This is a genomic window from Mycobacterium sp. RTGN5 (assembly GCF_033804465.1).
GTDB lineage: Bacteria > Actinomycetota > Actinomycetes > Mycobacteriales > Mycobacteriaceae > Mycobacterium.
Map to the genome: position 1 here is coordinate 1 of NZ_JAPZLA010000003.1, position 114,188 is coordinate 114,188.

The window sequence follows — 114,188 nt, forward strand, 5'->3', positions numbered from 1 at the left end:
CCGCCGGGCGCCCCCCCCCCCCCCGGCGCGCGCCCCTCCACCCCCCCCCCCCACCCTCCCGCGTCTGCCGCCCCCCCACCCCCCCCCCGCGCCCTCACCCCCCCCCCGAAATCGCGTTCGCAGAGCCGATGGCCTGATCTGTGGGGTAGGAGGCCTGGACGCCATACCCGCGAGGGTCAACACTGAACCCATGGCGCGGTCGGTGGTGATCCTCGGCTTTCCCGGCGTGCAGGCGTTGGACCTGGTCGGGCCGCACGACGTGTTCACCGGCGCGGCCCTGCTCACCGAGGGCGGGTACCGGGTCAGCGTCGTCTCCCGCGACGGCCAACCCGTGAGCACCGGGACCGGCCTGGCTTTCGTCGCCGAGGCGCTGCCCGAACCGCGCGACATCGACACCCTGATCCTGCCCGGCGGTGCGGGCGTCGACGCCGTCCGGGACGACGCCGACGCCATGGCCTGGATCCGCGCGGCCGCCGCCAACTCCCGCCGCGTCGTCAGCGTGTGCACCGGCGCCTTCCTGGCCGCCGAGGCCGGGCTGCTCGACGGCTGCCGCGCGACCACGCACTGGGCCTTCGCCGACCGGATGGCCCGCGAGTTCCCGGCCGTGACCGTCGACCGCGAGCCCATCTTTTTGCGCAGTTCGGAGCGGGTCTGGACGGCGGCGGGGGTGACGTCGGGCATCGACCTGTCGCTGGCGCTTGTCGAAGAGGACTACGGCACCGAGGTCGCCCAGACCGTCGCCCGCTACCTCGTGTTGTATCTGCGACGCCCCGGCGGCCAGACGCAATTCGCCGCGCCGGTGTGGATGCCGCGGGCGCGTCGCCAGCCCATCCGCGATGTGCAGGAGGCGATCGAATCCGAACCCGGTGCCGCCCATAGCATCTCGGATCTTGCTCGGCGCGCCGCGATGAGCCCGCGGCACTTCACCCGGGTGTTCACCGACGAGGTCGGCGAAGCGCCCGGCGCCTACGTCGAACGCGTCCGCACCGAGGCCGCTCGCCGTCAGCTGGAGGAGACTGACGACACCGTCGTCTCCATCGCCAGCCGGTGCGGGTTCGGAACCTCGGAAACCATGCGCCGCAACTTCATTCGCCGAGTGGGCGTGTCGCCCGACCAATACCGCAAAACCTTTGTCTAGAGGAGATTCCCATGCAGATCGCCATCGTCCTCTATCCCGGCTTCACCGCCCTGGATTTCATCGGGCCCTACGAGGTGCTGCGCTTTCTGCCGGACGCCGAGGTTCGCTTCCTGTGGCATGAGCCCGGACCGATCGCCGCAGACTCCGGTGTCCTAGTGGTCGGCGCTACCCACACCTTCGATGAAACCCCTTCTCCCGACGTCATTCTCGTGCCCGGCGGGATGACCACAATGGAACACGCCCGCGACGAGAAGCTGCTCGACTGGGTGCGCAGCGCGCACGAAACAGCCACCTGGACGGCGTCGGTGTGCTCAGGATCGGTCATCCTCGCCGCTGCCGGGCTGCTGAAAGGCAAGCGCGCGACGTCGCATTGGATGGCGCTGACCGCGCTCAAGGCCCTTGGCGTCACCGCCGTCGGCGACGAACGGGTGGTGCACGAGGGCGACATCGTCACCTGCGCGGGGGTGTCGGCGGGGATCGATCTCGCGCTGTGGCTGGCCGGTCAGATCGGCGGCGAGGAGCGCGCCAAGGTGATCCAACTGTCCATGGAATACGACCCGCAGCCGCCGTTTGACTCCGGGCACATGTCGAAGGCCTCGGCGACCACCAAGGCCACCGCCGCCGCGCTGATGGCCAAGGATCTGGCCAACCCGACCCAGCTCAAGGCCATGACGTCGCTGTTGTGGACCGGCGCCATCGAAGCGGCCCGGTCGCGAGGCAAGCGGAAACGGGGACGCGTAGCCTCTGCGAGGTGATCAACCTGGCCTACGAGGAAAACGGCTCCGGCGATCCGGTCCTGTTCATCGCCGGCACCGGCGGCGCCGGGCGCACGTGGCACATTCACCAGGTCCCGCCGTTCGTGGCGGCGGGCTACCGCTGCATCACCTTCGACAACCGGGGGATCGGGGCCACCGAGAACGCCGGTGGCTTCGGCACCGAGCAGATGATCGCCGACACCGCCGCCCTCATCGAGCAGGTGGCCGACGGCGGCCCGGCCCGGGTGGTGGCGATGTCGATGGGTGCCTACATCGCCCAGGAGCTGATGCTGGCCCGTCCCGACCTGGTCAGCCAGGCCGTGCTGATGGGCACCCGCGGCCGTCTGGACCGCATCCGGAAGTCCATCCGCGCCGCCGACGTCGAACTCACCAAGGCCGAAATCCAGCTGCCGCCCGCATATGCCGCGAAAGTGCGTGTGCTGGAGAACTTCTCGCCCAAAACGATCAACGACGAGAAGGCCATCGGGGACTGGATGGAGATGTTCACCGCGTTCCCGATCAAGCGGACGCCGGGCCTGGCCGCCCAGCTCGAGGTGTATCCCAAGGAGAACCGGCTGACCGCCTACCGGTCCATCCGCACCGAGGTGCTGGTGATCGGGTTCGCCGACGACGTGCTCACCCCGGCGACGCTCGGCCGCGAGGTTGCCGACGCTCTGCCCAACGGTCGCTACGTGCAGATCGGCCACACCGGGCACCTCGGATTCCTGGAGCGCCCGGACACCGTGAACAGCGCCATGCTGGACTTCTTCGCCGGCGCGCTCGTCTAATGTCGCCGGCCGGAGCGGCTCCGGCGTCTAAGGCCCTCAAAAACGACATATGACACGCTGTAGTGGTGAACCCATCGACGGCCCAGGCCCGTGTCGTCGTCGACGAATTGATTCGCGGCGGCGTCCGCGACGTCGTCCTCTGCCCCGGCTCGCGTAACGCCCCGCTGGCCTTCGCACTGGCCGACGCCGACCGCGCGGGCCGGCTCCGCCTGCACGTCCGCATCGACGAGCGCACCGCCGGCTTCCTGGCCATTGGCCTCGCGGTGGCCGAGCGTGCGCCGGTATGCGTCGCGATGACGTCGGGCACCGCGGTGGCCAACATGGGTCCCGCCGTCGTCGAGGCCAACTACGCCCGCGTGCCGCTGATCGTGCTGTCGGCCAACCGTCCCTACGAGCTGTTGGGCACCGGCGCCAACCAGACTTTCGAGCAGCTCGGCTATTTCGGCACGCAGGTTCGCACGGCGATCAGCCTGGGCCTCGCTGAAGACGGGCCCGACAAGCTGGACGAACTCAATGCGCAGTGGCGCTCGGCCACCTGCCGCGTCCTGGCGGCGGCCACCGGCGCCCGCACCGCGAACGCCGGCCCGGTGCAGTTCGACATCCCGCTGCGCGAACCGCTGGTGCCCGATCCCGGGCCAGCGGCCGGCGATCTCCCGCCCGGGCGGCCCGACGGCAAACCGTGGACCTACAACCCGCCGGTGGTCTTCGACCAGCCCCTGAACATCGACCTCACCCCCGACACCGTGGTGATCGCCGGGCACGGCGCCGGTGTGCACCCCAACCTGGCCGCCCTGCCCACGGTCGCCGAGCCGACCGCGCCGCACGCCGCGAACCCTCTGCACCCGCTCGCGCTGCCGCTGCTGCGGCCGCGGCAGGTGATCATGCTGGGCCGGCCCACACTGCACCGGCCGGTGTCGACGCTGCTGGCCGACTCCTCCGTGCCGGTGTTCGCGTTGACCACCGGCCCCCGCTGGCCGGACGTCTCGGGCAACTCGCAGGCCACCGGGACCCGGGCCGAGACCAGCGGCGCACCGGATCCGGCCTGGCTGGAGCGCTGCGCGGAGGCCAACCGGCTCGCGGTGGCCGCGGTACGCGACCAGCTGGCCGCCCACCCGCTGACCACCGGCCTGCACGTGGCGGCGGCGGTGGCCGACGCCGTGCGCCCGGGGGATCAGCTTGTGCTCGGTGCGTCCAACCCGGTGCGCGACGCGGCGCTCGTCGGCCTGAACACCGACGGTGTGCAGGTGCGCTCCAACCGCGGCGTGGCCGGGATCGACGGCACGGTGTCGACGATCGTCGGTGCGGCACTGGCACATGACCGAAGCGGGAATGCCGGCAGAACCATCGGCCTGATCGGTGACATGACGTTCGTGCACGACAGCTCCGGATTGCTGATCGGCCCCACCGAGCCCATCCCGAAGAACCTGACGATCGTGGTGTCCAACGACAACGGCGGCGGCATCTTCGAGCTACTCGAGCAGGGCGACCCCCGGTTCTCCGACGTGTCGGCGCGGGTCTTCGGCACCCCGCACGACGTCGACGTCGGCGCGCTGTGCCGCGCCTACCACATCGAGTCCCGCCAGATCGAAGTCGATCAGCTCGGCCCCGCCCTCGCCGAATCACACGAGGGCATGCGGGTTTTGGAGGTCAAAGCCGACCGGTCGTCGCTGCGGCAGTTGCACGCCGCGATCAGGGCGGCACTGTGACCGGCAGGCTGCCCGCCCTGCTGAATTCGGCGTTGCCCCGGCGCGATCCCGACGTGGTCGACACGACGCAGCGGAAGCTGTTGCGCTGGAGCAAGTGTGCGGTGTGGATCCTGATCGGTCTGGTCACCTTGCAGTCGGTGCTGTTGGTGGCCGGTGCGTGGCGCAACGACCGCCAGATCGAACGCAACATGGGGGTGGCGCAGGCTGAGGTGCTCTCCGCCGGACCGCGCCGCTCGACGATCGAGTTCGTCACCCCTGATCGCATCACCTACCGTCCCGAACTCGGCGTGCTCTACCCATCGGAACTAGCCGAGGGGATGCGCATCTACGTCGAATACGATCGCAACGATCCGGATCTGGTTCGGGTGCAACACCGTACCGCTGCGCTGGCGATCATTCCGGCCGGCTCGATCGCGGTGGTGGCATGGCTGATCGGTGCGCTGGTGCTAGCCGGACTGGCTTTTCTGGAGCGCAGGCTGGCTCAGGTCGACATCAACTTGGACAGCCAGTTGTTGTCGTAGATATCGACGGCCTTGTTCGTGGTCAGGTCGAATACCGTTGGGGTACCGGTGCTGATCGGGTCGATCTCATAGAGGTACTCGAAGTTGGTGTCGGCCATCTCGGTCAAGTCCAGCGCGGGCTTGCCGGCCCGCATCGCGTCGACCGCCGTCACCGGCACACCGCTTTCGCGGGCCATATCGGCGATTTCGGTGTCGGTGGGTCCCTTGCCGCGGGAATCCTGGTGGCCCCAAAGGTCTTCGATGAACGCCTGAAACGCCTTGGCCGACGTGTCCGGTCCGGCCGCCAGGAACATCGCGTTGCTCACCCGATCGGAATAGCCGCCGGGCTTTTCGTCCAGGAAGGTCAACGGCCGGTAAGTGACGACGAGCTGGCCGAGGTTCATGTACCGGGACAACTCGTCGCCGAAATCCTTCTGCAGATCGGCGCAGTGGTTGCATTGCGGTTCGGTGTAGATCTCGATGCTCACCCGCGCCGTCGGATCGCCGGTCACAATGCCGAACCCGTCCTTGCTCAGCGCGGTCGCCGGCCCGCGCGGATCCACCTGTGCCACACCGGCGATTTCCTTGCTGCAGCCGGCAACTAGCATCACCAGCGCCACCACGACCACCGACCAGTACCGCATGCTGGCACGCTACCCCGTTCCACCTGTTTTTCGTGTCGTGTATGCCTGGGCGCAACCCTGCTGTCAGGCGCCGCTGCAACTCTCGTTGTGTGCGCGTTGCGATTGTCGCCGAGTCCTTCCTGCCCAACGTCAATGGCGTCACCAACTCGGTGCTGCGGGTGCTGGAGCATCTCCGCCGCACTGGTCATGAAGCGCTCGTCATCGCCCCGGACACCCCCCGCGGTGAGCCGGCGGCCGAGCGTATCCACGACGGAGTCCGGGTGCACCGGGTCCCGTCGAAGATGTTCCCGAAGGTGACGTCGTTGCCACTGGGTGTGCCGCGCCCCCGCATCGTGGGGGTGCTGCGCGGGTTCGACCCGCACGTCGTTCACCTGGCCTCCCCGGCATTGCTGGGCTACGGCGGTCTGCAGGCCGCGCGGTTCCTCGGCGTGCCTACGGTGGCCGTGTACCAGACCGACGTCGCCGGGTTCGCCGAAAGTTATGGCATGGGTGCTGCCTCCAAGGCGGCCTGGGCGTGGACGCGGCACCTGCATTCGCGTGCCGACCGCACCCTGGCGCCATCCACCGCATCGATGGAAGACCTTGCCGCTCATGGCATCCCGCGCGTGCATCAGTGGGCTCGCGGCGTCGACGTCACCGGCTTCGCGCCGTCGGCACGCAACGGCGAGCTGCGCGCACGGTGGTCTCCGGCAGGCAAGCCGATCGTCGGCTTCGTCGGGCGGCTCGCGCCGGAGAAGCATGTCGAACGGCTGGCGGTGCTCGATCGACGTGATGACCTGCAGCTGGTCATCGTCGGTGACGGTGTCGACCGGGACAAACTGCGGGCGCTGCTGCCGGCGGCGGTGTTCACCGGCGCCCTCTACGGGGAGCAGTTGTCCGCCGCCTACGCGAGCATGGACGTGTTCGTCCATCCGGGTGAGCATGAGACCTTCTGCCAGGTCGTACAGGAGGCGATGGCCTCCGGTGTGCCGGTCATTGCGCCCAATGCCGGTGGTCCGCGTGACCTCGTCGCGCCCTACCGCACCGGACTGTTGCTGGGGGTCGACGAATTCGAGGCGCGACTGGCGCAGTCGGTGGATCATCTGCTCGACGAGCGGGCGCGCTATTCACTGGCTGCCCGTCGCAGCGTGCTCGGCCGGACGTGGCCGGCGATCTGCGACCAGCTAATCGGTCACTACGAGGCGGTGCGGGTGGAAGGACGCCGCCGCCGACGTACCCGGGCGGCCTGAGCCGCAACGTACGCAAACCTTAATTGTTCCTGAGAAACCTTTCCATACCCGTTGGTCTGGAGCAGACTGAAAGCCAAGCGGGGGAACGCTAATAGCAAATGTCAACACCACTTCTTCACGACGGGGAACGCCCGATGAATGACGCGTCGTATCGCCACGATCTCAGTGAATTTGCCCTCGAACTCCGTAAGTTGGCTTACACCATGCCGGCTGGACATGAGGATCGCCTGATTCACCTCAGCGAACGAATGGCAAGTCGCGCGCGTCAATTATCGAGACTCGACGCGCACGCGATGTAGCTAGCCCTGCGCCTCGACGGCGACGGGCTGCCACTGCTCCCAATTGGCAAGGCGGCTCTCGTAGTCGGCCTTTGCTGTGGCCAGCGGCGACTCCCCGAAGAACGCCCGCAACGGTGGCGTCGGTGCATCGACGATCTTGAGGATCGCGGTCGCCGATGCCTTGGGGTTGCCAGGCTTGGACCACCGCGTCGCGCGGGCTTCATCGACCTGGCGATGCAACTCGGCATACTCCGGCAGCTCGACCGATCGCTTCGAGGACGGACCGGACCAGTCGGTGTCGAAACCACCCGGCTCGATGAGCGTCACATGAATGCCGAACGGTGCGACTTCCTGAGCCAGCGCCTGGGAGAAGCCCTCGAGCGCCCACTTCGACGCGTGGTAGATACCGACGAGTGGGAACGCGGTGATGCCGCCGATGGACGACACCTGGATGATGTGGCCGCTGCCCTGGGCGCGCAGATACGGCAGTGCGGCCTGGGTGATCCACAGCGCACCGAACACATTGGTCTCGAGCTGGTCGCGCGCGTCTTTCTCGGACAGCTCCTCGATGAAGCCGAAGTGGCCGTAGCCGGCGTTGTTGACCACGATGTCGAGCCGGCCGAAGTGGTCGTGGGCCTGCTTGACCGCGGCGAAGTCGGCTTCGCGGTCGGTGACGTCGAGCGGGATCGGCAGGATCGCGTCGCCGTAGGTGTCGACCAGGTCGGCGAGGGTGCCGGTGTCGCGGGCGGTGGCGGCGACCTTGTCGCCGCGCTCGAGGGCGCCGATCGCCCATTCCCGGCCGAAGCCACGCGAGGTACCGGTGATGAACCAGACTTTTTCACTCATGGCTGAGTGCAACGCGTAAGCGGGCTCATGATTCCCACTCGGGTAGCGTCGGCACCGTGAGCCGCGCGACGCTGGACAAGGATCCCCGCGATGTGGCGTCGATGTTCGACGCCGTCGCGCGCCGCTACGACATCACCAACACCGTGCTCTCGATGGGGCAGGACCGCTCTTGGCGGCGGGCGACCCGCGCGGCGTTGGGCATCGGGCCGGGCGATCGCGTGCTGGACCTGGCGGCCGGCACCGCGGTGTCGACGGTCGAGCTGACCAAGTCTGGCGCCTGGTGTGTGGCCGCGGACTTCTCGGTCGGCATGCTGCGGGCCGGGGCCGCGCGACCGGTTCCGAAGGTCGCCGCCGACGCGACGAAGCTGCCGTTCGCCGATGAGGTGTTCGACGCGGTCACCATCAGCTTCGGTCTGCGCAACGTCGTCGACCACCCGGCCGGCCTGCGTGAGATGGCGCGGGTGACCCGCCCCGGTGGGCGGCTGGTGGTGTGCGAGTTCTCCACGCCCGTGGTGCCGGTGTTCTCTTTCGTCTACAAGGAGTACCTGATGCAGGCGCTGCCGCGGGTGGCCCGCGCGGTGTCCAGCAATCCCGATGCCTACGTCTATCTGGCCGAGTCCATCCGGGCGTGGCCCGACCAGGCGGCCCTGGCTGGCCAGATCCGGGACGCCGGCTGGTCAGATGTGCGCTGGCGCAACCTCACTGGCGGGATTGTCGCGCTGCACGCGGCCGTTAAAGCCTAGCGTCCTGCGATTTCGGCGCGCTAACGTGCGCCCTGCGCACGAAAGCGCGCCCAAATCACTAGTTAACGGCCCGCGTCGGCCAGCACCTGATAGCCGGCGTTGTATCCCGGGACGAACGTGATGCCCGGCCCGCCGTGGCAGCCCGCGCCACCGAGATAGAGGCCCTCGATCGGGATCGGCTCGTCGATGAATCCCTTGGGGCCCGGCCGGTTCACGCCCATCAGCTCGGGCTGCAGCAGGCCGTGGCAGAAGTCCCCGTTGGGCGCGGCGAACATGGTGTTCATGTGATACGGCGCAAACGTGATGTCGCGGATCAGGATGTCCTTGAAGTTCGGCGCATAGCGAGTGAGCTTGTCGACAACCTGTTGGGCCATCTCGGTTTTGAGCTGACCGTGCTGCTCGCGGGGAGCCTCGATGGGGAACGCGTAGGCGTACACACTGGCGGCGTGCTTGCCCTCGGGAGCCATCTCGGGGTCGCCGACCGTCGGCATCTGAATCGACATCGCGGGGTTGTCCGGTACCTCGCCGCGACGACACATCTCCCATTGGCGCTGTTGCTCTTCGGGTGAACCGAACATGCCGACCGACATCTGCATGCCGGGCTCGTTGAGGTAGTCGTACGGTGCGGCGTACTGCGGCAGGCCGTCGAGGGCGAAGTGGATCTGCATGAAGGACGCGCGGTGGTCGCGGCCGCCGAGGCGGGTCACCAGTGACGACGGAAGATGATCGGCGCCAACGAGATCCAGCAGGGTGGTCTCCGGCGCGAGGTTGGACACCACAATGGGCGCGGTGATCACTTCGCCGTCCTTGAGCCGCACCCCGGTGACCTTGCCGTCCTCGACCAGGATCTGGTCGACCTTGGCTCGGTACCGCATTTCGCCTGCGGCGTCGAGGAACAGATCGCGCAGATGATCGGCCAGCACACCGATGCCGCCCTTGAGTTTGGTGGTCATCTGGCCGCCCTCCGGGGGCATGGCCATGGCGAACGCCAAACACGTTGCGCTGCCAGGGGTATACGGCCCGCGATAGGTCGAGTTGACCGCCAGGAACGCCAGCATGCCGCGGATGACGGCGTGCTTCTCCTTGTCGGGCAGGAACCGGTCGACGACGTCCATCGCCGAGCCGAACAGCATCTCGTGGATCGCACGCCGCTCGTTTTCGTCTGCGGCACAGGCATACATCTCGTCGATGGTCTTCGGGAGTGCCAGCGCATCGAAGCGCCCGAGTGCCTTGCCCGGGCCCGCGCTCCAGGCGTACAGGTTGGCCATGGCCATCACGGCGTCCATGCCGTGCTTCTCGTTGAGGTGGGTCATCATCGCCATCGGGTCGCTGTGGAAGATCATCGCTTCCTCACCGTTTTCCCCGAGGTTGACCGACATGATCTCCGACTCGATGGTCGGCAGCGTGTCCAGGCCGAGCTCGCTGTTGATCTTCTGCGCGGTGGGGAAGCGCACGGACCCGGCGATCTCGTACTTGAAGCCGTCGATCAGCTCGACGGTGGCAGCCATACCGCCGCTGTAGGTATTGGCCTCCAGGCACAGCGTGCGCAGGCCCGCGCGCTGCAGCACCACCGCCGCGGTCAGCCCGTTGTGTCCAGCCCCCACGATGATCGCGTCGTAATCCGTCATGCGGCGGAGCTTATGACGGGCCAGGCCCGATGTGAAGAAGTTTTGTCAAATTTGTCATAACTGGATGTGGTCGCCGGCGTGACCTGCGTCGATGTCGCTCAGGTGAACGGCTTGCGCCGGTCCACGATTCGCGACCCCATCCCCGCCACCCGCCACGCCCGCGCGACCAGGTCGACGTCGTCCTCGGTCACCAGGTTGCCCATCACCCGCACGGCGACGCCCATCATCGCGCGGGAGCGCATCGCGATCGGCCCGGTCAGCGGCAGGAACCGGGGCAGTGTCAGCAGCAGCCCCAGCCGGCGGGCTACCGAGAAGCCGCGCCCGTAGTGCGCCTGCAACGTCGCAGGCCAGGCTAGAGACAGATCCCCGGAGCCCAGCATCTCGGCCGCGAGCCGCCCCGTCTCCAGCCCGTAGTCGATGCCCTCACCGTTCAGCGGGTTCACGCAGGCCGCGGCGTCCCCGATGAGCACCCAGTTCGGTCCGGCCACCCCGGAGACCGCGCCGCCCATCGGCAACAGGGCCGAGGACACCGCCCGCGGCGCACCCTCGAAACCCCACGAGGCCCGCTTCAGGTCGGTGTAGTGCTTGATCAGCGGTCGCAACGCCACATCGGCGGGCCGTTTGGCCGTGGCCAGCGCGCCGACGCCGATGTTCACCTCGCCGTTGCCCAGCGGGAAGATCCAGCCGTAACCGGGCAGCACCTGCCCGTCGACTGAGCGCAGTTCCAGATCCGAGGAGATCCACGGCTCCGAAGCGCGCGGGGAGGCCAGATACCCGCGCACGGCCACCCCGTAGACGGTCTCCTGATGCCACTGCCGGCCCAGCACCCGGCCGAACGGGGAGCGGGCCCCGTCGGCCACGATCAGCCACCGGCACGACACCCGCGACCCGTCGGCCAACACCACCGCGTCCACCAGTCCGCGCGAATCAATAGATACATCAACGGCTTTCACGCCGAGCAGCATCGACGCCCCGGCGTCCTCGGCGACCTTGCGGATTCGGTCGTCGAGTTCGGTGCGGGGCACCGCCGAGCCGCCAGAGGGGAACGACGGGCCGGGCCAGGGCACCTCGACGTCGGCGCCGAACCCGGAGAGCCGCAGCCCGTGATGGCGGATGTGGCCGTCGAGCCAGTCGCCGAGCCCGAGGCGCTGCAACTCCAGCACCGCGCGCGGGGTCAGCCCGTCGCCGCAGGGCTTGTCTCGGGGAAACTCGGCGGCGTCGATGACGAGCACGTCGTGGCCGTGCCGGGCGGCCCAGGCGGCGGCCGCTGACCCTGCCGGTCCTGCCCCGACGACCACCACCGTCGCATGCCTGTCCATGTTCCCCAGTATGTTGGCAGGGTGAGTACTCCGGCGACGGTGGTAGCAGGGGTGGACTTCGGTGACCCGGCGTTCGCCAAGAGCGTCCGCGACGGGGTGGGCCGCGTCGAAGAGCTCATGAGCACCGAACTCCGCGGCGGCGACGAGCTGATGACCGAGGCCGTCGTGCATCTCTTCGAGGCCGGTGGCAAGCGGTTCCGGCCGCTGTTCACCGTGCTCTCCGCGCAGATCGGCCCCGATCCGGACGCTTGGCAGGTCACCGTGGCCGGCGCGGTGATCGAGCTGGTGCACCTGGCGACGCTGTACCACGACGACGTGATGGATGAGGCGCAGATGCGCCGCGGGGCGCCCAGCGCCAACGCCCGCTGGGGCAACAACATCGCGATCCTGGCCGGCGACTACCTGTTCGCGACGGCGTCGCGCTTGGTGAGCCGCCTCGGCCCGGACGCGGTGCGCATCATCGCCGAGACGTTCGCCCAGCTGGTGACGGGCCAAATGCGCGAGACCAAGGGCAACACGACGGGTGTGGATCCAGTCGAGCATTACCTGAAGGTGGTCTACGAGAAGACCGCCTGCCTGATCGCGGCGTCGGGCCGCTTCGGCGCCACATTCGCCGGAGCCACCGACGATCAGGTCGAGCGGCTGAGCCGGCTCGGCGGCATCGTCGGCACCGCATTCCAGATCTCCGACGACATCATCGACATCGACAGTGACCCCGACGAGTCGGGCAAGCTGCCGGGCACTGACCTGCGAGAAGGCGTGCACACCTTGCCGGTGCTGTATGCGTTGAATGAGACCGGCCGCGACGCCGACCGGCTGCGCGAACTGGTGAAGGGGCCGATCGAAGACGACGACGCACTGGCCGAGGCGCTGGCGCTGCTGCGTTCCGGACCCGGCATCGCCAAGGCCAAGGCCACCGTCGAGCGTTATGCCATAGAGGCCGGTGAGGAGCTGGCCGGGTTGCCGGACGGGCCCGGCCGTCGTGCGCTGGCCTCGCTGATGGACTACACAATTAACCGGCACGGCTGAGCGATTCGCGGAACCTCGCAGTCGGTTCGAGACGTTAATCTCCGGTGAGAGTGCGTTTGCTCGTAGGAGGAATTCGATGACTTGGCATCCGGCCGCCAACACGGCGAAGACGTTCATGCTGCTTGTCGGAATGTCGGCGCTGATCGTCTTCCTCGGTTCGCTGTTCGGTCGCAACGTCATGTTCCTGGCCCTGGTGTTCGCCATCGGCATGAACGTCTACGTGTACTTCAACTCCGACAAGCTGGCGCTGCGCGCGATGCACGCTCAGCCGATCAACGAGGTGCAGGCCCCGCAGATCTACTCGATGGTGAGGGAGCTGGCCACCGCCGCCCACCAGCCGATGCCGCGGCTCTATATCAGCGACACGGCGAATCCGAACGCCTTCGCCACCGGCCGCAACCCGCGCAACGCGGCGGTGTGCGTCACGACGGGGATCCTGGATCTGCTCAGCGAGCGGGAACTGCGCGCAGTGCTGGGCCACGAGCTCTCGCACGTCTACAACCGCGACATCCTGATCTCGTGTGTGGCCGGTGCGCTGGCCTCGGTGATCACCGCGCTGGCCAACATCGCGTTGTTCGCCTCGATGTTCGGCGGCGGCAACCGTGAAGGCGGTGCCAATCCCTTTGCTCTGCTGCTGGTTTCACTGCTCGGTCCGATCGCCGCGACGGTGATCCGGATGGCGGTGTCCCGCTCGCGCGAGTATCAAGCCGACGCGTCCGGGGCCGAACTCTCCGGTGACCCGCTGGCGCTGGCCTCGGCGTTGCGCAAGATCAGCGGCGGGGTGGAGAACGCGCCGCTGCCGCCCGAGCCGCAGCTCGCCGACCAGGCGCACTTGATGATCGCCAGCCCGTTCCGCGCCAGCGAGAAGATCGGCAAGCTGTTCTCCACCCATCCGCCGATCACGGACCGGATTGCCCGGCTCGAAAAGATGGCCGGGTACCACCCCTAGTTCGAGCTCGAGCTGGCCATCGCGTCTACGGTCGTTGACTTGGCGGGGCTGGCGATCCCGGCCTGACGCAGCGAGCGCAGCACCATCGACCTCAGGATCCGGCCGACCTCGAACTGCTTGCCCGGCAGAGTGCGGGCCACCATCCGCAGGTTGACGGTGTCCACCTCGATGCTTTCCACGCCCATGAGCGTGGGCTCGTCGAGCAGCAGTTGGTCCAGGCGGCTGTCGTCCATCGCATTCGACGAGACTCCGTGCAGCACGTCGTTGACCTTGTTGAGGTCGGCGCTCGCGGGCACCGGGATGTCGACGACGGCGCGCGCCCAGTCCTTGGACAGGTTCAGCGCCTTGACGATCTGACCGTTGGGGATCGTATAGACCTCGCCGTCGCCGGACCGCAGTTTGGTCACCCGCAGCGTGACGTCCTCGACGGTCCCGGTCGCCTCCTTGGCGATACCGCCCACGGTCAGTGACACCAGGTCACCGAAGCCGTATTGCTTCTCGGTGATGATGAAGAACCCGCTGAGCAGGTCCTGCACCACCCGCTGCGCGCCGAAGCCGATTGCGGCACCCAGCACCGCGGCCGGCGCGACCAGTGAGCCGATCGGCAGGCCGAGCTGGTCGAAGACATCGACGGCGACCAGTACATAGAGCACGGCGATCAGCACTGACGAGATCACCGACGCGACAGCGGCGCGGTGCTTGGCGCTCTCGGAGCGCACCAGCTCGTCGCCGCTGTCGAGCCGGCTGGCGATCTTGCCTGCAATCCAGCGGAAGAGCCGGGTGGCCAGCAGGGCGGCGGCGATCACCAGCACGATGTGCAAGCCCTTGGTGCGCAGCCACTCGCCCATATTTCCGGCCCAGAAGTCCGGCCATTTACCGGCAGCCAGGTACGTCGTTGTGAGTGAGTTCATAGTCCTTACGCGAATTGCCTTGTCGTGGCGCTCGTTTGGTGTGCATCAAGCACGGGGACCGTTGTTGCGTTGCCCGAACGGCCGGGTTTTACACCCGCGTGGTGTTGATCACGATTCGCCAGGCGGCGGCGTGCTGCCCCGTTTGCGGATCCCCAAGGGTGTGTCGGCGTGACCCAGGACGCGGCAGCCGCGATCGGTGTGCCGGGGGCGGCCTCGGCCGAACCCGCTGTGGGGCGTCAGTCGCGGTAGTAGGTCCAGTGGCCGGAATGGCTCTTGCAGGTGTAGGCGCCCGCGTTGTGATGCTGCATTGGGTGATCGGCACTTTGGTTCCAAGGCCCGATGTAATATTCGCCGAGCGCCAGGCCCGTTCCCGCGCCAATCAGACCTGGTGGGTGCCGGTCGAAATTCTCGGACCACCAACGTTCTGAATAGAATAGAGCGCAGTAATCAGTATCGGCTGCCTCGTCGATAAATATGAATCCATCGTCTACAAGATGTGGCCAAATGTACCTTACGCACGTATCTAGGCTTGCTTCTAGATCGACATCAATAAACGCCAAGAGCACCGGTTCATCTAGGGCGGGGAGAGTGTCGTCGAACCAGCCTTGTATGAACTCGCAGCGGTTGACAGCACCAAAACGCTCCAGGTTGCGCCGCACCTCACCAAGCGAACCCGAGTAATCGCCCTCGGAATAATATTGACTTAGACGGTCGAGATCATTTGCCTTCGGTAAACCCTCAAATGAGTCATAGATCTTCAGGGTGCGGCCCGTGAGATCGCATATCAAGGACAGATTTGCTGCAGAACCGCCTTTCCAGGTTCCGCATTCCAATATACTGCCGGGCACCGATGGCGGCGTTTCCAGGATCTTCAGTGACATCGCAAGGTGAGTCTTATATGACGTGCCAGTGGAAATACGGACTGTATTCCAAAACATCCGCGCACCGAGTGTCATCTTCTTTAAAAACCCGAGACGGTACGACGGATGAATGGTGCGAGAATTCAAGATGAAGAAAATCGCTATAGGCGCCGACAGAATGTAATAGATTCTCAGCGTGAGATTTCGATGTGAGAAGCGCCGGAGTTCACTGATCCAACCGGACATGCCATCCCCCCTCCGGGATTAGCTAGAATTCGGAAAAACAAACATCATCGCGATTCACGAGGGAGGCGTCCCGCAGAGCCCTTCGTTTCATTCGAAATGCTTGCTACGTCACCGTAGCGTTGATTGCGCCGTGACTGCAACAGGATGGAGGCAAAGATGCTCGTCAGAGCGTTGCGAGCCCGGCAAAAACCCTGCACGGGTCCTGGTCTCTACCGCTCAACAGAAGCCGTTTTCCGGTGAGTGCACATGTGGGCTGCCGCGGTCAGCACAATTCCTTGTGTATGGGAGTCGCAGAATTGGTTGCACCATTCCGTGGTCGCTTTGCCCTGGCGTCGTTCGGTGTCGGCGTTGATCCACTCGGTTTTTTCGATGAATTTATTGCTCGCCGCCGCTGGCGTCTTTTACGTGGGTGACGAGGCAGCCGCCGATGACTGCCGCGATGACGCCTGCCGGTCGGAAACGGGACGGCACGGTAACGAACCGGGGTGGTCCGGTCGACTGACCAGGTAAGTGCGCAGACTGCGCCGCACGCGGCGCTTACGTAGGGTGTGGTGAATGCTGAGCAGAATCGTGATTGGCCTGGTGAGCGCTGCGGGGGCCGCCGCGATCGGTGTGCCGGGCGCGGCCTCGGCCGACCCCGATGCGCCGCCGGCCCCGGTCCTTCCCAACGTCAACGCCTACACACCGGTGAGCCCGGTGGCGTACTCGGCGATGGGCGGCAACTGGTATGCCTTCGCAGGGCCGCCCGGCGTCGTCTGCATTCTCGACAAGGGCAACGGCAGCTACGGCTGCAGCGGTGCGCTCCCTGGTGCGCCGGGTGGGGCGAACCTGGTCAGTGCTGGCCCGTCCGGTGAACCTGGGTTCTCGAGCACGGGCGCGTCGGTCTACGCCGCGGCCGGTGACGTCAAGGCGTTGCCGCCGAACACGCGGCTGAGCTTTCGCGACGTCAGCTGTGGCGTCGACGGCGGCGGGACCGTCGCGTGTGTGAACAACCACGACCAGGTCGGCTTCGTCGTCGGCCCGGGGGCCACGTTCACGTCGGGTCCCAGCCCGATGCTGGATCGGCCGAAGAACGGCAACCCGTTGTTCCCGTCATTCGGCGGCTAAGCCCGACTCCTCGGGGCGCATCGATCCTGCGCTCAGCGCGTGATCCGGGGCCCAAAAGGCGCTCTCACCGCAGGATGGATGCGGTCATCGCAGACTCGGCGGCTAGAAGTGTGAGTCGTTGACCTCGTGGCCGGGCTTCTCGGCCATCAGGCCGCGGTAGGCCTGCTCGACGTTGGCGCCGTGATTGACCACCGCATCGACTTCGCGGGCGATCGGCATGTTCAGTCCGTACTTCTCGGCGAACTCCATGATCACGCTGGCGGCCTTGACGCCCTCGGCGACCTGGTTCATCGAGGCGATGATTTCCTCAATCGTCTTGCCTGAGCCCAGTTCTTCGCCGACGTGGCGGTTGCGGCTGCGCTTGGACGTGCAGGTGACGATGAGGTCGCCCATGCCGGCCAGGCCGGAGAAGGTGTCGCGGTGGCCGCCGACTGCTTCGCCGAGTCGCGACATCTCCCGCACCGCGCGGGCCATCACCAGCGCCCGGGTGTTCTCGCCGATACCCAGCGAGTAGCCCATGCCGACGGCGATCGCGTAGACGTTCTTCAGCGCGCCGGCAATCTCGACGCCGACGACATCGTCGGTGGTGTAGACGCGAAACCGCTTGGTGCGGAACATCTTCCCGAGGTTGGCGGCCAGGTGCTGATCCGGCATGGCCAGCACCGCCGCGGCCGCAAACCCGTCGGCGACCTCGCGCGCGATATTGGGGCCGGCGAGGATGCCGGCCGGGTGGCCGGGCAGAACCTCGTCGATGATCTGGCTCATCCGCATGTTGGTGCCCTGCTCGAGGCCCTTGACCAGGCTGACGACCGGCACCCAGGGGCGCAGTTCCTTGCTCAGCTCGGCGAGCACCCCGCGGAAGCCGTGCGAGGGAACACCCATGACCACCACGTCGGCGCAGTTGGCTGCCTCGGTGAAATCGGTGGTGGCGCGCAAGGTTTCCGAGAGTTCGACGTCATCGCCCAGGTAGCGAGAATTGCGGTGGTTCTCGTTGATGTCCTTGGCGGTCTCCTCCGAGCGCACCCATTGCAGCGTCGGCCCGCGGCGGGCGCAGATGGATGCGACGGTGGTACCCCAGGATCCGCCCCCGAGTACGACAACTTTGGGTTCGCGGCGATCAGACGTCATGGCGTTCAGGGTATTGCGAATACCCCGGTGTTCATGCGGAGTTGGGCAACTGCGATGCGACGTCGCACAGTTTCTGGCTGCTGTTCTGTTCGGTGGTCGCGAATCCGGTGGCACTGGTGTGCATGTCCTGCGCGTGGTCGCCGATGGTGGCGACGAGTTCGGTGGTACGCCTGTTCCAGTTGGCGACGCGGTTGGCCAGCGCCTGCGCGGAGGTGCCGATCCAGCCGACCTCGGCGGCCGACAGTTGGGCGTGGGCGCCTGCGTGGCTGGCGTGTAGGTCGTCGCCGCGGGCGGTCACCTGGGTGGCCGACTGGCTCAGGGCGTCGCTATCGACGATGAGTGTGCCTGGCATGCCACCAGTGATATCAACTCCCGGCGGTGTCGTCACTTCACCCGCGACGAGCCCGCTTCGCATCACGTCGGGGAAACAGCGGACGTGCATGCTGGCTCTATGACCCGAGAGGAACTCACTGAGCAGATCGTCTTCGCGCGCCTGGCCAAGGGGCTGACGTGGCAGCAATTGGCCGACGCCATCGAGCGGCCCGTCGTGTGGACGACGGCGGCGCTGCTGGGGCAGCATCCGATCCCACCCGAACATGGCTCGGTGCTGGCCGAGATGCTTGGGCTAGACGGGTCTGCGATACCGGTGTTGGCTGCGGTCCCGATGCGCGGCGGGCTGCCGACTGCGGTGCCGACCGACCCGACGATCTACCGCTTCTACGAAGCGCTGCAGGTCTACGGCGGTGCGATCAAGGAGTTGATCCACGAACAGTTCGGCGACGGCATCATGAGCGCGATCAACTTCAGCCTCACACTCGACAAGAAGCCGCACCCGGCCGGCGACCGGATCGTCGTCACGTTCGACGGGAAGTTCCTGCCATACGACTGGACGTCAGCCGCCGATTAGTTGGTGGCTCGGGGACGGCACCCGTCCGAAGGTCATGTTCTCGTCGACCTTGTCGATGAAGTGGTGATCGAAGGCGTCGGCGAGGTAGTTCTGCCGCACCACCCACGGCCGCTTGAGGCCCGATTTCGGCAGGGCGTGCAGGTTGCGCAGCACGTAGCCGGCTTGAATGTCCCACGCAGGCTTCTCGGCGAGCGGCTCACCGCCCAGATGCGGGAAGGCATGGGTGTAGCCGTGAGAGTTCATGTGCGCGATCAACTTTGCCGCCGCCCGCGCGGTCATGTCAGCGCGCAGGGTCCACGACGCGTTGGTGTAGCCGATGCACCAGATCAGGTTGGGCACGTCTTCCAGCATGTGCGCTTTGTAGGAGAACTTCTCTTGCGGCTTGATCTCATTGCCGTCCAACGTGATTCGCACGCCGCCGAGGGCGTGCAATTGCAGGCCGGTGGCGGTGACGACGATGTCGGCATCCAGGTGCTCGCCGGACTTCAGTGCGATGCCGGTTTCGTCGAAGTGGTCGATATGGTCGGTGACCACCTCGGCGCGGCCGCTCCTGATCGCCTCGAACAAGTCGCCGTCGGCCACCAGGCACAGCCGCTGATCCCACACGTTGTAACGCGGCTTGAAGTGCACGTCGACCGGGTAGCCGGGCGGCAGTTCGGCGACGTTCTGCTTCCGGATGATGTTTCTGGCCAGCCCGGGGGCGGTCTGGGCGACGAACCAGACGACGCTTTCGAACATGACCGCGAAGTAGCGTGCGAACGCGTGAGAGATCTTGCGGGGAGCAAACTTTCGAACGAATTCAATGATGGGGTTGACCCGCGAACCGGCCATCAGATAAGTCGGCGAGCGCTGCAGCATGGTCACCTTGGCTGCCTTCTGCGCGAGCGCGGGAATCAGCGAAACGGCGGTGGCCCCGCTGCCGACAACGATCACCTTCTTGCCGGCGTAGTCGAGGTCTTCGGGCCAGAACTGCGGATGCACGACAGTGCCCTTGAACGTCTGCAAGCCGGGGAAGTCGGGGGTGTAGCCCTCGTCGTAGTTGTAGTAGCCGGACCCGAAGAACACGAAGCGGCCGCGATAGGTCTTTGGTTCACCGTTCTCGGTGACGTGCACCGTCCAGGTGTCGGTGGCCGAATCCCAATCGGCGGACTGCACGTGGGTCTGGAAATGGATGTGGGGGAGCATGCCGCGCTTGCGGGCGGTGTCGTCCATGTACTCGCGGATGTGGTCGCCGTCGGCGACGCCTTCCTTGCGGACCCACGGTTCCCACGGCCAGGACAGCGAGAAGATGCTGCTGTCCGAGCGGACGCCGGGGTAGCGGAACAGGTCCCAGGTGCCCCCGATGCGCTCGCGGCGTTCGAGGACGACGTAGCGGGTGCCGGGGTTGCGTTCGGCGATTCGGTAGGCCGCGCCGAGCCCGGAGAACCCCGCGCCGATGATCACGACGTCGTAGGAGCCGCCGTCCTGCTCGGTGGGTACCGACTCGGTGTCCGGGCTGGCGGTCATCGCGGTCCTCGCTTCACGTGTGTGGTGATGGACACCACATTAAGCACTGACCGCCGGTGGGGCGAGGGGCCTACCGGTAGTTGACGAACTGCAAGGCGACCTCGAGGTCGGCGCCCCGCAGCAATGCCTGCACGGCTTGCAGGTCGTCGCGCTTCTTGGAGCTGACCCGGATCTCTTCACCCTGGACCTGGGACTTGACGCCCTTGGGACCCTCGTCGCGGATGAGCTTGTTGATCTTCTTGGCGTTCTCCTGGTCGATGCCCTGCTTCAGAGTGCCGCTGACCTTGTAGGTTTTGCCGCTGGCCTGCGGTTCTCCGGCGTCGAAGGCCTTCATGGAGATGTCGCGGCGAATCAGCTTCTCCTTGAAGACGTCGACGGCGGCCTTGACCCGCTCCTCGGTGGAGCTGACGATCTCGATGCCCTCGTCGCCCTTCCAGGCGATGGTGGTCTCGGTGCCGCGGAAGTCGAAGCGGGTGCTCAATTCCTTGGCCGCTTGGTTCAGCGCGTTGTCGACCTCTTGGCGGTCGATCTTGCTCACGATGTCGAACGATGAATCCGCCATTGGACTCGTTCCCTTCCCTGACGTGATCGGCCGGTTTGTGTCTGGGGTACATGCTCGTTGTACCCTGCTAGTCGCACCAAACCGGATCCCCGGTGCGGCGCACCCAGGCAGGTTGCCCGAGCGGCCAATGGGAGCGGACTGTAAATCCGTCGGCGAAAGCCTACACAAGTTCGAATCTTGTACCTGCCACACTGGTCAGGCCCCCTTTCGAGGGGGCCTGACTGCGTTGAAGGGTACAGCCGTCCGCAGTGGGCTATGGCCGCCTGGCCGGGCGCCGCCGGGGGTGCGTTGACAAATGAGCGCTTTCACACGAAACGGACAGGCTTACTTAAGGCGTCGTGGCTATGTTCGATAACGAGAGCCTTGTCCCCCCTGGGCTTTCGAAGTTCGGACCCGTCACCACTCATCCCCCCGTGTGGTGACGGGTCCGCTTCGTCTGAATCTGCGAAAAGAAGCGGCCCGCCACCCGAGGGGGGATGGCGGGGGCGATCCAAGACCGCAGCCAGGGAAGGCTCGCGCGGTGGGCTTCTCCCACTCTGTACGGGTTAGGGAAATGTCGGTTACGGGCAAACCGACAGCGGCATTGAGGTCTCGTTGAGGTCCGCACTCGATCCTTTTATCAACAGCCCAACCAGGGCGTCCGAGAAAAGGAACTCAAGCTATGACCGCAATCAGCACCATCAAGAAGCTCGCGGCATCGACCGCCATCGCCGGGGCCCTGAGTGTGGCGGGCCTCGGCCTGGCGAACGGGATCGCGGCGGCAGCACCGGCAGACCACGCAGGCTCGGGGTCGAGTACCTCCACGAAGTCCGAGGAGCATGCTCATCTGATTCCTGGCTTCACGCCGAAGCCGGCCACCGCCGGCGTGACCTCCAAGCCGGGCTCAACAAACACTCCGGCCCCGTGGCACGACCCGACGTCGGACAGCTCGGTGCCCCTAGAAATGGCACCGGCGAAGTAGGGGTCAAAACGATGAGCGGCCGTTGACACCCAGCACGCAATCGGCCCGCCACCCGAAGGACGGCGGGCCGAGTCAGGTGTACGTCAGATAAGTCGGCGGTGAACTGGGGCCGGCCAAGGTTCGGAACGTTCGGATCTACGGGGCCGGTCGCCATCATTGGCGTGGCCACGACCGCTGCCTGTACTGCAGCAGCATCAAACGCATCTTTTTGGGGCTCAGCTGCTGCCCGCGGTGGTGGCAGCCTCCAGCTTGGCCATCACCTGATCCATGCTGAAGCTCGCCGACTTCTGTCGCTGCGGGAACTCGATCAGTGTCTGGAGCATCTCGGCGACATAAGCCTGCGCGGGTACGAACAGGTAGATGTGGTCGAGCATCCAGTCGTAGTAGGTGTTCGACGTCTGGTCGGCCTTTTCGTAGGGATCGGTCCGCAGGTTGAACAGCTTGGGCACGCGTAGTTCGGTGAACGGCTCCGCCCAGATTTGCAACGTGCCGGTGCAGCGTTGCTCGAGGAAGACGAACTTCCAGTTGTCGTACCGCAGTGCGGTCAGGTCGCCGTCATCGGAACAGTAGAAGAAGTGCTGACGGGGGCTGACGTCGACCTCGTCGGTGATGTACGGCAGCTGGTTGTGGCCGTCGAGATGCACCTTGTACGTCGTGCCACCCAGGTCGGCGCCCTTGGCGAGCTGTTCGGCGATGTCCGGCACGCCTGCGGCCGCCAGCAGCGTGACGAACCAGTCGTTGTGACTCACGATGCCGTTGCGGACGATGCCCGAGGGAATGTGGCCCGGCCAGCGCACCATCGCCGGAACCCGGTATGCGCCTTCCCAGTTCGAGTTCTTCTCGTTGCGGAACGGCGTCATGCCTGCGTCGGGCCAGCTGTTCATGTGCGGCCCGTTGTCCGTGGAGTACATGACGATCGTGTTGTCGGCGATACCGAGCTCGTCGATCAGATCGAGCAAGCTGCCGACCAGCTTGTCGTGGTCGATCATCGTGTCGTGGTACTCGGACTGCCAGCGTCCGGACTGGCCGATGCTCTCCGGCTTGGGGTGCGTGCGGAAGTGCATGTGGGTGGCGTTGAACCAGACGAAGAACGGCGTGTCCGACTCATGCTTGTCCTTGATGAAACCTACTGCCGCATCATGGAATTCGTCGTCGACGGTCTCCATCCGCTTCTTGGTGAGCGGGCCGGTGTCCTCGATGCGTTGGGTCCCGTCGCCGTTAGCCCAGGTGTGCAGCACGCCGCGGGGTCCGAACTTCTTGCGGAACTCCGGGTCCTTGGGATAGTCGGGGAGCTCGGGCTCTTCCTCGGCGTTGAGGTGGTAAAGGTTGCCGAAGAACTCGTCGAAGCCGTGCATGGTCGGCAGGTGCTCGTCGCGATCGCCGAGGTGGTTCTTGCCGAACTGCCCGGTGGCATACCCCTGCGCCTTGAGCGCGGTGGCGATCGTCGGGTCCTGGTCTTGCAGGCCCAGGGGGGCGCCGGGCAGGCCGACCTTGGTCAGACCGGTGCGGTACGGGTTCTGGCCGGTGATGAACGCCGCCCGGCCGGCGGTACAGCTCTGTTCGCCGTAGTAGTCGGTGAAGATCGCGCCCTCGGCAGCGATGCGGTCGATATTGGGGGTCCGATAGCCCATCACGCCGTTGCTGTAGCAGCTCAGGTTGCTCTGGCCGATGTCGTCGCCCCAGATGATCAGGATGTTGGGTTTGTCAGTCAACGGGCGACCTCTCGTCACAGCGCACCGTGCTGCACGCCTGTCGCCGAGGCTAGGCCTCATTTGTGGCGAAAGGGCAAGAAAGGGTTGAGGCTAACGCTGCCTTTCGTTGCTTCCCACCGTTCGCTTACCGGTGGTCGACTTCTTCGACGTCCCTCGACTTTGGTCGCGGTGGTGTGTCGGCCCGGGAGTGGCGGCAGCGGCTGGTTGGGAGCGGGTAGCGCGACGAGAGTGGCCCGTCGATGCTGGGGCTCGGCGAGAAGACGTGGCGCTGGCGGCTGTCTTCGTCTTCGCCGCGGCCGCAGGTAGCGAGAGGGCCTTCGACAATCCCTGCCCAATGTTCACAAGGCCCCCAAGGATCGCCGCCGGGGGCAAGATCGCGTAGCCAATCGCGCCCACCGCCACCGCGAACGCGACGGTAGTCAGATTGATTGATCCGCCGGCGGTGACCACAAACGGACTCATGAGGACCAACGCGAACGCAGCGGTCAGCGGAATGGTGACCGGAAAGGCGATGTACCACGCCGGGGTCAACAGCACTGCAGCCCCGGTGAAGAGCAACGCTTGGCCGAGGTTCAGCGGGGCACCCGGTGTCGCCGCCGCTCTCGTGGTCGGGGTTCTCGCTGCCACAACGGAGTTCGACGCAGCAGGGTCGGAAACCGAAGCGACACTTGATATCACTGACGCCGCAAGTGTGGCCTCCAGGTGCATCATCCGGCTAACGGGCATCTCCCTTGGCGGAGTGGCTCCCAACCCCGCTGCCACAACGGCGGCGGCGACCACCATTGCGCACATGTTCCGCACTCCGGTGCGTGGCCGCACGGAGCCTGTCGCCGTCCCAATTGCCACGTTCATACCGCTCCCATTCATTGGAACCACCCGATTCCTGAGAAATTATCAGGAAAGGTGGCAAAGAACCGTCCTTTGATGATTCGCCGCAGGACCCGGCCTGGCGAGCAGGTAGCGCGCTACTCCAATTTCACCGAAGCGATCGATTTTCGGCCGCCAGCCTGCAAAGAGGCACCTCGAGGCCATGTGGCTGTGCTATATCACTCGTAATCGTCTTATACGTCAATATTCGGGGGCAGAACAAATGGGTACCGGTCACAACGCTCACAGCGAGCTTTCCAATCGTCGAAACCTGTACGTCGGCCGGGTCGGGGCTTTGGCCCTTGCTCTCGGCGTGGGCGGAGTAATCGCCGCTCTTCCGGCGGTAGCGACCGCCGACACCGGTTCCGGCAATTCGGGGAAGGCAACGTCTTCGGCAGCGTCGCCCGGTAAGGCAAGCCCGAAGGCGCGCGGCGCAGCAGCCGGTTCGGCGAAGCCGGGGAAGCGGGCCCAGGGTGCGAGCGCAGTCGCCAGTGCAGCGGCCGCGACGCCGCAGTCGCTGACCGCCGCGCATCGCCTGCCCTCGCACTGGCTGGGCGGAAGCGGAGGCCCGCTGGCCCCGATCGCGGCTCCGCTGGAGTTGGCGGCGCTGGCGTTGCGCCGTGAGCTCTCGAACGTCACCACCGCGGTCGTACCGGCACCTTCGGTGACGACCGGAGAGCCGGCCAATTCGGCAGCGGCGCTGCCGGCTTCCGCCGGCGACCTGGCGACCTGGAATAGCCAGATCGCGCCGGCACTGACGACCTTCATCAAGAAGGGTATTAACTTCGACGGTCTGACCATCGAGAACAAGGCTGTTGTCAACGCGCTGCTGCCCACCGTCGTCGAATTGCTGGGCGACGCGTACTCCCAAAGCGGCGTCAATACCGCCCTCACCGCCCTGGCCAATAACCCGACGTTCTTGGGCGTGGTCGTCAATCAGGTCCAGACAGGCTTGGTCGCCAACGGATTAACCCCGGGTGCTGCGCACGTCGCCGGCCAGGCGGCCGGCTACCTGGTGCAAACCTTCTTGACCAACACCGCCGCCCAAAATGCCATCGGCACTGTCGTTCACGCGCTGACCGTGGTGCCCGATGGGTTGACTGTCGCCGCCTTCGTCGCGCAGTTGAACTCGCCGACCTACACGTTGCAGCAACTCGTCGGACAGATCGTCCTGACGAGCACGCCGGACGTGGTGGCGACGTTGCCCGTACTGCTTGCCGACCAAGGTCTGCGAACGGCGGTGTTCGGCGCAATCAAGGGTGCCGCCCACGTGCTTGTCGGTCTGAGCGGCTGGCAGGAAGATCCGTCGTCCGCCTTCGTGAGGTTCATCGGTGATCAGGTCGAACTGGCGGTGACGGAAGGTACCAACAGCACCCCCGTGACCGCGGTCGTCGCACTGGCGGGACGTGCTGCGGTAGAACATATTCTGAGCTCAGCGGTGATCATCGACGGCGGATTAGGCACGGTCGAGACGGCGGTGTCGACGTTCCTGGATTATTCGGGCGTCAACGCGGCATTGGTGACCGCTGCTAACTCGGTCGCGCAGGCGATCGTCGATGGGGCCGACGATCCGCAGGCGGCTTACGACGCCGCGATGCAGACGTTGCGGGCCAATGCCAGTGTTCGGTTGGCGATCGGCCAGGCGCTCAAGAGCGGGGTGAAGTCCCTCACCGGCAATGCCGCAGCGCTCAACGATGTCAGCGCGACGGTCAAGACGTTCATCACCGACGTGGCCACCGACCCGGTTATCAAGGCCGCCGTCCTCCAGCGGTTCGGCGACAAGTATGGCGCCGAAATCGTTGGCGTGCTCAACAACACGGCCGCGATAGACAAGTTGGCCAATGCGATCGCGACGGTTGTGCCGAAGTTCCTTGGGGCACGCGGAGTTTCCGACGCGCTGGCCGAAGCCGTGAACCAGATCGCCCTCGCACCGTTCGATGGCGAAGGCACAAACGACATCGTCCAGACCGCACTGGCTGCGCTGCAAGAGAACCCGGCGATCAAGGCGGCGCTGAAATCCACCGTCAGTGCGGCGGTACGCGGATTCCTGGGTGTTCAGTCCCTGGAACAAGCCGCCGCCAGAATCGCCGGGTACGCGGTCCAAGACTTCTTCGACTCGTCGCCGATCAACAACCCCACCTTGGAGCGGCTGGCGTCTAACGCGTTGAAGTCCGTGGTGCACTCACTGCTGGGCGACGGGTCCGTGCGAAACCTGATCGGCAGCCTCGCCGGCGATCTCGCGTCGGGGAGGCCGGCGGAGGACGTGGTGAGAGCCCTGGTGAACAACGTCCTCGGGAGCCCGGGATTTCAGTTCGCTGTCGGCCAGGCCATCGGCCAGGCGGTGGGTTCCGTCTTCGGCGGCGGCCCCATCGGCGGCCTGGTGGCGCAGCTCGTCGGGATCCCGACGGGGCTCTTCATCGCAGTGAACGCGGTGCCCGTGTTGCTGTTCATCAAATCTGGCTTGGCGGACGCGTTGATTGCCCAGCTCGCCGGATTTGTTCTCGCACAAGCCCCGACGGAGGCGTGACGCCGACGATGCCAGTTGCGTCCTGAACCGCGCTGCTTCCCAACGTGTTTCAGGTACTGCGGGGTATTGACAGCGCGAGAACCTTACCTGGGGGATAGCTAATCCTTCCCTCTGTGTAGATGAAGTCTGGCTTCTGGGCGATTACCGGGGCGCCGCAAAATCGGCAGCATTTCTTCTCAACAACCAGAGAAGGAATTCCGACAATGACCGAATCAACCCGCAAGCTGACCGGCTTCAAATACGCAGCGACGCTCATCGGCGCCCTGGCTTTTGTCGCCTTGGCTCCGGCCGCGGCCCACGCACAGCCCATCCAACACAACGACGGTGGCGGCTGCCATTACACCGACAAGGACGGTTACGACATCCCGATCGACGAGGGCCAGAGCGTCATCGTCGACGGCAAGACCGTGACCTGCAGCGGCGGATCGATCGTCGTCGCCAGTGCGCCGGGGAACACCGGCGGAACCACGAAGCCCGGTGGACTGAAGGGGGGTGTCCTCGTCAACCTGCCCCGCGCGGCGGCAACCCGCTAACCCCCGTCAGTCACATTTCGGCCCGTCACCAGGGGAGTGGTGGCGGGCCGAACACGTGCGCCGAGCCAGGAGTTCGGGCAAAGTTTGAACCGGCGGCACCTCGGTGACGTGTCTCGCCTGATTGATGAGGAAGGGGGTCGGGGCCTTCCCTGGCCCAAAACTCTGGAGCCAGGGCGTCGCCCAGTTCAGAATGTAACTACGAGCTCTATGTAACTACGAGCTTTCCGGTGACGACTGGATTTGCAGGCGGCGACTGACGCAAATCCGACGTCGGTGAGTTTTGACTCGGTACTTTTGGAGATCGCGAATCAGTCGCATCACATCGGAGGACCATCGGCGATATGGCCGGAGAATATGGGGAGGGCTCCAAGGCCCCGGGAAGCGGGCTCGCTGCCGAATTGGTAGCCGCCGGATTCTTGGACGCCGTGGAAGTGGGCCGAGGCGGCGCGGGGATCGTCTACCGCTGCCACCAACCGTCACTTGCGCGAAGCGTTGCCATCAAGGTGCTGATGTCTGACCTCGACCAAGACAACCGGGAGCGTTTCCTCCGTGAGGGTCTGGCGATGGGCAAACTCTCCGGCCACCCGAATATCGAGGACATCCTGCAGGTTGGCGTGACTGAATCCAACCGGCCGTACATCGTGATGCCGTACCACGAAGCGGGTTCCCTTGCGCAGCGGCTACACCGCGTCGGCCGGATCGCGTGGCCTGACGCATTGCGTATCGCGGTGAAGTTGTGCGGCGCTCTGGAAACTGCGCACCGGACCGGCACCTTGCACCGCGACATCAAGCCCGGGAACGTGCTTGTCAACGATTACGGCGAACCGCAATTGAGCGACTTCGGCATTGCGCGAATCGTCGGCGGCTACGAAACGGCGACCGGGTTCTTCACCGGCACCATCGCCTTCACCGCGCCCGAAGTACTGGCCGGAAGTCCACCGACGGCCGTCTCCGACGTGTACTCCCTTGGCGCCACTATTTATGCCGTGATTGCCGGAGCTGCCGCACATGAGCGCAAGGATGGCGAGGATCTGGTCGCGCACTACCTGCGGATCAGTTCGACTCCTGTGCCAGACATGCGGCCTCAGGGAATCCCGCCCAATGTGTGCGCCGCGGTTGAGAAGGCGATGTCGCTGGATCCGATGGAACGCCACGTGTCCGCGGCGGAATTCGGCCGCGAACTGCAGTCGGCGCAGCGTCACAATGGATTGATCGCGGACTCGATGGTCCTCAGCGAGTCGAACGGTCCGTCAGCACAGCCGGCGGACCCGTCGGCGACGCAGTTTGCGACCGCCAGTCACACTGACCTGTCTGAAGCGCCTTCCCTCGCCGCGTTGGGTGGGCCGCCGGTGCCGACGCCGCCGATGCCGGTTTCGAGTCTGCCGGGCTCGACTGGGCCGGTTTCGCCCAGCCCGGGCGGGCAGATTCCGCCGAGCCCGCCCGGACCAATCCCGCCGGGCAATTATGGGCCGCCGGCCCCGGGGTTCGAGGGGCCGACCAGCATCATCAAGAAGACGACACAGAATCGCAGTTCCCTGCTAGTAGGTGCCGCCGCGGTTGTCGCGGTGCTGATATTGGTGGCAGGCAGCATCTACTTCGTCTCGTCGCGCGACAAGAGCGACACGGGCGGCAGCGGTGGCACGACGATCGCGAGCCAACCGACGACCGAGGCTCAAGCCGACTGGAAACCGATCACGAATGCCCGCGTTGCCAGCGAGGCGGCGGCGACTACCCAGTCCGATGGCACCATCTGGATTTTCGGGGGGTTGGAGAGCGACGGGAGTGTCAGCGGACGGCACGAGGGCTATGACCCCGCCATTGACAGCTGGAAGGGCGGCGATGATCTCCCTGTTCCGGTTCAGCACGCGATGTCGGTGACGTGGCAGGGAACTCCGTGCGTGCTGGGCGGCTGGCGGGCCGAGGGCACCAACACCGAGATAGCGACCGACAAGGTCTGGCGCGTCGTCAACAGTCGCTGGGTGGAACTGCCGCCGCTGTTGCAGCCCCGCGCGGCGGGCGTCGCGGCCGTGGTCGGCGGCCGCCTTGTGGTCACCGGCGGTGTGGGTGTCACCGGCAAGCTGCTCAACACCACCGAGGTTTTCGACGGCACCACGTGGAAGCTGGGAGCCGAAATGCCAACGCCGCGAAAGATGTTGGGCGGCGCATCGGATGACAAGGTGGTGTACACGGTAGGCGGAACCGACGGGACCAATGACCTGGCGACGGTTGAGGCATATGACCCTGCCGCCGACTCCTGGACGGCGTTACCCGCCCTTCCCCAGCCACGTAGCGACCTCGGAGTGGCCATCGCCGACGCGCGGCTCGTGGCCGTCGGGGGTCTGTCGGCGGGACAGTTACTCAAGACCGTTTCGGTGATGGATGTCGCCACCAAGACGTGGGCTGGGCTGCCGGACATGAGCACCGCGCGCCACGGTATGGCCGTCGCCGCGGTGGAGAAGACGGTGTACGTCATCGGCGGCGCGACCGCCGTTGGCAACGCCCAGGTGACGTCGACGGCGGAATCGCTGAAACTGGCGCCGCGCAAGCTCCAACCGGCATCAGCCTGGCGTTCGCTGCCGGATGCGCCGACCGCTCGGCTGATGATGGCGTGGACGGTGCTCGACGACAAGATCTTCGTCGCCGGCGGCATGCGTCACGGCGAAATGCTCCAATTGGTGCAGAGCTACGACCCGCAGACCGGGGCATGGCAAACCCAACCTCCGCTGCCAGTTCCGTTGCACCACGCGACCGCGACGACATACCGCGGCGAAATGGTGGTCATCGGCGGCGCCAGTGACGAACTCGCGAACGCGTCGAACAAGGTCTACGCCCTGCGCGGAACCAACTGGGTAGAGCTGCCCAGCCTCACCCACGCCCGAGCGGCCGCCGGAGCGGCAGTCGTCGGGGACAAGCTCGTGGTCACCGGCGGGCAGAACGAAAAGAAGTTGGTAGCGCAGACCGAGGTGTTCGACGGCCAGTCCTGGAAGGACGTGGCCGACTTGCCGACGCCGCGCGAACACTTGGCCGCGGTGTCCGATGGGACCTACGTGTACACGGTCGGCGGACGATTCCTCTCCGCCGACAAGAACTCCGCGGCGTTCGAGCGCTTCGATCCCAAGTCCGGGCAGTGGACGAAGCTGGTGGACATGCCGACTCCGCGCGGCAGCTACGGCGCGACTCTCATCGACGGCCGGATCGTCGCCGTCGGTGGCGAGGAACCGACACAGGTACTGGGCACCGCCGAGATGTACGACATCGCCGAGGGCAAATGGATTTCACTGACACCGATGCCGACCGCGCGCCACGGCGAGGCGGTCGCCGCGGTCGGCGACACGGTGTATGTCATCGGCGGCGCGAATCGGCCGACGCACGAAGGTGCTGTCGCGACGGTCGAGGCGTTGGACTTCTCCTGATACCTTCGCGCACTTAGTCTTTGGGAGTATCGCGCAGCATATGTAGCGTGACGGCCCCGCGCCGAAAGGCTTCGTTGGCCAGGCGCACCCGGCGCTCGCCCTCCGGCGCGATAGCGAACTTGTCGTACAGGTTTTGCAAGTGCTGCTTGACCGCTGCCTCGGTGACGAAGAGCTCCTGGGCCATTTGCTTGACCGAGACCGCTTCAGGAAACGGGTCGCCGGACACCATCGGGCGGCACAGGACCACGAGGACCTCGAGTTCGCGCGGGGTCAGGCGCGGTGGTGGCTGGGTGGGGGCGACAGAAACAGTTGCCTCACCAAGTGTCGTTTCGTCGGTGCCCTTGACTTCCCAGAAGACCAATTTCGACTTGCCGATCCGCAACTCGTCGCCCGATCGCAGCACTCGTTCGGCGGCGATCTTCTCCCCGTTGAGATAGGTGCCGTTGCGGCTGCCCACGTCGCGTACCGACCAGGCATTGCCGAGTTTCTCCAACACGGCATGGACCCGTGAGACCGTCGTGTCGTGGTCGAGTGACACGAGATTGGTCGAGGATTTGCCGACGGTCACTCGCTCGTCGTCGAGTGTGATCAGCTGCCGTCCGGAGGGTTTCCAGACTTCCAGGTGGGAAGGCATGTGGATAGCTTATTCGGTCGGGTCCTGGGTGCCGACGAGGCGCATCCAGCCGAAGTCGTCGGGGGCCTGGCCGTGGTGGATGTCCAGCATCGTTTCCCGTAGCCGCGACGTGACCGGTCCGGCCGTGCCATCGCCGACCGGCCAGTCCTGATGAGCGGAAACCACGTACCCGACCGGGACAATCGAGCGGGCGGTGCCACACGCGAATGTCTCGGTGATGCGACCGGCTCGGCAGCCCTGTTCCCACGCGTCGAGCGTGATCGGGTCCTCCGACACCGGGTAACCCAGCGATTCCGCCAACCGCAGGATCGAGTTTCGGGTGATGCCGGCCAGTAGGGTGCCGCTCAACGGCGGGGTGCGGAGGCGGGGGCCTTCGGTGGTGGATTCGACGAAGAACAGGTTGCAGCCGCCCGCTTCTTCGACGTACCGGCGCTCGCGGGCGTCGAGCCACACGACCTCGTCGCAGTTGTTGGCCGCGGCCTCGCGCTGGACGATGAAGGAGCCGCCGTAGTTGCCGCCGCACTTGGCCGCACCGGTACCGCCCGGCGCGGCACGGATGTACTCGGGTGCCGCCCAGAGGCGCATGGCCTTCGGCTCCAGGGACGCGGGCCGCGCCGGGGTGCCGATCACCGTGAACAGGTACTCCTCGGCGGGGCGAAGGCCAAGGCCGGTTTGCGACGCAATCATGAACGGCCGCAAGTACAAGCTGTGCCCGCGGGTGCGTGGCACCCATTCACCGTCGACTCGCACCAGCGCCTCGACCGCCGCGACGAAGTCCTCTGCCGGCAGCGCGGGCATGGCCATCCGGCGCGCCGAGTTGTTGAACCGGCGGGCATGATCGGCGGGACGGAACAGGGCCCGCTGACCGTTCGGGCGCCAAAACACCTTCATGCCTTCGAAAACCGTTTGACCGTAGTGCAATGCCATGGTGGCCGGGTGAAAGGACATGGGCGCGAGCGGCCCAACCTTGGCATCGTGCCAGCCGACGTCTGCGGTCCACCGGATGGTGACCATGTGGTCGGTGAAGACGTCGCCGAACCCGGGCGTCGCGAGCAGTGCCTCACGTTTGTTATCCGGGACTAGCTGTGTGGCAGCGGTATTCATGCGTTCTCCTTGAGGACGGATGTGAAGCGGTCGAGCGCGCGGTCGACCAGGGGACCGGAGATCCCGGTGTAACCGGACGGATCGAACAGCCCGCTGACGTCGACGCCGGTCACGCCGGCCTCCTGTAGAGCGATGGTGAGCAGGTCGGCGACATCGGCACCGTCCCTCTCGGCCGCCGCGGTGACCTGGGACAGTAGACGTTTGGCGTTGGCCTTGCCGAGTAACGGCGCCAGCACCGCGTTGACACGCTCGGAGACGATGGCGCCGCGGGTCAACCGCAGGTTCGCGGCCATCGCCTCGGGTTGGACCTGAAGTGTTTCCACCAGGCGCGTGGCGTTGGCGGCCGCACCGGCAGCGATGCGCAAGCACTCGCGCAGTGGTTGCCACTCGGCGTGCCAGCCGCCCGAGGATCGCTCGTCCTCCACCGCCATGGCGCTGAACAGCACGACGGCGATCGGGGGCAGCTGCCTCGCCGCGGTCGCGACGAGCGTCGCGAAGACGGGGTTGTGCTTCTGCGGCATGGCCGAGGACGCTCCACGGCCGGGCGCGGGCTCCTCGGTGACCTCGCCGATCTCGGTGCGGCTCAAAACGAGAACATCAGCGGCCATCTTGCCGAGCGCGCCCGTCGTGATCATCAGGCTCGCCGCGACGTCGGCCAGGGGCGTGCGAATTTGATGCCATGGCAGGACCGGCTCGGCCAGCCCGAGACGGCCGGCCACCAACGCCGGCAAGCGCAACGTCGCGTCCGTGGGATCGGCCGTGGCCAAGGCGTACTGGTGGTAGGCCGCAAGCGTGCCCGCGGCACCGCCCAGCGACACCGGAAGCGTCGCGCGAACCTGGCGCACCCGCTGTACGGCGTCGAGCACCAGATGCAGCCAGGTGGCCGCTTTCAACCCGAAGGTGACCGGCACGGCGTGCTGGGTCAGCGTGCGCCCGGCCATCGCTGTATCCCGGTGCCGCTCAGCGTGTTCGGCCAGGTTTTCGGCGCATGTAAGCAGGTCCTCGGCGATGCGGTCCAGCGTCGCTACGCACAGCAGCGTCAACGCCGTATCCAGGATGTCCTGGCTGGTGCTACCGCGGTGCACGTACTCGGCGGCGGACGGGTCGACGGAACGGACTGCGGCGGTGAGCTGTTCGACGAATGCCACCACCGGGTTGGCTGTGTCGCGCACCCCGGCAGCGAGCGCCGCGAGGTCGATGTGTGCAGGCACGGCGGCGGCCCTGATGGCCACCGCCGCGCCCGCGGGAATCACGCCTAGTTCGGCCTGCGCCTCGGCCAGTGCGACTTCGGTTGCGAGCATCGCGGTCAGTAACGCGTTGTCGTCGACGAGGTGGGCCGCACCCGTCGCCGCCCATGCGGGCGCCAGGATTCCGTAGTCGGTCATGCTGATCTCTCCGTCAGGTGGTCGGTCGCGGTGCGCAGGCTGGACCGGGCGATCGCGTCGGCGTCCCCGAGAATCACGGAGTTGACGCCGGGGCGGATGCCCGCCGCGGTCACCCAATGCACGGACTCGGTGGGCACACCGAACGCGAAGCGCCGCGGGTGCGCACGATCGTGTGCGTCGAGCAGCCGATAGGGACGACGGGTGACCGCGACACCGCCGGCGACCCAGTGACCACCGCCTCGAACCGGGATGCGGTGCGGCCGGCACTCGCCCCGGTCCAGCAGGTTCTGCAGAAGCGGATCGGCTGTCCGATGCAGGTCCGTTTCCGGCAGGCGGGCCTCGATCAACGTCGCGGCGGTCACGGTGAGGTCCGGGCAGACTCCGGAGCGTGCGACGAACTGTCCGTCCGCGGAGTCGACGTGCAGGTCCGGGCCGAGCACCTCGAGCACGCCGGCATCCATCAGCGCGCCGAACTGCTCGATGCGTTCGGCGGGTGGGCCGATCGACAGGAAGGCGTTCAACGGCATGTACCAGCGCTGCAGCTCGTCGCGGTAGGAGTCACCGGACAAGCCGCCGTGGTCCACCAACAACCGGATTTCGTTGCGCAGGTCCCGCAGGACATCCATGGCGGCCTTGCGGGGGCCGGTCACGTTTCCTTTCAACGCCTCTCGGACTTCGTCGTCCAGATACGACCGCAGCCAGCGGCGGAATTCCTTCGTCGAGGACACCTCGGCGTCGGTGAACGGCGACGCGATCTTTCGCCAGTCCCAACCGCTTTCGGGATCGATGTCGAACTTGGCGAGCACCGTGCGCTGGGCCTCGCTCTCCTCGATCGCCAGGGGGTCGCCGAAGACCGGGACCTCCGCGGGTTCCGCCGCGGCGAACAAGTTGGTGAATTCGTCGGCGTCGCAGGTGCATCGACGCTCCCGCACCAGAGTCGCGTAGTAGACCGTGCGGACCTCTTGGTCGATCAGCGGCCAGATGTCGCGACGGAAGTCCGCAGGCACGCCGGCGTCGGCGCGAGCCCGAAGCCGCACGATCACCTCGGCGGTGACGTATCGGGGCGTGTGCCGGCCGAACGAGCCCTTCTGGTTCTTGCCGCGGGCGTGGTAGGGCACACCCCGCCGGGAGCCCACCACCAGGCGAGGCTCCTCGCCGGACGGGATATAGCGAAGGGCGGCCGGGCTGTTTTCGGCGTCGCGCACGAACGTGCCGCCACGGCCGATCGTGAACAGCGCCATGTAGTCGAAGAAGTTGAGGCCCATGCCCCGCAGGATGACTGGCTCGCCCGCCGGGATGTCGTCCAGTGGCACGTCGGCCGGGTTGTTCGGGGCGATGTACCGCAGGTCGTTCCGCACCGCGAACTCACCGAGAGAGGTTTCGGCTTCACCGAGGTGATGCGGCATATGACCGAGCGCCAGCACCACGGACTGCAGGTTTCTGATCGTCTCCCCGGAGTGTAAGACGATCTCCTGCAAGCCATCTGCCGTGTCGCGCACGTCGACTGCGGTGGCCTGGTGCGACACGAAGCTGACGGCTGGGGGCGCGGTCCAGATGATGCGGTCGCGCGCCCATTGCAGGTAGCTGCCGTAGAAGGGGCGCGACGGGTAGTCGTCAGGCCCGAGCGTAAGTGCCTCGGCACGAACAGCTTCCGGCACGTTCGGGCTGCCGATCAACGCGATCGAGCGTGCCCACTCGTAAAGGCTCGGCCCCGGTACCACCGGCCCGGCGCAGTCGACGGTGTCGTCGACGAAGATGGTCACCTGGCAGGCGACGGTGTTCATCAATAGCACCCGGTCCTGGGTGCTGCGCCACACCTGGCCGCCGTCGAACACGTGGGGGTCGATGAGATGAATGACGAGTTCCTGTCCGGGTGCCAGCAGTGAATCAGCGTTGGCGCACAGGCGTTCCGCGACCGACAAGCCGCGGGGGCCGAGCCCGACGATCGCCGTGTGCAGTTGGTTAGTGAACACTGGGCGCCCCGCTCATCCGGCGGCCGAGCGCCGTCGCCACTGGGGCGAGCCGAGCCATCACGTCGGCGAATTCGTAGGGCAGCAACGCCTGCTTGCCGTCGCACAACGCCTGCTCCGGCGCGACGTGGACGTCGATGATCAGCGCGTCGGCTCCGGCAGCGATCGCGGCCAGCGACAGTGGTGCCACCAGGTCCGGGTGTCCACCGGAATGGCTGGGATCCACCATGACGGGCAGGTGGGTGCGCTGCTTCCACAGCGCGACCGCGGTGAGGTCCAGCGTGAAGCGGGCCGACGGCTCGAAGGTGCGAATTCCGCGCTCGCACAGTACAACCTGGTCGTTGCCCTCGAGCAGAAGGTATTCGGCGGCGGCGAGGGTCTCTTCCACCGTGCAGCCGAAGCCACGCTTGAGCACCACCGGAAGCCCGCTCTGGCCGGCGGCGGTCAGCAGCGCGAAGTTCTGCATGTTGCGTGCACCGATCTGCAGTGCGTCGACCACCCCGGCCAGCCGCTTGACGTGCTCGGGATCGATCACCTCGGTGACGACGGGCAGGCCGGTCCGCTCCCTGGCCTCGGCCAGCAGATCAAGGCCGTCCCACTGCAGGCCCTGGAAGGAATGGGGCGAGGTGCGGGGTTTGAAGACGCCGCCTCGCAGGCCGACGGCGCCCTCTGCGGCGACGACAGCCGCGGTGGCAAGCGTTTGTTCGGCCGATTCGACGGCGCACGGTCCGGCGATCACCGCGACGGAACCGTCGCCGATCGTCGTCGGGCCGAAGGAGACCACGGTTCCGGCGGGGCGGAGTTCCCTGCGGCCCAGGAAGGCCTCGCCGCGCCTCTGCACTGTGTGGGTCGGCGCGGGAAGGTCTAAGAGGTATCCGGTGTCGATGAGCTCGGTATCGGAAGCCGAGAGGACGTGGGTGTCGCCCAGGCGGTACAACTCGGCGGGGGAGCCGCCGGCCTCGAAGTGCTGGATCCACCCCTCGACGCTGGCGCGGGTGATGCTCTCGTTGAAGACGAGAAGCTGTGTGTCTGTGGTCATGGTCAAATGCTCGCTGCCAGGGCGTTTGGGTGTAATCGCCTGCGCAACCAGAAATTCCATGCGCAGGGATAGCTTTTCCTACCTCTGAAGCAAGTAAACGAGTCAGACCTCAGAGCGAGAATTCCCGGGATTTATCGCGCTGAGTTCTGACGCAATGACCCCATATCGAGGTAGTAGCGCGGCCTGACGTCACCTGGACTGAACAGCGGGATCTGAGTGCGCGGACGCGGAAACCCGGCCTCGATCAACAACAGGCGCAACCAGGTCTCTTTCGGTGACTGCGCTCCGGCATCCACCAGATCGAGGACTTTCGGGACTCTGCGTACTCCGCTGAGTCCTGGGTGGCGCGACAGCAGCTCCAGCACGTCTTTAGTAGCGAACCGGGTGGCGCAGGAGGCAAGCGCGTCTATGCGTGCCACTGCCTGTCCAACCGTTCCGCCCCGGGCGAGGTCGAACGCCGTGCGCCGCAGTGTCGTCACTGGTAGCCCGTGCAGGGTCCGCACCTCGTCGTCGAGCAGAGTCTCGTCGCGGGTGACGATGCCGTGGGGTGACTTGTTGTTGGGATAGTTGAGTTCGATCGGCGTCTTCGTCGCGTCGACCCATTTCGCGCCGTACAGCGCTGAGGCCGCTACACCGGTGACGACTGCTCGTCGACGCGACCACAGAAACGCCGCCAACGCGTAGTCCTCGACCGAAAGCGGGCCGTCTGCACACGCATACACGTCCGGGAAAACCCGCCGATAGTGCGGATTCTGGTGTTCAGCCATCCACAGCGATCCATCCAGACGTCAGAGCGAGGATTCTGCGGATTCTTCGCTCAGATGTCTGACTTGACGCAGATGGCCCCGCGCACGCGCTCCTCGATCTCGTCCAGTTCGGCGATGGTTGGAGCGTCGATGAAGAACGTGACCGCCCTGTCGTCGGAGCTCCGGATGGGGCCGAGTCGCGCGCCGATGGGCTCATAGACGAGGACGGCGCGCAGCGCCGGCGGGGCGTCAGCGGCGAGCGGGGGGATATCGGGCCAGGGATTGCCGTCGTCGACCCATCGGGGCTCGACGCCGGGCCAGTCGACCGCGACCTCGACGAGTGTGCCGGGCTGGTGCCCGACGTACACCTGGCGTGCGTAGCGTCGAGCCGATGGATAGTCGGCAGGCTCTCCCAACGCGATCCGCAGGATCTCGGGCTCCATCGGCCGGCCCGTCGCGAGTCGGTACAGCACCATGATCCCGTCGCCGGGAGTCCGTGCGGCGACTTCCATCAGGCGCGCCTCGCCCCGATCATCGAGCCGCCATTCGGCGTGAGTGATGCCGTTCTCGACACCGAGCCGGTCGAGCATCTCGATGTTGGCCCGCTGCACCGCATCCCACGCGTCGTCCATAGGGGCGGGCACGGTATGGGCCATCTCGACGAAATACTGCGAGTCGATATCCGTCGTCTCCTTGCGGGTGACGGAGGAGAAAAGCGTCTTGCCGTCCTGCGTCAGGCTTTCCACCGAGTACTCCTGCCCGGCGATCATCTGCTCCACAAGGATGGTCTCCTCCGCCGGATAGCCGTCCAATTGCGCGGCCAACTCGGCCTGGTCGTGCACCATCTGCACACCCTCGCTGGAGTGCCTCGTGGCCGGCTTGACCACAGCAGGGAAGGGGAGCGATCCGTGCTCGACGGCGTCGCGCGTCCCGGGCGGGACCAGCACGGACACCGGACTCAGATCGGGCAGGTACCAGCGCTGCAGGTACTTGTTGCGGCAGGCGCGCGAGGCCCGCAAACCCGGGAAGGGGAGGCCGAAGTAGTCGGCGAGCAGGCCAGTCGGCTCGACGAGCGTCTCCCCGACGGCGTAGATGCCGACCACGTCGTAGTGCTTCCGCCAGCGTTCGGCGTGTTCGATGACGCCGGGGAGGTAAGACCCTTCGCTTGCGACCGACCCGTCGACGAAGGCAACCTCGTCGATCGCGGCGACCGGGTGGGCAGGATCGTCGCCATGCGCCTGCGCATACGAGCGCGAGATGGCGGGCGTGATCACCAGGACCTTCAGGTCCCGGCTGCGCAGGTCATCGATGTACACCGAATCTCGGCAGACGACGGGAAGGTACCCGGTCAGGATGAAAGCGCGAGGCTTCATGATGCGTTCCTTTCTGAAAGTGCCGCGACGAGAGTCCTGTTGACGTTCTTCATGCGTACGGTCGGCGTGCTGGACGGCGGCAGCGGGGCCGCGACTCGCGGGGCTTTCGCTTCCAGCCGCAGGATTCGGCTGCCGATCCGCACGGACATCCCCGGCAGCCACATCGTCGGCTTCCCCGGTGTGATCCGGGTCCATACCGTCTGCCCGGCCAATCGGATGGTGACACCGTTTCTCGACTGGCGGTCGATGATGTACACCTGCCCGCCGATGCAGCGGACCTCCAAATGGGCGCGGGACATCCCGTTGGCGCGGACCTCGATCCGGATCGGCCGTAGCCCATTCAGCGGGGTGTCGCTAGAGCTGGGGTCCCGGCCGACCACACAGTCCCGGTCGAGGACGAATCGCGAATCATCGTCGAGGACAACAGAGTCGAGTGGCCTGCGAATCTGCAGGGTCGTCTGTGGGAACGGCGACTGCAGACGGACGGGAAGCCGGACCGCGGCCAGTCGCACGGTGGCCGGTTCGGCGTTCGGTTCAACGACCTCGTCCGCCATCGGGAAGGGTCGGCTTCGGACCGCCCACCGGATGATGGGTACGGTCGCCAGACCCGCGGCGGCGAGCAGCCCACCGAGTAGCAGCCAGCCGACCTGCCCTATCCCCAGGCACAGGAAGCCGAGCACCGCGGGTGCCACCGCGAACGCGGCGCCGAGGCCCATATCCTGCAGCCCCACATACTCGCTCTGTGCGTGCGCGGGTGCCAGCTCGAAACTCAGCGCGAATACAGCTGCTGCGTGGCACATCTCGCCCACAGAGTGGACGACCACCGCCGCCAGCAAGATCGCCGCGGAGGCCCACCCCGGAAGTCCCGACGACACCGCCACGCCGGCGCACGCGACAAGAAAGACCAACCCGGCGATCCGCATGGCGGCGGCGCCCTGGCGCACGGTCTCAACCTTCCGACCGACCCAGACCTGCAGTGCCACAACGCCGATCGTGTTGACGATCAACACGGCGCCGACCATCCACCGGGGGGCGTTGGTCTCCATCGCGATCCACAGCGGGAGTGCGAACGTGATCACCGCGTATTGCAGACTCATGACCCCGTTGAGGATCGTGTAGGCGATGAACGGTTTATCGCGCAGTGCCACACCGGGCCGCGTTCCAGGCGGAGCAGGCAACGGCGCAAAGTGCGGAAGCCTGGCGCACACCCATGCGCCGATCAGGAAGGTCACGGCGTTGGCGAGGAAAAGCACCTGATAGGCGGCCAAGGTGTTCAGTGTCAGCGCCAAACCCCCGATGGCGGCACCGATGCCGACGCCGGCGTTCTCGATGGCCCGGAGCTGGGATCGGTAGGCGGCTGCGCCTTCGCCGCCGACCCGGCGGATGAGTCCGCCACGCGACGCTCTCGATGCCGCAGTCGCCAGCATCTCGACGACCGTCACCACGACGAACATCCAGATGTGGGTGACGAAGACGTAGCCCACCATGGTCACCGCCAGCACGACCAGGCTCAGTGCAGCGACCCCGCGGGGGCCACGGCGGTCAGCCAGGTGACCCATCGGCACACCGGCGAACAGCCCGATCAGTCCCGCCACGGCCAGCCACAGGCCTACCTCGGTGACCGAGAGTCTCAGTCCCTCAGTGAAATACAGGACCGACGACGTCATGAACATGCCCGTGCCGATGTTGTAGATCCCGGTGCCCAAGCCCAGGCGGCGACGTGCGCCGGGCTCGGGCACCAGGGTCGACAGCCAGTTCCCCATGATCACGCCACTTCGCTGACGCGCTGGTCGGTCATGAACGGGGCGACGGCCCGGTTCAACGGGCGTGAGCACAGCGAGAGGTCGCTGTAGCGCTCCCGCAGTTCGCGCTTGAGCACCTTGCCGGTCACACCCACAGGGAAGTCCTCCGGGGCCATGGCGATGTCGAGCACGGCGATGCGGGGATGACCCGCGGCCGTCAGCACCCCGTTGGCCTCGGCCAGCAGGCGTCCGGCCTCGGCCGGTGACTCGTCGGTGATGATGACGGCGACCGGAACAATCTGCTCGCCGTGGCGGCCGGCGACGACCGCGCAATCGGTGATGGCGCTGATCTCACTGAGCAACATCTCCTCCATGAGTACCGAATAGGCGGTGCCCTCGGCCGTTTCGATGGCATCCTTCGTCCGGTCGACCACGAAGTAATTACCGTCCGCATCCTGGTAGACCAGGTCACCGGTCAGCCAGTAACCACCGAGCTTGGAGCGGTAGGTGGTATCGGAGTCGTTCCAGTACCCGGCAGTTATGGACGGGCCCTTCGCTCCGAAGAAGCCCACCTCGCCAACGGGTGCCTTGCTGCCGTCGGCCCGCAGCACTGCGACTTCGGCGACGGGATCAGGCTTGCCGATGCGGCGGTCCGAACGCTCCGAGGACAGCGTGCGGGGCTGGACCACCAGACCCCAGCCGAGCTCGGTCGTGCCGAAGCGGTCGTAGAAGGTGGGGGGCTCCTGGTCCGGGCTGCGCTTGGCCAGGATGGCGCCTAGGTGAGCCTCGTGGATGGCGTCACCCATGTTGACCCAGTAGTCCACTGAATCGACTGCGCCGATGGGTGTTTCGAGTGCTGCCAGCTCGGAGTAGGCGTGGGCGAATGCCATGACCCCCTTCGGGCGGTGCAGGTGGACGGCCGCCGCCAGCTCTTCACCGGTCGGGTCGTAGAGCGCCACCAGCGGTGTGCCGGCCAGGATGGAGTAGGCGGTGTACACGATGCAGCCGAGATGCGACTGCGGTTGGGCGGTCATCATCCGCTCGTGGGCGGGCTCGACATAGTTCTGCAGGCGGAAGCGGGGCCCCGCGACGCTGGACGCGTGAGTCTGCGTCACCGCCTTCGGAATTCCCGTCGTGCCGGACGAATGCATGATCGACACCGGGTCCTCCGGCGCGTGCTTGAACCGCCAGGCGTCGGGCAACGGAGCCGGGGCAGGGGCAGGCAGGTCCTCGACGAGCTGAACCCAGCGCAGTCCGTCCAATGATTCGATGCCGTCGCTGATCGTCGCCAGGCGGGACTGGTCGGTGTAGATCCCCACCGGCGTGGTGCGCGCGCACAGGCCGAGTGCGAGTGCAGGCGAAGCCTTGCTGTTGATGAGCACGCCGATGGCGCCCAACTGAGCGAGGGCGTTGAGGTGAATGGTGTAGGCGAAGGTGTCCGCCATGTAGAGCGCCACCCGGTCACGCGGGCCGACGCCCTTCTCGTGGTACCAGACCGACCAGCTCTGGGTGAGCGCGTCGAGCTGGGCGAGTGTGAACTCGTTCTGCTCTTCGCCGGCGGTGTTGATCACCGGCCGGCCGGTGCGGATGAATGGGATGTGCGGGTCGGGGTGCACGGCCATGGCCGTGGCCAGCAGATTTCCGCCACCGAGCTCGGGCATTGCGGCCAGGCGGGAACGCTCTTCGGGGGTCAGGATTGCTGTGGTGATGATGGACATGAGTCAAATTCCTTGTCGTTGAGAGTGATTGAGGGAATCAGAGTCCGAGGGCGCGGGCGGCCGTCTCGAGGTGGTGCTGCTGGTGCAGGGCGGAGACGCCGAAGCGCATCAGCCCGGTGCCCTTGGCGACTGTGGGGTAGAAGGCGGGCAGGACCAGGACGCCGGCCTGCTTCAACCGGCGGGCGGCGGCGAACGCCTCGTCCTCGGAGTTGAACAGTGCGCCGCGGACGGGGGAACGCAATCCGGCGTTGACCAGTCGTCCGTTGGTCAGCCGGTCGAACTCGACCGCGTTGTCCCAGAGCTGCTTCTGCAGGTCGGCCACCTGACCTTCGATGTGCAACCATGCTGCGGCAACGTTCGCCGCCAGCATGGGGACCATGATCGAATGTCCGAACACCAACGGGTTCGCGAACTTTCGCATTACTTGCATATCCTGTTCGCTCGGCACCACCACGAAACCGCCCGCGCCACCGAAGGCTTTCGACAGCGAGCCGGCGAGCATGACGTTGTCGGGGAGTGCCCCACCGAGTGCTTCGAATGCGTAACCCGCGCCGAGCCGACCTTCGATCGAAACACCATGGGCGTCATCGACATACAGGTGTCCGCCGGACGGTTCGAGAATCGCGAGCATCGACGCGACGTCGATCAGTCCACCCATCGAGCCGACGCCGTCGACCAACACGATCGGTGTCCGGCCGGTGGCCGCGACCTCGCGGACGACCGCGGGCAGTGCGACCGGGTCGGTCATGTCGAAGCGCCGGGTCGGTCCGATCTGCTCGAGCACACCGCGGATCACCTGGATGGAGGCGTGCGCCGTCTTCTCGACGAGGAACGCGACGCCGGCGTCGGCCACCGGATAGCTGGGCAGGGCGCCGGCGCCCAGCAGCGGAAGCACGCCCAGGTGGACGTTGCTCACCGAGGTGAAGGCAGCGACCTTTGCGCCGCAGTACATCACGGATAGCAGATCTTCCAGCTCGGCGAGGTAGGGCGGCCGGCCCCGGTTGCGGGACGTGGAGAAGTGCAGCCCGAACCGGCCCATCGCCTCGGTCGCCGCGGCGATCAGGTCGGGGTGCGACTCCAGGCCGAGATAGGAGCACGACACGAACTCCACGGCCTGGCTGCGGTCGGCCAGTGTGACCTGCTTGCCGCTCCGGGCGGTGATGACGTGCCCGGTGAGTCCTTCGGCGAAGGCACGGTCCAGTGAGTCCGAGGTCTTGCTGACGCGGGATGCGACCCAGTTGGGCCGGCTCATCAGTTCTGTCATTTGATTGACTCCTTCTGCGTATCTGTTGTGATGGCACGCAGCGCTTTTGCGCTGCGTTCGCGGTAGGCGCCCCGCAGGGGCCCGAGCACCCCGCTGAGACGATCGAGCAAGTCACCGAATGCCGCGGCGTCGTCGCCGTCGACGACATCCGAGAGCTGCGACACTCCGCGCGACAGCGCGCGGCGGGCCGCCGGGGCATAGGGGTTGGCGGCCTGCACGTCCCAATACACCTCCGGTGCCCCGGACGTGATGCGCGCCAGTAGCGAGAGCAGCGCGGCATGCGGCGGCGGTGCGATCCGATCCAGATCGGCAATATCGATGTCCAATTCGGCCAGCGCCGCACCGAAGGCGATCACGGCCGCATGGGTGAGGGCCTGGGTGGCGGCCGACAGCCGGTCGTGTTGATCGGCGGTCACGTTCACCACGCGGGCACCCCATTCTTCGATCAGGTTGTGTAGCGCTCGCCCGCGCCGGCCGTCGCGCACGACTACCGAGGCCACCGGGTGGCCGGCAAAGCCCAATGCGGGTGCGAACATCGGGTTGAGACTTACCGCCTCCACGTCCCCGGCGATCGTCGTGACGGCCTGCAGGGCGCGGACTACTGTGGACTTCACCGACGAGGTGTCGACGATCAGGCCGTCCGGCCGGACCGTTCCGACGAGACGGCCGACGGCGATCAGTGCTGCCGGCTCGGGAACGCACAGCAGCACGGCGTCGGCGCTGCGAACCACGTCGGCCACCTCTGCGCCGGGATCGCTGATATCGCCGCGCACGAAGCGAGTGACCCGGTGGGTCGGTCCGGGTACGGCGTGGTCGACGATGACGACGTCGTTGCCGGATGCGGAAAGATGCTCGGCGAACAGTGATCCCACCGCGCCCGAGCCGCCGGCGATGACGACGCGGCCAACGGTCCCGGTCATTTCGGGTCCTCCTGCCGGCCGGTCGCGGCCAGGGCGGTCATCATCGCCCGCGACTTGACGACGGTCTCGTCGAACTCTCCGTCCGGATCGGACAGGGAGACGATCGCGCCGCCGACGCCGAAACTCACTCGCCCGGAATCGACGACCAGGGTGCGGATCACGATGGACAGGTCGCTGGCGCCGGCGAGTGAAAACCAGCCGAGCGCACCGGAATACACACCGCGGGGGCCCTGCTCGAGCCGGTCGATGATCTCCATCGTGCGGACCTTGGGGGCGCCGGTCATCGACCCGCCCGGGAAGGCGGCGCGGATGCAGTCGACGGCCGAACGGCCGGGAGCGAGTGTGCCGCGGATCGTGGAGACGAGCTGGTGCACCGCCGCATAGGTCTCGACGTCGAACAGCTTCGGCACGTGGACCGATCCCACCGAGCAGACCGTGTTGAGGTCGTTGCGGAGCAGGTCGACGATCATCAGGTTCTCCGCGCGATCCTTGGGGTTGTCCCGCAGCTCGGCCACCAGGGCACGATCCTCGGCGGCGTCGCCGCCCCTAGGCCGAGTTCCCTTGATCGGCTTCGCCTCGACGGCACCGTGCAGGTCGATCGAGAGGAACCGCTCCGGAGAAGCGCTGAGCACGGCGATGTCGCCGAAGTCGAGCAGAGCGCCGAACGGGACGGGGCTGACTCGGCGGAGGTGTTCGAAGGTTGGCAACACCTCGATCTGGGTGTGGACGGTGACCATATTGGTCATGCAGATCTCGTAGGACTCGCCGGCGTTGATCTCGTCGAAGCACTCGTCGATCCGCTTGAGGTAGGCGGCTCGGTCGTGCCGGAGCTCGACGTTCATGCCGATGTCGGGATCGGTCATAGCCGGGCCGGACAGCGTGCGCGCCGCGGCCGGAACGGTCGGAGCGGCGGGAAGAGTGGAAAGGGCTTCGGCGGTCGTCGCCAGCCAGGCGTTGGCCTCAGCGTTGCTGGCGGCGTCCTTCGAGATGGACAGGGCGAGTAGATAACTGGTCCGTGTCGCGTGGTCGAGGACGAGGGCCCGGTCGGCGAACAGCAGGGCGGCGTCGGGTGTGTCGGACTGGTGGGCGTCGGTGCCCCCGGTCTCCGCCTTCAGCTCGTAGCCCAGATAGCCGACATAGCCCAGGTTGAACTCGAAGGGCAGGCCGTCCGGCGCCGGCACCTGGCGGGCGCGCAGCTGGTCGTCCAGGTAGTCGAAGAACGGTTGCCGAACCCGCTCAACGGTCCCGTCGGCCCGTCGGACGACGACCTGGCGGTCGGCGACGCTGTAGGTGACATGCTCGGCCAGCGGGCCGTCACCGTTGCCCATGATCGAGAAGCGCGACAACCCGTCGACCACCGAGCTGCTGTCGAGCCAGAAGCCGTGCTCGCCGCTGGCGAAGAGGGAGCTGTAGGCAGCGAGCGCCTCGGGGTGGATGTCGAGGTGTTGCACGTGCAGGTCGTAGTGGGGACGTTGGGGCTCGGCGTCCGCCGTGGGGGTGACGGCGGACGCCGAGTGGTCTGCGGCGAGGGCGAAGAAGTTGGCCAGCAGGTCGTGGCCGTGGGTACTGCTGATCGATTCGGGATGGAACTGCACGCCCCACAACGGAAGTCGACGGTGACGCACGCCCATCACGACGCCGTCGTCGGTCCACGCCAGTTCCTCGAGGTCGTCGGGAAGCGATGTGACGGCCAGCGAGTGGTAGCGCACGACGTCGTACGGCGAGGGAATTCCGGCGAACAGGTCGACGCCGGTGTGGCGAACGGGCGAGATGCGTCCGTGCATGGGCTCGGGTGCGTTGACGACCTCGCCGCCGAAGAGGTGGCACAGGCCCTGGTGGCCAAGGCAGACGCCGAGCACGGGCAGGCCGCTATCGAGGATCACGCGGGCGCTCACACCGAAGTCGCGATCGTTGTCGGGCCGGCCAGGGCCGGGCGAGATGACGGCGGCATCGAATTCGTCGAATCGTATTTCCGCCCAGGGGGTGTCGTTGCGGATGACGGTCGGCGGTTGCCCGCACACCTCGCCGATCAATTGGTAGAGGTTGTAGGTGAAGGAGTCGTAGTTGTCGACCAGCAAGACGCGCATCAGGCCGCGCTCCCGCCGAGGTCGGCGGCGATGATCAGGTCCTCGATGCGGCACGTCTCCGCAATGATGAGGTCGTACAGCTGCTTCATGAAGTTCGGATCCAGGCTGGTGGCCTCGGCGAACCGGGCGGCGCGCTGCTGCACCACACCGATCCGGTGAGGTTGCATCATGGGCACGCCGTGCTGGCGCTTGTAATGGGCGATGCTGCGGCACACGGCGACGCGTGCACCTAGTGATGCCAGGAATTCCATGTCGATCCGATCCAGCTCGGCGCGCAACATCTCCAAAGTGTTGTGGTGTCTCATGACTCGATCTCCCTTCTCGAAACTTCCGTTAACCGCTGATTCCGTGTTGGTAAAGGACCGGCACCTTGCCGCGTTGCGTGCGCGCGAACTGATCGATGCCGACGCGTTGCACCTCGAAATCCATGCACCGCTGGCTCACGATCACCTCGTGGATTTCGTGGGCATGGCGTAGCGCCGCTCGGGCCGCATCAGTCGTGAATCCCGCCGGGGCGGAAGGAGATACGAGCAGGCGCACCCGATAGCGATGGCCCTCCCACACGACCTGGAACTGACAATCGGACGGCTGGGTCACGCCCAGCGTTCCCAGCGCTGCCAAGAGGTGGTCACTGGAGAAGGTGATGGTGTCGACCGTCATCGAGTTCGGCATGCGGCCAAGGAGTTTGATTGAGCGGGCGGCGCTGCCGCAGGCGCATGCATCGGTCAGCAGGACGCCCCGATCGCCGAGGCGATAGCGCAGCAGCGCCATTCCCGACGTCGTCAGGGGCGTGACGACGAGCTCGCCCGGCGTTCCTGGCGGCACGGGCAGGCCGGCCTGGTCGACGACCTCCAGTACGTTGGCGTCCTCGTGTAGATGATGCACGCCGGTCGTCTGGTGGTGGCATTGGTAACCAAGGGGACCGGTCTCGGAGGTGGAGTAGGCCAGCGATCGCACGGTGAGATCCGGTGCGGCCGAGCGCACTACGCGCTCCCGTTCGGCTCCCAGCGATTCGCCGATGAACAGGAAGTTTCGCAGGGGTAGGTCCCCAGCTCCCGCCAGCAGCTCGGCGCCGTAGGCCGGTGACGCGACCAGGGTGTCGATCCCGTGCGCCTCGATGACTGCCGCGGCATCGGCGGTCGCGGTCAGCTCACCCATGGCGAACGACAGCGCCGGCAGCGACCGGGTGATGTCCTGGACGAACAGGAACGCGCCGTTCAGATCGCCGGGGTAGAGGCAGTTGGCGACCCGGCTCGGCAATGTCTGCAGGGCGGCGCGCACGCCGCGCACTCCGAGATGTCCGACCCGGTCGGTGAAATCCCAGGAGTGGTAGAGGACTTTCGGCCGACTGGCCGTTCCGCTGGAGCGCAGGACGAGCCCGGGGCTCTGGTCGAAGAGAAGCTCAGTCGAATGCGGCGGGCACCCCGCGGACAAATCCGCAGCCGACAGCAGCGGCAGGGAAGCGAGATCGTCGGCGGTGGCGGTGGGTTCCAGCACCCCGAGTCCGGGAAAGCGCCGCGACAGGGCGGTGGATTGGTGTGCGGCACTCAGGGTGGCCCGCAGATTGCGGTGCTGCACGGCCTCGATCTCGTCGCGGGACAGCGCGTCGAGGTTCTCGGCGAGGCGGATGCCTGCCACATCGCGGAACCGTGGCTGCGCCGGGCCGAGGCCCGTCGTCGCCGTGTGGGGCAGGTATGTGGTCATGACTCAAATAGTCGTGACCACGGCCTTCTCACGTAATCGCCGCCGATACCAGATTCCGGCTGTCGAAAGGGAAGGTTTTCCTATCCGTGGAGTAAGGGTCGACGTCGTGTTGCGAAGTAGGGCTCGCGCTGCGACCTGCAGGCCTAGGCTTGCCCAATGCGTATTGAGAACCTGCGAGTCGGTCGCCGTGCGGTGTTCATCGGCGCAGGCGCCGGCCTGGTTGGTCTGGTCGTTGCGGCCTGCTCGACAACCAAGAAGCAGCCGGCCGCAAGCAGCACCGCCGAAGCATCGACGCCGACCAGCGCGACGCCGATCGCGCCTGCCCCGCCAAAGGTCATCGCCAAGACCTCGCAGGTGCCCCTCGGTTCGGGAGTGATCATCGACGACATCGTGCTGACGCAACCGTCGGCGGGCGTATTCACCGGATTGTCGTCAACCTGCACCCATCAAGGGTGCAAGGTGGACCGGGTATCGGCCGGGACGATCGATTGCCCATGCCACGGCAGCAAATTCAATCTCGACGGCACCGTAGCCAACGGCCCGGCGACGGTTCCGTTGCCGACGAAGTCGATTTCGGTCCAAGGCGATTCGATCTTCCTCAACTGAACGAGCGCACGGCGAAGCGGGATTTGGGTCGTCACTGACATTCTGCTCCGGCCTGCCATGCAGGCTCGTACGCTGAGCGGGTCAACCGCCTTCGCCGCTCATGGCGAGTGCGTCAGTGGAGGGCGGAACATCATTGTGGGGACTCACATAACAAAGTCGAGGGTGCTACCGATCGTGATCGGGGGCGTGGTTGTCGCCGCGATGGTGGGCGCGTGCGGTTCGAAGACGACGCCATCGGCCAGCTCGTCCAGCGCCGCCTCGTCCAGCGCCGCTTCGTCGGCATCGGCGACAACCAGCGCGGCGGCGAGCGGCCCAGCGCAGATCATCGTCCCACTGGGCAACGAGCCCTCCGGAACCGTGACGCTGACCTGGGACCCGCAGACCAAGTACATCACCGCGAAGATCGCGATGGTCGGATTCACCCCGGGCAGCACGCACGCCATGCATATCCATCAGGGCACCTGCGACAAACAGGGCGATGTCTTGGTCCCGTTCCTCGACGTGACCGCCGACGACACCGGGAAAATCAATGACTCAATGCTGAGTGCGCAGCCCTCGAATACCGGATTGGTTGCGGGCACACTGCTGAACATCCACCTTGCGCCGGCCAACGAGATGGGTGCACCGGGATCTCAGACGTACATGCCGGTCTCGTGTGCCAATATCGACCCCGCGGCCGGGGCGACACTCCAAATGGCACCGCTGCCGCAGTTCGGCGATCACCCGCAGAGTCAGGCGATACTGAACTACGACCCGGCGGCCAAGACGCTCACCGTGTCGACCCGTGCCACCGGCCTCGTCGCCGGCAGTACTCACGCGGCGCACATTCACGCCGGCTCATGCGATTCACAGGGCAAGGTCGTCTACCCGCTCAATGATCTGGTCGCTAAATCCGATGGCGTTGCCGAGACAACCACTGTCATCAAGGATGTGAGTCAGGCCCCACCGGCGTCCGGCTGGTACATCAACATTCACCTCGGCGAACACGACCAGGTCGAGAAGGACGGTAAGCCCACCCTGCTGTTCGCGCCGATCCTGTGCGGCAACATCACCTAGTAACGCCGCGGCGATGTCTGCTTCTTGTCGTCATCGCCACGGTGATCGTCAGCGCCGCCGGCCTGTTGGGTCCGTCCAGCGTGAGCGCGGACGTCAGGGCACCGGACTCGTTTGTCGACCCGCTCGCTGAGGCCGCCGATACACCAAGTCTGAGCTGGGCTGGCTGCGATGACGAATTTCTCTGCGCGACAGCAGAAGTCCCGATGGACTACAACCTGCCGCACGGCGAACACATTGACCTCGCGGTGATCAAGCTGCCCGCGACCGATCCGGGCAAGCGCATCGGTACGTTGTTCATCAACTTCGGTGGTCCGGGCAATTCCGGGGTGGATCGGCTGCGTCTGCGGGCCAAGTGGCCGTGGCTGTTCTCCGATGAGTTGCGCTCGCGCTTCGACCTGGTCTCCTGGGACCAACGCGGGGTGGCCCGCAGCGCGGCCGTGCGCTGCTTTCCCGACAACGCAGAACAGTGGCGATACCTCGTCCCCAGTCCGGGGCTGCCGGCCGACGCGACGGCCGAAGACGAGCTCTTCGCGTGGGCGCAGGGATTCGCCGACCGCTGCCGGGAGCGCGCGGGGTCGATCGTGGATCACACCTCGTCCGCCAACTCCGCGCGCGATCTCGAGTTGTTGCGTCGCGCGGTCGGCGATCCGGCGCTGACCTATCACGGCATCTCGTACGGCACGCAGCTCGGCGCGATCTATGCCAACCTCTTCCCGGGCCGGGTGCGGGCAATGGTCTTCGACGGGTCGATCGATTTCGAAGGAAACATCTCCGGCCACGGCGCCGACGGGACCACGATTCCGTTGAACACCCGACAGGGCGTTCCGGCCGGCACCGCAGCGGCGTTCGACGAATTCCTCAGGGACTGTTCGGCGGCCGGTCCGCGCTGCGCGTTCGCAGACGGAAATCCCGCAGCCAAATGGGCGGCCCTGACCGACCGTCTTCGCAATGTGACCGTTGACGTTTACGGCCACCCGTGGACGCTGCCGGAGATCGTCGCCTCCACGCTGGCGGTACCGGACAGCTACCGTGAGCTGGCGCAAGCGCTTCAACAGTTCTACGACACCGGCACTGCTGCAACGGAGCTCGTCACCGACATCGTCGGCACCAACCCGCCCCCGGCGGACGTCGAGCAGTTGTATCTGGGCAACCGGGAAGAGGCATACAACGCCATCCAATGCGCCGACAGCGTCGTGCCGACCGATCCCGAGTACTACCGTCACGCATCGACAGTCGCCGCCACTTCCGCACCGGACTTCGGGCGCATCTCGGTATTCGACACGATCCCGTGCGCCTTCTGGCAGGGCCACGACGCCGACCGCTACGCGGGACCGTGGAACCGGCGCACCGCCGCACCAATCCTGGTGCTCAACACCAGAAATGACCCCGCCACTCCGTTGGACGGCGCCTACGCAGGGGCCGCCGAGCTATCTCAGGCCCGCGTCGTCGTGACCGAGGGCGCAGGCCACACCAGCATGTACGTCGCCAGCACCTGCACCGAGCGGGTCAAGCGCGACTATCTGTTTACCGCGGTACTGCCGCCGGTCGGGACGTCATGCAGCCGCGACCACTCACCGTTCAACTAATCCCCAACGCAGAGAGGCGAACTCGGCGATCAGCGCGGTGACCTCATCGGCCACTTGGATCTGCGGGTAGTGGTCCGACCCAAGCAGCATCGCGACGGCGGCCTGCGGCACGTGGGCGCGGACCAGGTCGATCCACCCAGAGCTCTGGCCCGGTGAGAGCGACACCCGCGCCCGCGTCGTATCCATGGTCGTGCTCTGGATGGCGAGCAGCGGGACACTGACCGCGTCCAGAGCGCTCTCGACCTGGCCGGCGTCCCAGCCCGCCAAGTTGGTGATCAGCGGCCTGCCCACCGCCGCCGGAAGCCGCAGCGCGCGATCGACGATGGCCCTGGCGAGGGCGGGATCGCTCGACTCGAAGAACATCGATTCAAAGAACTGCCGCATGAATCGGAGGTAGCCATCCCCGACGAGTTCATCAGCCATGGCCCGCTCGGCAGCCAGGGGATCACCCGCACCAATCCGGCTGCCGTCGACAAGCACCAGTCCGGACACGGCGCCGGGCTGAATTCGGTTCGCCTCGAGGATCACCCGGCACCCCATGCTGTGGCCGACGAGGATCGCGGGCGGCAGTTCCAGCTCGGCCAGTGCCCGTGCGACGCCGGCGCCATAGGCCGTGATGGTGCATTCGGCCGGTACACCCGGGCTCGTCCCGTGCCCGGGCAGCTCGCACACGACGACGGTGGTCCTTGGGGTAAACGCGGCGACCTGAGCGCGCCAGTCCGTCCCGTCACACGCCAACCCATGCACGAAGACCAGCGGGGGTTCACCGGCGCCGGTCTTGATCGTTCGCATGCTCGGAGCTCCTGTCATACCGACAGGATGTGTCCCTCGTTGGCCGGCACCGCGCCGTCCAGCAGTGCGGTGTAGGACTGCTCGACGGCGTCTCGGCCGTGCCCCGTCACCACCGTCAACCAAGGATGTTCGGCGTTGGTGACGGGCTCCATGAACGCCGTCCACGCCGTAGCCATCCGCTCCTGGAATCCCGTTGGGCCCCAATCGGCTATCCGTTTGCGGGCCTGCTCGGGTGCGAAGAACAACACCGGCGCCGGGCCGGGCAGCTCACCGCCGCCACCGAGTGCATCCCAGTGGGTGGCACCGACCGCGCAGCTGTAGGCCAGCCGATCGGCGAGTCGGTGATGTACCGCGCCGCGCACCGCATCGTTACCGCTGAAGTCGACGTACACCGATGCGCTGTGGGGCAGCGCCGTCGCGACCTCGTCGTAGCACAGCACCTCGTCGTAACAGCCCAGCGCGCGGGTGAATTCGGCATTGGCGGGGGATGTGAGCCCGACGACGGTGACCCCTTCGGCCACCCCGCCCCGCTGCGCCAGGCAGAATGCCGTGCCGTAGGCAGTCTTACTCGATGCACTGGAGAGAACCACCGTCGTGGCACCGAAAAAGGCGTTGTCGGCGAGGAAGTCGTCGATCAGGAACGATGTGGCGAACAGGGGCCGAAGCAACGCCTGCTGCCCCTCACGGTCGGCCGCGTAGCCGGGGTCGGCGCTGCACCGCACGTACTGGTTGTAGATCGGATGCAAGGCGCGCCGGTGCTCGGCGCCATCGGTAAAGCCACCGGGATGCACCGCCTCGGCCTGCAGCACGATGTCGTCGCCGATCGGCCAGTAACCGTAGAAGCGCTCACCGACTTCGATTCCGGAGCAGTGTGATTCCACGACCGAGGCGAATCCCCACGCCGGAACATGCCCGGTTGCGGGATCGCCGGTCGGGAAGAACTGCCAGTAGTTCATCGCATCGCCTAGTGCCGCGTAGGTGATGTTGTTCGACGTCAGCGCGAAGGCGTCGATGCGCAGGCGCACCTCGCCGTCATCCAAGGGCTTGGGCTCCGACTCCGCCCAGTGGAACGTGCGCAGGTCGTTGCGTTGCACCACCAACCGTGTGGTCATCGATTCGTCCTTTCCTGACATCGCTCGAATCCTGTCATCGCGGTGCCCCGTCGGGGCCGGATTTCTGTTCGCGCCATGTTTCACCCGCCGAGCGGTAGAGTAGTCGCGTACCAGCAGGTTCAGATTCGGGCCGCGAAGTCCTTTACCGCGAACTGAACGACGAAGGAACCTGCAGATGTCCAAGTCGACTGCGGACTACTCGGAATTGAACGAGATGTTCCGTCACCTCCAATCGCTCGATCAGGGATCGCCGGCATTCCAGCACCAACGCGACGAAATCTTCGAACATAGCCTGGCGCTTGCTGACCACATCGCGCGTCGGTATTCCGGCCGGGGCGAACCGCTCGACGACCTCGTGCAGGCCGCGCGGACCGGCTTGGTCAGGGCCGTCAACCGCTTCGATGTCGACAACGGGGCGGACTTCCTGTCCTTCGCTGTGCCGACCATGACGGGCGAGGTCCGCCGCCACTTCCGGGACCACACGTGGGCGATAAACGTGCCCCGAAGGATCAAAGATCTTCAACCGCAAATAGTCAGGGCGCAGGCAGAGCTGTCCCAGCGGCTCGGACGAGCGCCAGTAATCTCCGAAATCGCCGATCATCTTGATATCCCGCGAGAGCTCGTCGTTGATGCGACGGTCGGTGGCGCCCACTACTCGACACTATCCACCGATATGCCGGCTGGGGTCGGTGACGACTACCGGATCGGTGACGCGATCGGCGATGTCGATCCCAACCTGGACAAGGTGCTCGATATCGAGACGATACGGCCCCTGATCGCCGCGTTACCCGAGCGACAGCGAACCGTTCTCACCCTTCGATTCTTTGAGAACATGAGCCAAACTCAGATCGCCGAACGCATCGGCTGCTCACAGATGCATGTCTCGCGCCTTCTCGCCACGGCACTCGAAGCGATTCGCAGCCATGCCGGTGAGCCCCAGCTGGCGGCGGCCGGCTAGGAACGTTTTCACATCGAGTCTGATTCGCGTTCCGCAACGAGCCAGCGGGCCAGCTCGACAAGCTTGATATTCGAGTCCGCCGAGGCGCGGGCCAGCATCGCGAAGGCTTGCTGACCGGTCAGATTGTTGCGTTCCATCAAAATGCCTTTGGCTTGGCCGATGACGTCGCGGCTGGCGAGCGCCGACTGGAATTGGCGTACCGCGGCCGCGCCAAACATTGCCACCGCCGCGTGCTGGGCGACAACCGCGCCGAGTTCGACTGATTCCTCCGAAAAGCAATGGGCCTGCGCGCCGTAGACGTTCATCGCGCCGAGGTTCTCGGATTCAACGAACAATTGAAATGACAGCAGACTATGAGCTCCCAAAGCCGTTGCCTGCCGGCAGAAGTCAGGCCAGCGAGTTTCGGTCGACATGTCTTCGATGTGCACAGTGTGGTGCTCTCGCAAAGCTGTCAGGCAGGGCCCGTCGCCAAGCTCATTTTGCAGTTCGTCGAGTTTGGCCGCGATGGGATGGGTGGGAGCCCCGGCCAACACTTTGCGGCCCTGGATCAGTGAGATGCCTACCCAGCGTGCTCCGGGCACGATGACTGTGGCTGCCTCGACGATGATGTGCAAGGTCTCGCCGGTGTCCTTCTGGGCTTGCATCCGCACCGCGAGGTCGCCCAGCGTCCGGGCTAACTGCCGGCTGCTCTGGATGGGCATAGCGCCAAGGTACTCGCGGCCGGACACAAACAGTCGGGATTCGGTCCCGCCGGCTACGGGGCTGAACCGGCGGGATCTGAGCAGGTCGTGTGGACGCCCACAACGCGTGCCTAGGTTCAGGTGTGCCCGGTCTCCCTCAACCTAAACCCGTCAACCGGGCACACCCAGCGCCAGCACCGCGGTGTCGTCCTCCACACCAGAACCGAAACTGCCTAGCAGTTCCCGGATTTCGTCGATCAGAACATCGGCGGTAGTCGGGGCGAGGGCGGTGGCGAACCTGCGCAGCGCCCCGTCGTCGTCGAATCGGCGAATTCCGTCGCCGACCCGTGCCTCGGTCAAGCCGTCGCTGTACAGCAGCATGGTGTCGCCCGGGGCCAGCCACAGCGAGGCGTCGACGAACGTCGGCTGGTCGGTCAGGCCGACAGCCATACCGCCGGTGATGTCCAGATAGCTAGCCTCCCCGGAGTAATCGAGCAGTAGCGGCGGTGGATGTCCGCCGCCGGCCAACCGCACTGTGAACCCACCGTCCCGGTGGGTGAGCGTGCCGAACACCACGGTGCAGAAGCTGGGCGTCTCGGCGCGGATTTCCTGGCGCAGAACGGAGTTCAGCCGGTGCAGCACGGTGACGGGGTCGGGGTCGACCACGGCGGCGGTGCGCATCGTGTACCGCATCAACGACGTGATCGCCGCCGCTTCCGGGCCCTTGCCGCACACGTCGCCCAAGAAGAATCCGGAGGTGTCGCGCGACAACGGGAACAGGTCGTAGAAGTCGCCGCCGATGTCCTGTACCGAAGGTTGATAGTGGGTGGCCGCAGTCAGTCCCTCGGGCACGGACAGCGACGGCGGCAACAGTGAGCGCCGCAACGTATTCGCCAACGCCTGCGCCCGGGCCCGCTCGGATTCGGCGCCTTGGCGTTCGTCGAGCAGGGCGAGTTCATACGAGCGTCGGTCGCGGGCATCCTGAATCGCGACGCGGAGCAACGCCGGGCGCCCGTCGTCGCCAATCTTGACGTTGGCGTTCAGGAAGACTGGCCGCCGCGTGCCATCCGCGGCCCGCAACTCGACGCTGATCTCATCGAGCCGGCCGCTCATCGCGAGCATAGGCGCGAAGTGCGTTTCGAAGTGGATGCGCCCGCCGACTGTGAGCAGGTCGACGATCTGCTTGCCGCACAACGACTTCGGGGTAACACCCAGCCAGGAGGCCAGGGTGGTGTTGGCCATGAGGATCTGCCCGTCGGGCGTGGCCGCCAGCTGGCCGTTGGGCCCGTTCTCCCAGAGCTCCTCGACGTCGGTCATCGGCCGGCGAATGCGGCAATGACCTCAGCGGTGGCGTCAGGGGCGCTGACGTGGGGGCAGTGGCCAGTGGCGTCCAGGGTGACCAATTGCCCACCCGGGATGTGATCACGGACGTAGGCGCCCACTTCGGGCGGTGCGATGGCGTCCTGCCTGCAGTCCACCACCAGCGTCGGTACCGAAACCAGGGCCAGGTCGCCCCGGTTGTCGGACAGGAACGTCGCGCGCGCGAAGACCTTGGCGGCGGCGGGATCGGTGCGGCAGAAGGTCGCCGCGAGGTCCTCGCCGAGCTCCGGGCGGTCGGGATTGCCCATGATCGTCGGGGCCATCGTCTGCGACCAGCCCAGGTAGTTGCTCTCCAGGGACTCGAGCAACTCGTCGACGTCGGAGCGAGTAAACCCGCCGCGGTACCCGTCGTCGTCGATGTAGCAGGGCGACGGGGTGACCATCACGAGCTTGGCGAAGCGGGCCGGCGCCGTGGAGACGGCGAGCGCCCCGATCATCGCGGCCACCGAGTGCCCGACGAACACCACGTCGTGCAGGTCGAGTGCGTCGACGAGCTCCACCACGTCCGCGGCGTAGCCATTCAGCGATGCGTACTTGTCGGGATCCCAAGCCGCGGGGTCAGCGTTGCCCGAGCCGACATGGTCGAACAGGACGAGGTCGAAGCGGTCTTGCAGCCGCGAGGCCACCGGATGCCACAGCTGCTGGTCGCAGCCGAAGCCATGGGCAAGCACCAGTGTCGGCCCGCCGGGGTCGCCCACGCGAGTGACGCTATTGCGGGTGACGACATCCATCGGTTCATTGTTGCAGGGGCGCCGAGCCCGGCGGCAATCAACAAGTTTTCGTCCCCCACTCCGGCCGTACACGTTCGCGTCGCCGGCGGGGTGTGCTATACCCCTAGCAAATTACTTGCACGTCAACGTCGGGATAGGTGCCATGGGGCAGCAGGGTCGCTACAACATCGGTCGGGTCGGGGCTTTGGCCGTCGCGCTAGGCATCGGCGGGGCGATCCTCGCTTTGCCGGCCATCGCCGACGCGGACACCGGTGCGGGAAATTCAGGGAAGACGACCTCGTCTGCCGGGAAGCCGGCCGCCCGCAATGCGACGAAGCCCGGCCGTACCCAGAAGGCGCCGGCCGCCGCGGCCAAGCGGTCTGGTGCGCTCTCGGTGGTGAGCCGCAAACCGCTGGATCGGCTGGCGACGGGCACCGATCCGCTTGCTCCCGTGACTGAGCCGCTGTCCTTTGCGGTGCTGGCGGTGACCCGCCGCGAACGGCTCGCTGGAATCACCAGCAGTGCAACCACTTTGGTGCCCAGTGCCAGTGGCACCGGAGACGCCGCACCCAGCGCTACCCTCAACAACGCTGTGCACAACTTCATCGACACCCACCTGCCTGGGTGGTCGCCCATTGCCGACCAGTTGGCGCCCATCGTTGCCGATGGAATCCAAGACCTGCTGAACAACGGCGCCGTTGGTGCCGAAGTTGCTCGGCTGGCCGCGAATGACACGATCCTGCAGTTCGTTTCGACGAAGGTCGCCTCGGCGCTGGGCTCGTACTTCGGCGTGCCCCAATCTGTCGGGACGGTTGTCGGCGACGCCGCGGCCAACTTTGTTCGCAACACCTTGGGCAATACCGGTGTGCAGGGCGCTCTCGACGTGATCGCCGGCGCGGTGCGGCCGACGGGGGATCAGTACGCCGCTATCGCGGCCGGCCTGGCCGCCAATGACATTGCGCCCCTGAGCGTTTACCTCAAGTCGGTCGTTGCCAACTCCTCGGGCGAGATCGCCACCTTCCTGAGCGACGCGACGGTGCGGGCCGCATTGGCTTCCGCCACGTCCCACGCGGTCACCGACCTCACCAGCGGTCCGGCCTTGCGCACGTGGCTCGCGGACCTCGCTGCCGGCTGGGTGTCGGAAGCGTTGGGGAACAGTGCCGCCGGCTCAGCGGTGGGCAACGCGGTGGGCGGTGCAGTCTGGGGCTTGCTGAGTAATACGAATGCGATGCAGGGCCTGGGCTCGGTGGCCGGTGCGGCGGTCTCGGATCTGTTGGGCACGCCGGGCGTCGCCGCAGCAGCGGCAAACTTCATCACGCAGTTCGGCACCGGAGTCTTGGGCGGGACGAACTGGATTGATGCGCTGGACACCGCTTGGCAAGGGCTGCTGGCGGATTCGGCGTTCCGCTCGGCCTTGGGGCCGGCCGCGGGCAACGCGGTGTATGGGTTGGCCACCAACTCTGCTGTGGTCTCGGCGCTCGCGACGACCGTCACGGGTCTGGTCACCGATGTCGCCGGTAACGCGGCCGTGCAGACGCTCCTCGGCGAGTTGCTCGGACCCACCTACGGCCCGACGCTGGCGAGCACCCTGGCCGATCCGACGTCCGCGGCTCAACTGGCCGCGACGGCGGGCGCGGTGATCACGAGCTTCCTCGGCCAGGCCGGGGTGGCCGCGGCGTTGTCAACCACCACCGACCAGATCGTCACCGCCCTGCTGGCCGGAGCGGAGTTCTCCGACGCTCTGCAATACGGCCTGCAGTCGCTGGTAGCCGATCCCACCGTGGTGGCCGCGTTCAACGCCACCGTGCCGGACGCGCTGCAGGGTGTGCTGAAGGCCCCCGCCGTGCAGCACGTGGTCAGCGACTTGGCGCAGGGTGTTGTCGCCAATCTGCTCGACAAGACACCGCTGAACGGCCAGGCGGTGAGCCAGCTGACCAAAGCGGCAGTGGACGCCTTCGTGGCCAACCCGGCCGCCCAGAACCTGATCGGCAGCCTGGCCGGCGATCTCCTCAACGGAACACCGACGGCCGAGCTGGTGAACAGCGTTGTTCAGCAGGTGGTCAAGAGCCAGGCACTGCAAATCGCGCTGGGCCAGGCAATCGGTCAGGGCATCGGCGCACTGCTCGGCGACAACCCGGTCGCCTTCGCGCTTGGCCAGTTGGCCGGAGTGGCGGCGGCGCTGTTCTTCGGGTTCGCGTCGGGGGCCGCGCAGCTGTTCGGCGCAACCGGCGGTGCGGCTGCCGCCAGCATCCCGACCGGGAACTCCTTTTTGCTGGTGCCGGTGCCGGTTGCTTGACAAGAAAGCGGCGTCAATCGCGGGCCGTTAGGGTCATACTGAAGCGTCTAGCAAATTCATCAGAAGTGATCTGATCTGAGGGGAGCGGCATCATGATCATCGCCGCAAAGTCACGTTCCACCATCACCGGCGTCCTCGCCGCGAGCGCCACCGCCACCGGGCTACTCGCCGGAGCCGCCTTGGGGTCCGCGCCTACCGCGAACGCGAGTTGCGCGTCCTTCTTCGGCCTCGGCAACAGCGCCGACTGCAGCAGTACGCTACTGAGCGTCGCCGTCGCGATCGGCAACGGCGCAACCGCCCACTCCACGTCGTTGTTTGGCGCATCCTTCGCTGTCGGTACCAACGCCTCCGCGTCCACCACCAATGCGCTCACCCTTGCCACCGCGGTCGGCGACGGATCGGTCGCGAAAGCCGGCGGTTTTCTCGGCATCGCGACTCAGGTTGGATCGGGTGGCTCTGCCACGGTGAATCCGGGCGGCGTGCTCAACGTCGCAACGAATATCGGAGGCGACAACAACACCGTCGCAACCGGTAACGCCACGACGGGATCTATCCTCAACTGGGCTACCAACCTCTTCGGCAACGGCAACACCGTCACCGCGGAAGGTGGAATTGCGAACTGGGCCACGAACTTCGGTGGCAACACCAACACCGTGATGACAAACGGAAGTCTGTCGAACACGGCCACCAATATTCTGGGCAGCAACAACACCGTAATCACAACGGTTGGCTATTTGAACTGGGCGCGAAACGTTTTGGGTGACGGCAACACCGTCTCGGTTACGGGCGGCTACTACAACTCGGTCCGAAACTTTATCGGCAGCGGCAATGCTGTCACGATCACTGGTGGCTACGGAAGTTTTGCGCGAAACCTGTTCGGCAACGGCAACACCGTCTCGACGGGGGCGGGCATTTCGTCCCTCGCCACCAATCTCTTGGGAAGCAACAACCATGCCATCGTGACAGGCGGGTATTACAACACCGCGCGGAACTGGTTCGGCAACGACAATGACCTGACGATCGGCGGCGGCGGCAGCAACCTGGATTTCGGTTTCAACCTGTTCGGCAACGGCAATCATCTGGCCTCCGGGCCCGGCCAGTTTAATATTGTCTTCAACGGCGCCGGAGGCGGCAACACCGTAACCGGCGGACCCGGCGACTTGAACCTCGCATTCAACACGTTCGGCAGCCTGAATAACGTCAAAGCTGGCCCGGGACCGCTCGCCCTTGCCGGCACCATCTTCAGGACTGGTCTGACCGTCACCAAGACGAACCCGGGCATCGCGATCAACAACTTCCGCATCGGTGGGGCACAAGCGACCGGCCCCCAAAGCGCCAAGGCTGCCGCGCCGAAGGCCAGTGCTAGCGGCAAGAAGGCAGCCAAGCCGTCCGGACCCAAGGGCGGCAAGCGCACTCGCTAACGAGCCGCGCTGGGCCGTGTGCCACAACAGCTTCACCGTTCTCGGTGTAGTGGACGCCGTCAAGTAGCCGAGGCTGAGGCGCGAAGAAACTGCAGTAGTCGATTACTCAATGCGCGTCGCCGTCGGGCTCCGACGATGGTTGATGTGAGCGTGGTGCTCGCACTCATCAAGAGTCGGGGGAACGACCATGAGTAATTCGCAACAAACAGCGACATCAAACGGGCGATCAACGACGACGAGCGCGGTGACGACCGATCCGGACGACTATGGCACGGTGCCCTGGGACCCGGACATGATCACGTTGTCCGACCTGCGCGGCCGAGTTGTCTACCGCCCGAAGCCGCCGACTGAGCCGATCGATCTTCGTGCGATTCCGCTGCCGCTGCCGGTCGGGGAGGTCGCGCTGGGAGAACTGGTGCTCGACTTGACCGCGCGCCACCCATACGTAGACACCGGGTGGATGGACTTCTATGAACCGGGTCGTTGGGACTGCACGGACGACACCATCTACATGTCCACGATCCAGACGAGTCAGCCGGGGTCCCTGGGTCCGAGTTGGACAGGCACCGTTGGCTACGCGAATTTCACTGCGCCGGCGGACAATCTGTACGCCGTCGTGGTGAACTTCTCCGGCTCTTCGACGTCGCAGAGCATGGACTTGATGGGGCCGTGGGGCAAGACGACCACGTTCCTGCCGTGGACGGGCTTAAACCAGTATGGGCAATATCAACCCAAGGCAGCTGCAGCCACAGCGGTTTGGGATGCCAAGGCCGGTGACAAGTTCGATTGCAGTTTTCTTGCGCACACGGGGTCCACGACCAACGTGATCCTGCCCGGGTACTTCGATATCCCGATCCCGCTCGTGTTCTTTCACTCGTTCCAGGTGTATACCGCCGCCTAGAACGGGCTGGGCTACTTAGCCCATCGGACCCGCGTCGTCGGGCGCCGGCGCATCGCAGCGCGCCCGGAAGTCAGCGGCCGGCTGCCGGACGGCCTTGATCTCGTCCCGAACCCCGGGATTGGCCTGCAGGTAGTCGGCCACTTCGGTGCGCATCTCGTCGCGGGTCTTGCCCTTGAGGCCGGTGAAGAAGGCGTTCACATCGGGATGGGTGAAGAGATACACCGACATCCCGGCGTTGACGCCGGACAGGACCTGGGTGAGATCGCCTGCCGTGCAACTCGGTTCATCGGCGACGGCAGTTGCCGCACTGCCGATTAGCGTTGCACCGGCGATGACGCCGGCGCCGATCAAGCGGCGAATCAACATGGGAGTGTCTCCTTCACGATGGGGATGGACAGGGCAAGCTAGCGGCGCGGGCCGATGCCGCCGGGTCGGCCGGGTCGGAGGGGAGGACGGACTGGTGGCCGGGGATTGACGTCGATGTCCACGCCCCAGGCGTCGTCGCAGTACCAGGGATCAGCGCAATAGCCCGGGTAGTACGGCCCGGCACTCGGTGGGGTGGGTCCGCCGCCGCGCACTTCACCCTGCGCACACACGGTTGCATAGCCGGCGCTGTCGCAGTCCGCCAAAGCAGGTGTCGCGGTGACGAGGCTGCCTGGCCCCATAACGAAGACCAGCCCCAAAATTAGGTAGCACGGTGTCTTTCGCATTGCCGTCGCCCCTGTTCCTCAAGGGGGAGGCCATCGCAGTCAAACTGACTGTGCAAGCCCCCCGACCTAACGTTTGTGCAGCGTACACCTTCTCGGGGGTTTCTGACTATTGGGAAGTCAGTCAGAACGTGCCGGGTTCACTCGGTTCGCTTTCCAAGACTTGGCGATTGAGGATCATCATCGTGACGAAGTAGATCCCACCGACGACGATCAGGCCGAGCACGATCAGGCCGGGAATCCGTGCGTCACTGGGTGATACCAGGACGAAGATTGAGAAGGCCACCCAGATGAGCGCGGCGTAGGCCACGGGCAGCTCGAAGCGGCCCAGGCTGAAGCCGCCCTCTTTGACTTCGAGACGTTTGCGCACGCAGAGGTAGAGCACGACGATCCCGCCGTAGATCAAGGCGGGCAGGATCGTCGACGCGATGATCAACTGCAGCAGTGCGGCACCGGGCAGCGCGACCATCAGCACGACCCCGATCACCAGGATCAGGATGGTGGCGGCCACGGGTGTCTGGGTGCGCGGGCTGACCCGCCGGAACAGGGTGTGGCCGGGGAAGCGTGAATCGCGGGCCATGGCGAACGCCTGCCGCGAGCACGCAGCGATCATCACCATCGCCGCACCGAACATCGCGAACACGATGCCCGTCAACAGAACTCGCTCCATCACCGGGCCGAGCTGATCGCGGATGATGGTGGCCACCGGTGATCCGCTGTTGGTCACCCGGGTGATGTCCTTGATCGCCAACGTGAGAATGATGACGAACAGCAGTCCCAGCACCGACGAGGCCACCACCGACGAGACGATGGCGCGGGGGACGGTCCGAAACGGATCCTTCGCCTCCTCAGCCAGATTCGCCGCGGAGTCAAAGCCGACCAGCGTCACCAGCCCCATGATCATCCCGCCCATTAGCGGGCCGCCGATCGCGAAGTAGTTCGGGGCATCGGTCGCAACCCCGCGCGAGATGAGGTTGTCGACGGTTCCGGTACCGGAGAACACCATAAAGACACCGAGACCGACCACCAACACCGCCAGGATCACCAGCTCCAGCCCGACCGCCCCGGAGGTGACCATGCCGAGCAGTCGGGTGGAAGCGATAACGAGGATCGCCTGAGCGAGCAACAGCGCCAACGTGATCCACCGGGCGACGTCCTCGTCGGGTGCCATCCCGAACAGGGGCATGAGGGCTTGGCTGGCTAGCCCGTTGTCCATCGCGGACACCGCGATGGCCAGGAACCAGAACGTCAGCCAGCCGAACAGCCAGCCGACTTTCGGGTTGGCCAGCCGCGACGCCCACTGATAGGACGAACCGCTGAGCGCGATCCGGGCGGCGAACTGCGCGACCACCAGCGCGACGAGTGTTTGGCCGACCGCGGCGAGGATCCACAACCAGATACCCACTGGCCCTGAGGTATTGAGCACCGCGCCGTAGGTCGCGAAAATGGCGACGAGGACCGAGATGAACGCGAACGAGATCGCGAATACCTGAAATCCGCCGAGGGTTCGTTTCAGCTCCGGTTCATATCCGGAATGCCGGAGTTCCTCGTCAGTGGATTCAACAGTCATCCCGGCACCGAGCCTTCCTCAGAGTTGGAGCAACCATAGGGCAGGAGATGCCGGTGCGGCTGCGGCTTGAGTAACACCCATACCGCCACGGCTGACGCTAGCAGCAGGACCGACCCGATGCCGGCTGCCGCGGCGAGCCCGTCGACGAAGGCACTCGGAGCCGCGGCGAACGATTGCTCGGCGTGCGCTGTCACGCCGTCGTGGACGCCGTGCCGGAACACGCCGACGATCACGCTGCCCAGCAGCGCGATCCCGAGTGCGGTGCCCAGCTCGTAGGCGGTCTCCGAGATCGCGGCCGCGGCACCGGCATTCCGCGCCGGAACGCTGGCGATCACGACGTCGTTGGCGATCGCGAACGCCACGCCCATCCCGGCGCCGATGACGAACAGCGCGATCCCGATCTGCGGATAGGTGGTGGACGGGCTCAGGGCCGTCAACGATCCCATCGCGGCGCCGATCGATACCAGCGCCGTGGCGAGGACCGCGCGGTGCGACCAGTACCGCACGGCAACGCCGGCCAGCACACCGAACGCCATCGCGGCGACCGCGGCGGGCAGTTCGGCCATCCCGGCCTGCAGTGGGCTGTACCCCCGCACCAGCTGTAGGTACTGGGACAGGAAATAGAGCACCGCAGAAGGACCCAGCACCGTAAGGGTATTGGTGACAACGACACCCGAGAAGCGGCGATTGGCGAACAATCGCACGTCGATCAGGGGGTGGGGTGTCCTCAACTGGCGTCGCACGAACAGAGTCAGCGCCGCGGCGCCGACCAGCCCGGCCACCACGCTATCGGCGTGCAGTCCATGAGCGGCGCCCTGCTTGACGGCGTAAACCAAACCAAGGAGGCCGACAAGGGACAGGCCGACGCCGATGAGATCCCACGGCCCGGGTATCGGGTTGCGTAATTCGGGAAGGAGGAGGCTGCCGCCCACGACGAGTACGACGATCACCGGGACGTTGATCAGGAAGACCGAGCCCCACCAGAAGTTCTCCAACAGTGCGCCGCCGACGACCGGGCCTAGTGCGGTTCCGGCGGCGAACACCGACGCCCAAATACCCACGGCCACAGAGCGTTCCCGCGAGCTGGCAAACAGGCCGCGGATCAACGCGAGGGTCGACGGGGCGAGGCTGGCGCCCGCGACGCCGAGAAGTGCCCGCGCGGCGATCAACGACTCCGCGGTCGGCGCGTAGGCCGTCAGCAGTGAGGCGAGCGCGAAAGCGATTGCGCTGCCGAGTAATAATTTCTTGTGCCCGATGCGGTCGCCGAGGCTGCCCATCGTGATCAGCAGACCGGCGAGCACGAACGAGTAGATGTCGCCGATCCAGAGGATCTGGGTGGCCGTCGCCCCGAGATCCTTGGCGATCATCGGCGTCGCCACCGCCAGGACGGTGCCGTCGACCCCGATGAGCAACACGCCCAGGCTGAGCACACCCAGCGCGAGCCAGCGGTGCCTCATGGCTTAGGCGTGGCAGAAGACGTGGACGTAGGCGGTTTCGAAGGCGTCGCGACTTTGGCCACCGTGATGCTCGTGGCGCTCCTGGTGCACCGAGATCACCGAGCACTTGTTCAGGTCAGTGCTGTCGTCCGTGTCGACGACCACATGCATGCCCTGCTCGCGCAGCGCGGTGATGGTGTCGGCGGCGGAGACAGTGCCGCCGTTGGCGTCGGGTGTCTCGGCGGCGGCGTGTCCGGCAAGCCCGACGGCCAGAGCGGCCAGAACCGGGGCGGCCAGGGTGACCAGTGCGAGCTTGGCGGTGTTGATCATGCTCATGAATTTATGGCGCGCGACTACCCCACGGCATCGGGTAAAAGGTGCGTTTATGCAGGCAGGCTATGGTGCAAATGATGTAGATGCGGTGGGTCGCACCTTGTTTTCGTGGGCCCAGGCCGCCGCCGCGGTGCGCGAGGAGACCCCGAGCTTGACGTAGATGTTGGCCAGGTGCCGGCCGACCGTCTTCTCGCTGATGAACAACTGCTTGCCGAGGTCGCGGTTGGAGGCGCCGGCGGCGATGCCGGCCAGCACCTCGAGTTCCCGTTTGGTCAGGCCGCCGGGCGCTACGGCGCTGGGCACGGTTTGGCTCGGCACGGCGCCGAGCTGGAGGTAGATCGCCTCGGCGTTGGCGGTGTCGGTGGCCGCGCCGGCGGTGTCGCCGGTGCCGAGGCGGGCCAGCGACGTCCACTCGTAGACCTGGGCCATCTCGTAGCGGCATTGGGTGCTGCGGTAGCGCCGTAACGCGTCCTGCAAGACGGGCAGCGCTTCGGCGTGTTTGCCTTGTTTGACCAGTACCGCGCCGCGGGCGTGGCGGGCCCAGGCGCGAAAGCCGGGGGAGTCGAATTTCTCGGCGCCCGCTTCTAATTCGGTGCAGTAGTGGTCGGCCTCGTCGACCTTGTCGCGGGCCAGGGCGATCTCGACGGCGGCGGGCAGCAGCCGGGTGCGGTTGATTTCGTCCTGCTCGGCGTCCATGCGCATCCGCAGGTCGGTCGCGGCGGCGGCGTCCTCGCCGAGGTGGCAGCGCAGCAGGGCCTCGCCGGGTTGGGGGTCTTTGTTGTGGTCGCGGGCGGCGGCGAAGGCGGCGCGGGCACCCTCGATGTCACCTTTGCGGCGACGGATCTCGCCGAGTTCGTAGTAGCCCTTGCCCGCGGTGCCGGGGAAGTCGCCCATCGCGGCGATGGCGTCGAGCAGCCGTCGCTCCACCGCGGCGTAGTCCTTGGTGGCGCTGTGCAGGTCCATCTTGTGGAACTCGCAGGTGGTGCCGTACCAAGAGGCCGAGACCTTCGGGCCTTTGCGCCAGACCTCCATGGCCTCGAACCAGGTCTTCATGCGGGTGAGGTCGGCGAGGCGATGGCATTCGTGGATGACGGCGCAGTAGATGTCGCCGGCCCAGTCGACGGGGACCTGGTCGGCCAGCACCGGCATCATCGCCTCGTCGAGTTGGGCGAAAGCCTCGCTGGTGCGGGCGAAGGGCAGCATGGTCACGCCGCTGGCGGTGAAGCAGAGGGCGGTGAAGCCGGGGTCGTTGAGGCGGTCGGTGACTTCCTGGAGCTCGCCCGCGAGCTGGGCGGCGACGTCGTTGCGGCCTTCGTCGATGGCGACGAGGGCGTCGACGTAGAGAAGGTAGGCCAGGACCTTGTCGTCGGGTTGCTTGTCGTGCAGGCGACGGGCGCGGTTGATCCAGACGCGGGTGATGGTGAAGTCGCCGCCGTTGAACCACTGCAGGGCGACCTCGACGGCTTTCATCGCGGCCTTTTGGGTGTCGTTGGCGGAGTTCAGGCGGTTAAAGGCCTGTTCAGAGAGCTGCATGGAGTGCCGGCCGTGGCCGAGGCGCCAGGCGGCCAGGCCGTAGGACGACAGGTCGTCGGTGGTGAGTTCGGCGGCGGTGTTGTGGACCAGGGTGAAGTGGTCGTAGGCGGTGCGCCAGTCCCCGCGCGAATATGCGTCGCGGGCGGTTTCGAGGTGGTCGTCGGCAGCCATAGTGATCGGGATAACGCTAGCCCAGGTAGCGGCGATAAACAGCCTGAACAGGTCGGGTCGCAGACGGTTTGCGTGGGTAGCTTGGAGGCTCAAGCTGCCGGCTCGTAAATTATCTGCATACTGTTGACAGCCGTCGACTGATTTGTAAGGGGTTGTTCATGCGCGCTGGCCGTATCGCTGCAGTGGGGGCGATGGTGTGCGGGGTTGTGCTGGCCGGCGCGCCAACGGCTTCAGCGTCTTCTGATCTGCTCAGCGGCACCTTCGAGGTGAAGGGCCCGAACACGCTGATCGACACGTGGACCATCTCGAACCTGTGCAACACGATCGAGACGGGCTGTTTGGCCAACGTGACCTCGCCGCTGATCGAGGGGAAGGCCGTCTACCAAGGCGGCCACAGCTGGATGATGAGGGTCATCGGTCAGGTGCCGGTGTGCCCGGACAGGTCCAAGACCAAGGGCGCGATGGTCTTCGTGTGGGACAGCCAGACCCTGCAGGGTCAGGTGACTGAGATTCAGCAGGGGATCTGCCAGATGACCCGGCCGGGGCAGTCGATGGTTCCGTTTACGTTGGTGCCTGCGTAGGGGGTTGGGCGTGCGGCGGCCGTTCGGGCTTTTGCCGGCGGTCAGCGTGACGTCGCATAATCGCGATCGGCAGCGACTAGGTCGCCTACGATCCTGCATGTGGTCGTGCCTGGCGAAGTGGTCTCCTATCGCGATATGTGCCAAGAAGAGGACGCCAGCCTGCAGCAGGGGATGAACTTTGGCTCTGCCGGTCGCCCCAGCATCATTTTGATGAGCCGCCGGCCTGGCGCGCCATATGACGATCGCATTGAAGAGGACGGCCGTGTCCTCATCTATGAGGGCCACAACCTGCCGAAGAAGCAAGATGGGCCCGACCCAAAGACGGTCGACCAGCCCGAAAGAACGCCGAGCGGCAAGCTGACTCAGAATGGCCAATTTGTACAGGCCGCAGCTCAACACCGCGATCTCGCTGCACCGCCTGAACGGGTGCGGGTGTACGAGAAAATGCGGACGGGTATTTGGACCTTCAACGGCACGTTCCGCCTAGTCGATGCCTGGCGCGAAGAGTCACAGGGCCGGCTGGTGTTCAAATTCCGGCTCGAGGTCGATGTGGATGCCACGCCGGTCGTCGACTCAAGGGAACCGCGGCTCGAGCAGAACCGGTTGATCCCGAGTGACGTGAAGCTCGCCGTGTGGAAGCGCGATGCGGGGAAGTGCGTTGAGTGTGGGAGCGCCGACAACCTGCACTTCGACCACATCATTCCGTATTCGCGCGGTGGGTCATCACTCGTCTCGGAGAACATTCAACTGATGTGCGCTCGCCATAATCTTGCTAAGCACGACAAAATCCAGTGATCTGACGGAATCGAGTCAGTTTGTGTGGCTTAGGGGTTTGTATGCCCCCGAGTTACCGCACGCTCCCAGTATCGCCGGGTCCCAGACGGACTAACGAGGCCAGTCGACTTCGTAGGTGCCGTCGTTACCCTTGAACGTCACGGTGACGTCGTACGCATCACCGTCGATCAAGGCCTGGCATAGAAATGTCCCACCATCGGCGATGGGGGGATTCGTTCCGCCGTTGCAGCTCACTTGTGACACGTGCTCGGCCCCGTAGCCATTGACTGGATCAGTGAGGATCTCAGCCACCCCTTTTTGCGCGTTGGCGGCGTCGAGCTGCCTGGCACTAGACGATTGGGAGGCGAAGACGGCGACGATGGTCACAGCGACCGCGATTACTGCGGCGGTCGATACGCCGATGAGCAGAGGCCGCAGCTTGTGCCGCGGCTGTGCGAAAGCTGGTTGGGGTGGCATTGAACGTGGAAGGGCATGCGGGGCAATGTGTGTGGGCCCCATCGGAAGAGGCTGGGGGTGCAGCGGGCGCTGGAGAAGCGGAGGTGAAGTCGGCCCTACTGATGGCTCTTGAGAGGGTGTCGGGCGTGTCGACGGTGGCGGTTCATGCCGATGGTCGATCGTGTCACCTGATTGCACGTGGACGCGATTTTGTTGCGGGTCCGCATCGGAGCGCCGATAGATCTGTTGCCACCATGGCTGTTCGTCCACGCGTGCTGGACCTGGATTGTGTTGAGGACTAGAGGGTTCAACTGTTTGGAATGGCGAGCGCGTGGTGAACTCGACCGTCTTCTCATTGGATGTCTCTGGTGGCTCACGGCGAGGATCGGTGTCATTGTCACGCGTCACGGCGGCGCCTCCGTGCACTTAAGAAACGACCGCGGTACCAAGGCGATGACGTCATGGGAACCGCCCATAGCAGGCATCGGCGCCATCGCCTAAGAGTCCAGAGCGGAAAGCGGAGATCCGAGTAAAGCCAGCCGGAACCGGTTCGCCCCGAACGTCGCTGGCAACTATCCCGTTGGTGAGCAGGCCGGCGACGGCCTCATCTATATCACCGGGACCGAGGATCAGCTCCTCGCCCGATGAGGTTGGCCGCGAGGTCGTCATCGCACGTTGTGCTGCTCCGGTCAAACACGCTGTACGCATCGCTGCCTCGGCGTTATCAAGCGGCATGTTGCGTTCATGTTGGAGCGCAAGGACATAGCGAGAAATGAACACGGAAAGCGCGGTGTTGTCGCCCTGGATCAGGAAGCCGTGGGCCTCGTCCGCAGGGATACCCATCTGTGTGAGCTTCGGCATATCGACGGCAATTGTGTTTGCATCTGGGCAGTAAGCGGCGGCCTGCGCCGCATCCAGGCACAGATGTGAATTGGTGGACAGCACTGGAGGGTGTGTCGGCAGGAAAACGTGGTTGAGGATGTCCAGCGTTGTTGTGAGGGTTTTGTTGTCGATGGGCGCGTCGCTGTCGTTGCCGCTTGGATCGAACAGTGAGGCGGGCAATCCTCCCCGCCGGCGGAGGATCTCGGCACGGTCGATCCTGGCGCACTGCTTTGGTCCCTGGTCGAAGCCCATCTGGACCGCGCTGACGCGGTCCAGTGCGGTGCCGTGGGCGTCGCCTAGTCGTGCGAACGGGTCGCCTACGAGTGGGTCGCGAATGGCAATGGCCCCGGCCAACACATGGCTGAGTCCATCGCCGGTGCTCATAGCAAATCTCGGAGAGTGGCCCTCCGCAGCCCACCGGAGGTAAGCGCCGGCGAAGCAGTCAGCCTGCTGTTCCTTCATGAGGGTGTCAGTACTGCGCTTCACGAGCTTGGCTTCGTACTGGATGGCATGGCCGTACTCGTGCGCAGTGATGCCCACTACGGCCATGTCTCCAAAGTACTTGCGGGCGATGGGGACCATGCTGGAGTCTTCAGAGCGATCCCAGTTGATGGAGTTGTCCAGCGGGCAGTATGCAGCGTTGCGGGCGATCGATCCGGCACCGTCGCCACATATGTCTGGACTCCTGGGATCGGAGGTATCTACAGACCGCAGAAACGACACCGGGTGGAAATCGGTGCCGAAGGTTCGGTGGTAGGCAATATTCCAGTACGCCTCAACATCGTTGACTGCCAACAGCATCAGTTGATCGGTTGGACCATGATCAGTGTTCCGCACGGCCCCGCTGGGTGTTGGTGTCGATTGCCGCATACCGCTGGGGCCGTCGGTCACTGGGAGCCCACTAGCCTTCGTGGGGTCATAGCGCATCGAGACGGCGCGTCCCGGCAGGACGATAGGCCGCTCCGCGGCGCAGCTGGAGAATGTGGCGGCAACGGCGCTCAACGCGACGGCCTTCGTCAGCAAGATGGTCACCTTGCGCGGGCGCATCGACGTCTTGGTGCGCGATCGGCGTCGAGCGCGGCGAGAGGTCAGCTCGTGCCGCAGTGACCAGGCCGAGTTGCTGTGCAGCCACTTTTTTGACATCCCCGAATCGCGTACCTTCCCGATGCGCGGCGCTTCCCACGACGCAACGTATCGCGGATTGCCCGTTAACGTATCCGGGTTTGACGGCGAAGCCGCTCCATTCACTGCCGGATGTGCTCTCATTCTTCTAGCAGGTCAGGACCGCATTAATAGATCCCTGGGCTGACCGGCCGGAACGGGCGGCAACTGTGGGTGTTTCAGGGGGATGGGTTGGCAGTACGGGCGGGGGACACGTTCGGTAAGTACAGGATCAACCGTGTACTGGGTAAAGGCGGCATGGGTGAGGTCTTCGAGGCTTACGACGTCACCAAGAACCGCACAGTCGCTCTGAAAATACTCTCGGATCAGTTTGCGGTAGATGAGCGATTTCGCGAGCGGTTCCAACGAGAGTCCAGGGCTGCCGCCGTCTTGCAGGAGCCGCACGTTATCCCAATCCACGACTGGGGTGAAATCGACGGCCATCTCTACATCGACATGCGCCTCGTCGCTGGCGAGAGTCTGCATGAAGTACTGCTTAGAGGCCCACTGGCACCACACCGAGCGATTGCCGTGACAGGGCATGTTGCTGCGGCGCTCGATGCGGCCCACGCTGTGGGGCTGATCCATCGCGACGTGAAGCCGCAAAACATCATGCTGACCGGGGACGATTTCGCCTATCTGGTGGATTTCGGTATCGCCGAGGCGCGCGGTGACAGCCATTTGACTATGGCCGGAACCCAGGTGGGGTCGATGGCTTACATGGCTCCGGAGCGCTTTGGCGATGACGAAGCCACCCCCGCGGTAGACATCTACGCCCTGGCGTGTGTGTTGTGCGAGATGCTGACTGGCGCCAGCCCGTTCCGGTCAAACAGTCTTGAGCAGATCATCGCCGCTCATTTGTCGGCGCCGCCTCCGCGTCCCGCTTCGATCAACGCGAAGGTGCCGGCAGCGCTTGATGATGTCGTGGCGCGGGGGATGGCCAAGGATCCCGATGATCGCTATGGCTCGGCCGGCGCTTTGGCTCGAGCTGGTGCTCGGGCACTCGCGCCGGCGAGCCCGAACGCGATCCCGCCGCCGCCGATCCCGTCGGCCTACGCCTTCAACAGTGCACCCACGTACTACCCGGGTGCGGCCAGTGGACCGTATCCAGGCGCGGCGGCGGGGTACGCGGCACCGTTCACCGGACCCACGCCGGCCGTCGACATGGGTCGCGGCACCGTTCGCAACAAGTGGCTGGTCCCCGGCGTGCTTGCTGCTGTCGGGGTGCTGCTGCTCGCGGCACTCGGGCTGACGGTGGGACTTCTTCTGGGCAGACATGACGAAACTGATAACACCAGATCCGCCCCGTACACACCACCGCAGGGCGCGCCGCCGACTCAGGTTCCCGGGCCAACCTCGCAGGCTCCCTCTCAGGTGCCTTCCGGGCTGCCACCACTAGTGCGAGGGCCAGACAACAGTGCGCGGCACGAGCAGTGCGATGACGGTTGGTCACTGTCGGATGCTGACGGATGGGGAACCCATTCGGGACGTGGGTCGCCCCAGACATCGTGCTTCTTCACACGTAGCGTGCTGCTTTCTTACTGGAATCGATACGGTAACGCCAGTCGGGACGCACGCAACGTATCGGCTCCGGGAGCCGTTGATTGCCGCAGCGTGGGTGCGGCGGCCTGCGATGGTGCGAACTTCGTGATGCGTTGCGCGGCAGTCGGAAACGACAACTGGATTACTTGCACTGGCGGTAACAACGCGCGGGTATACCTGTTCTAGTTGTGCGCTTCCGGGTCAGATGCGGGACACGTGCCAGCCGGCAGGGCGTCGGTGTGGGACTGCAGCCAGACCGCGATCCGATCGAGATCCGATGTTCCGTCCGCGAACGATCCCGACGTGGGTTCGACGGCGGCCGCAATGACAACGAGGCCCTTGCCAGTGGGTATCACGCCAATTTGTCGAACCAAGTATGCGCCGTTGGGCGAAGGGCCCCAACCGCCCTTGTAACGGGCACTGGATATCTGGCCGAGCCCCCAAGATTGGCCCGGGCTAATCTCACCCATCAGATCGAAGATGGCGTTGTTGCGGCTATCGCATACAGCAGCGCTTAGGAACCGGAGTTGATTTGTAAGCGACCACTCCGTTTGGCCAAAGGCGCTGTATTCCGGTCGCACTCTTCGAGATTCCACTAAGGTCGGATCGCCGGCCTCTCCGAGGACCTTCTCCACTATGGCGGCCGCCGTCGCAGGCGGTCCGAGCGATTCCCAAACTAACTCCGCAGCGTCGTTGTCGGACTGCCGTATGGCAGCGGACATAGCCTCCGTGATAGTGGGCGGATCGCTTGCGCGATACCCCGCAATTGTCAAGGGCACCTTAATAGTTGACCAAGCAGGCCCGCTACGCCAGGAACCCAGGAGAATGGGCTCGGCATCTGGGCGACCTGCCGGCGCAATGGCAATGCCCGTCGGCGCGTGCAGCGATTCTTCAAGTTGTGCGAAATCGGCAACTAATAGCTCTGAATCGCGCCCCGCGCTGAGTGGGGGCGACAGTGCGGGCGTTGTCGACGGGGTCGCAGGAACAGCTGAGTGTGAGGGTTCGTGCGGAGCCCTGGCCTGAGTTGTCGTCGACAGATGCCGACCGACCAGGACTGCACCTAGAACGAGTCCGACGACCAGCAAGAGTCCGATGCCGCATAATATGAAGCGGCGCAGAGCATTTCGGTGCTTCAAGCGGTGCGTTCGGGTGTTTCGGTCGGCATGCCGCGACCGGTACGCACTCATCACTGCACCCCCTGTGGTCGAATATGGCTGGCCGTGCCTGCTGGATCATGGTGCCGACATACCGGTTTGCGCGGCGCGGATACGCTCAGCCTGGGGGTGCATTCTGGCTCAGATAATTAGCGATGCCCAACGCGACGGCATCGGCGTAATGCTGACGCCCCTCCGTGGATTGCATTTCCGCCGCTTCGTCGCTATTGCGCATATTTCCCAACTCGACGAGGACAGCTGGGTACGCCGCGAGGTTCAATCCGGCGAGATCCGACCGGCCGTAGAGGCCGGCAGCCCCGATGTAGGTTGCCGGGTGCAGGCCATGTGCGTTCAAAGTGTCGCGCATTGCGGTAGCCAATTGCATTGCGAGCCCTGATTGTGCGTCGTTCAACGGCGGCGCCGAATAGTTCACATGGAAACCGGACCCCGAGGGTGGGCCGCCGTCGGCGTGGATGCTGACGACGGCATCGGGTCGCATTGCATTCGCCTCCGCGGCGCGCTGGTCAACGCATGGCCCCACCGAGTTATCGTCGGGACGCGACAGCTGAACTTTCACGCCACGCTGCTCGAGTTCGTCGCGCACACGGAGCGTGACGTCCCAGTTGAAGGCATGCTCCGGGTAACCGTCGTTGGTAGAGGTGCCGGTGGTCTGGCAATCTTTGGTCCCCCCGCGGCCATTTGGGACTTGCCGAGTCAGGGAACCGTCGTTGACTGCATTGTGGCCCGGATCGAGGAATACGGACATCCCAGTCACGTCGCCTGCGGCAGCGGCTAGCGGAATCCCCGGCCTAGGTAACAACGCCACACTGACGACCAACGCCAAGAGTGTCGCGATGTGGCCCGATGACAGCGACTTGATTGGAGGCACCGAGTCACGCTAACCGCTCGCCGTGTCGAGCAATAGTCACGCCGGCCGCGTCGGCAGTTTGTCTTGTCTGTCCGACTGTATGCCTGGGCGCCGGTACGATCCGCCCATGCCGTTGACCAGCGGTGCGACCTTCGCAGACTTTACAGTGCTGCTCCAGTTGGGGTCCGGAGGCATGGGCGAGGTCTACCTCGTCCGTCATCCGAGGCTGAACCGACGCGACGCATTGAAGATCTTGCCGCGAGAGTTGGCGGACGATCCCGGCTACCGCGCTCGTTTTCGGCGAGAAGCCGACGCGGCAGCAGCCCTGTGGCATCCGCACATCGTCGGTGTCCACGACTGTGGCGAATTCGACGGTCAGCTCTGGCTATCCATGGATTACGTCGAGGGGACAGACGCTAGAGCCCTGCTGAGATCCCGCTACCCCGCCGGAATGTCACGAGACCAGGTCGTGGATGTGGTTGCTGCCGTGGCCGAAGCACTCGACTACGCACACGAACGTGGCCTACTCCACCGCGACGTAAAGCCCGCCAATATCCTGCTGACAAACCCGACCTCCAGCAGCGGACGCGTGTTGTTGGCCGATTTCGGCATTGCGCGACGTATTGGAGAAGCGGCCGGCCTGACGGCGACCAATATGACGGTCGGTACCGCCGATTACGCAGCTCCGGAACAACTAACCGGCGCTGAACTGGACGGGCGTGCCGATCAGTACGCGCTGGCGGCGACCGCCTTCCATCTCCTGGCGGGGGTCGCTCCGTTCGCCCATACCAACCCCGCGGTGGTGATCAGTAGACACCTGAGCGCTCCACCACCGCGGCTGGCTGAGTTTCGACCGGACCTCGACGCGATGGACCCAGTGCTGGCCAGGGCATTGGCGAAGGAGCCGGCCTCGAGATTCGCCAGCTGCCGCGACTTCGCATCAGCCCTCCGTGCAACTGGCCCACAAGTGGGATCCGTGCCCACTCGTGCCGCCGCGCCGACCGCGGCCGCCGCTCCTCCGGTCGCAACTCAATCAGCGTTTGCAGCGACAACGCGCACTGGGATACCTTCGGCTGCCATCGCCGCGGGTGCAGGGCTTGCTGCGGCCTTGCTGGTCGCATTGATCTTTGTAGGGATGGCCATCGGCCGCAATGACACCAGCACCACACCATTGACTGCGAGCCCGCTCACGCCGACGTCGAACCAGTCTGCACCGATGACTGTCACCGTGCCGTCGACAGTCACTGCGTCCCAGACCACTCCATCGTCGATGGTGTTACCGGATGGCGACAGACTGGGCTTCACCGTGTACGGAGGTGCAGCCCGCTGCGCCCCCGACGACCAGGCCGTGCTCATGATCCGTACTCCGCAGTCAGCGCTGGTGTTTTGCCGTGGAACAGGCGGGACGGCCTACTACCGCGGCCTTCGACTGTCTGACAATGCCACCCTGCAGCTCGACACCGTGACCAGTGACGGCGACGCGATGATAGCGATCAATCCGACTGACGGAACTCGTTACGTCGTTACCCGCGATAGGCTCTCGATCGTTCAGGACGGCGAGGTCGTTGCGAGGGAACCAGCCTTGGAAGCGTGGCCGTGACAGCGTCGGCATCCGTTGAGCTCTGCAGAATCTGCGGTCTAACCAGATAGCTCGAGTACTTTGGGTACGATCCGGAAATGCCGTTGGGGGCGGGTGAGGTTTTTGCCGGATATACCGTCGTGCGACGACTTGGGGCCGGCGCTATGGGTGAGGTCTATCTGGTACAGCACCCTCGACTTCCCCGGCGCGATGCACTGAAACTGCTCACCGCCAGCACCGAGACGGACCCCACCTTCCGGGACCGCTTCATGCGCGAAGCCGATCTTGTCTGTACTTTGCGGCATCCCCATATCGTCGGTGTACTCGACCGAGGGGAATTTCAGGGCCGCCTGTGGATTGCGATGGAATATATCGATGGCGAGGACGTTGCAGCGGCTTTGGCGCACCGATATCCGGACGGAATGCCCGCAGAGCTGGTCAGCGAGATCGTCGCGGCGGTGGCATCCGCATTGGACTACGCACATCGGCAGCGACTCTTGCACCGTGACGTCAAGCCCGCCAACATTCTGATAGCCCACCCTGATGATGCCGACGAGCGTCGAATTCTTCTCAGCGACTTTGGGATTGCTCGTACTATGGATGAGCATAATGCCTTGACGGCAACCAACATGACCGTGGGAACTGTCAATTATGCATCGCCCGAACAATTGATGGGCGAAGCCTTGGACGGGCGCGCAGATCAGTATTCACTCGCCGCGACTGCCTACCAACTCCTAACGGGCAGACCTATGTTCGCTGATTCTAACGCTGCTGTGGTGATCAGTCGGCACCTCAGCGCCGCCGTGCCGCGGCTGGCCGATATCAGGCCCGAGTTGGCTGAATTGGACCCCGCTTTCGGGATTGCCCTCGCAAAAAGTCCCGGCAATAGGTTCCCTACATGCGGTGTTTTCGCGCAGGCTCTGGCAGAACAGCTCTCAGTTTCTCCCGATCGAGGCTCATCACTGGCGGCGACCCTACTCGCACCGGTCTCCCGTGGTGAGTCCGCTCCGGACATCGCTGGTGCCCAGGTGCGCACCCAGCCTCCCGCGCCGCTGACACCCGGATGGTATCCGAACCCGACCGGCGCACCTGGGGCTCTGTATTGGGATGGCCGTGACTGGCGAACAGCGTTGCCCCCCAACACCTCCCCATCCACACCGAGTTCGAACTCGACAGGCCGTTCCCGTAACGCCGTCGTGCTGACGCTTGCTATCGCCGTCCCGCTGATCCTTGCTGGAGCCGGGTTCCTGGTGTGGAACCAGCGGGCAACAAACCCCGGGCCGGATTCTAGCGCTGCGATCGCTACTCGCGACACGCAGGCAAGCTCACCTACGCTTCCAAACTCGATACCCGCCCGGACGGTCACCGTTCCTGCAAAGCCGTCAACCACAACGGTTCTCATGCCACCACCTTTGACAACAGTGGAGTCGCCGGCCGCAACATCCGCTGCGTTCGGCATGATCCAGGGCACCTGCGACGAGGGTGACTCGTGCGGCCTCAAACAACGCACCGCGCCATACACCGATGCCCCACGGCTTTATCCCGACGACCTGCACGACGGCGCCGTGGTGACAATGGTTTGCCAAACCACGGGTGACTTGCGCTCGAATGCCGGCGTAGGATCAAGCCGAACGTGGTTCAGGCTAGCCAACGGCGCGTACGTCAACGCCGTTTACGTCACCACTGGCGCGACACAACTCGCAGTGTGCTGACTGTGATAAGCAGGTTTCTGTTCACAGGGTCGCTGATTCTGGCGGTGGGGGCCGTGATCAGTTGCAGCGCTTCCCAGTACGATCATCCGCAAGCGTCGGCCGCTCCTCCAGCGCAGCCGACGAGCGCAGTACCAACAGCCTCGTCGGAAATTCCGCAACCTGCCGCGAGGGACTGGCAGAGTATCGGTTCCTCGGTGCTTGGCCGACCAATCCGGGCACTGACCATAGGGCACGGCCCTCGTCGGGTTGTCTTCATCGGTGGTATCCATGGCGACGAAGCAGAAGGCGCTTACACAACTGCGGAACTCCCAGGAGCATTTAACAACGCCGGGCTCGCTGACGCGGTGACACTTACGATCATCGAGGATGCGAACCCTGATGGCCGTGCGACGGGAACCAGAGCTAATGCGAACGGAGTCGACGTGAACCGGAACTTTCCCGCGTCGAACTTCGATGCCAACAATCCGATCAACGGAGGTTCGCCGTTAAGTCAGCCTGAGTCTCGCGCCGTTTACGACACCATCGAACACGCTTCGCCTGACCTCGTGATTGCCTCCCATGCCTGGGTCAATCGCGAGTTCATCAACTTCGACGGTCCCGCTCGCGCAACCGCTGAGCGGTTCTCAGCTGACAGCGGCCTACCCATCGAGGAATCGAGTGAATTCGCCTCCACACCAGGGTCTCTCGGATCGTATCTTGGTCGGGACCGCGGTAAGGAGCTGCTGACCATCGAGGTGCGCAAAGGTACTACTCCTACCGCTGCGTGGGATCGGCTGAACTTGGCACTCATCGACGCCATCCGCGGCTCGTAGCCATTAACGCGCTGCAAATCGGATCTGGCGTTACTTTCAGCAAGGGATGACGTATGCGGGATCTGTCGTGTAGTCCAGCCATTTCCCGTAGGCATTGGCACCAGCGCGCTGAACTGCGGCGCAGACATCGGCTTGGGTACGTCCGCCTGGGGTGAAGACCGCGTAGATCGGGTTGCCGTCGTCCGTTGCAGTGCGCAGCGAAGGACAGGTCTGGTCGGTGCGGAGGTAGAACGCACCGGGATGGGCATTCAAGAGCCGTTGTACGCCGGCGGAATACAAACCAGGAGTCGTTACGGAACCGAGAACGACGATTCCCTGACCGTTGCATTGCGGAGCACTCATTGGTTGCGCGAGGCCTAGATCGCCCGTCGTAGTTCTCTGCGTACTAGGAGGAGGAGCCGCCGTACGAGTCGTCGGAGAACGTCCTGGCTGAGTGACTGTCACCGGAGGCGCCGTTTGGGTGACAGTCTTCGGTGGGTCGACAGACTCTGACCACGGTGTGATTGTTGGAGAGAACGGGGGCGCCGCCGATGGAGGCGTCGGAGCTTGGGCCAGACGCGCACCGAAGAAGGCGACCAAACCGACGGCCAGGAGCCCTGCGGCGATCGCGCCGCCGATTAGAGCGGCCCGTGGCTTACCCCGGGTTATCACGGTTGGCGCTAGTGCAATCTGTTCAATGACGGGCGCAGCGGTGGAAGCTGGCCCGCTCGGGGCTAGTTGGGTGACATCCGTGGGACCTGGCCGGTGCGCTGCGCCCTTGGCCAAGGCGTTGGCGAAGTCGCGACAGGTGTCGAACCGCTGATAGGGCGCTTTCGCCATCGCGCGGGCCAGCGTTTCGTCCATCCAACTGAGGTCGGGTCGCAAGGTTGTCAACTGCGGCGGTGGGGAGGACAGATGGTTACCGATCACCACTGCGGGGTTGGAATCGTCGTAGGGAAGCCGGCCCGTGAGGAGGTGGAATGCGGTACATGCCAGGGCGTACTGGTCGGCGCGGCCGTCGAGGGATTTTCCGGTCAGTTGTTCCGGCGCAGCATACGCGACAGACCCAACGGTGACATTGGTGGAAGTCAAGCCATTGGTGTCATTGATGTCCCGCGCTATTCCAAAGTCTGCCAGCATGATTCGCTGATTCTTGCCATGGGGGTCGGTGATTAGGATGTTGGCAGGCTTGACATCTCGGTGCAAGAGATAGCGCCCATGTGCGTAGTCGAGTGCATCTGCTATAGCAGCAATGATCTCGATTACATCGGTGTGCGGCATTCCGTACGGGTAACGGCCTCTGATGATTTGCGCGGCGTCGGTACCATCGACGTAATCCATGGCGATCCAGAGCTGCCCGTTGGCTTCACCACGGTCGTGGACTGCGACGATATGTTGGTGCCACAGAGATGCAGCGATGTCTGCTTCTCGGGCGAAGCGTTGACGATATTCAGCATTGGCGCTAACGCTGGCCGGCAAGATCTTGAGCGCTTCCCGGCGCGGCAGCCGAGGGTGCTGAACAAGGTAGACCTCGCCCATCCCCCCAGTGCCGAGCAGTTGCACGATTGTGTAACCGGCGAAGACCGCACCGTCGGCAATGGCCATTTGCGGATCTTACCGATCGATTTCAACCTGATAGCAGAAACGAGTGCCGCACGCCAGTGTGAGCGCGTGCTCCTAAGCAGCACTTACATCGCCAGGGCTCGCGAAATGAATCGCCATCCCGCAAACAAGCTCGGTGCGAATCCGTAGGCTGACGGCCATGTCCGCGGATCCGTTGGAGCGATCGTCGGGATACACCTCGACACTTGGCCGACGCCAATTGCTTCTGTCAGGTCTTGTGGGTCTTGCTGCCACTGCCGCCTGCGCTTCGCGACCGGCTCCGGACGCCGTCACGCAGACTGGGCCACCAGCGACGGCGAGCACGCCGGGTTCGGTGGCTACACCGTCAGAAGTACCTGTGGTGTCGACTTCGCCAGCACGAGATGCGGGGTCCGCCGCCGCGGCGACACTCCTATGTCGCGCGGCCTGGGGCGCGAGACCTGCGCGACCGGGCGGCCGGCCTCACACGATCACTCGCATGACCCTCCATCACACCGGCGTGGTTCTCGGCGAAAACCGCTACGCTCCGTCGCGTCTGCGGCAGCACCAGCAGTTTCACCAGGATGAGCAGGGTTGGATCGACATCGCGTACCACATCGGAGTTGACCGCAACGGAAACATCTACGAACTTCGGACACCCGACGTGGCGGGCGACACCGCCACAAATTACGACCCAGTTGGCCACTTCCTTGTCCTGTGTGAGGGAGATTTCGATCAGGAATCGGTCTCCGAAGATCAACTTGACGGTGCGGCAATGGCATTCGCGTGGGCCGTCCAGAACTTTCACATTGCGTCGGATACGTTGGCGGGTCATCGTGACGTCGCATCTACCGCCTGTCCAGGCGCAAACCTCTACGAGCACATTGCATCCGGCGATTTAAGGCGGCGCGTGGAAGCCCTTCTTGCGGGCGGCCCTGTGAATTTGCAGTCGTTGTGCGGGTCCGACGGGTCCATCAGAGTCGACGAGATCGAAGCAGGCGGCTAATCGCTCGCCAGCTTGCGTACCCCGCCCGGGAAGGTGGGGTGGGAGCTGAAAAACGCTACAAATTATCTGCGTACCCGTTAACATCTGCGACGGGTTTGCGGGGGTCGCGAACATTGATACATGCCCGGGATGGTGGCTGTGCGCGTTAAGCACTTTCTGTACTCGCTCGCGATTGGTTGTGCGGGGATCGTTGGCCCGACGGTGCTTGCGACGGGGGCCCAGGAGTCGTTACTGGCCTGTACTAGCGGCTACTACGAGAACTCAGACGGACAGTGCATCCTCGATCCTGAGCAGGTGCCGCCAGGCTCCGGTGCACCGCCGGGAGCTACTGCAGTCTGCAAGGATGGAAGTTACTCGTTTAGCACCCACCGATCTGGCACGTGTTCAGGCCATCACGGCGTAGGGCAATGGTTGTAACCCATTCGGTTGGACACGTCCGATTGGCTGGACGTCCGTCCACCGACGCGAGGGATTACCACTAACCTCGACCAATGATGATCGGCATTGCGGCGGCACTCCTGGCATGCCTCGGTTACGGGGTCTCCTCAGTGCTGCAGGCATACGGCGCACGGCGCTCGGCAGCGGCAGCTCGCGACCGCGGCGCCACCGGACACGTCACCGCGACCGGCGGACCGACCCTCCTCTCGACCATCCACGCCGCGCTCACCGCGGCGTTCATCGTCGGCATCGTCCTGGACGTCGTCGGCTTCGTCGGCAGTGCGGTCTCCGCCCGGCTCATTCCGCTGTTCTTGTCCCAGACCATCATCAGCGCCAACCTGATCGTCACCGCTGTGCTCGGTATCGCCGTCCTCGGCATCGGCCTACACACCCGCGACTGGATCGCCATCGTCGCAGTCATCGCCTCGCTCTTCATCCTCGGCCTCGGCGCGGGTGAGCGTGGCCACCACGACAATCCGGACCGCACTATCCACTGGATCGTGCTCGCGGTCTCGGTGCTCATCCTGCTCGGCGGCATTGCCCTCACCCGCATCCTCGGGGCACGCAGCGCAATCATGGCCGGACTGATCGCCGGCGTGCTCTTCGGCATGCTCGCGATCGGCGTCCGAATTCTCCACGGCGTCGACCACTTCCAGCCCTGGGTCATCCTCGGCGACCCGGCCGCATACGTCGTCGTCATCGCCGGAGTCGGCGGCTTCTATCTCCACACCGTGGCCCTGCAACTCGGCTCCGTGAATGGCGCCACCGCCGCCCTCGTCGTCGGCGAGACCGTGGTCCCCGGCATTGTCGGCGTCGTGTTCCTCGGCGACACCGCCCGCCCCGGCATGGGCTGGGTGGTAGCCCTCGGGTTCATCGGCGCCGTCGCCGGTGCCGTGGCCGTTGCCGTCTTCGGTGCGGCCGGCCACGCGACGACACCAGAGCCAGAACCCGAGCCCATGAGCGAAGTCCCCGACCCACTACCCTGACTTCGCCACCACGACCGAAAGGCCAAACCCCATGCGACTGTTCATCACCGGAGTCGATGCCGATGGCAATTCCTGCGTCGTCAGCAACGACGAGGTCGAAATCAACTCAGTCGCACCCGGTTTCGCCATCGCCCTGCCCTACGCCACCACGCAGAGCCCGCCACCGGCACGCCCGCAGGGCAACGCCGACCTCATCGACCAATTCCTCGAGCCCGGCCACGTCCGCTGGATGGTCGTCGAGCAAGGACCGAACACCGAAACCCCGATGCACCACACCGACACCATTGACTTCGAGACCGTGCTCAGCGGCAGCGTCGACCTGATCCTCGGTGATGGCGTCCATCGAGTCGAAGCCGGCGACATGGTCGTCATGAATGGCGTCGACCACGCGTGGAAGGCCGGTCCGGACGGCTACCGCATGTCCGCCGTCCTGATCGGCACACCACCGCCCGCATAACGCAGGTTAGGTCGGGCGGAACCCTAGACAACGCCGGTTGTCACACGAGAAAATTGCCCATGCGCCTAGGAGTAAGACACCTCGCAGCACTCCTACTGGCAGCCGCGGCCACCGCGACACCGCTCGCCCATGCCGACAACGCACCCTCACTGCCCGCGTTCATCCCACACGACTCGGACTGGCAGCCCAACACCGTCGTCTATCCGTACAACCTGTGGCAGAACCGGGTCACCCCCGAGCAGGTCACCGCGATGCGCGAATCCTGCCAATGGTTCAACGCCCAATACGACACCCTCATCAGCCAGGCCTTCGGCTTCCAGCACTTCCTCGACGGCCGCCACGACGTCTGGACCGCACCCGGCGTGCAGCCAGCCGCCGACGCCATCATCGCCAACCTGGACCAGTCCGCGGCATTCCTCGACCCCCGCGCGCACACCCTGTTCATCGTGAATTACCCCGACCAGAGCGAGTATTCGCCTGTCTACAACGGGGATTCGGTCTTCCACCTCTGGTATCAGCTCACCCAGATCAGCGACAACATGAAGCACCAAATACCGTCGGGACAGCTCAACGCGCATATCGCCACCGCCAACGTCTACGGCACCACGATCCGCGACTCCCAGGTGTGCGCCGGAGCCTAAGCCGGCGTAAACCGAATAGCCGCGAGCTTATTCACCTCGATCGCCTCGGTGAACTCCGCCAGCGTCGGGACCCGGGCATCGCGAAACCTCAAGCCCATCATCCGCTGCCCACGCTTCACCCCGTACCCGACCGCGCACCGATGGAACAGATCCGCCGTCAGCGCCCGATCCTCGATCAGCTCGCCGCGCATCGCCCGCTCGCGACCCTCGTACAACACCGAAGCCGTCGCACCACCTCGGAAGTTCACCTTCCACACACTCCCGATCAACGCATACAAGTCGCCGTCGATGTGATGCGCGCTCACCGGCACGACGAACTCGCGCCCCGTCTTGCGTCCCTTGAAGCTCAGCACCATGAATTGCTTACGCAGCCCGCCCGCGAACGGGGTGCGCAACAGATACCGCATGAGCGGGTTGACGGCCCGCATGATCGCATCCGGCGGAGGCGCCGGCTCGATCGCCGCTGTCTGTTCTGCCACCGCCCAACCGTACGACCGCGATCTGCATAACGCGAGGTCATTGCCCATACAGCTGACCCCAAGGTTGCGGCCCGCCGCACGATCCGGCTTTCATGGGGTCATGGACCGACGCCACATGCTCATGACAGCGGGCCTCGGCCTCCTGGCAGCAGCCACCAAACTCCCCGGCGCCAACGCCACACCGACCACACCAGCCCCGGCCGCCCCGGCCCCGCAGAACTATATTTTTCACGACGAGTTCGACGGCCCCGCCGGCTCGGCGCCGGACCCCACCAAGTGGACCACCGCGCTGGCCCGCGAAACCATGGAAGACCCGACGTTCTGGGAGCTGCCCGAAAACGTCGGGCAATACCGCGACGACCGCCGCAACGTCTACCTCGACGGCAACTCCAACCTGGTGTTCCATGCGGCCAAGGACGGCCCCACCTACTACAGCGGCAAGATCTTCGGGAAGTGGCAAGGCGGCATCGGCCACACCTGGGAAGCCCGGATGAAGCTGGACTGCCTCACCGCCGGCTGCTGGCCCGCCTGGTACCTGTCCAACGAGAGCCCCGTCAACGGCGGTGAGGTCGACGTCTTGGAGTGGTACGGCAACGGCAGCTGGGGTCCGGCGACCGCCATCCACGCCAAGCTCAACGGCGGCGAGCACGTCAGCGCGCGCATCGCCGTCGACCCCGCCTGGCACACTTGGCGCCTGGTATGGGACGACGCCGGCATGCGGTTCTACAAGGACTACGTCGACGGCACCGCGCCCTACTACAACGTCCCGGCGCACACCCTTCCCGACTGGCAGTTCAATGACGCTGGCTACCAGATGTTTCCGGTGTTCGACCTCGCAGTCGCAGGCTCCGGTGGCGGCGATCCGCGGGGCGGCACCTACCCGGCGAACATGCTGATCGACTACATCCGCGTCTGGTAGCCCGAACCCGCCCGCCGAGTGTGGGCGTCATGTACCGATGTTGGCGATTTTCGGTGCGTAGGGCCCACAGTCGGCGAAGCAGCTACCTACGCCGCCGCACCGGCCGGCCCAACAGCGTGACCTCCATCAGCCGGCGAACCGTCGCAACCGAGCCGGGGTCCGAATCGCGGCTGAAGAGCCGGCCGAAGTCCACCGTCAGAGAGAACGCTGCCGCCACCGCATACCGGGCGGCACCGATCTTCATCTCGGGCCGCGCCGCGGTCACCAGGCGTGCCCACGCATCCATCGTCGAATGCTCGATGGTCTCCAACACTCCTAGGTCTGCCTCCGGAACGTTTTGCCGCTCTGTGTAATACACGTAGGGCAGATCGGGCGATTCCATCACCCGGCCGAGGTACTCATCGATCAACTCATCCAGTGCCGCTTCAGGATCGGCGGTGCGGGACAGCGCATCGGCGGTATCACTGGAATGCTGATCAGCCGCCCGCCGATACGCCAGCGCGAGGATGTCGGCCTTGCCCGGGAACGATCGGTACAGCCCGGACGCCTGGATGCCGACCGCAGACGCGATGTCCTCCATGCTCGTGTTGCGGTACCCGTGCTCGTAGAACAACCGCACCGCCTCGTGGAGCACATGCTCGTACATCCCCGCCTCGGCCCCGACGCTGACGGCTTTCCGCGGCACGACGGTGCGGCGCCGAGTCGTGGGCAGATCGGCCGCCAGCAGATCAGTCGACATCGTGATCAGGCACGCGCGGATCTCGCCTGCCGCAAGCGGATTGGAGTGGTCGGTGATGCTGCCGATCACGCTGAGGGTGGCCGTCAACAGCGTCCGCAACTGAGTCGATGTCAGCTTGGGCCGCAGCTGCGCCAGCGGAACCTGCAGCCGGCGGTTCACCACCTTGAGCTGATCGACCAGAACGGCGCGATCGGGATCACGCAGATACCGCGCTTCCCACCGGTACAGTCCCCCCGCCGTGCGGCAGGCAATCGTGGTGTCGACCAATGCGGACGTCAACGCCCGCAACGTCACTGCCGGGTCATCGTCGGAGCTGTCGTCGGCGAACTCGGTGGCGTCGACCAGCAATTGACCCAGGCCAAGGACGGCGTCGCGGAACAAGTCGTACTTGCTGGGGGAGTGCCGATACAGCGCCGCGGGCGTGATGCCGACCCGCGCGGCGATGTCCTCCATGCTGACCGCGTGGTAGCCCTGCGACCCGAACGCATCGGCCGATGCGCGCGCGATCTGCGCCTTGCGGTCTTTGGGCCGCCGCCGAACGGCGGGTTCGCCATCTGACACGGACTCCACGCTAGTCGCTCCTTGGCATGGTCGCCGGGCGGCCACGTTCAGATATGGAGAATGGCCAATCACTTCTCTGCGTCTCAGCTGCGTAAATAGCATTTAGATGGACTACGAGTCGTTTACTTGAGATCCTCCGCGTGAGACGCTGGAAGGAGTTCGACAAGGGGAGATGTGCGCATGCCGTCGTCATCGCTGACCACCAATGCCACCCGGATCGCGATCACCAAACGGACCGCCCGCTGGGGCGACGAACCCGTCACCGCCGCTGAAGCCATGGACTTTTGGTCGTTCGCCGCCGGCCCGGCCAACGTCATCATGCAGCTCGCCCTGCCGGGTGTCGGCTACGGCGTCGTCGAGTCCAAGGTGGACTCGGGGAGCCTTCTCAAACATCCGTGGAAGCGGGCTCGCACCACGTTCACCTACATCGCCGTCGCGGTGCTGGGCACCGATCACGACAAGCTGCTGTACCGCGAGGCCGTCAACACCTCGCACCGCCACGTCAAGTCCACCGACGAAAGTCCGGTGCGCTACAACGCTTTCGACCGCGATCTGCAGATGTGGGTGGCCGCCTGCCTTTTCGTCGGCTTGGAGGACACCTACCAACTCTTGCGCGGCGAGATGACCGCCGAGCAGGCCGAAGGCTTCTACCGCTCGGCCTGGCCGCTGGGGACCACCCTGCAGGTCCACGAAGACCAATGGCCGCCCACGCGTGCCGCGTTCGACGACTACTGGAACACTGCCTGCCAAAGCGTCCAGATCGACGACGCCGTCCGCGCCTATCTGCTCGACCTGATCAACCTCAAGATGATCAACCCGTTGCTGCGCTTGCCATTTCGGCGGCTGCTGAAATTCCTCACTGCGGGCTTTCTGGCCCCGGTGTTCCGCGACGCGCTCGGGCTCACCTGGCATGCGAAAAAGCAGCGACGGTTCGAGTGGCTCTTCCGGTTCGTCGCCCTGGTGAACCGCTTCCTGCCGTCGTTCATCCGCCAACCAGGACCCTACGTGCTGCTGGCTGACCTGCGCTGGCGTGCCCGTCGCGGCAAGCAGCTGGTCTAGCACGATCACGCTCCGCCGAACTGCGGGCGCAGCACCGAACTCAGTGCGGCCAAGGGGATATGCGCCTGCACCGTGCCGCCATCCATGAACCACTGCATGATGCCGGGCGTGTAATTGACCGGCGTATCGTGACCCACCGGGTAGTCCGGCATGTACAGGATCAGCTCGTCACCGGACAGGGCCCACGCCTTGTACCCGCCGGAATACACCTTGTCCGGCCCCCAGCGATCCAGCTGGAACGGGTAGCTGCCCGGCTGATGTTGTGGCGGTGCTTGATTCAGCGCGTCCTCGATGAACGGCTGCCCCAGCGACGCGATCGCGCCGAAATCCACCCCGGGCTTCAGTACGTCGGCCAGCCCCAGCTTGACTCCGCGTGCCATGTCCCACGTGAATGTGCGATAAGCGTTGTTGAAGTTGGGTCCATCGGCGTGATAGTCCTCGTGGAACACCACACTGAGCACGTCACCGCGTTGCAGGATCTGGAAGTTCTCCTCGCCGAAGCTGTCGGCCACCATGTGCACACCGACGCTGCGCCAGTTGTTGACCAACTGCGTCAGATAGTCCCGGATGGTCGGACCGGTCACCGGATTGTCGATCAGATCCCCGGGGACGGCCACCTTGATGTCGCGGACGGCCTTGCGTTCCGAGGGCACCGAGGTGTGGCAATACGCGCCATCCCAATCGGTTCCCAGGCCCGCGCAGAAGTCCGGCGCCGACGCATCTGCCACCGGCGCGGTGATCATCGATGCCACCGCGAGAACCCCAACCAGACGGAATCGCATGGGAATCAGGGAAGTTCGACTTTGCTTGCCCGCCAGGACCCATCGACCTTGTCCATGGTCATCTTGACCCGGCTGCGGTCGATGCGGGGATCCGGCGCGGCGCTGTTGGCCACCGTCTGGTCGACGAACATCAGCACGACGACCTGGTTCTTCGACGCCGACTTCACCGCCGAATCGATCACCACGCCCCGCGCGGTGGCCTTGTTGTCCACCAGCAACTGGCGCAGTTGCGAGCTGGATCGCGAGTACATGTCCTTGAATTCGCCGGTCGCGCCGTTGAGCACTTCATTGAAGTTCTGGTCGACGTTGTTGGAGTCGATGCTCGTCAGTATCTGCGCGTAGTGCACGGCGGCCTGCTGAGCCTCACGCGAAGCCGCAGCGATCTCACGCTGTTGCCACACCTGCCAGCCCAGAAAGCCAGAAGCCCCGAGCAGCCCAACAATCAACGCCCACACCAGACCCCGACGGACCAGCCGCGGCCACCGTCGTGGCGAGGGCTCCACAGCGACCTCTTTTTCGGCCACGACTTCGTCGGTAGCCTTCTCATCGACGGCCTCGGTCTCGGGCTCCACCTTGGTCTCAACCTCGGTGTCGAGTTCGTTTTCACTGGTCACGGTCACCGCTATCTCCTTCAACTCGGCGGTTCGATCGGCAGCACGGGGCCGCCATAGGGGGTCGGAATGGTGTAGCGGCCCTTGGGTGTCGGGTCGGTCGTCGCGCCCAGGTCGGCGCCCGGCGGGGGACCGGCGGTGTCGTCGCCGGCCGGCCGCGGTGCGTTCTTGGCGCCGCGGATCAGCACGGCGGGATCGTCGTCGCGGCAATAGGTGTACAGGTAGGGCTCGGGGTAGTCGGCCGCCGACGGTGACCTTCGTGGTGTGCCGTAGTCGCACGCGTAGCGCGGGTAGATGTCAGCGGTCGCCCACAGGCCGTTGTCGTGGATGATGCCGCTCCACGCGTCGAGCACCGACCCACGGTAGTCCGGGAACAGCGCGTTGAGGGCCGGCACCCGCACATACAACAGCTGCGACGCGGTGGCCATGCTGGTCAGCAGCCCGACCATGGTGTCGGAGTTGTCCGTGAACAGATTGTCGGTGGCAGAAAGGGTTTGCGGCGTCTGGTCGACGAACCGGCGATACCCGTCGACCATCTTGTCCACCCCGGTGAACGTGCGACTTAGGTTCCCGTCGGCGACCTTAAGACCGGGATTCTTGTCGGCGGCCATCGTCAGCACGATCCGGCTGGTCCGCAGAATGCTCGTGGTCTGCGGCAGCACGGAATCCAGTGTGGACAAAAGGAAGGCGCCGCCGTCGATGATGTCGGCCATCTTCTGGGGACCCTCGTTGCTCAGGCTGAGCTCTTTCTTGATCAGCTCGAGCTTGGCCGGGTCGACTTGCTTGAGCATGCCGTCGGCGTTGGCGAGTACCTGCGCCAGGCTGGGCGGCACCGAGGTCTTGTTCTGCGCGACGATGCTGCCGTCCCGCAAGTACGGCCCGGCATCGGAATCCGGTACGAATTCGATGTATTGCTCGCCGGCCGGGGACAGCCCCGACACCCGCACCGGGCTCGCCGACGGGATCCGAACATCCGAACGCACTGTGGCCACCGCGGCGACTCCGTCGGGCGTGATCGCCAGCGACTGCACCCGCCCGATCGGCACCCCGCGCAGCGTGACGTCCTGATTGGGCAGCAGCCCACCGGATTCCGACAGCTGAATGGTCACCCGATACGCCGAGTCGAACGGCGTCACCCGCAGCGCACCGACCAACACATAGGCCGTCGAGATCACCAGCGTCAGCACCAAACCCGCTGTCGACAACCACAATCGGTGTCGATGCCCGAATCCGACCACCCGCACCAGCTGATCGGCGCTCTTGTTGATCATGGCGGGGGCTCCGACGCAGGCGGTCCGGGCGGTGGCCCGGCTGGTGGGGCGATGATCTGCTGGCCGGGGTCGGTGGGACTGGGCAGCACGGGAACTTGCTCAACGCCGGGGCCCTGGCCGACGACGCGCTGCTGCAGCCGCCACAGCGTGTACTTGAACGTGCCGGCCATCTGCGCCCAGTCGTAGCGCTTGGGCCCGTGGAACCCGACGTCGCCGCCGAACCCGGCATCGGGGATCGACCCGAGCACCAACCGGTCGATGCTCGCCCGCACCGAAAACGCACTGCTGGGTGACGCTTTGATGATTGGCGGCATCAGCCGGTTCAACGCAGCGAGATTCGCGTCCGGAGCCAAGACCAAGTCATTCCAGGCTCGTGCGATGGTGTTGGCGTCGCCGATCACACTGCGCCCACTGGTGTCGGTGCCCGCGATCGACGGGAACTTCTCCAACTGCCTGCTCGTGTCACCGACCTGCTGGACGACGTCTGCGACGGTGTCGGAATTGGTGGCCAGGGTGTCGGTCGCCGGACCTGCCGCGGCCATCACTTCGGTGAGCGCCTGGTTCTTGGCGTCGAGATTCTTGGCCAACTGCGATGTTTCGGTGAGTGCCTGGGAGATCTGGTCGGAGCGCGCTGTCAGCTTGGACAGCGTGCTGTTGGTCTTGGCGATGATGTCGCCGAAGGCCTGCCCCTGGTCGCCGGTCGCCTTGCCCATGCCGTTGATGACGTTGGTGAGATTGCGCACCGCGCCGCCGTTGACCAGGATCGCCGCTGAACTGAGCACCGATTCCACCGTGGCCGCTGCCGTTGTGGAATCCAGGCCGATGGTGTCGCCGTCCTTCAACAGCGGCGTGGTTGCGGAGGCGTCTGCCGGTGGTTTCAGCGCGATGAACACATCGCCCAGCGGGGTGGCCGACCGCAGTTCGACGGTGGTGCCCTTCGGTAGCCGGACCCCGTCCATGACCCGGATCGTGGTGACTGCGGTGTAGTTACGCGCCACCATCGTCTCCATCTGGCCGACGTCGGCACCGGCCAGCTTCACCTTGGCGCTGGCGGGCAGGTTCAGTGCGTTGGAGAAGATGGCGGTCAGGCGGTACCCGTCACTGCCGACGGTCGGCGCCGGCAACGGCAGGCTGGACAACCCGTTGGACGAGCACGCCGTGGCACCGACCGCGACGACCAGAACCGCTATGGCGCGTTTCATTTCTGGCCCATCGCAGCCATGCCGTCGAGGACATACGTCAGCCCGAAGTCCGGTCCGAAGTCCTGCAATGTGCCGGTGCTGCAACCCAACTGGCGCAAGCCCATCATGTTGCAGACCTCCTTGATCCCCTGGTTGTCGAACAACACCCGATCGGTGAGGATCCTGGCCCGTGCCGCACCGTTGCGCTGGTCCACGACGTTGTACAGGTTGTCCAGCGCCAACGGGCCGACATCGAGGAACTCTGTGAGATCCCGCTGACGTTCGACGAACGTATTCGCGGTGGTACTGCCATTGTTGGCAACGGCTTTGATGTTGTCGCGGTTCTTCTCCAGGAAATCGCCGACCTGCGCCAGCAGGGTGTTCATCGTCTTACCGGTGGTGCCGCTGCCGAAGTCCTCGTCGTTGACGACCTGGCTCAGCTGACGCACGGTGGTACCGAAGTCACGCAGCTTCGCATCGTTGTCGGCGGCCGCCTGTAACAGTGAACTGAGGTTGCGCACGATCGTGGTCAGCTGATCCCCCGTCTGCGTCCCACCGTCAGCGCTGAGCCGCAACGCATTCGACAGCTGGCCAAGTGCGTCTTTGATCTTCTCGCCGTTGCCGTCGGCGATCGCCGCGCCGGAGTTGACGACGTCGGCCACCGGGCCGTCGCCGTTGCCGTTACCCTTGAGCGAGGTCGAGATCTTGTCCAGCACCCCGAGCACCCGCGCGAACTCGACCGGCGTCTTGGTCCGGGGTAGCCCGATGGTGTCGTTGTCTTTGAGGGCCGGGCCGCTGCGGTAGGGCGGGGTGAGCTCGATCTGCCGGTCGGTCAGGATCGACGTCGATATCGTCACGGCCTGAGCATCCGCCGGAATGGTGACGCCGCGGTCGACGGTGAACTTGACCTCGACGTAGCCGCTCTTGGGGGTGATCTCGGTGACCTTGCCGACCGGCATACCCAGTACCGCGACCGTGTTATCGACATAAAGCCCTGCGGCGCTGTCGAATTGGGCGGTCAGCGTGATGTGATCGGTGGTCGATTTGAAGTACACCCACGCGACGGTGGTCACCGATGCGACGACCACCACGATCACCGTCACGATCGCCAGCAGTCTGGCCCGCGCGCTCACTTGCAGTCCTTGAAGTACGGAATCATGCCGAACTGCTTGGCCCGCCCGCTGATTGCGCACATCCAGGAATCGACGACCAAGCCGCCGGGTGTGTTGAAGTCGACCGCGTTGCCGGTACCGGTCGCGTTGGCAAAGCCCCGTAGCGCCACCGGGCCGGCCTGCAGGGTGCTACGCAGCAGATCGTCATGCTGGGCCAGAAGATCGGACAGCTCGCGCAGATTCGTGATGGTCTGGTCCAACTCACCCCGGTTGGTCACCACAGTGGTGCTCAACCTGTTCACCAAATTGGTCAGCGCCGCCATCATCGCGTGGAACGTGGCGCTGCGGTCGACGAACCGGCCGATCAGATCCTGCCCCTGATTGATCATCGCGGCGATGTTGGCGTGCTGACGCTCCAGGGTGCTACTGACCATGTCCGTGCTCTTCAGCAAGGCGCCCAGTTGATCTCGACGATCGGCGATCACCGTCGACAGGGTCTGAATGTTCCGCATCGCCTCTGGCACCACGGCGGGCAGGCCCTGCATCTGCGTGCCCAGGATCCCCAGTGACTTCGCGAACGCATCGGTGTCGACCTGCTCGTAGGTGGTCGTCACATCGGCCAGCGCGGCCTGCAGGTCGTAGGGCACCTCGGTGTGCGCCAGGTCGAAGGTGTTGTTGGGCACGGTCCCACCGTCTTCGGGCTCCAGCGACAGATACCGCGAGCCCAGGATGGTGGCGACTTTAATCACCGCCCGCGAGTCCTTGCCCAGCGCGACGTCGTTGCGCACCTCGAGACCCGCCTCGACGTGGTCGCCGGCCAGCTTCATGCTGGTGACCTTGCCGACCTGGATGCCGCCGATGGTGATCGGGTTCCCGGTCTGCAGGGCGGCGGCCTGGAGGAAGTTCGCGGTGTAGTGCCGATGACCGACGTTGGCGGCGTTGGCAATCAGCATCGCCCCGACGATGACGGTGACCACGGCGACGGCAATCAGACCGAGCCAGGTCTTGTTGTAGCTCTCCAGTCGGCCCCTAGCCATTGGCCATGTTCCTGCATCGCGGGGTGTACATGGCCTTGTTCCCCGGTGTCGCGTGGTCGACGATGATCGGCGTCACGTCGTTGAGACCGGGGAAGAAGCCGGTGCCGTTCAGGTCGCAGGCGTACGCGTTGCCGAAAGCGCCCTCGCCGGTGATCCGCGCCAGCCCTTTGAGCATGAGCGGCAGGTTGTCACCGGTGAACGCCAACTGCGGCTCGATGTCGACCAGGTGTCCGGTGAAACCGGGCTGACGGGTGACCATTTCGTTCAGCTGCGGGTCGACGGTGTCGGAGACGGCCGACAGCTGCCGGAGCACCCGTGCCATCGTTCCGGTCGATTCCACCAGCTCGGTTTGTCGCCCGTTGAAGTCCGACACGGTCTTGCTGGTCTGGGAGAGCACCTGATCGAGGCTCTTGTTCTGCGCGGCGAGGTTACCCATGACCGTGTTCAGCTGGGTGATGACGCTGCCGAGCGTCTGGTCGCGGCCGGCGAATGTGTCGGTGAGGATGGAGGTTTGGCTGACCAGGTTCACTATCGAGGCGTTGTCACCCTGCAAGGACTGGATGACGCCCTTGGTCAGGTTGTCGGCGTCGCGGGGATTGAGGACGCTGAACAGCGGTTCGTAGCCGTTGAGCAGCGTGCCGACGTCGAACGACGGATCGGTGCGCTCAACCGGAATGGTGGTGTTCGGGGGCAGCGGGCCCGGGTCACCGATCTTGCCCAGCGCCAGCCCCAGATAGCGCTGGCCGACGATGTTCTGGTAGGTCACCGAGGCGGAGGTGTTGCCGAACAGGTGCTGGTCGTTCTGGACGACGAACGACACCTTGGCCAATTTGCCACTCAGTTCGATCTTTTCGACCCGACCGACGCGGACGCCGGCCATCCGGACGTCGTCACCCTCCCGTAGGCCGTACACGTCGGTGAACATTGCGGCATAGGGCGTGGTGGGGCCGGCCACGTCGCGGCGCAGCGTGACGTAGACCAACCAGGTCAGCGTCATTGCCACGACCATGAACAGAGACAGGCCGATCAGCGGGGCGCGAAATCTCATCCTCAGCCTCCCGGCGCTTCGGCGGGCAGCGGTGGCGCGGCCGCAGGGGGCGCCGGCGGCGGTGGCGCGTCGGCGGGATCGGCCGTGCCCGGCACCCGTGGCGCTGGGGAGAGCCAATAGGGCACAGGCGGATTCGGGTCGGCCAGATTCGGGTTGGGGTTGATCAACGGCGGGCCGACGGCGACGAGGTTGCCGTTGGGGCCCACGACGGTGCCCGGCGTGGGGGCCAGATCCTTGGGCGGCTGGTAGTTCTGCGGCAACAGCATCTCAGGCAGGTCGGGCCGCACCACGATCTCCGGCGCGGTGTAGCAACTCGGCCCCAACAGCTGGCCATAGCGGGGGCAGTCGGCACGGGTATAGGAATAGCTCGGCGTCAAAGACAGATTGATGCGCATGTTGCCGGTGTCCAGGTCGGGCATCCACACGTCTTCGAAGAACTTGCGCGACAGGCCGTTCAGCTTCGTGAACACCGGAACGAACTTGCCTGCGTTCATCGCGAGGCTGCCCAACACCGGAGTGAGATGGTTGGTGATCCCGGTGAGCTGGTCGATGTGATTGTCGATGGCGGTGTGCGTGGTGCCCACGGTGTGCTCACCGCCGGTGAGCAAAGTGGTCAGGGCCGAGCGCTTTTCGGCGAGGACCTGCATGGGTTCGACTGCCTGGTGTAGGGCGTCGACCAGATCGGGTGCGGTGGCGGCCAATCCGTGGGTGGCGTCGATGAGCGCGGACACCGTCGACGGCCCCTCGTCGGTGCTGACGATTGAGTTCAGCTGGTCGAGCAGCCGGTTGAGCTGGGCGCCAGTGGTCAGCAGCTTGCCGCGGCGGTTCTCGGTTGCGGCGTTGACAGCGGCCAGGATTCCCACGCTGCGGTCCTCGCGTCCGCGTCCGGTGGCGGCCAGCACGTCGCGCAGCTTGCTGATCGTGGTCTGGAACAGCACGGTCGGCAGCTGGGTGTCTTCGGGGATGTGCTCGCCGGCGCGGATCGCCGGTCCTGCCTCGGCGGCGACCAGTTGCACCGATGACACCGCGAACACATTGGAGGGCACGACCCGCGCGGTCACCGAAGCCGGGATGGACCCGGCGTATTCCGGCTTGAGGTCGATGTGGACGTAGTTGGGATGGCCGTTGGCGGCGGGGATCACGTTGTCGACCGCGCCAACCAGCACGCCGTGGTATTTCACGTCGGACTTCTGCGGCAACCCGTCGCCGACGTTGAGCAGGTCGGCGACCACCCGGACGTAGTTGTCGAGCTTGCCGTTGGACTTGGCCAGCAGAACCGTAGTGATCATGGCCGCCACCACCAGCACGGCCACCCCACTGAAGAGCAGCTGACGGTTCGAGGGGCCGCGCCCGTCCAAATCAAACGAATTCGCCATTATCCGCCGAATCTCGCGCCGGCGTCGACGCTCCACAGCGCCATGGTCATCAGCATGTTCACGATGATCGTCACGGTGATGGCCGCGCGCATCGCGTGCCCTGCGGCGATGCCGACACCTTCGGGTCCGCCGCTGGCGTAGAAGCCGTAGTAGCACTGGATGGTCGAGGCGATCCAGACGAAGATGACCGCCTTCAGCAGCGAGTACCAGATGTCGGTACCGGACAGCATCAGCGTGAAGTAGTGCAGATAAGCCCCATTCGAGCCACCGCTGATCACCTCTACCACGATCTGGGTGGTCAGGAAGCTCGTCGCCAAAACCAGGATGTAGAGCGGGATCACGGCGACGACCGAGGCCATCAGCCGGGTGGTGACCAGGTAGGGGATGGGCCGGATCGCCAACGAGTCGAGTGCGTCGATCTCCTCGGCGATCCGCATCGAGCCCAGTTGAGCGGTGAACCGGCAGCCGCCCTGCGTCGCGAACGCCAGCGAGGCCGCGATGGGCGCCAGCTCCCGGGTGTTCACCAACGACGAGATGATCCCGGTGGCCGGCCCAAGGCCGAGCAGGTTCAAGAAGTTGTAGCCCTCGATGCCGACGATCGCGCCGACGGTCACGCCGAGGACCAGCGCGACGCCGGCGGTGCCGCCGCCGACGACCAGCGAGCCGTTGCCCCAGGCGATGTCGGAGAGCAGCCGGGCGAATTCAGAGCGGTAGTGGCGTAACGCAATCGGTATCGCCGCCACCGCGCGGATGAAGAACACCAGCATGTGGCCCAGCCGAAGGATCGGCGTGGACAGCTTCCGGCCGAGCCGGGCCAACGGGACCCGGAACGGGTAGTAGGTCGACGCCGTCACATCACAGCCCCACTCGGGGGAACAGCATGTTGTAGAGCTGGCTGATGGCGACGTTGACGATCATCAGGATCAGGATGGATTCGACCACAGCGGCATTGACCGAGTTGGCCACCCCGGTCGGCCCGCCCTTGGTGGACAGCCCCTTCTGACTCGACACGATCGCGACGATCGCACCGAAGACCACGGCTTTGAGTAGTGCCAGCACCATGTCGCCCGGTGTGGTGAACGACGCGAAGGTCGCCACGAAGCTGCCGGGGGCGCCGTTCTGGAAATAGACGTTGAACAGATAGCTGGCCAGGAACCCGACGAAACACACCACCCCGGTGAGGGCGACGCCGATCATGATTGCGGCGGCGAACCGCGGGACGACGAGGCGGCGGATGACCGAGACTCCCATAACCTCCATGGCGTCGATCTCTTCACGCATGGTGCGCGAGCCGAGGTCGGCGGTGATCGCCGAGCCGACGGCGGCCGCCATCAGGATCGCCGCCACCAGCGACGCGGCTTGCCGGATCACGGCCAGACCACTGGCCGCGCCCGCCAGCGAGGTGGCGCCGACCTGCCCGGCGAGCAGGGCGAACTGGATCGAGAGCGTCACGCCGACCGGCAGTGCCACCAACACGGTCGGCATCACGGCCGTACCTGCCATGAACGCGCCCTGGCGGACGAACTCCTGCAGCGGAAAGCGGCCGGTGACGAGGTCGAGGAACAAGTACTGCAGCGTTCTCACCCCGAGAACGAACTGGTCACCGACGGTGGCGAGCGAAGCGAGCGGATGTCGCTTTACATAGCCGACGGTCCAGTTTTCGATGGCCTGCACCCCATCGGGGGTGCGGGCGGCGACCGGCGACGGCTCGCGATCAGCGATTGTCACGGTCTCGCACTGTCATCTCTGTCCCGCGCTGTCATCTGGATTCCAAATGGGATGAGCCCTATGCACTTTGGCAAGCAGAAGAGACGACGCTTGCGATGGAGCTTGCGCTAGCCCACCGTCGCGTTGAGTCCGAAACTCGCGTTGTCGACGTCCCCCGACCTGCCGTCACCGTAAGACGCGGTTGCTGCGGCCGTCAAGAAAATGGAGAATATTCATTAACATAATCGTGCCTATGGTGTGTGCGATGTTAACCGTAGGTCCTGTATCCGGACCTTCGCGAGGGGCATAAGTCGGCTTATGTCGGTGTTTGCAGGTCGGGTCGCGCGGCCAGCGGCTATACATAGAGCTGTCGCCAGAGGAGGCAGCTATGTACCGTCCGCTCCCGATGGGTGTGGCCGTCGCCGCTGCCGTCGCACTCGCTATCGCCGGTTGTGGCGGATCCGATCAATCCTCGCCCAGCACAAAGGAATCCGTGATTTCGCCGGCGATGACGAGTGCCGCGGCCTCGCCGAGCGCCGCGAGCCCGACGGGTGCCGACGCCGACTACAGCTCGCTGCTGATCAAGCCCGGCGACATCGGCCCGGACTTCACTGCCGACGGCCCGCCGACGCCCAACCCCGGCGGTACGACCGGCACCGGTCAGACCTACAAGAACGCGGACGGCAGCCGGGTCGTCGTCGTCACGATCGCGGCGTTCCCCGACGCCGCCGCAGCTGCCGCCACGATCCAACCGATGAAGGACGCCATCACCGACAAGGTCGATGGCCAGCAGAAACCGGTCGACATAGGCGCGAACGGGTTCATGGTCGAAGGCCCGGCGAAGAAGAAGTCGATGGAGATCTCCGAGGTGGTCTTCACCCAGGGCCGCGCCCTGGTCGACCTGGAGTACGACAGCGCTCCAGGAAACCCGGCCCCCTCAGATGCCGTCCTTGACGTGGCGCGCAAGCAGGCGGCCGCCGTCGCGGCAGGATTGCCGAGCTAGATCCGGGCGCCGACGCCACGCGGTGCGGCGCTCACGGACCGATCCGGGAGCGCCAACTTGATGATGGTCCGCTGGGTCTGCAGGAACTGGTTCAGCAGCGGTCCCGTGGTGTACGGCAGCCCGTAGCTGTCGCACAGCGCCCGCACGCGGGGCGCGATGGCGGCATAGCGGTTGCTCGGGAGGTCGGGGAACAGGTGGTGTTCGATCTGGTAACACAGGTTTCCACTCAAAAACGCGAGCACCCGTCCGGCGCGGAAGTTAGCGCTTCCGAGCATCTGGCGTAGGTACCACTCGCCCTTGCTTTCCTGCTTCACGACATCGGGCGTGAACGTTGCGACGCCGTCCGGGAAATGCCCGCAGAAGATCACCGCGTAGGCCCAGAGATTGCGCAGGATGTTAGCTGCGGCGTTCGCTGTCAACGCCCGTCGCCAGCGAGTTCCGTTGACGGCCGGGATCAGAACGTAGTCCTTGAGAACTTGACGCTTGATCTTGGCCTTGAACGCCCGACTGTGGCCGTCGCGCTCCTCGGGGCTGTCCGCGCGTTCGTGCTCGGAATGCAAACCATGCAGCGCGATGCCCCACTCGAAGATGATGGCCAGCAGGGCGTTGCGCAACGGCTGCATCAGATTGCGCGGGCGCCACTCGACATCGCGGGTGACCCGCATGATGCCGAAGCCGAGGTCGTCGTCGACTCCGACGACGTTGGCGAATACGTGGTGCCGGTAGTTATGCGAGAACCGCCATTGCGACATGAGCCCGGCCATGTCCCATTCCCAGGTCGCCGAGTGGATCTCGGGATCGTTCATCCAATCCCATTGCCCATGAGCAACATTGTGGCCGATTTCCATGTTCTCGATGCTCTTGGCCACGGCCAGCGAGACCACTCCGAGTGCCCACCCGCGTCGGGATCGGCTGCCGAAGATCAGCAGGCGCGAGCCGGCATCCAATGCTCGCTGGAACAGGATCGTGCGGCGAATGTAGGTGGCGTCGCGCGCGCCGCGGGACTCTTCGACCTCGGCGCGGATCGCATCGAGCGCGTCCGCGAGTGTGTCGATCTCGTGCTGGCTCAGGTGTGCAAATTCGGCGACATCTGTGATGGCGATGGGAAGTCCTCGAAGGCGCGACTGTTGCGCGGTTGAGCGGCAACGGAGTTGGACGAGGTGCCCGACTGTGAGCGGATGCTCGCGGTGTCGCGGAGATGGGACGCCGATTCGGGCCGGCTGTGGGTGCCAGCGTCTTGAGCCTACCCGTCTGCCGCAGGAGCGGCATTGCCGCTGGGCTTGGGCAAATACTCGCAATGACGTGACGACTAGGGGAGGGTAAAGGGATGGCTGCGGAACCGATACGCGCCGCACCAGCCTTCCACATCTGGTCCGGCTCGTTTTGACGATCCAGGATGAGCTTGTTGCGGCCGTCGACGGCCAGCGTGGAACAAAGGCCGCCGATCGGCTCTGTGAGGCGTGTGTGCTGCTGCTCGACGTTGATGCCGCCGCGATCTCGCTTGTCTTCGACGGTGCGAATGCGGGAACACTGGGGTCCAGCGGCAATTCGGCGGCGGCCTATGACGAATTGCAGTTCACCTACGGTGAAGGGCCGTGCCTGGACGCGGTCAGCCTGCACGCACCAGTGGTCGTGGTCGATCTTGCGCATCCCGGCGAAGCGCGCTGGCCCAGTTACGGACGGGCCATGCTGGAGTATCGGATCCGGGGCGTCTTCGCCATGCCGGTGCTGGCCGCGGGCGAGTACATCGGCGCCCTCGACCTGTTCCGAGTTCAGCCCGGTGAACTGGCGGGTGAACAGCTCGCGGGTGCGGCTATCGCCGCGGAGCTGGCCGGCGTACCGGTGCTCGATCTGCTCGCCGGCGACCTGCAGGCCGCCGTCGACGATCCCACCAGCAATGCCTGGACGGAGCTCTGCGTGTTGAGTCGCGCCGAGGTCAGCCAGGCAACCGGAATGTTGGTGGCGCAATTGGACGTCGATCCCACCGAGGCGCTGGTACGGCTGCGTGCGCACGCCTATGCCACCGGTCGAAGCGCCACCGACGTAGCCCACGACATCATCGACCGACGGTTGAGACTGGAGACGGACCGATGAACGACGACCTTCGTGAAACCCGTGTGCTGAGCGCAGTGGTATCGCTGGTCGACAGCCTGCTCGACGACTTCGACGTTGTCGATCTGCTCACCGAACTGACCGAACGCTGCGCGGACCTGCTCGATGTCGCGTCTGCTGGATTCTTGCTCGCCGATCCGCTGCAACAACTCCATCTGCTCGCCGCCACTTCCGAGCAGACGCGCGACATCGAACTGTTTCAACTGCAGGCCGAAGAGGGGCCCTGCATCGAGTGCTATCGCAGCGGCGAACCGGTTCTGATCGCCGACATAGGCACCCAGATCGACCGGTGGCCGCGGTTCGTTCCTGCCGCGACCGAGGCCGGCTTCGCCTCGGTGCACGCGCTGCCGATGCGGGCAGCCGGATCCGTGCTCGGCGCGCTCGGTTTGTTCGGCACCCACCCCGGCGAACTCACCGAGGCGGATCAACTGGTCGGTCAGACCCTCGCTCACATCGCGTGTGTGGCTGTCTTGAAGGAACTCCCGCCAGACCCGGCCACGTTGCTGACGCCGCTGCGCTCCGCGCTGTCCGGTCGCATCCAGGTCGAGCAGGCCAAGGGGTATCTCAGCGAGGTACTCGAGGTATCGATGGATGAGGCTTTCCGGTTGATCCGCACGCACAGTCGGCTGCGCGGCGAGCACCTCACCGATGTCGCGAGACGGTTGATGAGGGACCGCTACACCCGGCCGGACTTGGTCAGGGCGCTTAAGGACCTGGCCCGCCAGCGCCAGCGGTGAGCCCTTCTCGTTACTGACGGGCCCGAGCCCGCCGGACCGCCTCGTCGACGAGCTGTTCGGCCACGTCCGCCAGTTTGACGTGCTCCCGCTGGCTGATCCGGGTGAGACGGTCAAACGCCTCCTGCGCGGTCCCGCCCGAGCGGCTGCGGATGATGCCGATCGCCTGGTCGATAACCGCCCGGCTGCGCAGGGCCTGCTGCAGTTGCGTCGTCCGCAGTCGGGTGTTGGCCAACAGTTGCGTGTTGTAGACCGATACCGCGGCGGGCCCGGCGAATTGGCTGCCCAACTGGACGGCGTGCTCGGTGAATGCGTCCCTGCCGTAGGCGTAGGAGTTGATGGCGCCGATGACCCGGTCACCGACTGCCAGCGGCAGGGAGAGTGCGGAGTGCACCCCCATGCGCGCCACCGAGCCGCCGAAATGCGGCCAGCGGCGGTCGCTGCCCAGCGAGCCACTGACCGCGGGGCGCCCGGTCTGAATGCAGGTGATGCACGGCCCCTCGCCGAGCTTGTCGTATTGCAGGGTGTCGATGATCCGAACGAAATCGGCGGTGACCGACCACGCCTGGATGTGTATTTGGTCGCCACCCGAGTCGGTGTCGTGGGGCTGAGTCGTCAGCGTGACCCCTGCGCCATCGGCACCTGGTATCGCTTGAACCGCGAATTGTGCTACCTGGCCCAGCATTTCGTCGACAGTGCGGGCGTCGGCGACAATGCCGGCCAAGCCGCCGAGCCCGGCGCTCAGGTCCAGTTCATCAGACTGGAGCTGGGCCGGGGAGAGCTCTGGTTCCGGGGGCGGCTTACGGTCGGGCTGCGGGTCGTAGTCGTCCATCACCTCTCCTCCCGGGTGTTACGGGTGGAGACCGAGGGGCCTCTCCGCGATCAATCTACTCGCCATCATCAGGTGACCAAAGACAAGGCGTGCGCGCGCCGTAACTTGCCCGACGGTGTCTTCGGGATGATTCCCGGAGCGAGGACCACGACGTTGCGTGGCCGGGCGTTGACCTCCACCACCACCTCGTGCACCACTTCGTGCTCGATGCGCCGCACCTCGTCGCGATCGTCGAAAGCCTTGGACTCCACCGCAACTGCGAAGGACTCGCGGGAATGTCCGGCATCGAGCCGGACGGCCACCGCACAGCCCGGCCGCACTCCGTCGACACGGGCGGCGGCGCGTTCGATGTCGGTCGGATAGATGTTGCGCCCGGCCATGATGATGACGTCCTTGAGCCGGCCGCAGACGACGATCTCGTCCTTCTCGGTGAGGTAACCCAGATCGCCGGTGTCGTACCAGCCCTGTTCGTCTTGAGCGGAGATGAACCCGGCGACCGTGGTGTAGCCGGGCGTGACGGGGTCGCCGCGCAGTTGGATCACGCCGACGCCGCGGGCGCTGAGCACGCCACCGTCCTCGTCGACGATGCGGGCCTCCAGCCCGTTCAGCAGGCGGCCGAGTGTCACCAGGCGCCTGATGTTCCCGCGGGTTGCCGGCACGGCGCGGTGCAGGACAGCCAGGAGGTCGGCGTCGATCTCGTCGACCGTCATGCCCGCGCCACAGGTGGAAAAGGATGCGGCGACGGTTGTCTCGGCCATGCCGTACGCGGGCAGGATCGCCTCGGGTGCCAGCCCGTGGGGGGCGCCGGCCGCGCATAGGTCCTCGACGTCGGCGGGGTCGACCTGTTCGGCACCGGAGAGCGCCCATCGCAGCGACGACAGGTCGAACTCGCCCGGTAGGGCCAGGCTGCGCAGTCGCTTCGCCAAGAGGTTGTAGGCAAAGTTGGGAGCCGCGGTCATCGTCGCCTTGTACTTGTCAATCAGCTTGACCCACAACAAGTTATCGCGGAGGAAGTCCATCGGGGTGATCTTGATCAGCTCGACACCGAAGTACATGGGTACGGTCAGGAAACCGGTCATGCCCATGTCGTGGAAGCAGGGCAACCAGCTGACGATCACATCGGACTCGACGTCGACCTTGGCACCGGCGAACATCGCCTCGGCGTTCGCGACGACGTTGGCGTGGGTGATGTGGACCGCCTTGGGGGAGCCGGTCGAACCCGAGGTCAGCTGCAACAGGGCGAGGTCGTCGTCGCAGGTTTCGACGGGACGGCGCACCGGGTCCGCACGTAGCAGGTCCTCGGCGATCAGCACCCGCATTCCCCGCTCGGTGAGGAGCGGCGCGGCCGGGAGGAACGGTTCCCCGACGACGACGGCCTTGGCGTCGATGGTGTCGAGGACCGTGGCGGTCTCTTCCGCCCAGCGCAGCAGGTCGGTGCGCGGCGTGGGCTGGTGCAGCATGGTGACGCTGGCGCCCCGAATCCAGACGCCCTGTGCGGTCGGTGCGATGTCGACGGGAGCTCCGGCCAGCACAGCAACGGCATCACCGTGGCCGACACCGGCTGCCGCCAGCCCGCCGGCGACCCGGCAGGCGCGCGCGTGCACCTCTGCCCAGGTGTGCCGCACGGGGGCGTCGGGCTCGCCAGTGATCAAGCCCTTCATGCTCCACTGGGCGTTGCGGAACATCGTCTCGGTGAACTGGCTCACAGAGCCTTCCTTCTGCAGGCCGCGCAAGGACGTGACCTGCGATGTTGGTGGCCGCAGGCGGTCTGCCGCGGGTGCCGTGGACAGCGGCGCTTTGTTGGGCCACGCGTCCCGAATGGGCGCCAAACTATCGATCGGCTTACGTCGGGCTGGGATGCCCGTGCGACGGGGAGTTCAGATCGCCGCCGTGACGTTTCCGAGAAGCTGGTGGGTCAGCCGCATTGACCGTACCGCGCAAAGGCGCCCGAGGTCGAAGGCTCGCAGGCCATCGGCACCTCGGATGTGGTTTGTCCCGCTGACGGGCGGTGTCGCTGGCAAAGGTGATGTAGCTTCAATCGACGGTCAGGGAGCTGCCGAGGAGTAGCTGGTGGAGGCGACACCATTCGGGCACTATCAGCTGCGAGAGCTGATAGGTCGCGGCGGCATGGGCGAGGTCTACCGGGCCTACGACACCAAGACCGACCGCGTGGTCGCCCTCAAGGTGCTCCCGCACCGGCTGGCCGAGGATGTCGTCTTCCAGCAACGGTTCCGCCGGGAAGCGCAGGCGGTGGCCGCCCTCAACGAACCGCACGTCGTTCCCATTCACGGATTCGGCGAGATCGACGGCCGGTTGTACCTGGATATGCGCCTGATCGACGGCCGCACCCTGGACACGATCCTTGCCGACGCCGGCAAGCCACTGCCGCCGCCGATGGCGGTCGACATCGTCGAGCAGGTTGGCGCCGCATTGGACGCCGCGCACGCGGCCGGCCTGATCCACCGCGACGTCAAGCCCTCCAACATCCTGATCACCGCCCGCGAGTTCGCCTACCTCATCGACTTCGGCCTGGCTAGGACGGCGAGTGAGGCGGGCCTGACGACGGCCGGAAGCACGTTGGGGACCCTGGCCTACATGGCTCCCGAACGGTTCAGCGGCGGCCAGGCCGACCTGCGATCCGATGTGTACGCCCTGACCTGCGTGCTCTACGAGTGCCTCACCGGCACCCGGCCCTATCCCAACGACAGCCTGGAACAGCAGATCGCCGGGCATATGACCACGCCGGCGCCGCGGCCGTCCGACAAAGATCTGAGGCTGGCGGCGTTCGACGACATCATCGCCAAGGGCATGGCCAAGAAACCCGCCGAGCGCTACCGCAGCGCCGGTGAGCTGGCCGCCGCCGCCCGCCAGGCGTTGACCACGCCGGTACGCAAGGTCGGCGGGTCGGGGCGTCATTCGATGGCCGCGGCACCGCGACCGCGGCGGCGACGGACCGTGTTCGCCGTGGGCGGTGCGGTGCTGCTGGTGGCCGCCGCGGGGATCGGGGCGTGGCAGTGGCAGGGATCAGACAGCCGGTCGAATAGCGCGACAAGTTTGGCCGGCACAGCGTCCAGTTCGGTGCCGACTCCGCCGGCGCTGGGTGCGGTGCCGGCGATCGCGGCGACCGTGCCCCAAAAGATCCGGGACTCGGGACGGCTGGTCGTCGGTGTCAATATCCCTTATGCACCAAATGAATTCATTGATGCTGACGGCAAGGTCGTCGGGTTCGACGTCGATCTGATGAACGCGATGGCGCGCACCCTTGGGCTGACGCCGGAATACCGGCAGACCGCGTTCGAGGCGATCATCCCCTCGGTGCGCGCCGGTGACTTCAACGTCGGCATGTCCTCGTTCACCGATACCAAGGAGCGGGAAGCGGCCGCCGACTTCGTCACCTACTTCCGGGCCGGCACTCTGTGGGCACAGCGCCCCGGGGTGGCGATCGACCCCGACAACGCCTGCGGGCTCAAGGTCGGTGTGGCCTATCCGTCGCTGCAGGAGAGCGAGGAGCTTCCGGGCAAGAGCGACGCGTGTGTGGCAGCCGGAAAGGCGCCCATCAAGAAGGTGATCTACACCCGTCAGGACGACCTCAACACCGCACTGACCGCCGGCGAGGTCGATGCGATGTCGGCCGACTCGCCCGTCACCGGGTTCGCCGTCAAGACCAGCGGCGGACAGCTCGAGGCCGCAGGCGCCGTGTTCGACTCCGTGCCCTACGGCTGGCCGGTGGCCAAGGACTCCGGACTGGCGCAATCGCTGCAGCTGGCGCTGGCGCACCTGATCGAGACGGGGGAGTACCGCACCATCGCCACGATCTGGGGCGTCGAGAAGGGCGTTATCGACAAGCCGGTGATCAACGGCGCTGTGCGCTAAGGGTTTACGGCCCGCTCATCCCTCGTCGTCGTCGTCGATAACGTGCATGGCGGCCTCTTCGGCCGATGCCGCGCCACCGTCGATGCCGACGTCGGAGGCGAACAGCTCGGAGTCGCTGTCCTCGCCGAATCCCTCATCGGAGGCCACCAGTCGGCCCGAGCGCGCCCGGCCGACCTCGTCGTCCTCGGGGAACTCCGCGTCGCCGTCGGAGTCGTCGCCTTTCGCCTCGTCGAGCACGTTGTTCAGCCGGCTCACGGGGTCGGGCTCCTCCTCGGCCAGCAGCTCGTCGAGGGTTTCCCGGCCGGGATGGTCCAGGTTGGTGCGGGCATACGGTCGCTCCGGCGGCGAGATCCCCTCGTCGAGGATGTCGTCGACACCACGGTCGACCAGGGTGTCCTCGGGTTGAAGCTGGTTGTCGTCTTCGACGCTGTAGTCGCCGGTGTCAGTGCTGTCGTCCCAGGTGCTCACCGCTCCAGAATGGCACGGCGAGCCCCCGGCCCGCAGTCTCGCTCAGCGCCAACACGCTGACCAGGCTTACGACCGTGAAACCGGCCATCATCGCGGTGATCGCCCAGCTGCCCGAGGACGACAGCAGCATCGGGGAGAGCACCGGGGGCAGCGCGCCGCCAAGGATGCCGCCGATGTTGTAGGACAGCCCGGTGCCCGTGTAGCGATAGCGGGTGGCGAAGATCTCCGGGATGAATGCGGCCATGGGCCCCATCATGATTCCGATGATGGCGTAGGTGCCGATGATGGCGATGGCATAGCGGACCGGGTCACCGGATTGGACCAGCGGGAACAGGATCAGCGTCCAGGGCAGGGCCAGCGCGGACCCGACGGCCATCACGCGCCTGCGGCCGTAGGTGTCGCTGAGCGTTGCCGAGGCGGCGACGAACGCGATCGAGCACAGGCCACCGACCACGCCGACGAGCAGGATCAGGTCCTCGTCGTAATGCAGGTGTGTCGCAGCGTAATTGGGGAAGTACGTGCCGGCTTGGAAGGCCAGCATGAACAGAGCGACGACCGCGCCGGCGGCCAGGATGACCTCGCGGCCCTGCGTGCGTACCGCATCGGCGATCGGGACCCCGACGGGCCGTTCGGTAGCCGACTCGGCGAACACTGGGCTCTCCTCGACATGCACGCGGATGTAGAGCGCTACGGCCAGCAGTACGGCGCTGAGCAGGAACGGAATTCGCCAACCCCATTGCAGGAAGGCAGGATTGGTGTCACCGAAGGCGCTGTGCACCCCGAGGAACACCAGGTTGGCCAACACCAGCGCCGTGCCGAGGCCCAGCTGGGTGAACATGCAGAAGTATCCGCGCCTGCCCCGAGGCGCTTGCTCGGCACTCATCAGCGCGGCGCCGGCCCATTCGCCGCCGACGGCGAAGCCCTGCAGCAGCCGCATCGTGATCAGCAGCAGTGGCGCGGCCATGCCGATGGTGTCGGTGCTCGGAATGAGGCCGACGCCGACGCTGCAGACGCCCATGATCACCAGCGTGAACAGCAGCGCGTTCTTGCGGCCGACGCGATCGCCGAAGTGGCCGAACACCGCGGCGCCGAGCGGCCGGGACAGAAACGCTGCCGCGAACGTGCCCAGGGAGGCGATCGTCGCCATCAGCGGACTTAGGTGCGGAAAGAAGACGACGGGAAACACCAGCGCAGCGGCGGTCCCGTAGATGAAGAAGTCGTAGTACTCGATCGCCGAGCCGACGTAGCTGGCGAGCGCAACGCGGCGGGCGCGAGTGCGGATTGCCTCGAGTGATTCCATGTGGCAATCGTCACCATTGGCAGATGGTGGGGGTATCCCCTGGCTAGCGGAACCTGGTGGTTGACCGCGCTGTCCACCGTTTGGTGGACAGCTGCGGGCGCCTCACCTAGCCGTCGTGGCCCACTGCCAGCAGTTCGTCGACGCTGGAGGCGTTGCCGGGAGCCGACGCGGCCATCATGATGGCGTGCGCCCGATCGGGATCTGTGGCGGCAGGCACGACCAACAGGACAACCTTCCTGCCGCCCAGTCCCTGGACTTCGACGGTGTTGCTCGGTTGGCGCTGATCGCCGCCGAGGCGGACAAATCGTTCGCCGACCGCCAATTTGCGGCCGGCCTTCACCCACTCCGTCATCTTGTACAGGACGTAGCTGATGGGACCGAGGCGAACCGACAGGACCGCGAGCAGGTCGGGAACTTCTGCCTCGAGGTCTTCGCTGTGCGGCCACCAAGCCCCGTCAACACGACCCGTCAGGGGACCTTTTGGCTTCAGCCGCAAGCGGGGTGTGTGTTGCGGTGGCGGCTCTTTCCAGCCGACTGATGGGCGAACGCCTGATTGCGTCATACGACGCTCCTATAGAACATGCGCAGCAGATCAACCGAAAGATGTTGTGCTGCTGGGTAAATCGAGACTATCGGAAGAAAGTGGGTCAGCGATTCTTGCTGTTGAGCACGTTGTCGGTCGCACTGCCGTCGGATTTGGCGCGCTTGTCCGCGCGTTTCTCTTTCAGCGACTTTCCGGCGGTCTTCTTTGTCATTGACTGGCGAGGGGATTTGTCTGCCACGGGGGGCCCTTCGATTGGGGGCCTGTCGACGGTCCCGTTGTCTTGGACTGTACGCGCGCATCTCGCCGGGAAGTTCGCACTGGCAAAAGAGATGTCGAGTAGCGCCGATTCGCGGTGCACTGTGCCCGTGGGGGCGCAGCCGCTGGTCCCGGGGTGTAACGTTAGCCGTATTCGAAACCCAGCCAGTCCGGAATAAGTCAGCCGTCCGCCGCTGTACTTGCCGAGCAATCGCTCATGCCGGATATGCCGGTGACAACCGCCAGGCGGGATCATCTTGAGTTTTTTGTCCGTCCATCCATCGATGACGTCTGCTGCCGTTCCGTATCAGGGCGTTTCCCGCGTCCCGAGCATCGGAATTCTCAGCACGTATCCACCGACTCGATGTGGGCTGGCTGCGTTCAGCGCCGCCCTGTCCGACGGACTGCGCGCCAACGCCGCTCGCGTCGATGTGGTTCGGATTGCCGACGGACCGACCAGCGATGACGTCGAGGTCGTCGGCGAGTTGGTCAACGGCGTCCCGGCATCGGTGGCGGCGACCGTCGAACTGCTGAATCGATCTGACGTTGTCATCGTGCAACACGATTACGACATTTACGGTGGTGCCGACGGAGGCGAGATCGTCGACATCGTTCGTGGGCTGCGCGTGCCGTCGATCGTTGTTGCTCACGCGGTGCCTAAAGATCCTGCGCCACAACAGCGTTGGGTGTTGGAGACGATCGCGGCAGAAGTCGATCAGGTTGTTGTGATGACAGCGGCCGCACATGCGCGGCTCTGTGAGGCCTACGAAGTCGACCGTCGAAAGATCACCACGATCCCGCACGGGGCAACCGTGGCAGCCAATGCCCAGGTGAAGCGCTCGGGGCGTCCCACACTGTTGACCTGGGGTCTGATCGGTCCGGGCAAGGGCATCGAGCGCGTCATCGACGTCATGGGCTCGCTCAGTGAGCTCCCCGGGCGCCCCCGCTACCTGGTTGCCGGCCCCACGCATCCGAAGATTCTCGCCGCCGACGGCGACGCCTACCGTGATGAGCTTCGGGAGCGGGCGAAATCCCTTGGCGTCGCGGACTCGGTGAGTTTCGACCCCGCCTACCGTGGCGGCGCGGCACTGAGCGCGATGGTGCAGTCCGCCTCGGTGGTGGTGTTGCCAAATGACTGCACCGACCAAGCCGCCTCCGGCGTTTTGGTCGATGCGATCGCCAACGGACGTCCGATCGTGGCAACCGCATTCCCGCACGCCGTCGAGCTGATCGGCGACGGTACCGGAATCGTTGTGCCGCACGATGATCCGGATGCGTTGAGCTCGGCGCTGCATAGCGTTCTGACCCAGCCACGCCTTTCCGGACAGATGGCGTCAAGGGCACGGCTTTTGGCGCCCACGATGGCGTGGCCGGTGGTTGCCAGAGATTATCTTCATTTGGCACAACGACTTTGCGCGACGAGGTCGGCATTGGTATGACCGGCGACACGCCGGTCCCCGTCTTCGACCAACTGTTGCGGATGACGGACCATCGTGGAACCTTCGAGCACGCGAATCTGGATCAGCCACAGCCCGAACACGGCTACTGCACCGATGACATGGCCCATGTGCTCGTCGTCGTCTGTCGGCAGCCCGATGCACCCGGCGAGGTCAATCGCCTAGCCGGTGTTGCGCTGAGGTTCCTTGGCGACGCCCAGGCGCTCACCGGTGCCTGCCGTAACCGGATGGATGCCGCGGGCAAGTGGATGGACGAGCCGAACTTGGAAGAGTGCTGGGGCAGATGTCTGTGGGGACTCGGCACCGCGGTCGCGCACAGCGAGGTCGTCTGGGTGCGCAAATCGGCGCTCGTCCAGTTCGAGCGCGCCGCGAAGGTGCGTTCGCCATCCCCGCGTGCAATGGCCTACGCGGCACTGGGCGCCGCGGAAGTTCTTACGGCCCATCCTGATCATCGCGCTGCCCGCAAATTGATCACCGACTATGCGATCTCGGTGCCCAAGCCAAACGGTGATGCCGACTGGCCGTGGCCAGAGCCGCGACTGACGTATGCCAACGCGGTGCTCGCCGAGGCGATCATCGCCGCGGGTGTCGCGTTGGAGGCTCCCAGTCTCTGGCAGCGGGGCCTGGATCTGCTGGACTGGCTGGTGGACCTCGAGACGTCGGGTGATCACTTCTCGCCGACTCCTGTCGGGGGACGGGGCCCTGGCGAAACCGGCCCCGCGTTCGATCAGCAGCCGATCGAGATTTCGTCGCTGGCCGACGCGTGCGCGCGCGCCGCTGGCGTCGACCCCGCCGCGAGATGGATCGACGGAGTACGGGCTGCCGCGTCCTGGTTCACCGGTGCCAATGACACCGGCCAGCTCATGTGGGACCCCGAGACCGGCGGCGGATTCGACGGATTGCAGGCCGACGGGGTCAACCGCAATCAGGGCACGGAGTCGACGCTCGCCGTCATCTCGACATTGCAGCACGCCCAGCGAATATCGTTGCTGCAGAAATGACGTCGCCGCGCGCGTTGAGGATCGTTGCATCATCATTGTTGACATGAAGCGTGAAGTGGGCGCGAGACTCGATGTCGAGATCACCGCCCCGACGACCCTGGAGTTCCAGATCGCTGTTGCGCCGCATCCGGGGACTTCGGTCTCCGAGGCGCTGTCGTTCGTGTTGGACGGGTCCCCGATCTCGGCGCTGGAGATCAGCGGCGTGCACGGCAACCGCATCCACAAACTCGATGTCCCGGTGGGCAACCTGAAGGTCTCCTACGACGCGACGATTACCGGCCGGACGTTTCCCGCCCCGGTCACCGAGTATGACCTGTCCATGTATCTGCGCCCCAGCCGCTACGCCGAGGCCGACAAGTTCTATGGTTTTGCCGCAACGGAATTCGGCGATTACTCCGACTCGGAAGACCTGTTGGAGAAGGTGTCGGTGTGGGTGGGCACCCGGTTGAATTATGTGCCCGGCTCGAGCGACCCGATCGATGGAGCGGTAGACACGTTGCTGGCGGGCGCGGGCGTATGTCGCGACTACGCGCATCTGGTGGTCGCGCTTTTGCGCGCGGTCAACGTGCCGGCCCGCGTCGTGTCGGTGTACGCGCCGGGTCTGTACCCGATGGACTTCCATGCCGTCGCCGAGGCGTACGTGAACGGGCAGTGGCGAGTGGTCGACGGAACCCTCCTGGCGCCACGACAGTCGCTGGTGCGGATTGCCACCGGTCGCGACGCGGCAGACATCGCGTTCCTGGATAACCACAAGGGGGCGATCAACCTCCAATGGCTGGAGGTGATGGCCATCGTGGACGGCGATCTGCCCATTGACTCGATCGATCAACTGGTCTCGATCGGCTGAGCTAGTCAGAGCCGGTACATCTCCCGGGACATCGACGCCTGCTCGACGAAGCTGGCCCGTTGTGGCGGGTAATGCCTTCTCCCGCCCTGGCTTTCACCCTCGGGCTCGGCGAACGCGGGTGCCCGCAGCCAGGCCATGACCCGGCTCAGGAAGCGTGCCGGCGACAGACCGCCGGTTCCGATGGCGACCATCACTGCACCTTTACCCAGGCCGTGATCTGCGGGGGCATCATGATGCTGGCTCGCGCGGCGCCGACTTCGCGTTGCAACACCGGCAGCATCTCGTCGGGGGCAGGTACGTCGCCGCCCGTCAGGCCGAGCCCGTCGGCGATCGGATACACCAACCGCCAGATCTCTACGGCATAGGTCAGCAGGTCGATGTCGTCGGCGCCGCCCATGGGCGCACCGACTGCCATTCGCGGGATGCCAAGCCCGGCGTCCTGGAACAGCGTGCCGAGTTTCGGCCCGAATGAGATATCGAGTCCCAGTGATTCGAACGACCGCGCGACCGCATCGGTGACCAGGCGGAAGGTCGGGATCTCGGGATAACTGCGCACCGTCGCGATGTCGTTTTCGGCGAATGCGACGATGCCGCCGGGACGGACCAGGCCGGCGAGCTGGCGTAGCGCGGCGACCGGGTCGGGAAGGTGCATCAGGATCAGGCGTCCGATGACGGCGTCGACGGGCTCCTCCAACACCAGCTCGTCGAGCGCCGACTGGGTGAACGACACATTGGTCCAGCCCTGCTCGGCAGCGCGGGAGCGGGCCAGATGCACGATGTCGGCGGCGTCGACGCCCAGGACCGAACCGGTGGGCCCAACGAGTTCGGCGGCCAGGAACGAAACGTCGCCCGGCCCGGAGCCGACGTCGAGGACCCGCATCCCCGGTTTTAGGCCTGCCATCAGCAACGCGTGTCTGGTGTCGGCCCGATACACCCGGCCCTGTAGCAGCAGCCGGCGAACCTCACTGTCCTCGTGTCCGAGGGTGTACGTGGTGCTCATGGATGGTCCTCCGTTCGATTGACCCCTGCGCGCTAGACTAGATCGTCTAGACGAAGTGGTCTAGACGATGTGGTCTAGGCCACACAAACTAGACGATGTGGTCTAGCCCACTCGGTCTAGTGGTCGGCGAAACCGTCCTATAGTGGAAAAGCCCACCTCAGCGGCGCATATTGAAGGCGGTTCTCATGGCAACCCAGGAAGCGGTGCTCCCGCACAAGGAGCGACTGCTGCGCGCTGGGATCAAGCTGTTCTATGAGAACGGCTTCCACGGGACCACAATCGACGCCGTGCTGGCCGAGGCCGGCGTTCCGAAGGGATCCTTCTACCACCACTTCGGATCCAAGGATGCGTTCGCTCAAGCTGTCCTGGACCGCTATATCGGGTTCCAGGGCGGGCTGTTCACGAGGTGGTTCACCCGAACCGACCTGTCCACTGTCGACCAGCTGACCGGCTACTTCAAGGACATGTCGGAGATCTTCATCAAGTCCGGTTTTCAGACCGCATGCCTGACGGGGAAGTTCTCCACCGAGATGGGCGCGACGTCC

At 65.5% G+C, this 114,188-nt stretch carries 104 protein-coding genes and 1 tRNA gene (1 of these 105 running past the window's edge); 44 read left to right on the forward strand and 61 right to left on the reverse strand.

What is annotated here, in order from left to right; translation table 11 throughout:
* Nucleotides 1–190: 190 nt before the first annotated feature.
* The 5 genes from SLQ31_RS16900 (at nt 191) to SLQ31_RS16920 (ending at nt 4,908) form a co-directional block, all read left to right on the forward strand.
* The gene (locus tag SLQ31_RS16900) at nt 191–1,138 is read left to right on the forward strand and encodes a GlxA family transcriptional regulator (protein ID WP_319434718.1); all 948 of its coding nucleotides are present in this window, start codon (nt 191–193) and stop codon (nt 1,136–1,138) included.
* 11 nt (nt 1,139–1,149) lie between these two features.
* Nucleotides 1,150–1,893, forward strand: a complete 744-nt coding sequence (locus SLQ31_RS16905; protein WP_319434720.1) for a DJ-1/PfpI family protein — start codon at nt 1,150–1,152, stop codon at nt 1,891–1,893.
* Complete coding sequence (locus SLQ31_RS16910; protein WP_319434722.1) at nt 1,890–2,681, forward strand: alpha/beta hydrolase; 792 nt, start codon at nt 1,890–1,892, stop codon at nt 2,679–2,681. The genes SLQ31_RS16905 and SLQ31_RS16910 overlap by 4 nt, the downstream gene beginning before the upstream one ends.
* Nucleotides 2,682–2,746: 65 nt before the next feature.
* A complete protein-coding gene (gene menD / locus SLQ31_RS16915; RefSeq protein WP_319434724.1) occupies nt 2,747–4,387 on the forward strand; it encodes a 2-succinyl-5-enolpyruvyl-6-hydroxy-3-cyclohexene-1-carboxylic-acid synthase in 1,641 nt (546 codons plus the stop codon).
* Between the two features lie 8 nt (nt 4,388–4,395).
* A complete protein-coding gene (locus tag SLQ31_RS16920) occupies nt 4,396–4,908 on the forward strand; it encodes a DUF3592 domain-containing protein (RefSeq protein WP_319435804.1) in 513 nt (170 codons plus the stop codon).
* Here SLQ31_RS16920 and SLQ31_RS16925 read toward each other — a convergent pair.
* Nucleotides 4,869–5,531: a DsbA family protein gene (locus tag SLQ31_RS16925; protein WP_319434726.1), complete on the reverse strand. Its 663-nt coding sequence runs from the start codon at nt 5,529–5,531 to the stop codon at nt 4,869–4,871. The genes SLQ31_RS16920 and SLQ31_RS16925 overlap by 40 nt on opposite strands.
* A gap of 89 nt (nt 5,532–5,620) precedes the next feature.
* On the opposite strand from SLQ31_RS16925, the gene SLQ31_RS16930 reads away from it, so the two are divergent.
* Entirely contained in the window at nt 5,621–6,760 is a 1,140-nt protein-coding gene (locus tag SLQ31_RS16930) for a glycosyltransferase family 1 protein (RefSeq protein WP_319434728.1), read from the forward strand.
* Nucleotides 6,761–7,059: 299 nt separating this feature from the next.
* On the opposite strand, the gene SLQ31_RS16935 is transcribed toward SLQ31_RS16930, so the two are convergent.
* Nucleotides 7,060–7,884 (reverse strand): SDR family oxidoreductase, encoded by an 825-nt coding sequence (locus tag SLQ31_RS16935; RefSeq protein WP_319434730.1) that lies wholly within the window; start codon nt 7,882–7,884, stop codon nt 7,060–7,062.
* A gap of 56 nt (nt 7,885–7,940) precedes the next feature.
* Here SLQ31_RS16935 and SLQ31_RS16940 point away from each other — a divergent pair, with 56 nt between their 5' ends.
* Nucleotides 7,941–8,627, forward strand: coding sequence for a demethylmenaquinone methyltransferase (locus tag SLQ31_RS16940; protein WP_319434732.1), 687 nt, complete (start codon nt 7,941–7,943; stop codon nt 8,625–8,627).
* A 62-nt stretch (nt 8,628–8,689) separates the two neighbouring features.
* Here SLQ31_RS16940 and SLQ31_RS16945 read toward each other — a convergent pair whose 3' ends face one another.
* On the reverse strand, nt 8,690–10,255 hold the full coding sequence (locus tag SLQ31_RS16945) for an NAD(P)/FAD-dependent oxidoreductase (RefSeq protein ID WP_319434734.1): 1,566 nt from the start codon (nt 10,253–10,255) through the stop codon (nt 8,690–8,692).
* Between the two features lie 98 nt (nt 10,256–10,353).
* A complete protein-coding gene (gene menJ, locus SLQ31_RS16950; RefSeq protein WP_319434736.1) occupies nt 10,354–11,574 on the reverse strand; it encodes a menaquinone reductase in 1,221 nt (406 codons plus the stop codon).
* A 21-nt stretch (nt 11,575–11,595) separates the two neighbouring features.
* Between menJ and grcC1 the strand changes: the two genes are divergently transcribed.
* A complete protein-coding gene (gene grcC1 / locus SLQ31_RS16955; protein WP_319434738.1) occupies nt 11,596–12,603 on the forward strand; it encodes a nonaprenyl/(2E,6E)-farnesyl/geranylgeranyl diphosphat synthase in 1,008 nt (335 codons plus the stop codon).
* Between the two features lie 76 nt (nt 12,604–12,679).
* Nucleotides 12,680–13,552, forward strand: coding sequence for a zinc metalloprotease HtpX (gene htpX / locus SLQ31_RS16960; RefSeq protein WP_319434740.1), 873 nt, complete (start codon nt 12,680–12,682; stop codon nt 13,550–13,552).
* Here htpX and SLQ31_RS16965 read toward each other — a convergent pair.
* Nucleotides 13,549–14,463 (reverse strand): mechanosensitive ion channel family protein, encoded by a 915-nt coding sequence (locus tag SLQ31_RS16965; protein WP_319434742.1) that lies wholly within the window; start codon nt 14,461–14,463, stop codon nt 13,549–13,551. The two genes, htpX and SLQ31_RS16965, sit on opposite strands and share 4 nt — an antisense overlap.
* A gap of 236 nt (nt 14,464–14,699) precedes the next feature.
* Complete coding sequence (locus SLQ31_RS16970; protein WP_319434744.1) at nt 14,700–15,569, reverse strand: TylF/MycF/NovP-related O-methyltransferase; 870 nt, start codon at nt 15,567–15,569, stop codon at nt 14,700–14,702.
* 555 nt (nt 15,570–16,124) lie between these two features.
* Here SLQ31_RS16970 and SLQ31_RS16975 point away from each other — a divergent pair.
* Nucleotides 16,125–16,676, forward strand: a complete 552-nt coding sequence (locus SLQ31_RS16975; protein ID WP_319434746.1) for a hypothetical protein — start codon at nt 16,125–16,127, stop codon at nt 16,674–16,676.
* A 102-nt stretch (nt 16,677–16,778) separates the two neighbouring features.
* On the opposite strand, the gene SLQ31_RS16980 is transcribed toward SLQ31_RS16975, so the two are convergent.
* Both SLQ31_RS16980 and SLQ31_RS16985 read right to left on the reverse strand, forming a co-directional pair.
* Complete coding sequence (locus SLQ31_RS16980; protein ID WP_319434748.1) at nt 16,779–17,804, reverse strand: NAD(P)H-dependent glycerol-3-phosphate dehydrogenase; 1,026 nt, start codon at nt 17,802–17,804, stop codon at nt 16,779–16,781.
* A 31-nt stretch (nt 17,805–17,835) separates the two neighbouring features.
* Nucleotides 17,836–18,156 (reverse strand): WXG100 family type VII secretion target, encoded by a 321-nt coding sequence (locus SLQ31_RS16985; RefSeq protein WP_319434750.1) that lies wholly within the window; start codon nt 18,154–18,156, stop codon nt 17,836–17,838.
* Nucleotides 18,157–18,255: 99 nt separating this feature from the next.
* Between SLQ31_RS16985 and cynS the strand changes: the two genes are divergently transcribed.
* Nucleotides 18,256–18,711 (forward strand): cyanase, encoded by a 456-nt coding sequence (gene cynS, locus SLQ31_RS16990; protein ID WP_319434752.1) that lies wholly within the window; start codon nt 18,256–18,258, stop codon nt 18,709–18,711.
* Here the strand turns inward: cynS and SLQ31_RS16995 are convergent.
* Together SLQ31_RS16995 and SLQ31_RS17000 are read right to left on the reverse strand one after the other, a co-directional pair.
* Nucleotides 18,697–20,217 (reverse strand): NAD(P)/FAD-dependent oxidoreductase, encoded by a 1,521-nt coding sequence (locus tag SLQ31_RS16995; RefSeq protein ID WP_319434754.1) that lies wholly within the window; start codon nt 20,215–20,217, stop codon nt 18,697–18,699. The two genes, cynS and SLQ31_RS16995, sit on opposite strands and share 15 nt — an antisense overlap.
* Nucleotides 20,218–20,287: 70 nt before the next feature.
* Nucleotides 20,288–20,779 carry a YajQ family cyclic di-GMP-binding protein gene (locus SLQ31_RS17000; RefSeq protein WP_319434756.1) on the reverse strand — a complete coding sequence of 164 codons (492 nt, stop codon included), beginning with the start codon at nt 20,777–20,779 and terminating at the stop codon, nt 20,288–20,290.
* A 106-nt stretch (nt 20,780–20,885) separates the two neighbouring features.
* Here SLQ31_RS17000 and SLQ31_RS17005 point away from each other — a divergent pair.
* Nucleotides 20,886–20,968: transfer RNA gene (locus SLQ31_RS17005), tRNA-Tyr, on the forward strand.
* Nucleotides 20,969–21,440: 472 nt separating this feature from the next.
* The gene (locus tag SLQ31_RS17010; RefSeq protein ID WP_319434758.1) at nt 21,441–21,740 is read left to right on the forward strand and encodes a hypothetical protein; all 300 of its coding nucleotides are present in this window, start codon (nt 21,441–21,443) and stop codon (nt 21,738–21,740) included.
* 215 nt (nt 21,741–21,955) lie between these two features.
* On the opposite strand, the gene SLQ31_RS17015 is transcribed toward SLQ31_RS17010, so the two are convergent.
* Nucleotides 21,956–23,452, reverse strand: coding sequence for an arylsulfatase (locus SLQ31_RS17015; RefSeq protein WP_319434760.1), 1,497 nt, complete (start codon nt 23,450–23,452; stop codon nt 21,956–21,958).
* A gap of 1,090 nt (nt 23,453–24,542) precedes the next feature.
* Here SLQ31_RS17015 and SLQ31_RS17020 point away from each other — a divergent pair.
* The 3 genes from SLQ31_RS17020 (at nt 24,543) to SLQ31_RS17030 (ending at nt 30,792) form a co-directional block, all read left to right on the forward strand.
* Nucleotides 24,543–26,846, forward strand: coding sequence for a hypothetical protein (locus SLQ31_RS17020; protein ID WP_319434762.1), 2,304 nt, complete (start codon nt 24,543–24,545; stop codon nt 26,844–26,846).
* A 203-nt stretch (nt 26,847–27,049) separates the two neighbouring features.
* On the forward strand, nt 27,050–27,379 hold the full coding sequence (locus SLQ31_RS17025) for a hypothetical protein (protein ID WP_319434764.1): 330 nt from the start codon (nt 27,050–27,052) through the stop codon (nt 27,377–27,379).
* 341 nt (nt 27,380–27,720) lie between these two features.
* The gene (locus tag SLQ31_RS17030; RefSeq protein WP_319434766.1) at nt 27,721–30,792 is read left to right on the forward strand and encodes a protein kinase domain-containing protein; all 3,072 of its coding nucleotides are present in this window, start codon (nt 27,721–27,723) and stop codon (nt 30,790–30,792) included.
* Between the two features lie 13 nt (nt 30,793–30,805).
* Here the strand turns inward: SLQ31_RS17030 and SLQ31_RS17035 are convergent, their stop codons facing one another.
* The 14 genes from SLQ31_RS17035 to SLQ31_RS17100 form a co-directional block, all read right to left on the reverse strand.
* Nucleotides 30,806–31,426 (reverse strand): FHA domain-containing protein, encoded by a 621-nt coding sequence (locus SLQ31_RS17035; RefSeq protein WP_319434768.1) that lies wholly within the window; start codon nt 31,424–31,426, stop codon nt 30,806–30,808.
* 9 nt (nt 31,427–31,435) lie between these two features.
* Nucleotides 31,436–32,530 (reverse strand): branched-chain amino acid aminotransferase, encoded by a 1,095-nt coding sequence (locus SLQ31_RS17040; RefSeq protein WP_319434770.1) that lies wholly within the window; start codon nt 32,528–32,530, stop codon nt 31,436–31,438.
* Nucleotides 32,527–33,915: an adenylosuccinate lyase family protein gene (locus tag SLQ31_RS17045; protein ID WP_319434772.1), complete on the reverse strand. Its 1,389-nt coding sequence runs from the start codon at nt 33,913–33,915 to the stop codon at nt 32,527–32,529. Before SLQ31_RS17045 ends, SLQ31_RS17040 begins: the two co-directional genes overlap by 4 nt.
* Nucleotides 33,912–35,888, reverse strand: coding sequence for an FAD/NAD(P)-binding protein (locus tag SLQ31_RS17050; RefSeq protein ID WP_319434774.1), 1,977 nt, complete (start codon nt 35,886–35,888; stop codon nt 33,912–33,914). Before SLQ31_RS17050 ends, SLQ31_RS17045 begins: the two co-directional genes overlap by 4 nt.
* Entirely contained in the window at nt 35,878–36,924 is a 1,047-nt protein-coding gene (gene aroF, locus SLQ31_RS17055; RefSeq protein ID WP_319434776.1) for a 3-deoxy-7-phosphoheptulonate synthase, read from the reverse strand. Before aroF ends, SLQ31_RS17050 begins: the two co-directional genes overlap by 11 nt.
* Nucleotides 36,925–37,055: 131 nt before the next feature.
* Nucleotides 37,056–37,691 (reverse strand): hypothetical protein, encoded by a 636-nt coding sequence (locus tag SLQ31_RS17060; RefSeq protein WP_319434778.1) that lies wholly within the window; start codon nt 37,689–37,691, stop codon nt 37,056–37,058.
* Between the two features lie 50 nt (nt 37,692–37,741).
* Nucleotides 37,742–39,043: an ATP-grasp domain-containing protein gene (locus SLQ31_RS17065; RefSeq protein ID WP_319434779.1), complete on the reverse strand. Its 1,302-nt coding sequence runs from the start codon at nt 39,041–39,043 to the stop codon at nt 37,742–37,744.
* Complete coding sequence (locus SLQ31_RS17070) at nt 39,040–40,806, reverse strand: MFS transporter (protein WP_319434781.1); 1,767 nt, start codon at nt 40,804–40,806, stop codon at nt 39,040–39,042. Before SLQ31_RS17070 ends, SLQ31_RS17065 begins: the two co-directional genes overlap by 4 nt.
* Nucleotides 40,807–40,808: 2 nt before the next feature.
* Entirely contained in the window at nt 40,809–42,503 is a 1,695-nt protein-coding gene (locus SLQ31_RS17075) for a class I adenylate-forming enzyme family protein (protein WP_319434783.1), read from the reverse strand.
* 37 nt (nt 42,504–42,540) lie between these two features.
* Nucleotides 42,541–43,767: an aminotransferase class I/II-fold pyridoxal phosphate-dependent enzyme gene (locus SLQ31_RS17080; RefSeq protein WP_319434784.1), complete on the reverse strand. Its 1,227-nt coding sequence runs from the start codon at nt 43,765–43,767 to the stop codon at nt 42,541–42,543.
* Complete coding sequence (locus SLQ31_RS17085) at nt 43,764–44,687, reverse strand: prephenate dehydrogenase (protein WP_319434786.1); 924 nt, start codon at nt 44,685–44,687, stop codon at nt 43,764–43,766. Before SLQ31_RS17085 ends, SLQ31_RS17080 begins: the two co-directional genes overlap by 4 nt.
* On the reverse strand, nt 44,684–46,774 hold the full coding sequence (gene pabB / locus SLQ31_RS17090) for an aminodeoxychorismate synthase component I (protein WP_319434788.1): 2,091 nt from the start codon (nt 46,772–46,774) through the stop codon (nt 44,684–44,686). Before pabB ends, SLQ31_RS17085 begins: the two co-directional genes overlap by 4 nt.
* Nucleotides 46,774–47,079, reverse strand: a complete 306-nt coding sequence (locus tag SLQ31_RS17095) for a chorismate mutase family protein (RefSeq protein ID WP_319434791.1) — start codon at nt 47,077–47,079, stop codon at nt 46,774–46,776. Before SLQ31_RS17095 ends, pabB begins: the two co-directional genes overlap by 1 nt.
* Before the next feature lie 28 nt (nt 47,080–47,107).
* Nucleotides 47,108–48,478 (reverse strand): hypothetical protein, encoded by a 1,371-nt coding sequence (locus SLQ31_RS17100; RefSeq protein WP_319434793.1) that lies wholly within the window; start codon nt 48,476–48,478, stop codon nt 47,108–47,110.
* A 156-nt stretch (nt 48,479–48,634) separates the two neighbouring features.
* Between SLQ31_RS17100 and SLQ31_RS17105 the strand changes: the two genes are divergently transcribed.
* Nucleotides 48,635–49,084 carry a ubiquinol-cytochrome c reductase iron-sulfur subunit gene (locus SLQ31_RS17105; protein ID WP_319434795.1) on the forward strand — a complete coding sequence of 150 codons (450 nt, stop codon included), beginning with the start codon at nt 48,635–48,637 and terminating at the stop codon, nt 49,082–49,084.
* A 143-nt stretch (nt 49,085–49,227) separates the two neighbouring features.
* Here SLQ31_RS17105 and SLQ31_RS17110 read toward each other — a convergent pair whose 3' ends face one another.
* Nucleotides 49,228–49,506 carry a hypothetical protein gene (locus tag SLQ31_RS17110; RefSeq protein ID WP_319434797.1) on the reverse strand — a complete coding sequence of 93 codons (279 nt, stop codon included), beginning with the start codon at nt 49,504–49,506 and terminating at the stop codon, nt 49,228–49,230.
* Between SLQ31_RS17110 and SLQ31_RS17115 the strand changes: the two genes are divergently transcribed.
* Both SLQ31_RS17115 and SLQ31_RS17120 read left to right on the forward strand, forming a co-directional pair.
* Nucleotides 49,493–50,140, forward strand: coding sequence for a CHRD domain-containing protein (locus SLQ31_RS17115; RefSeq protein ID WP_319434799.1), 648 nt, complete (start codon nt 49,493–49,495; stop codon nt 50,138–50,140). The genes SLQ31_RS17110 and SLQ31_RS17115 overlap by 14 nt on opposite strands.
* 41 nt (nt 50,141–50,181) lie before the next feature.
* On the forward strand, nt 50,182–51,726 hold the full coding sequence (locus tag SLQ31_RS17120; RefSeq protein WP_319434801.1) for an alpha/beta hydrolase: 1,545 nt from the start codon (nt 50,182–50,184) through the stop codon (nt 51,724–51,726).
* Here the strand turns inward: SLQ31_RS17120 and SLQ31_RS17125 are convergent.
* Entirely contained in the window at nt 51,712–52,536 is an 825-nt protein-coding gene (locus SLQ31_RS17125) for an alpha/beta hydrolase (RefSeq protein WP_319434803.1), read from the reverse strand. The genes SLQ31_RS17120 and SLQ31_RS17125 overlap by 15 nt on opposite strands.
* The gene (locus SLQ31_RS17130; protein ID WP_319434804.1) at nt 52,533–53,630 is read right to left on the reverse strand and encodes a DUF2855 family protein; all 1,098 of its coding nucleotides are present in this window, start codon (nt 53,628–53,630) and stop codon (nt 52,533–52,535) included. The genes SLQ31_RS17125 and SLQ31_RS17130 overlap by 4 nt, the downstream gene beginning before the upstream one ends.
* A 175-nt stretch (nt 53,631–53,805) precedes the next feature.
* Here SLQ31_RS17130 and SLQ31_RS17135 point away from each other — a divergent pair, with 175 nt between their 5' ends.
* The gene (locus tag SLQ31_RS17135; protein ID WP_319434806.1) at nt 53,806–54,588 is read left to right on the forward strand and encodes a SigB/SigF/SigG family RNA polymerase sigma factor; all 783 of its coding nucleotides are present in this window, start codon (nt 53,806–53,808) and stop codon (nt 54,586–54,588) included.
* A gap of 8 nt (nt 54,589–54,596) precedes the next feature.
* On the opposite strand, the gene SLQ31_RS17140 is transcribed toward SLQ31_RS17135, so the two are convergent.
* From SLQ31_RS17140 to SLQ31_RS17150, 3 genes are all read right to left on the reverse strand, one after another.
* Complete coding sequence (locus SLQ31_RS17140) at nt 54,597–55,289, reverse strand: GAF and ANTAR domain-containing protein (RefSeq protein ID WP_319434808.1); 693 nt, start codon at nt 55,287–55,289, stop codon at nt 54,597–54,599.
* A 150-nt stretch (nt 55,290–55,439) separates the two neighbouring features.
* On the reverse strand, nt 55,440–56,585 hold the full coding sequence (locus SLQ31_RS17145; RefSeq protein ID WP_319434810.1) for a SpoIIE family protein phosphatase: 1,146 nt from the start codon (nt 56,583–56,585) through the stop codon (nt 55,440–55,442).
* On the reverse strand, nt 56,582–57,379 hold the full coding sequence (locus SLQ31_RS17150) for an alpha/beta hydrolase (RefSeq protein WP_319434812.1): 798 nt from the start codon (nt 57,377–57,379) through the stop codon (nt 56,582–56,584). Before SLQ31_RS17150 ends, SLQ31_RS17145 begins: the two co-directional genes overlap by 4 nt.
* 142 nt (nt 57,380–57,521) lie before the next feature.
* On the opposite strand from SLQ31_RS17150, the gene SLQ31_RS17155 reads away from it, so the two are divergent.
* The 3 genes from SLQ31_RS17155 (at nt 57,522) to SLQ31_RS17165 (ending at nt 61,976) form a co-directional block, all read left to right on the forward strand.
* Nucleotides 57,522–59,654: a hypothetical protein gene (locus tag SLQ31_RS17155; RefSeq protein ID WP_319434814.1), complete on the forward strand. Its 2,133-nt coding sequence runs from the start codon at nt 57,522–57,524 to the stop codon at nt 59,652–59,654.
* Nucleotides 59,655–59,746: 92 nt separating this feature from the next.
* The gene (locus SLQ31_RS17160) at nt 59,747–61,075 is read left to right on the forward strand and encodes a hypothetical protein (protein WP_319434816.1); all 1,329 of its coding nucleotides are present in this window, start codon (nt 59,747–59,749) and stop codon (nt 61,073–61,075) included.
* A gap of 244 nt (nt 61,076–61,319) precedes the next feature.
* Nucleotides 61,320–61,976, forward strand: a complete 657-nt coding sequence (locus SLQ31_RS17165; RefSeq protein ID WP_319434818.1) for a hypothetical protein — start codon at nt 61,320–61,322, stop codon at nt 61,974–61,976.
* A 15-nt stretch (nt 61,977–61,991) separates the two neighbouring features.
* Here SLQ31_RS17165 and SLQ31_RS17170 read toward each other — a convergent pair whose 3' ends face one another.
* From SLQ31_RS17170 to SLQ31_RS17190, 5 genes are all read right to left on the reverse strand, one after another.
* Nucleotides 61,992–62,342 carry a heme-binding protein gene (locus SLQ31_RS17170; RefSeq protein WP_319434820.1) on the reverse strand — a complete coding sequence of 117 codons (351 nt, stop codon included), beginning with the start codon at nt 62,340–62,342 and terminating at the stop codon, nt 61,992–61,994.
* A gap of 465 nt (nt 62,343–62,807) precedes the next feature.
* Complete coding sequence (locus SLQ31_RS17175; RefSeq protein ID WP_319434822.1) at nt 62,808–64,253, reverse strand: APC family permease; 1,446 nt, start codon at nt 64,251–64,253, stop codon at nt 62,808–62,810.
* The gene (locus tag SLQ31_RS17180) at nt 64,250–65,710 is read right to left on the reverse strand and encodes an MFS transporter (protein WP_319434824.1); all 1,461 of its coding nucleotides are present in this window, start codon (nt 65,708–65,710) and stop codon (nt 64,250–64,252) included. The genes SLQ31_RS17175 and SLQ31_RS17180 overlap by 4 nt, the downstream gene beginning before the upstream one ends.
* Before the next feature lie 3 nt (nt 65,711–65,713).
* Entirely contained in the window at nt 65,714–66,019 is a 306-nt protein-coding gene (locus SLQ31_RS17185) for a hypothetical protein (protein WP_319434826.1), read from the reverse strand.
* Nucleotides 66,020–66,085: 66 nt separating this feature from the next.
* Nucleotides 66,086–67,726 (reverse strand): helix-turn-helix transcriptional regulator, encoded by a 1,641-nt coding sequence (locus SLQ31_RS17190; protein WP_319434828.1) that lies wholly within the window; start codon nt 67,724–67,726, stop codon nt 66,086–66,088.
* A 158-nt stretch (nt 67,727–67,884) separates the two neighbouring features.
* Here SLQ31_RS17190 and SLQ31_RS17195 point away from each other — a divergent pair, with 158 nt between their 5' ends.
* Together SLQ31_RS17195 and SLQ31_RS17200 are read left to right on the forward strand one after the other, a co-directional pair.
* Nucleotides 67,885–68,307, forward strand: coding sequence for a hypothetical protein (locus SLQ31_RS17195; RefSeq protein ID WP_319434830.1), 423 nt, complete (start codon nt 67,885–67,887; stop codon nt 68,305–68,307).
* Between the two features lie 99 nt (nt 68,308–68,406).
* Nucleotides 68,407–69,102 (forward strand): HNH endonuclease, encoded by a 696-nt coding sequence (locus tag SLQ31_RS17200; RefSeq protein WP_319434832.1) that lies wholly within the window; start codon nt 68,407–68,409, stop codon nt 69,100–69,102.
* Between the two features lie 90 nt (nt 69,103–69,192).
* Here the strand turns inward: SLQ31_RS17200 and SLQ31_RS17205 are convergent, their stop codons facing one another.
* Nucleotides 69,193–69,468, reverse strand: coding sequence for a DUF4333 domain-containing protein (locus tag SLQ31_RS17205; protein WP_319434834.1), 276 nt, complete (start codon nt 69,466–69,468; stop codon nt 69,193–69,195).
* A gap of 528 nt (nt 69,469–69,996) precedes the next feature.
* A complete protein-coding gene (locus SLQ31_RS17210) occupies nt 69,997–71,466 on the reverse strand; it encodes a neutral zinc metallopeptidase (RefSeq protein ID WP_413642344.1) in 1,470 nt (489 codons plus the stop codon).
* Nucleotides 71,467–71,772: 306 nt separating this feature from the next.
* On the opposite strand from SLQ31_RS17210, the gene SLQ31_RS17215 reads away from it, so the two are divergent.
* The gene (locus SLQ31_RS17215) at nt 71,773–73,308 is read left to right on the forward strand and encodes a serine/threonine-protein kinase (protein ID WP_319434837.1); all 1,536 of its coding nucleotides are present in this window, start codon (nt 71,773–71,775) and stop codon (nt 73,306–73,308) included.
* A gap of 1,086 nt (nt 73,309–74,394) precedes the next feature.
* Here SLQ31_RS17215 and SLQ31_RS17220 read toward each other — a convergent pair.
* Nucleotides 74,395–75,156, reverse strand: a complete 762-nt coding sequence (locus tag SLQ31_RS17220) for an Rv3717 family N-acetylmuramoyl-L-alanine amidase (RefSeq protein ID WP_413642565.1) — start codon at nt 75,154–75,156, stop codon at nt 74,395–74,397.
* Nucleotides 75,157–75,271: 115 nt separating this feature from the next.
* On the opposite strand from SLQ31_RS17220, the gene SLQ31_RS17225 reads away from it, so the two are divergent.
* From SLQ31_RS17225 to SLQ31_RS17235, 3 genes are all read left to right on the forward strand, one after another.
* Nucleotides 75,272–76,744 (forward strand): serine/threonine-protein kinase, encoded by a 1,473-nt coding sequence (locus SLQ31_RS17225; RefSeq protein ID WP_319434839.1) that lies wholly within the window; start codon nt 75,272–75,274, stop codon nt 76,742–76,744.
* Nucleotides 76,745–76,821: 77 nt separating this feature from the next.
* Nucleotides 76,822–78,435, forward strand: coding sequence for a serine/threonine-protein kinase (locus SLQ31_RS17230; RefSeq protein WP_319434841.1), 1,614 nt, complete (start codon nt 76,822–76,824; stop codon nt 78,433–78,435).
* Nucleotides 78,429–79,247: a M14 family zinc carboxypeptidase gene (locus tag SLQ31_RS17235; RefSeq protein ID WP_319434843.1), complete on the forward strand. Its 819-nt coding sequence runs from the start codon at nt 78,429–78,431 to the stop codon at nt 79,245–79,247. The genes SLQ31_RS17230 and SLQ31_RS17235 overlap by 7 nt, the downstream gene beginning before the upstream one ends.
* A gap of 36 nt (nt 79,248–79,283) precedes the next feature.
* Here SLQ31_RS17235 and SLQ31_RS17240 read toward each other — a convergent pair whose 3' ends face one another.
* A complete protein-coding gene (locus SLQ31_RS17240) occupies nt 79,284–80,831 on the reverse strand; it encodes a serine/threonine-protein kinase (protein WP_319434845.1) in 1,548 nt (515 codons plus the stop codon).
* A gap of 358 nt (nt 80,832–81,189) precedes the next feature.
* Here SLQ31_RS17240 and SLQ31_RS17245 point away from each other — a divergent pair, with 358 nt between their 5' ends.
* The 5 genes from SLQ31_RS17245 to SLQ31_RS17265 all read left to right on the forward strand — a co-directional run bounded on the left by SLQ31_RS17245 (nt 81,190) and on the right by SLQ31_RS17265 (nt 84,335).
* Nucleotides 81,190–81,813, forward strand: coding sequence for an N-acetylmuramoyl-L-alanine amidase (locus SLQ31_RS17245; RefSeq protein WP_413642567.1), 624 nt, complete (start codon nt 81,190–81,192; stop codon nt 81,811–81,813).
* A gap of 129 nt (nt 81,814–81,942) precedes the next feature.
* Nucleotides 81,943–82,230 carry a DUF3761 domain-containing protein gene (locus tag SLQ31_RS17250; RefSeq protein WP_319435806.1) on the forward strand — a complete coding sequence of 96 codons (288 nt, stop codon included), beginning with the start codon at nt 81,943–81,945 and terminating at the stop codon, nt 82,228–82,230.
* Between the two features lie 74 nt (nt 82,231–82,304).
* Entirely contained in the window at nt 82,305–83,237 is a 933-nt protein-coding gene (locus SLQ31_RS17255) for a hypothetical protein (protein WP_319434849.1), read from the forward strand.
* Nucleotides 83,238–83,268: 31 nt separating this feature from the next.
* Entirely contained in the window at nt 83,269–83,694 is a 426-nt protein-coding gene (locus tag SLQ31_RS17260; RefSeq protein WP_319434851.1) for a cupin domain-containing protein, read from the forward strand.
* Between the two features lie 59 nt (nt 83,695–83,753).
* Complete coding sequence (locus SLQ31_RS17265; RefSeq protein ID WP_319434853.1) at nt 83,754–84,335, forward strand: hypothetical protein; 582 nt, start codon at nt 83,754–83,756, stop codon at nt 84,333–84,335.
* On the opposite strand, the gene SLQ31_RS17270 is transcribed toward SLQ31_RS17265, so the two are convergent.
* A complete protein-coding gene (locus SLQ31_RS17270; protein WP_319434855.1) occupies nt 84,332–84,814 on the reverse strand; it encodes a hypothetical protein in 483 nt (160 codons plus the stop codon). The two genes, SLQ31_RS17265 and SLQ31_RS17270, sit on opposite strands and share 4 nt — an antisense overlap.
* A 100-nt stretch (nt 84,815–84,914) precedes the next feature.
* Between SLQ31_RS17270 and SLQ31_RS17275 the strand changes: the two genes are divergently transcribed.
* Nucleotides 84,915–85,733: a family 16 glycosylhydrolase gene (locus SLQ31_RS17275; protein ID WP_319434857.1), complete on the forward strand. Its 819-nt coding sequence runs from the start codon at nt 84,915–84,917 to the stop codon at nt 85,731–85,733.
* Nucleotides 85,734–85,815: 82 nt separating this feature from the next.
* Here the strand turns inward: SLQ31_RS17275 and SLQ31_RS17280 are convergent, their stop codons facing one another.
* Nucleotides 85,816–87,033, reverse strand: coding sequence for a TetR/AcrR family transcriptional regulator (locus SLQ31_RS17280; protein WP_319434859.1), 1,218 nt, complete (start codon nt 87,031–87,033; stop codon nt 85,816–85,818).
* A 180-nt stretch (nt 87,034–87,213) separates the two neighbouring features.
* Between SLQ31_RS17280 and SLQ31_RS17285 the strand changes: the two genes are divergently transcribed.
* Nucleotides 87,214–88,092 (forward strand): oxygenase MpaB family protein, encoded by an 879-nt coding sequence (locus SLQ31_RS17285; protein WP_319434862.1) that lies wholly within the window; start codon nt 87,214–87,216, stop codon nt 88,090–88,092.
* Nucleotides 88,093–88,097: 5 nt separating this feature from the next.
* On the opposite strand, the gene SLQ31_RS17290 is transcribed toward SLQ31_RS17285, so the two are convergent.
* Genes SLQ31_RS17290 through SLQ31_RS17335 form a run of 10 tightly spaced genes read right to left on the reverse strand, consistent with a single transcriptional unit; the run spans nt 88,098 to nt 98,238 of the window.
* On the reverse strand, nt 88,098–88,874 hold the full coding sequence (locus tag SLQ31_RS17290) for a mannan-binding lectin (RefSeq protein WP_319434864.1): 777 nt from the start codon (nt 88,872–88,874) through the stop codon (nt 88,098–88,100).
* 5 nt (nt 88,875–88,879) lie between these two features.
* Nucleotides 88,880–89,494, reverse strand: coding sequence for a DUF3329 domain-containing protein (locus SLQ31_RS17295; RefSeq protein ID WP_319434866.1), 615 nt, complete (start codon nt 89,492–89,494; stop codon nt 88,880–88,882).
* Nucleotides 89,495–89,505: 11 nt separating this feature from the next.
* Nucleotides 89,506–90,756 (reverse strand): MlaD family protein, encoded by a 1,251-nt coding sequence (locus SLQ31_RS17300; protein WP_319434868.1) that lies wholly within the window; start codon nt 90,754–90,756, stop codon nt 89,506–89,508.
* Nucleotides 90,753–91,958 (reverse strand): MlaD family protein, encoded by a 1,206-nt coding sequence (locus SLQ31_RS17305; protein ID WP_319434870.1) that lies wholly within the window; start codon nt 91,956–91,958, stop codon nt 90,753–90,755. Before SLQ31_RS17305 ends, SLQ31_RS17300 begins: the two co-directional genes overlap by 4 nt.
* Nucleotides 91,955–93,070, reverse strand: a complete 1,116-nt coding sequence (locus SLQ31_RS17310) for an MCE family protein (RefSeq protein ID WP_319434871.1) — start codon at nt 93,068–93,070, stop codon at nt 91,955–91,957. Before SLQ31_RS17310 ends, SLQ31_RS17305 begins: the two co-directional genes overlap by 4 nt.
* On the reverse strand, nt 93,067–94,086 hold the full coding sequence (locus SLQ31_RS17315; RefSeq protein ID WP_319434873.1) for an MlaD family protein: 1,020 nt from the start codon (nt 94,084–94,086) through the stop codon (nt 93,067–93,069). Before SLQ31_RS17315 ends, SLQ31_RS17310 begins: the two co-directional genes overlap by 4 nt.
* Nucleotides 94,079–95,134 (reverse strand): MCE family protein, encoded by a 1,056-nt coding sequence (locus SLQ31_RS17320; RefSeq protein ID WP_319434875.1) that lies wholly within the window; start codon nt 95,132–95,134, stop codon nt 94,079–94,081. Before SLQ31_RS17320 ends, SLQ31_RS17315 begins: the two co-directional genes overlap by 8 nt.
* Before the next feature lie 2 nt (nt 95,135–95,136).
* A complete protein-coding gene (locus tag SLQ31_RS17325; RefSeq protein WP_319434876.1) occupies nt 95,137–96,510 on the reverse strand; it encodes an MlaD family protein in 1,374 nt (457 codons plus the stop codon).
* Nucleotides 96,510–97,364 (reverse strand): ABC transporter permease, encoded by an 855-nt coding sequence (locus tag SLQ31_RS17330; protein WP_319434879.1) that lies wholly within the window; start codon nt 97,362–97,364, stop codon nt 96,510–96,512. The genes SLQ31_RS17325 and SLQ31_RS17330 overlap by 1 nt, the downstream gene beginning before the upstream one ends.
* Before the next feature lies 1 nt (nt 97,365).
* Complete coding sequence (locus SLQ31_RS17335; protein WP_319434880.1) at nt 97,366–98,238, reverse strand: ABC transporter permease; 873 nt, start codon at nt 98,236–98,238, stop codon at nt 97,366–97,368.
* 367 nt (nt 98,239–98,605) lie between these two features.
* Between SLQ31_RS17335 and SLQ31_RS17340 the strand changes: the two genes are divergently transcribed.
* The gene (locus SLQ31_RS17340) at nt 98,606–99,220 is read left to right on the forward strand and encodes a hypothetical protein (protein ID WP_319434882.1); all 615 of its coding nucleotides are present in this window, start codon (nt 98,606–98,608) and stop codon (nt 99,218–99,220) included.
* On the opposite strand, the gene SLQ31_RS17345 is transcribed toward SLQ31_RS17340, so the two are convergent.
* On the reverse strand, nt 99,217–100,323 hold the full coding sequence (locus SLQ31_RS17345) for an acyl-CoA desaturase (protein ID WP_319435807.1): 1,107 nt from the start codon (nt 100,321–100,323) through the stop codon (nt 99,217–99,219). The genes SLQ31_RS17340 and SLQ31_RS17345 overlap by 4 nt on opposite strands.
* Nucleotides 100,324–100,603: 280 nt before the next feature.
* On the opposite strand from SLQ31_RS17345, the gene SLQ31_RS17350 reads away from it, so the two are divergent.
* Both SLQ31_RS17350 and SLQ31_RS17355 read left to right on the forward strand, forming a co-directional pair.
* Nucleotides 100,604–101,314 (forward strand): ANTAR domain-containing protein, encoded by a 711-nt coding sequence (locus tag SLQ31_RS17350; protein ID WP_319434884.1) that lies wholly within the window; start codon nt 100,604–100,606, stop codon nt 101,312–101,314.
* Nucleotides 101,311–102,069, forward strand: coding sequence for a GAF and ANTAR domain-containing protein (locus tag SLQ31_RS17355; RefSeq protein ID WP_319434886.1), 759 nt, complete (start codon nt 101,311–101,313; stop codon nt 102,067–102,069). The genes SLQ31_RS17350 and SLQ31_RS17355 overlap by 4 nt, the downstream gene beginning before the upstream one ends.
* Nucleotides 102,070–102,079: 10 nt before the next feature.
* On the opposite strand, the gene SLQ31_RS17360 is transcribed toward SLQ31_RS17355, so the two are convergent.
* Together SLQ31_RS17360 and SLQ31_RS17365 are read right to left on the reverse strand one after the other, a co-directional pair.
* Complete coding sequence (locus tag SLQ31_RS17360; protein WP_319434888.1) at nt 102,080–102,898, reverse strand: GAF and ANTAR domain-containing protein; 819 nt, start codon at nt 102,896–102,898, stop codon at nt 102,080–102,082.
* A gap of 68 nt (nt 102,899–102,966) precedes the next feature.
* Complete coding sequence (locus SLQ31_RS17365) at nt 102,967–104,604, reverse strand: fatty acyl-AMP ligase (protein WP_319434889.1); 1,638 nt, start codon at nt 104,602–104,604, stop codon at nt 102,967–102,969.
* A gap of 364 nt (nt 104,605–104,968) precedes the next feature.
* Between SLQ31_RS17365 and SLQ31_RS17370 the strand changes: the two genes are divergently transcribed.
* Nucleotides 104,969–106,771, forward strand: coding sequence for a bifunctional serine/threonine-protein kinase/transporter substrate-binding domain-containing protein (locus SLQ31_RS17370; RefSeq protein ID WP_319434890.1), 1,803 nt, complete (start codon nt 104,969–104,971; stop codon nt 106,769–106,771).
* A 15-nt stretch (nt 106,772–106,786) separates the two neighbouring features.
* Here the strand turns inward: SLQ31_RS17370 and SLQ31_RS17375 are convergent, their stop codons facing one another.
* The 4 genes from SLQ31_RS17375 to SLQ31_RS17390 form a co-directional block, all read right to left on the reverse strand.
* The gene (locus SLQ31_RS17375; protein ID WP_319434892.1) at nt 106,787–107,239 is read right to left on the reverse strand and encodes a DUF5709 domain-containing protein; all 453 of its coding nucleotides are present in this window, start codon (nt 107,237–107,239) and stop codon (nt 106,787–106,789) included.
* Nucleotides 107,214–108,539: an MFS transporter gene (locus tag SLQ31_RS17380; RefSeq protein ID WP_319434894.1), complete on the reverse strand. Its 1,326-nt coding sequence runs from the start codon at nt 108,537–108,539 to the stop codon at nt 107,214–107,216. The genes SLQ31_RS17375 and SLQ31_RS17380 overlap by 26 nt, the downstream gene beginning before the upstream one ends.
* Nucleotides 108,540–108,645: 106 nt before the next feature.
* Nucleotides 108,646–109,035 carry a DUF5994 family protein gene (locus tag SLQ31_RS17385; RefSeq protein WP_413642355.1) on the reverse strand — a complete coding sequence of 130 codons (390 nt, stop codon included), beginning with the start codon at nt 109,033–109,035 and terminating at the stop codon, nt 108,646–108,648.
* 151 nt (nt 109,036–109,186) lie between these two features.
* Nucleotides 109,187–109,321 carry a hypothetical protein gene (locus SLQ31_RS17390; RefSeq protein ID WP_319434897.1) on the reverse strand — a complete coding sequence of 45 codons (135 nt, stop codon included), beginning with the start codon at nt 109,319–109,321 and terminating at the stop codon, nt 109,187–109,189.
* A 301-nt stretch (nt 109,322–109,622) separates the two neighbouring features.
* On the opposite strand from SLQ31_RS17390, the gene SLQ31_RS17395 reads away from it, so the two are divergent.
* Genes SLQ31_RS17395 through SLQ31_RS17405 form a run of 3 tightly spaced genes read left to right on the forward strand, consistent with a single transcriptional unit; the run spans nt 109,623 to nt 112,643 of the window.
* A complete protein-coding gene (locus SLQ31_RS17395) occupies nt 109,623–110,777 on the forward strand; it encodes a glycosyltransferase (protein ID WP_319434899.1) in 1,155 nt (384 codons plus the stop codon).
* The gene (locus tag SLQ31_RS17400) at nt 110,774–111,796 is read left to right on the forward strand and encodes a glycosyltransferase (RefSeq protein ID WP_319434901.1); all 1,023 of its coding nucleotides are present in this window, start codon (nt 110,774–110,776) and stop codon (nt 111,794–111,796) included. Before SLQ31_RS17395 ends, SLQ31_RS17400 begins: the two co-directional genes overlap by 4 nt.
* Nucleotides 111,797–111,839: 43 nt before the next feature.
* Entirely contained in the window at nt 111,840–112,643 is an 804-nt protein-coding gene (locus SLQ31_RS17405; RefSeq protein WP_319434903.1) for a transglutaminase family protein, read from the forward strand.
* A 5-nt stretch (nt 112,644–112,648) separates the two neighbouring features.
* On the opposite strand, the gene SLQ31_RS17410 is transcribed toward SLQ31_RS17405, so the two are convergent.
* Nucleotides 112,649–112,834, reverse strand: coding sequence for a hypothetical protein (locus tag SLQ31_RS17410; RefSeq protein ID WP_319434905.1), 186 nt, complete (start codon nt 112,832–112,834; stop codon nt 112,649–112,651).
* A complete protein-coding gene (locus SLQ31_RS17415) occupies nt 112,834–113,643 on the reverse strand; it encodes a class I SAM-dependent methyltransferase (protein WP_319434907.1) in 810 nt (269 codons plus the stop codon). Before SLQ31_RS17415 ends, SLQ31_RS17410 begins: the two co-directional genes overlap by 1 nt.
* Nucleotides 113,644–113,828: 185 nt before the next feature.
* Between SLQ31_RS17415 and SLQ31_RS17420 the strand changes: the two genes are divergently transcribed.
* Nucleotides 113,829–114,188: the 5' portion of a TetR/AcrR family transcriptional regulator gene (locus SLQ31_RS17420; RefSeq protein WP_319434909.1), read on the forward strand. It continues 276 nt past the right edge of the window; the window shows 360 of its 636 coding nt (coding positions 1–360); its start codon is at nt 113,829–113,831; the stop codon falls past the right edge of the window.

Coding starts and splice junctions, on each gene's coding strand:
- SLQ31_RS16900 (WP_319434718.1), top strand. CDS start 191: ATGGCGCGGTCGGTGGTGATCCTCGGCTTTCCCGGCGTGCAGGCGTTG.
- SLQ31_RS16905 (WP_319434720.1), top strand. CDS start 1,150: ATGCAGATCGCCATCGTCCTCTATCCCGGCTTCACCGCCCTGGATTTC.
- SLQ31_RS16925 (WP_319434726.1), bottom strand. CDS start 5,531: ATGCGGTACTGGTCGGTGGTCGTGGTGGCGCTGGTGATGCTAGTTGCC.
- SLQ31_RS16935 (WP_319434730.1), bottom strand. CDS start 7,884: ATGAGTGAAAAAGTCTGGTTCATCACCGGTACCTCGCGTGGCTTCGGC.
- SLQ31_RS16945 (WP_319434734.1), bottom strand. CDS start 10,255: ATGACGGATTACGACGCGATCATCGTGGGGGCTGGACACAACGGGCTG.
- menJ (WP_319434736.1), bottom strand. CDS start 11,574: ATGGACAGGCATGCGACGGTGGTGGTCGTCGGGGCAGGACCGGCAGGG.
- htpX (WP_319434740.1), top strand. CDS start 12,680: ATGACTTGGCATCCGGCCGCCAACACGGCGAAGACGTTCATGCTGCTT.
- SLQ31_RS16965 (WP_319434742.1), bottom strand. CDS start 14,463: ATGAACTCACTCACAACGACGTACCTGGCTGCCGGTAAATGGCCGGAC.
- SLQ31_RS16970 (WP_319434744.1), bottom strand. CDS start 15,569: ATGTCCGGTTGGATCAGTGAACTCCGGCGCTTCTCACATCGAAATCTC.
- SLQ31_RS16975 (WP_319434746.1), top strand. CDS start 16,125: ATGCTGAGCAGAATCGTGATTGGCCTGGTGAGCGCTGCGGGGGCCGCC.
- SLQ31_RS16980 (WP_319434748.1), bottom strand. CDS start 17,804: ATGACGTCTGATCGCCGCGAACCCAAAGTTGTCGTACTCGGGGGCGGA.
- SLQ31_RS16985 (WP_319434750.1), bottom strand. CDS start 18,156: ATGCCAGGCACACTCATCGTCGATAGCGACGCCCTGAGCCAGTCGGCC.
- cynS (WP_319434752.1), top strand. CDS start 18,256: ATGACCCGAGAGGAACTCACTGAGCAGATCGTCTTCGCGCGCCTGGCC.
- SLQ31_RS16995 (WP_319434754.1), bottom strand. CDS start 20,217: ATGACCGCCAGCCCGGACACCGAGTCGGTACCCACCGAGCAGGACGGC.
- SLQ31_RS17000 (WP_319434756.1), bottom strand. CDS start 20,779: ATGGCGGATTCATCGTTCGACATCGTGAGCAAGATCGACCGCCAAGAG.
- SLQ31_RS17010 (WP_319434758.1), top strand. CDS start 21,441: ATGACCGCAATCAGCACCATCAAGAAGCTCGCGGCATCGACCGCCATC.
- SLQ31_RS17020 (WP_319434762.1), top strand. CDS start 24,543: ATGGGTACCGGTCACAACGCTCACAGCGAGCTTTCCAATCGTCGAAAC.
- SLQ31_RS17025 (WP_319434764.1), top strand. CDS start 27,050: ATGACCGAATCAACCCGCAAGCTGACCGGCTTCAAATACGCAGCGACG.
- SLQ31_RS17030 (WP_319434766.1), top strand. CDS start 27,721: ATGGCCGGAGAATATGGGGAGGGCTCCAAGGCCCCGGGAAGCGGGCTC.
- SLQ31_RS17035 (WP_319434768.1), bottom strand. CDS start 31,426: ATGCCTTCCCACCTGGAAGTCTGGAAACCCTCCGGACGGCAGCTGATC.
- SLQ31_RS17040 (WP_319434770.1), bottom strand. CDS start 32,530: ATGAATACCGCTGCCACACAGCTAGTCCCGGATAACAAACGTGAGGCA.
- SLQ31_RS17045 (WP_319434772.1), bottom strand. CDS start 33,915: ATGACCGACTACGGAATCCTGGCGCCCGCATGGGCGGCGACGGGTGCG.
- aroF (WP_319434776.1), bottom strand. CDS start 36,924: ATGACCACAGACACACAGCTTCTCGTCTTCAACGAGAGCATCACCCGC.
- SLQ31_RS17060 (WP_319434778.1), bottom strand. CDS start 37,691: ATGGCTGAACACCAGAATCCGCACTATCGGCGGGTTTTCCCGGACGTG.
- SLQ31_RS17065 (WP_319434779.1), bottom strand. CDS start 39,043: ATGAAGCCTCGCGCTTTCATCCTGACCGGGTACCTTCCCGTCGTCTGC.
- SLQ31_RS17070 (WP_319434781.1), bottom strand. CDS start 40,806: ATGGGGAACTGGCTGTCGACCCTGGTGCCCGAGCCCGGCGCACGTCGC.
- SLQ31_RS17075 (WP_319434783.1), bottom strand. CDS start 42,503: ATGTCCATCATCACCACAGCAATCCTGACCCCCGAAGAGCGTTCCCGC.
- SLQ31_RS17080 (WP_319434784.1), bottom strand. CDS start 43,767: ATGACAGAACTGATGAGCCGGCCCAACTGGGTCGCATCCCGCGTCAGC.
- SLQ31_RS17085 (WP_319434786.1), bottom strand. CDS start 44,687: ATGACCGGGACCGTTGGCCGCGTCGTCATCGCCGGCGGCTCGGGCGCG.
- pabB (WP_319434788.1), bottom strand. CDS start 46,774: ATGCGCGTCTTGCTGGTCGACAACTACGACTCCTTCACCTACAACCTC.
- SLQ31_RS17095 (WP_319434791.1), bottom strand. CDS start 47,079: ATGAGACACCACAACACTTTGGAGATGTTGCGCGCCGAGCTGGATCGG.
- SLQ31_RS17100 (WP_319434793.1), bottom strand. CDS start 48,478: ATGACCACATACCTGCCCCACACGGCGACGACGGGCCTCGGCCCGGCG.
- SLQ31_RS17105 (WP_319434795.1), top strand. CDS start 48,635: ATGCGTATTGAGAACCTGCGAGTCGGTCGCCGTGCGGTGTTCATCGGC.
- SLQ31_RS17115 (WP_319434799.1), top strand. CDS start 49,493: ATGGTCGGATTCACCCCGGGCAGCACGCACGCCATGCATATCCATCAG.
- SLQ31_RS17125 (WP_319434803.1), bottom strand. CDS start 52,536: ATGACAGGAGCTCCGAGCATGCGAACGATCAAGACCGGCGCCGGTGAA.
- SLQ31_RS17130 (WP_319434804.1), bottom strand. CDS start 53,630: ATGACCACACGGTTGGTGGTGCAACGCAACGACCTGCGCACGTTCCAC.
- SLQ31_RS17135 (WP_319434806.1), top strand. CDS start 53,806: ATGTCCAAGTCGACTGCGGACTACTCGGAATTGAACGAGATGTTCCGT.
- SLQ31_RS17140 (WP_319434808.1), bottom strand. CDS start 55,289: ATGCCCATCCAGAGCAGCCGGCAGTTAGCCCGGACGCTGGGCGACCTC.
- SLQ31_RS17145 (WP_319434810.1), bottom strand. CDS start 56,585: ATGACCGACGTCGAGGAGCTCTGGGAGAACGGGCCCAACGGCCAGCTG.
- SLQ31_RS17150 (WP_319434812.1), bottom strand. CDS start 57,379: ATGGATGTCGTCACCCGCAATAGCGTCACTCGCGTGGGCGACCCCGGC.
- SLQ31_RS17155 (WP_319434814.1), top strand. CDS start 57,522: ATGGGGCAGCAGGGTCGCTACAACATCGGTCGGGTCGGGGCTTTGGCC.
- SLQ31_RS17160 (WP_319434816.1), top strand. CDS start 59,747: ATGATCATCGCCGCAAAGTCACGTTCCACCATCACCGGCGTCCTCGCC.
- SLQ31_RS17170 (WP_319434820.1), bottom strand. CDS start 62,342: ATGTTGATTCGCCGCTTGATCGGCGCCGGCGTCATCGCCGGTGCAACG.
- SLQ31_RS17175 (WP_319434822.1), bottom strand. CDS start 64,253: ATGACTGTTGAATCCACTGACGAGGAACTCCGGCATTCCGGATATGAA.
- SLQ31_RS17180 (WP_319434824.1), bottom strand. CDS start 65,710: ATGAGGCACCGCTGGCTCGCGCTGGGTGTGCTCAGCCTGGGCGTGTTG.
- SLQ31_RS17185 (WP_319434826.1), bottom strand. CDS start 66,019: ATGATCAACACCGCCAAGCTCGCACTGGTCACCCTGGCCGCCCCGGTT.
- SLQ31_RS17190 (WP_319434828.1), bottom strand. CDS start 67,726: ATGGCTGCCGACGACCACCTCGAAACCGCCCGCGACGCATATTCGCGC.
- SLQ31_RS17195 (WP_319434830.1), top strand. CDS start 67,885: ATGCGCGCTGGCCGTATCGCTGCAGTGGGGGCGATGGTGTGCGGGGTT.
- SLQ31_RS17210 (WP_413642344.1), bottom strand. CDS start 71,466: ATGCGCCCGCGCAAGGTGACCATCTTGCTGACGAAGGCCGTCGCGTTG.
- SLQ31_RS17225 (WP_319434839.1), top strand. CDS start 75,272: ATGCCGTTGACCAGCGGTGCGACCTTCGCAGACTTTACAGTGCTGCTC.
- SLQ31_RS17230 (WP_319434841.1), top strand. CDS start 76,822: ATGCCGTTGGGGGCGGGTGAGGTTTTTGCCGGATATACCGTCGTGCGA.
- SLQ31_RS17240 (WP_319434845.1), bottom strand. CDS start 80,831: ATGGCCATTGCCGACGGTGCGGTCTTCGCCGGTTACACAATCGTGCAA.
- SLQ31_RS17250 (WP_319435806.1), top strand. CDS start 81,943: ATGGTGGCTGTGCGCGTTAAGCACTTTCTGTACTCGCTCGCGATTGGT.
- SLQ31_RS17255 (WP_319434849.1), top strand. CDS start 82,305: ATGATGATCGGCATTGCGGCGGCACTCCTGGCATGCCTCGGTTACGGG.
- SLQ31_RS17260 (WP_319434851.1), top strand. CDS start 83,269: ATGCGACTGTTCATCACCGGAGTCGATGCCGATGGCAATTCCTGCGTC.
- SLQ31_RS17265 (WP_319434853.1), top strand. CDS start 83,754: ATGCGCCTAGGAGTAAGACACCTCGCAGCACTCCTACTGGCAGCCGCG.
- SLQ31_RS17275 (WP_319434857.1), top strand. CDS start 84,915: ATGGACCGACGCCACATGCTCATGACAGCGGGCCTCGGCCTCCTGGCA.
- SLQ31_RS17285 (WP_319434862.1), top strand. CDS start 87,214: ATGCCGTCGTCATCGCTGACCACCAATGCCACCCGGATCGCGATCACC.
- SLQ31_RS17290 (WP_319434864.1), bottom strand. CDS start 88,874: ATGCGATTCCGTCTGGTTGGGGTTCTCGCGGTGGCATCGATGATCACC.
- SLQ31_RS17300 (WP_319434868.1), bottom strand. CDS start 90,756: ATGATCAACAAGAGCGCCGATCAGCTGGTGCGGGTGGTCGGATTCGGG.
- SLQ31_RS17305 (WP_319434870.1), bottom strand. CDS start 91,958: ATGAAACGCGCCATAGCGGTTCTGGTCGTCGCGGTCGGTGCCACGGCG.
- SLQ31_RS17315 (WP_319434873.1), bottom strand. CDS start 94,086: ATGGCTAGGGGCCGACTGGAGAGCTACAACAAGACCTGGCTCGGTCTG.
- SLQ31_RS17320 (WP_319434875.1), bottom strand. CDS start 95,134: ATGAGATTTCGCGCCCCGCTGATCGGCCTGTCTCTGTTCATGGTCGTG.
- SLQ31_RS17325 (WP_319434876.1), bottom strand. CDS start 96,510: ATGGCGAATTCGTTTGATTTGGACGGGCGCGGCCCCTCGAACCGTCAG.
- SLQ31_RS17340 (WP_319434882.1), top strand. CDS start 98,606: ATGTACCGTCCGCTCCCGATGGGTGTGGCCGTCGCCGCTGCCGTCGCA.
- SLQ31_RS17355 (WP_319434886.1), top strand. CDS start 101,311: ATGAACGACGACCTTCGTGAAACCCGTGTGCTGAGCGCAGTGGTATCG.
- SLQ31_RS17360 (WP_319434888.1), bottom strand. CDS start 102,898: ATGGACGACTACGACCCGCAGCCCGACCGTAAGCCGCCCCCGGAACCA.
- SLQ31_RS17380 (WP_319434894.1), bottom strand. CDS start 108,539: ATGGAATCACTCGAGGCAATCCGCACTCGCGCCCGCCGCGTTGCGCTC.
- SLQ31_RS17395 (WP_319434899.1), top strand. CDS start 109,623: ATGACGTCTGCTGCCGTTCCGTATCAGGGCGTTTCCCGCGTCCCGAGC.
- SLQ31_RS17400 (WP_319434901.1), top strand. CDS start 110,774: ATGACCGGCGACACGCCGGTCCCCGTCTTCGACCAACTGTTGCGGATG.
- SLQ31_RS17405 (WP_319434903.1), top strand. CDS start 111,840: ATGAAGCGTGAAGTGGGCGCGAGACTCGATGTCGAGATCACCGCCCCG.
- SLQ31_RS17410 (WP_319434905.1), bottom strand. CDS start 112,834: ATGGTCGCCATCGGAACCGGCGGTCTGTCGCCGGCACGCTTCCTGAGC.
- SLQ31_RS17415 (WP_319434907.1), bottom strand. CDS start 113,643: ATGAGCACCACGTACACCCTCGGACACGAGGACAGTGAGGTTCGCCGG.